This is a genomic window from Clostridium subterminale (genome assembly GCF_039521425.1).
GTDB classification, from domain to species: Bacteria; Bacillota; Clostridia; order Clostridiales; family Clostridiaceae; genus Clostridium_J; species Clostridium_J subterminale.
Genome location: NZ_BAAACI010000007.1, coordinates 57,672 through 173,014 on the forward strand (window position 1 = coordinate 57,672; position 115,343 = coordinate 173,014).

At 29.5% G+C, this 115,343-nt stretch carries 101 protein-coding genes, 5 tRNA genes, 1 riboswitch and 4 other annotated features (2 of these 111 cut by a window edge); of the genes, 25 read left to right on the plus strand and 81 right to left on the minus strand.

Annotated elements, in window-relative coordinates:
• The 10 genes from ABDZ93_RS13980 to ytxC form a co-directional block, all read right to left on the minus strand.
• On the minus strand, nucleotides 1-2,022 hold the 5' portion of the coding sequence (locus tag ABDZ93_RS13980; protein WP_343827057.1) for an ABC transporter permease. 510 nt of this gene lie to the left of the window's left edge; 2,022 of the gene's 2,532 nt are visible here — the first part of the coding sequence; its start codon is at nucleotides 2,020-2,022; the stop codon falls past the left edge of the window.
• Nucleotides 2,023-2,245: 223 nt separating this feature from the next.
• Nucleotides 2,246-4,624 (minus strand): phenylalanine--tRNA ligase subunit beta, encoded by a 2,379-nt coding sequence (gene pheT / locus ABDZ93_RS13985; protein WP_343827058.1) that lies wholly within the window; start codon nucleotides 4,622-4,624, stop codon nucleotides 2,246-2,248.
• Nucleotides 4,625-4,642: 18 nt separating this feature from the next.
• Nucleotides 4,643-5,662, minus strand: a complete 1,020-nt coding sequence (gene pheS, locus ABDZ93_RS13990; RefSeq protein WP_343827059.1) for a phenylalanine--tRNA ligase subunit alpha — start codon at nucleotides 5,660-5,662, stop codon at nucleotides 4,643-4,645.
• A gap of 130 nt (nucleotides 5,663-5,792) precedes the next feature.
• Nucleotides 5,793-6,007: a binding site (T-box leader), on the minus strand.
• A gap of 108 nt (nucleotides 6,008-6,115) precedes the next feature.
• Entirely contained in the window at nucleotides 6,116-6,910 is a 795-nt protein-coding gene (locus ABDZ93_RS13995) for a TrmH family RNA methyltransferase (protein ID WP_343827060.1), read from the minus strand.
• Between the two features lie 12 nt (nucleotides 6,911-6,922).
• Entirely contained in the window at nucleotides 6,923-7,582 is a 660-nt protein-coding gene (locus tag ABDZ93_RS14000; protein WP_343827061.1) for a potassium channel family protein, read from the minus strand.
• Between the two features lie 14 nt (nucleotides 7,583-7,596).
• A complete protein-coding gene (locus tag ABDZ93_RS14005; protein ID WP_343827062.1) occupies nucleotides 7,597-8,964 on the minus strand; it encodes a TrkH family potassium uptake protein in 1,368 nt (455 codons plus the stop codon).
• A gap of 253 nt (nucleotides 8,965-9,217) precedes the next feature.
• On the minus strand, nucleotides 9,218-9,571 hold the full coding sequence (gene rplT, locus ABDZ93_RS14010) for a 50S ribosomal protein L20 (RefSeq protein ID WP_035135825.1): 354 nt from the start codon (nucleotides 9,569-9,571) through the stop codon (nucleotides 9,218-9,220).
• Between the two features lie 27 nt (nucleotides 9,572-9,598).
• The gene (gene rpmI / locus ABDZ93_RS14015; protein WP_035135823.1) at nucleotides 9,599-9,796 is read right to left on the minus strand and encodes a 50S ribosomal protein L35; all 198 of its coding nucleotides are present in this window, start codon (nucleotides 9,794-9,796) and stop codon (nucleotides 9,599-9,601) included.
• A 19-nt stretch (nucleotides 9,797-9,815) separates the two neighbouring features.
• On the minus strand, nucleotides 9,816-10,343 hold the full coding sequence (gene infC / locus ABDZ93_RS14020) for a translation initiation factor IF-3 (RefSeq protein ID WP_343827063.1): 528 nt from the start codon (nucleotides 10,341-10,343) through the stop codon (nucleotides 9,816-9,818).
• Between the two features lie 34 nt (nucleotides 10,344-10,377).
• Nucleotides 10,378-10,490: a sequence feature (ribosomal protein L20 leader region), on the minus strand.
• A 36-nt stretch (nucleotides 10,491-10,526) separates the two neighbouring features.
• Nucleotides 10,527-11,453 carry a putative sporulation protein YtxC gene (gene ytxC / locus ABDZ93_RS14025; RefSeq protein WP_343827064.1) on the minus strand — a complete coding sequence of 309 codons (927 nt, stop codon included), beginning with the start codon at nucleotides 11,451-11,453 and terminating at the stop codon, nucleotides 10,527-10,529.
• A gap of 435 nt (nucleotides 11,454-11,888) precedes the next feature.
• Between ytxC and ABDZ93_RS14030 the strand changes: the two genes are divergently transcribed.
• Nucleotides 11,889-12,593 (plus strand): DUF6873 family GME fold protein, encoded by a 705-nt coding sequence (locus tag ABDZ93_RS14030; protein WP_343827065.1) that lies wholly within the window; start codon nucleotides 11,889-11,891, stop codon nucleotides 12,591-12,593.
• 130 nt (nucleotides 12,594-12,723) lie between these two features.
• On the opposite strand, the gene ABDZ93_RS14035 is transcribed toward ABDZ93_RS14030, so the two are convergent.
• The 14 genes from ABDZ93_RS14035 to ABDZ93_RS14100 all read right to left on the minus strand — a co-directional run bounded on the left by ABDZ93_RS14035 (nucleotide 12,724) and on the right by ABDZ93_RS14100 (nucleotide 24,517).
• A tRNA-Cys gene (locus ABDZ93_RS14035) sits at nucleotides 12,724-12,797 on the minus strand.
• A 4-nt stretch (nucleotides 12,798-12,801) separates the two neighbouring features.
• Nucleotides 12,802-12,876: transfer RNA gene (locus tag ABDZ93_RS14040), tRNA-Gly, on the minus strand.
• Nucleotides 12,877-12,883: 7 nt separating this feature from the next.
• Nucleotides 12,884-12,959 (minus strand) — tRNA-Phe (locus tag ABDZ93_RS14045).
• Nucleotides 12,960-12,981: 22 nt separating this feature from the next.
• A tRNA-Asp gene (locus ABDZ93_RS14050) sits at nucleotides 12,982-13,058 on the minus strand.
• A gap of 3 nt (nucleotides 13,059-13,061) precedes the next feature.
• A tRNA-Val gene (locus ABDZ93_RS14055) sits at nucleotides 13,062-13,137 on the minus strand.
• A 140-nt stretch (nucleotides 13,138-13,277) separates the two neighbouring features.
• Nucleotides 13,278-14,159: an Hsp33 family molecular chaperone HslO gene (gene hslO / locus ABDZ93_RS14060; RefSeq protein ID WP_343827066.1), complete on the minus strand. Its 882-nt coding sequence runs from the start codon at nucleotides 14,157-14,159 to the stop codon at nucleotides 13,278-13,280.
• Nucleotides 14,160-14,163: 4 nt separating this feature from the next.
• Complete coding sequence (locus ABDZ93_RS14065; protein ID WP_343827067.1) at nucleotides 14,164-14,910, minus strand: class I SAM-dependent DNA methyltransferase; 747 nt, start codon at nucleotides 14,908-14,910, stop codon at nucleotides 14,164-14,166.
• Between the two features lie 220 nt (nucleotides 14,911-15,130).
• Nucleotides 15,131-15,373, minus strand: coding sequence for an alpha/beta-type small acid-soluble spore protein (locus ABDZ93_RS14070; protein WP_343827068.1), 243 nt, complete (start codon nucleotides 15,371-15,373; stop codon nucleotides 15,131-15,133).
• Nucleotides 15,374-16,059: 686 nt separating this feature from the next.
• The gene (locus tag ABDZ93_RS14075) at nucleotides 16,060-17,763 is read right to left on the minus strand and encodes a peptide ABC transporter substrate-binding protein (protein WP_343827069.1); all 1,704 of its coding nucleotides are present in this window, start codon (nucleotides 17,761-17,763) and stop codon (nucleotides 16,060-16,062) included.
• 534 nt (nucleotides 17,764-18,297) lie between these two features.
• A complete protein-coding gene (locus ABDZ93_RS14080) occupies nucleotides 18,298-19,983 on the minus strand; it encodes a peptide ABC transporter substrate-binding protein (protein WP_343827070.1) in 1,686 nt (561 codons plus the stop codon).
• Nucleotides 19,984-20,644: 661 nt separating this feature from the next.
• Entirely contained in the window at nucleotides 20,645-21,613 is a 969-nt protein-coding gene (locus tag ABDZ93_RS14085) for an ABC transporter ATP-binding protein (RefSeq protein ID WP_343827072.1), read from the minus strand.
• Nucleotide 21,614: 1 nt separating this feature from the next.
• Complete coding sequence (locus ABDZ93_RS14090) at nucleotides 21,615-22,637, minus strand: ABC transporter ATP-binding protein (protein ID WP_343827073.1); 1,023 nt, start codon at nucleotides 22,635-22,637, stop codon at nucleotides 21,615-21,617.
• A 15-nt stretch (nucleotides 22,638-22,652) separates the two neighbouring features.
• A complete protein-coding gene (locus tag ABDZ93_RS14095) occupies nucleotides 22,653-23,573 on the minus strand; it encodes an ABC transporter permease (protein ID WP_343827074.1) in 921 nt (306 codons plus the stop codon).
• Between the two features lie 11 nt (nucleotides 23,574-23,584).
• Nucleotides 23,585-24,517: an ABC transporter permease gene (locus ABDZ93_RS14100; RefSeq protein ID WP_343827076.1), complete on the minus strand. Its 933-nt coding sequence runs from the start codon at nucleotides 24,515-24,517 to the stop codon at nucleotides 23,585-23,587.
• Between the two features lie 1,042 nt (nucleotides 24,518-25,559).
• On the opposite strand from ABDZ93_RS14100, the gene ABDZ93_RS14105 reads away from it, so the two are divergent.
• From ABDZ93_RS14105 to dapB, 3 genes are all read left to right on the plus strand, one after another.
• A complete protein-coding gene (locus ABDZ93_RS14105) occupies nucleotides 25,560-26,561 on the plus strand; it encodes an aspartate-semialdehyde dehydrogenase (protein WP_343827077.1) in 1,002 nt (333 codons plus the stop codon).
• A gap of 174 nt (nucleotides 26,562-26,735) precedes the next feature.
• On the plus strand, nucleotides 26,736-27,614 hold the full coding sequence (dapA, locus tag ABDZ93_RS14110) for a 4-hydroxy-tetrahydrodipicolinate synthase (RefSeq protein ID WP_343827078.1): 879 nt from the start codon (nucleotides 26,736-26,738) through the stop codon (nucleotides 27,612-27,614).
• Nucleotides 27,615-27,626: 12 nt separating this feature from the next.
• Complete coding sequence (gene dapB / locus ABDZ93_RS14115; protein WP_343827079.1) at nucleotides 27,627-28,376, plus strand: 4-hydroxy-tetrahydrodipicolinate reductase; 750 nt, start codon at nucleotides 27,627-27,629, stop codon at nucleotides 28,374-28,376.
• 93 nt (nucleotides 28,377-28,469) lie between these two features.
• On the opposite strand, the gene ABDZ93_RS14120 is transcribed toward dapB, so the two are convergent.
• Nucleotides 28,470-29,618: a pyridoxal phosphate-dependent aminotransferase gene (locus tag ABDZ93_RS14120; protein ID WP_343827080.1), complete on the minus strand. Its 1,149-nt coding sequence runs from the start codon at nucleotides 29,616-29,618 to the stop codon at nucleotides 28,470-28,472.
• 19 nt (nucleotides 29,619-29,637) lie between these two features.
• Nucleotides 29,638-30,177 (minus strand): cob(I)yrinic acid a,c-diamide adenosyltransferase, encoded by a 540-nt coding sequence (locus ABDZ93_RS14125; protein WP_343827081.1) that lies wholly within the window; start codon nucleotides 30,175-30,177, stop codon nucleotides 29,638-29,640.
• Between the two features lie 222 nt (nucleotides 30,178-30,399).
• On the opposite strand from ABDZ93_RS14125, the gene dapD reads away from it, so the two are divergent.
• On the plus strand, nucleotides 30,400-31,110 hold the full coding sequence (gene dapD / locus ABDZ93_RS14130; protein ID WP_343827082.1) for a 2,3,4,5-tetrahydropyridine-2,6-dicarboxylate N-acetyltransferase: 711 nt from the start codon (nucleotides 30,400-30,402) through the stop codon (nucleotides 31,108-31,110).
• 75 nt (nucleotides 31,111-31,185) lie between these two features.
• On the opposite strand, the gene ABDZ93_RS14135 is transcribed toward dapD, so the two are convergent.
• Together ABDZ93_RS14135 and pdaB are read right to left on the minus strand one after the other, a co-directional pair.
• Nucleotides 31,186-31,920 (minus strand): single-stranded DNA-binding protein, encoded by a 735-nt coding sequence (locus ABDZ93_RS14135; protein WP_343827083.1) that lies wholly within the window; start codon nucleotides 31,918-31,920, stop codon nucleotides 31,186-31,188.
• Nucleotides 31,921-32,154: 234 nt separating this feature from the next.
• Nucleotides 32,155-32,919: a polysaccharide deacetylase family sporulation protein PdaB gene (pdaB, locus tag ABDZ93_RS14140; RefSeq protein WP_343827084.1), complete on the minus strand. Its 765-nt coding sequence runs from the start codon at nucleotides 32,917-32,919 to the stop codon at nucleotides 32,155-32,157.
• A gap of 164 nt (nucleotides 32,920-33,083) precedes the next feature.
• On the opposite strand from pdaB, the gene ABDZ93_RS14145 reads away from it, so the two are divergent.
• Entirely contained in the window at nucleotides 33,084-33,608 is a 525-nt protein-coding gene (locus ABDZ93_RS14145) for a DUF4364 family protein (RefSeq protein WP_343827085.1), read from the plus strand.
• 49 nt (nucleotides 33,609-33,657) lie between these two features.
• On the opposite strand, the gene ABDZ93_RS14150 is transcribed toward ABDZ93_RS14145, so the two are convergent.
• The 3 genes from ABDZ93_RS14150 to ABDZ93_RS14160 all read right to left on the minus strand — a co-directional run bounded on the left by ABDZ93_RS14150 (nucleotide 33,658) and on the right by ABDZ93_RS14160 (nucleotide 38,903).
• Entirely contained in the window at nucleotides 33,658-34,542 is an 885-nt protein-coding gene (locus tag ABDZ93_RS14150; RefSeq protein ID WP_343827086.1) for a YncE family protein, read from the minus strand.
• A 94-nt stretch (nucleotides 34,543-34,636) separates the two neighbouring features.
• Nucleotides 34,637-35,941: a bifunctional folylpolyglutamate synthase/dihydrofolate synthase gene (locus ABDZ93_RS14155; protein WP_343827087.1), complete on the minus strand. Its 1,305-nt coding sequence runs from the start codon at nucleotides 35,939-35,941 to the stop codon at nucleotides 34,637-34,639.
• A gap of 319 nt (nucleotides 35,942-36,260) precedes the next feature.
• Nucleotides 36,261-38,903, minus strand: coding sequence for a valine--tRNA ligase (locus ABDZ93_RS14160; RefSeq protein WP_343827089.1), 2,643 nt, complete (start codon nucleotides 38,901-38,903; stop codon nucleotides 36,261-36,263).
• Between the two features lie 198 nt (nucleotides 38,904-39,101).
• Nucleotides 39,102-39,318, minus strand: a binding site (T-box leader).
• A gap of 165 nt (nucleotides 39,319-39,483) precedes the next feature.
• On the opposite strand from ABDZ93_RS14160, the gene ABDZ93_RS14165 reads away from it, so the two are divergent.
• A complete protein-coding gene (locus tag ABDZ93_RS14165; protein ID WP_343827091.1) occupies nucleotides 39,484-39,843 on the plus strand; it encodes a tetratricopeptide repeat protein in 360 nt (119 codons plus the stop codon).
• Between the two features lie 103 nt (nucleotides 39,844-39,946).
• On the opposite strand, the gene ABDZ93_RS14170 is transcribed toward ABDZ93_RS14165, so the two are convergent.
• The 3 genes from ABDZ93_RS14170 to ABDZ93_RS14180 are packed head-to-tail and all read right to left on the minus strand — an operon-like array spanning nucleotide 39,947 to nucleotide 43,325.
• Nucleotides 39,947-41,134 carry a transglutaminase-like domain-containing protein gene (locus ABDZ93_RS14170; RefSeq protein WP_343827092.1) on the minus strand — a complete coding sequence of 396 codons (1,188 nt, stop codon included), beginning with the start codon at nucleotides 41,132-41,134 and terminating at the stop codon, nucleotides 39,947-39,949.
• 41 nt (nucleotides 41,135-41,175) lie between these two features.
• Nucleotides 41,176-42,039, minus strand: coding sequence for a recombination regulator RecX (gene recX, locus ABDZ93_RS14175; protein ID WP_343827094.1), 864 nt, complete (start codon nucleotides 42,037-42,039; stop codon nucleotides 41,176-41,178).
• A gap of 38 nt (nucleotides 42,040-42,077) precedes the next feature.
• Nucleotides 42,078-43,325 (minus strand): M16 family metallopeptidase, encoded by a 1,248-nt coding sequence (locus ABDZ93_RS14180; RefSeq protein WP_343827096.1) that lies wholly within the window; start codon nucleotides 43,323-43,325, stop codon nucleotides 42,078-42,080.
• 249 nt (nucleotides 43,326-43,574) lie between these two features.
• Between ABDZ93_RS14180 and ABDZ93_RS14185 the strand changes: the two genes are divergently transcribed.
• Entirely contained in the window at nucleotides 43,575-45,143 is a 1,569-nt protein-coding gene (locus ABDZ93_RS14185) for a DEAD/DEAH box helicase (RefSeq protein WP_343827098.1), read from the plus strand.
• Between the two features lie 135 nt (nucleotides 45,144-45,278).
• On the plus strand, nucleotides 45,279-46,730 hold the full coding sequence (locus ABDZ93_RS14190; protein WP_343827099.1) for a WG repeat-containing protein: 1,452 nt from the start codon (nucleotides 45,279-45,281) through the stop codon (nucleotides 46,728-46,730).
• 92 nt (nucleotides 46,731-46,822) lie between these two features.
• Here ABDZ93_RS14190 and dhaS read toward each other — a convergent pair whose 3' ends face one another.
• The 8 genes from dhaS to ABDZ93_RS14230 all read right to left on the minus strand — a co-directional run bounded on the left by dhaS (nucleotide 46,823) and on the right by ABDZ93_RS14230 (nucleotide 59,792).
• Nucleotides 46,823-47,389 (minus strand): dihydroxyacetone kinase transcriptional activator DhaS, encoded by a 567-nt coding sequence (dhaS, locus tag ABDZ93_RS14195; RefSeq protein ID WP_343827100.1) that lies wholly within the window; start codon nucleotides 47,387-47,389, stop codon nucleotides 46,823-46,825.
• A gap of 250 nt (nucleotides 47,390-47,639) precedes the next feature.
• Nucleotides 47,640-48,218 carry a TasA family protein gene (locus ABDZ93_RS14200; protein ID WP_343827101.1) on the minus strand — a complete coding sequence of 193 codons (579 nt, stop codon included), beginning with the start codon at nucleotides 48,216-48,218 and terminating at the stop codon, nucleotides 47,640-47,642.
• Nucleotides 48,219-48,249: 31 nt separating this feature from the next.
• Nucleotides 48,250-48,334, minus strand: a riboswitch (cyclic di-GMP riboswitch).
• A gap of 50 nt (nucleotides 48,335-48,384) precedes the next feature.
• Nucleotides 48,385-48,957 carry a signal peptidase I gene (locus ABDZ93_RS14205; protein ID WP_343827102.1) on the minus strand — a complete coding sequence of 191 codons (573 nt, stop codon included), beginning with the start codon at nucleotides 48,955-48,957 and terminating at the stop codon, nucleotides 48,385-48,387.
• Nucleotides 48,958-49,258: 301 nt separating this feature from the next.
• Entirely contained in the window at nucleotides 49,259-50,020 is a 762-nt protein-coding gene (locus tag ABDZ93_RS14210; RefSeq protein ID WP_343827103.1) for an ATP-binding protein, read from the minus strand.
• Between the two features lie 194 nt (nucleotides 50,021-50,214).
• Complete coding sequence (locus ABDZ93_RS14215) at nucleotides 50,215-51,384, minus strand: TraB/GumN family protein (RefSeq protein ID WP_343827104.1); 1,170 nt, start codon at nucleotides 51,382-51,384, stop codon at nucleotides 50,215-50,217.
• Between the two features lie 436 nt (nucleotides 51,385-51,820).
• Nucleotides 51,821-53,011 (minus strand): pentapeptide repeat-containing protein, encoded by a 1,191-nt coding sequence (locus tag ABDZ93_RS14220; protein ID WP_343827105.1) that lies wholly within the window; start codon nucleotides 53,009-53,011, stop codon nucleotides 51,821-51,823.
• Nucleotides 53,012-53,394: 383 nt separating this feature from the next.
• A complete protein-coding gene (locus ABDZ93_RS14225) occupies nucleotides 53,395-54,549 on the minus strand; it encodes a YibE/F family protein (protein WP_343827106.1) in 1,155 nt (384 codons plus the stop codon).
• Between the two features lie 245 nt (nucleotides 54,550-54,794).
• Nucleotides 54,795-59,792, minus strand: a complete 4,998-nt coding sequence (locus ABDZ93_RS14230; RefSeq protein ID WP_343827107.1) for a CehA/McbA family metallohydrolase — start codon at nucleotides 59,790-59,792, stop codon at nucleotides 54,795-54,797.
• 275 nt (nucleotides 59,793-60,067) lie between these two features.
• Here ABDZ93_RS14230 and ABDZ93_RS14235 point away from each other — a divergent pair, with 275 nt between their 5' ends.
• Nucleotides 60,068-60,232 (plus strand): chorismate--pyruvate lyase, encoded by a 165-nt coding sequence (locus ABDZ93_RS14235; RefSeq protein ID WP_343827108.1) that lies wholly within the window; start codon nucleotides 60,068-60,070, stop codon nucleotides 60,230-60,232.
• Between the two features lie 41 nt (nucleotides 60,233-60,273).
• On the opposite strand, the gene ABDZ93_RS14240 is transcribed toward ABDZ93_RS14235, so the two are convergent.
• Nucleotides 60,274-61,500, minus strand: coding sequence for a dicarboxylate/amino acid:cation symporter (locus ABDZ93_RS14240; RefSeq protein ID WP_343827109.1), 1,227 nt, complete (start codon nucleotides 61,498-61,500; stop codon nucleotides 60,274-60,276).
• 177 nt (nucleotides 61,501-61,677) lie between these two features.
• On the opposite strand from ABDZ93_RS14240, the gene ABDZ93_RS14245 reads away from it, so the two are divergent.
• Nucleotides 61,678-62,550, plus strand: a complete 873-nt coding sequence (locus ABDZ93_RS14245; RefSeq protein WP_343827111.1) for an AraC family transcriptional regulator — start codon at nucleotides 61,678-61,680, stop codon at nucleotides 62,548-62,550.
• A gap of 36 nt (nucleotides 62,551-62,586) precedes the next feature.
• Here the strand turns inward: ABDZ93_RS14245 and ABDZ93_RS14250 are convergent, their stop codons facing one another.
• The 5 genes from ABDZ93_RS14250 to ABDZ93_RS14270 all read right to left on the minus strand — a co-directional run bounded on the left by ABDZ93_RS14250 (nucleotide 62,587) and on the right by ABDZ93_RS14270 (nucleotide 66,812).
• Nucleotides 62,587-62,730: a clostri-philic family protein gene (locus ABDZ93_RS14250; RefSeq protein ID WP_343827112.1), complete on the minus strand. Its 144-nt coding sequence runs from the start codon at nucleotides 62,728-62,730 to the stop codon at nucleotides 62,587-62,589.
• Between the two features lie 75 nt (nucleotides 62,731-62,805).
• Nucleotides 62,806-63,624 carry a M55 family metallopeptidase gene (locus ABDZ93_RS14255; protein ID WP_343827113.1) on the minus strand — a complete coding sequence of 273 codons (819 nt, stop codon included), beginning with the start codon at nucleotides 63,622-63,624 and terminating at the stop codon, nucleotides 62,806-62,808.
• 108 nt (nucleotides 63,625-63,732) lie between these two features.
• Complete coding sequence (locus tag ABDZ93_RS14260) at nucleotides 63,733-65,130, minus strand: aldehyde dehydrogenase (RefSeq protein WP_343827580.1); 1,398 nt, start codon at nucleotides 65,128-65,130, stop codon at nucleotides 63,733-63,735.
• 341 nt (nucleotides 65,131-65,471) lie between these two features.
• The gene (locus tag ABDZ93_RS14265; protein ID WP_343827114.1) at nucleotides 65,472-66,155 is read right to left on the minus strand and encodes a hypothetical protein; all 684 of its coding nucleotides are present in this window, start codon (nucleotides 66,153-66,155) and stop codon (nucleotides 65,472-65,474) included.
• An 87-nt stretch (nucleotides 66,156-66,242) separates the two neighbouring features.
• Nucleotides 66,243-66,812 (minus strand): TetR/AcrR family transcriptional regulator, encoded by a 570-nt coding sequence (locus tag ABDZ93_RS14270; RefSeq protein ID WP_343827115.1) that lies wholly within the window; start codon nucleotides 66,810-66,812, stop codon nucleotides 66,243-66,245.
• A 281-nt stretch (nucleotides 66,813-67,093) separates the two neighbouring features.
• On the opposite strand from ABDZ93_RS14270, the gene ABDZ93_RS14275 reads away from it, so the two are divergent.
• Together ABDZ93_RS14275 and ABDZ93_RS14280 are read left to right on the plus strand one after the other, a co-directional pair.
• A complete protein-coding gene (locus ABDZ93_RS14275) occupies nucleotides 67,094-67,807 on the plus strand; it encodes a flavin reductase family protein (protein WP_343827116.1) in 714 nt (237 codons plus the stop codon).
• A 33-nt stretch (nucleotides 67,808-67,840) separates the two neighbouring features.
• A complete protein-coding gene (locus ABDZ93_RS14280) occupies nucleotides 67,841-69,745 on the plus strand; it encodes an NAD(+) synthase (RefSeq protein ID WP_343827117.1) in 1,905 nt (634 codons plus the stop codon).
• A gap of 137 nt (nucleotides 69,746-69,882) precedes the next feature.
• On the opposite strand, the gene ABDZ93_RS14285 is transcribed toward ABDZ93_RS14280, so the two are convergent.
• Complete coding sequence (locus tag ABDZ93_RS14285) at nucleotides 69,883-70,305, minus strand: YaaR family protein (protein ID WP_343827118.1); 423 nt, start codon at nucleotides 70,303-70,305, stop codon at nucleotides 69,883-69,885.
• 100 nt (nucleotides 70,306-70,405) lie between these two features.
• Here ABDZ93_RS14285 and ABDZ93_RS14290 point away from each other — a divergent pair, with 100 nt between their 5' ends.
• From ABDZ93_RS14290 to ABDZ93_RS14315, 6 genes are all read left to right on the plus strand, one after another.
• A complete protein-coding gene (locus tag ABDZ93_RS14290) occupies nucleotides 70,406-70,972 on the plus strand; it encodes a chromate transporter (RefSeq protein ID WP_343827119.1) in 567 nt (188 codons plus the stop codon).
• Entirely contained in the window at nucleotides 70,973-71,521 is a 549-nt protein-coding gene (locus tag ABDZ93_RS14295) for a chromate transporter (RefSeq protein WP_343827120.1), read from the plus strand.
• Between the two features lie 328 nt (nucleotides 71,522-71,849).
• Nucleotides 71,850-74,501 carry a cation-translocating P-type ATPase gene (locus tag ABDZ93_RS14300; protein WP_343827121.1) on the plus strand — a complete coding sequence of 884 codons (2,652 nt, stop codon included), beginning with the start codon at nucleotides 71,850-71,852 and terminating at the stop codon, nucleotides 74,499-74,501.
• 418 nt (nucleotides 74,502-74,919) lie between these two features.
• Nucleotides 74,920-75,060 (plus strand): hypothetical protein, encoded by a 141-nt coding sequence (locus ABDZ93_RS14305; RefSeq protein ID WP_343827122.1) that lies wholly within the window; start codon nucleotides 74,920-74,922, stop codon nucleotides 75,058-75,060.
• 209 nt (nucleotides 75,061-75,269) lie between these two features.
• Entirely contained in the window at nucleotides 75,270-76,547 is a 1,278-nt protein-coding gene (locus tag ABDZ93_RS14310; RefSeq protein WP_343827123.1) for a helix-turn-helix domain-containing protein, read from the plus strand.
• 377 nt (nucleotides 76,548-76,924) lie between these two features.
• Complete coding sequence (locus ABDZ93_RS14315; protein WP_343827124.1) at nucleotides 76,925-77,974, plus strand: tetratricopeptide repeat protein; 1,050 nt, start codon at nucleotides 76,925-76,927, stop codon at nucleotides 77,972-77,974.
• 107 nt (nucleotides 77,975-78,081) lie between these two features.
• Here ABDZ93_RS14315 and ABDZ93_RS14320 read toward each other — a convergent pair whose 3' ends face one another.
• The 5 genes from ABDZ93_RS14320 to ABDZ93_RS14340 form a co-directional block, all read right to left on the minus strand.
• On the minus strand, nucleotides 78,082-78,267 hold the full coding sequence (locus tag ABDZ93_RS14320) for a helix-turn-helix domain-containing protein (RefSeq protein ID WP_343827581.1): 186 nt from the start codon (nucleotides 78,265-78,267) through the stop codon (nucleotides 78,082-78,084).
• Nucleotides 78,268-78,305: 38 nt separating this feature from the next.
• Nucleotides 78,306-78,752 carry a DUF2975 domain-containing protein gene (locus ABDZ93_RS14325; protein WP_343827582.1) on the minus strand — a complete coding sequence of 149 codons (447 nt, stop codon included), beginning with the start codon at nucleotides 78,750-78,752 and terminating at the stop codon, nucleotides 78,306-78,308.
• A gap of 141 nt (nucleotides 78,753-78,893) precedes the next feature.
• Entirely contained in the window at nucleotides 78,894-79,739 is an 846-nt protein-coding gene (locus ABDZ93_RS14330) for a CvfB family protein (RefSeq protein ID WP_343827125.1), read from the minus strand.
• Between the two features lie 38 nt (nucleotides 79,740-79,777).
• Nucleotides 79,778-80,275 carry a GAF domain-containing protein gene (locus ABDZ93_RS14335; protein ID WP_343827126.1) on the minus strand — a complete coding sequence of 166 codons (498 nt, stop codon included), beginning with the start codon at nucleotides 80,273-80,275 and terminating at the stop codon, nucleotides 79,778-79,780.
• A 44-nt stretch (nucleotides 80,276-80,319) separates the two neighbouring features.
• Nucleotides 80,320-80,832 carry a gamma carbonic anhydrase family protein gene (locus ABDZ93_RS14340; protein WP_343827127.1) on the minus strand — a complete coding sequence of 171 codons (513 nt, stop codon included), beginning with the start codon at nucleotides 80,830-80,832 and terminating at the stop codon, nucleotides 80,320-80,322.
• A 511-nt stretch (nucleotides 80,833-81,343) separates the two neighbouring features.
• On the opposite strand from ABDZ93_RS14340, the gene ABDZ93_RS14345 reads away from it, so the two are divergent.
• Nucleotides 81,344-84,343 carry a vitamin B12-dependent ribonucleotide reductase gene (locus tag ABDZ93_RS14345; protein ID WP_343827128.1) on the plus strand — a complete coding sequence of 1,000 codons (3,000 nt, stop codon included), beginning with the start codon at nucleotides 81,344-81,346 and terminating at the stop codon, nucleotides 84,341-84,343.
• A gap of 67 nt (nucleotides 84,344-84,410) precedes the next feature.
• Here the strand turns inward: ABDZ93_RS14345 and ABDZ93_RS14350 are convergent, their stop codons facing one another.
• The 5 genes from ABDZ93_RS14350 to ymfI all read right to left on the minus strand — a co-directional run bounded on the left by ABDZ93_RS14350 (nucleotide 84,411) and on the right by ymfI (nucleotide 89,156).
• A complete protein-coding gene (locus ABDZ93_RS14350) occupies nucleotides 84,411-85,805 on the minus strand; it encodes a hypothetical protein (protein WP_343827129.1) in 1,395 nt (464 codons plus the stop codon).
• A complete protein-coding gene (locus ABDZ93_RS14355) occupies nucleotides 85,802-87,199 on the minus strand; it encodes a sensor histidine kinase (RefSeq protein WP_343827130.1) in 1,398 nt (465 codons plus the stop codon). The genes ABDZ93_RS14350 and ABDZ93_RS14355 overlap by 4 nt, the downstream gene beginning before the upstream one ends.
• Nucleotides 87,200-87,886, minus strand: coding sequence for a response regulator transcription factor (locus ABDZ93_RS14360; protein WP_343827131.1), 687 nt, complete (start codon nucleotides 87,884-87,886; stop codon nucleotides 87,200-87,202).
• Between the two features lie 106 nt (nucleotides 87,887-87,992).
• Nucleotides 87,993-88,331, minus strand: a complete 339-nt coding sequence (locus ABDZ93_RS14365) for a hypothetical protein (RefSeq protein ID WP_343827133.1) — start codon at nucleotides 88,329-88,331, stop codon at nucleotides 87,993-87,995.
• Nucleotides 88,332-88,418: 87 nt separating this feature from the next.
• On the minus strand, nucleotides 88,419-89,156 hold the full coding sequence (gene ymfI / locus ABDZ93_RS14370; protein WP_343827134.1) for an elongation factor P 5-aminopentanone reductase: 738 nt from the start codon (nucleotides 89,154-89,156) through the stop codon (nucleotides 88,419-88,421).
• A 263-nt stretch (nucleotides 89,157-89,419) separates the two neighbouring features.
• On the opposite strand from ymfI, the gene ABDZ93_RS14375 reads away from it, so the two are divergent.
• The gene (locus tag ABDZ93_RS14375; protein ID WP_343827135.1) at nucleotides 89,420-89,590 is read left to right on the plus strand and encodes a DUF362 domain-containing protein; all 171 of its coding nucleotides are present in this window, start codon (nucleotides 89,420-89,422) and stop codon (nucleotides 89,588-89,590) included.
• A 53-nt stretch (nucleotides 89,591-89,643) separates the two neighbouring features.
• Here the strand turns inward: ABDZ93_RS14375 and ABDZ93_RS14380 are convergent, their stop codons facing one another.
• The 4 genes from ABDZ93_RS14380 to ABDZ93_RS14395 all read right to left on the minus strand — a co-directional run bounded on the left by ABDZ93_RS14380 (nucleotide 89,644) and on the right by ABDZ93_RS14395 (nucleotide 93,457).
• A complete protein-coding gene (locus tag ABDZ93_RS14380; protein ID WP_343827136.1) occupies nucleotides 89,644-90,003 on the minus strand; it encodes an erythromycin esterase family protein in 360 nt (119 codons plus the stop codon).
• A gap of 201 nt (nucleotides 90,004-90,204) precedes the next feature.
• Nucleotides 90,205-91,062, minus strand: coding sequence for a YitT family protein (locus ABDZ93_RS14385; protein WP_343827137.1), 858 nt, complete (start codon nucleotides 91,060-91,062; stop codon nucleotides 90,205-90,207).
• A 256-nt stretch (nucleotides 91,063-91,318) separates the two neighbouring features.
• On the minus strand, nucleotides 91,319-91,630 hold the full coding sequence (locus ABDZ93_RS14390; RefSeq protein WP_343827138.1) for a DUF1540 domain-containing protein: 312 nt from the start codon (nucleotides 91,628-91,630) through the stop codon (nucleotides 91,319-91,321).
• Nucleotides 91,631-91,711: 81 nt separating this feature from the next.
• Nucleotides 91,712-93,457, minus strand: a complete 1,746-nt coding sequence (locus tag ABDZ93_RS14395; RefSeq protein ID WP_343827139.1) for a DUF4153 domain-containing protein — start codon at nucleotides 93,455-93,457, stop codon at nucleotides 91,712-91,714.
• A gap of 222 nt (nucleotides 93,458-93,679) precedes the next feature.
• On the opposite strand from ABDZ93_RS14395, the gene splB reads away from it, so the two are divergent.
• Complete coding sequence (splB, locus tag ABDZ93_RS14400; protein ID WP_343827140.1) at nucleotides 93,680-94,702, plus strand: spore photoproduct lyase; 1,023 nt, start codon at nucleotides 93,680-93,682, stop codon at nucleotides 94,700-94,702.
• Between the two features lie 77 nt (nucleotides 94,703-94,779).
• Here the strand turns inward: splB and ABDZ93_RS14405 are convergent, their stop codons facing one another.
• The 11 genes from ABDZ93_RS14405 to ABDZ93_RS14455 all read right to left on the minus strand — a co-directional run bounded on the left by ABDZ93_RS14405 (nucleotide 94,780) and on the right by ABDZ93_RS14455 (nucleotide 102,115).
• Entirely contained in the window at nucleotides 94,780-95,466 is a 687-nt protein-coding gene (locus ABDZ93_RS14405) for a M15 family metallopeptidase (protein ID WP_343827141.1), read from the minus strand.
• A gap of 108 nt (nucleotides 95,467-95,574) precedes the next feature.
• Nucleotides 95,575-96,639: an ACR3 family arsenite efflux transporter gene (arsB, locus tag ABDZ93_RS14410; protein WP_343827142.1), complete on the minus strand. Its 1,065-nt coding sequence runs from the start codon at nucleotides 96,637-96,639 to the stop codon at nucleotides 95,575-95,577.
• Between the two features lie 12 nt (nucleotides 96,640-96,651).
• Complete coding sequence (locus ABDZ93_RS14415) at nucleotides 96,652-97,062, minus strand: arsenate reductase ArsC (protein WP_343827143.1); 411 nt, start codon at nucleotides 97,060-97,062, stop codon at nucleotides 96,652-96,654.
• Nucleotides 97,063-97,112: 50 nt separating this feature from the next.
• Nucleotides 97,113-97,430 carry an ArsR/SmtB family transcription factor gene (locus ABDZ93_RS14420; RefSeq protein ID WP_343827144.1) on the minus strand — a complete coding sequence of 106 codons (318 nt, stop codon included), beginning with the start codon at nucleotides 97,428-97,430 and terminating at the stop codon, nucleotides 97,113-97,115.
• Between the two features lie 120 nt (nucleotides 97,431-97,550).
• Nucleotides 97,551-97,868, minus strand: a complete 318-nt coding sequence (locus ABDZ93_RS14425) for a thioredoxin family protein (RefSeq protein WP_343827145.1) — start codon at nucleotides 97,866-97,868, stop codon at nucleotides 97,551-97,553.
• A 48-nt stretch (nucleotides 97,869-97,916) separates the two neighbouring features.
• Nucleotides 97,917-98,930 (minus strand): permease, encoded by a 1,014-nt coding sequence (locus tag ABDZ93_RS14430; RefSeq protein WP_343827146.1) that lies wholly within the window; start codon nucleotides 98,928-98,930, stop codon nucleotides 97,917-97,919.
• Between the two features lie 187 nt (nucleotides 98,931-99,117).
• Nucleotides 99,118-99,357: a thioredoxin family protein gene (locus tag ABDZ93_RS14435; protein ID WP_343827148.1), complete on the minus strand. Its 240-nt coding sequence runs from the start codon at nucleotides 99,355-99,357 to the stop codon at nucleotides 99,118-99,120.
• Nucleotides 99,358-99,383: 26 nt separating this feature from the next.
• Nucleotides 99,384-100,319, minus strand: a complete 936-nt coding sequence (locus tag ABDZ93_RS14440) for a CobW family GTP-binding protein (RefSeq protein WP_343827149.1) — start codon at nucleotides 100,317-100,319, stop codon at nucleotides 99,384-99,386.
• 49 nt (nucleotides 100,320-100,368) lie between these two features.
• Nucleotides 100,369-100,644 carry an ArsR/SmtB family transcription factor gene (locus ABDZ93_RS14445; RefSeq protein WP_343827150.1) on the minus strand — a complete coding sequence of 92 codons (276 nt, stop codon included), beginning with the start codon at nucleotides 100,642-100,644 and terminating at the stop codon, nucleotides 100,369-100,371.
• 198 nt (nucleotides 100,645-100,842) lie between these two features.
• Nucleotides 100,843-101,505, minus strand: a complete 663-nt coding sequence (locus tag ABDZ93_RS14450) for a GGDEF domain-containing protein (protein ID WP_343827151.1) — start codon at nucleotides 101,503-101,505, stop codon at nucleotides 100,843-100,845.
• Nucleotides 101,506-101,923: 418 nt separating this feature from the next.
• A complete protein-coding gene (locus ABDZ93_RS14455) occupies nucleotides 101,924-102,115 on the minus strand; it encodes a helix-turn-helix domain-containing protein (protein WP_343827152.1) in 192 nt (63 codons plus the stop codon).
• A 166-nt stretch (nucleotides 102,116-102,281) separates the two neighbouring features.
• Here ABDZ93_RS14455 and ABDZ93_RS14460 point away from each other — a divergent pair, with 166 nt between their 5' ends.
• Both ABDZ93_RS14460 and ABDZ93_RS14465 read left to right on the plus strand, forming a co-directional pair.
• Entirely contained in the window at nucleotides 102,282-102,629 is a 348-nt protein-coding gene (locus tag ABDZ93_RS14460) for a helix-turn-helix domain-containing protein (RefSeq protein ID WP_343827153.1), read from the plus strand.
• Nucleotides 102,630-102,850: 221 nt separating this feature from the next.
• On the plus strand, nucleotides 102,851-104,998 hold the full coding sequence (locus ABDZ93_RS14465; protein ID WP_343827154.1) for a PAS domain-containing sensor histidine kinase: 2,148 nt from the start codon (nucleotides 102,851-102,853) through the stop codon (nucleotides 104,996-104,998).
• Nucleotides 104,999-105,192: 194 nt separating this feature from the next.
• On the opposite strand, the gene nhaC is transcribed toward ABDZ93_RS14465, so the two are convergent.
• From nhaC to asnS, 4 genes are all read right to left on the minus strand, one after another.
• Complete coding sequence (gene nhaC, locus ABDZ93_RS14470; RefSeq protein ID WP_343827155.1) at nucleotides 105,193-106,653, minus strand: Na+/H+ antiporter NhaC; 1,461 nt, start codon at nucleotides 106,651-106,653, stop codon at nucleotides 105,193-105,195.
• Nucleotides 106,654-107,153: 500 nt separating this feature from the next.
• Nucleotides 107,154-108,551 carry a DUF4367 domain-containing protein gene (locus ABDZ93_RS14475; protein WP_343827156.1) on the minus strand — a complete coding sequence of 466 codons (1,398 nt, stop codon included), beginning with the start codon at nucleotides 108,549-108,551 and terminating at the stop codon, nucleotides 107,154-107,156.
• Nucleotides 108,544-109,083 (minus strand): RNA polymerase sigma factor, encoded by a 540-nt coding sequence (locus tag ABDZ93_RS14480; protein ID WP_343827157.1) that lies wholly within the window; start codon nucleotides 109,081-109,083, stop codon nucleotides 108,544-108,546. The genes ABDZ93_RS14475 and ABDZ93_RS14480 overlap by 8 nt, the downstream gene beginning before the upstream one ends.
• A gap of 580 nt (nucleotides 109,084-109,663) precedes the next feature.
• Entirely contained in the window at nucleotides 109,664-111,055 is a 1,392-nt protein-coding gene (asnS, locus tag ABDZ93_RS14485) for an asparagine--tRNA ligase (RefSeq protein WP_343827158.1), read from the minus strand.
• 460 nt (nucleotides 111,056-111,515) lie between these two features.
• Nucleotides 111,516-111,760, minus strand: a binding site (T-box leader).
• A gap of 193 nt (nucleotides 111,761-111,953) precedes the next feature.
• Between asnS and ABDZ93_RS14490 the strand changes: the two genes are divergently transcribed.
• Entirely contained in the window at nucleotides 111,954-112,436 is a 483-nt protein-coding gene (locus tag ABDZ93_RS14490) for a DUF1648 domain-containing protein (protein WP_343827160.1), read from the plus strand.
• 129 nt (nucleotides 112,437-112,565) lie between these two features.
• Here the strand turns inward: ABDZ93_RS14490 and ABDZ93_RS14495 are convergent, their stop codons facing one another.
• The 3 genes in view from ABDZ93_RS14495 to ABDZ93_RS14505 are tightly spaced (at most 28 nt apart) and all read right to left on the minus strand, a layout consistent with a single transcriptional unit that may run on beyond the window.
• The gene (locus ABDZ93_RS14495; protein WP_343827161.1) at nucleotides 112,566-113,702 is read right to left on the minus strand and encodes a DHHW family protein; all 1,137 of its coding nucleotides are present in this window, start codon (nucleotides 113,700-113,702) and stop codon (nucleotides 112,566-112,568) included.
• A 19-nt stretch (nucleotides 113,703-113,721) separates the two neighbouring features.
• Nucleotides 113,722-115,128 carry an MBOAT family O-acyltransferase gene (locus ABDZ93_RS14500; RefSeq protein WP_343827162.1) on the minus strand — a complete coding sequence of 469 codons (1,407 nt, stop codon included), beginning with the start codon at nucleotides 115,126-115,128 and terminating at the stop codon, nucleotides 113,722-113,724.
• Between the two features lie 28 nt (nucleotides 115,129-115,156).
• On the minus strand, nucleotides 115,157-115,343 hold the final stretch of the coding sequence (locus ABDZ93_RS14505) for a DUF4358 domain-containing protein (RefSeq protein ID WP_343827163.1). The gene runs 287 nt beyond the window's last position; only the last 187 of its 474 coding nucleotides appear in the window; its start codon lies off the right edge, out of view; its stop codon occupies nucleotides 115,157-115,159.

Sequence of the window (115,343 nt, forward strand, 5' to 3'; positions counted from 1 at the left end):
ATAGTCATATCCATCCTTAACATTGCCTTCCCAATATTGGTATTTAGTCATGTCCATATGCTTCTCCATAGCAGAATCAGGTAAAATTATTGCTGAAGATCGAGCTGTAGTACTTGCCTCATCAAAAGGCAATTCTTTTATGGCCTCTTCACTAACTATAGCTCCAACCTTAAACTTAGGGAAAGTTCCACCTAAAAACTCTCCATTATCATTTAATTTACTAAATGAAGGTTGTACCTCATCTCCTACTAATAAATTAGTATAGTTTAAACCACCTATATTTTGTACAAGAATTAGGATATCCTCTTCCTTCATCTTATCTATATCTATCTCACCATCAATTACATATTTCTTTAGAGCTTCCAACTGTTTATCACTATATCCAAATATAGTGATTTCTGTTAAGTATCTATCTAGATATATACATTGTGAAAAATATTCATTTGTTTCACCTAACGCTTTATAGGCCTTCAGCCCTTCTTCTGTAAACTTTTCCTTCGGTAAATCCATAGTAGTACCTCTTCGTTTAAGCTTCAAGGTTACATCTAATCCTTCGACAGCAGAAACATTTTCTACTGATAATCCACTTTTTGAATTAACCTTAAAATCTACCTTAAAACCATCTTTAAATGTAGCTACAGGGTTTGTAGAGCCTATAACATAATTTACCGTCATAAACATAGTTATAGTTATAATTAAAGATAAACACGTAGATAAAAATCTTTTTTTATTTCTAAATGTATTTATAACTGCCATACTTCCCTCAAATGGTAATTTTTTAAGGGCAGGCTTATCTAAATTTAATTTTATACTACTCCCTTGCAATGAAGTATTGTCTCCTCCTGTTATAGCCTCTATAGGTGAAATAACTGATGCTCTTTTTGCTGGAAAATAAGTTCCTATGAATCCAGTTAAAAGTCCTATACCTACTGCTATTATAATAATTTTAGGATCTAGGGTGCTTACTGTACCTAAATTTTCTATTCCTGTTATCATTTTTATAATAAATCTTGTTATCCAATTCCCTAATAAAATTCCTACAGGTATAAATACAATGGTTATAAGCATTCCCTCAACCAAAATCATCATCTTTATTTTCCAAGGAGGGCAGCCTATTGCCCTAAGCATACCTATTTCCTTAGTTCGTTCTGATACACTGACGTTAAATATGTTAAAAATTATTACACTAGAAATTGTTATTAAAATTAAGGAAACAAAAAACATTATATTATCATATTTTTTATATTCATCTTTTAGCTGTAACTTTGATTCATTAGCAAAGAAACCTCCTGTAGAATATCTTGATTCTGTCAGTTTTTTTACTGCTTCTTCAGCTGAATAGGAAGGTTTTATCATTATATATCCATCAGCTTCTACATTTTGCAAAGTAAGCTTTTTCTCTTCTAATATTTTAGCTCCAAATTCAGGAGTAATATATGCATTTCCTTCCTTAGGATAAAACCAATTTCTATAAGTAAAGTCATAAGTTCCTGTAAGTATAAACTCTGTTTCTCCTTTTTCATAATAAAATTCTGTACCTCTCCCTCTATGGCCTATGGTATAAGGAATAATTATCTTATCTCCTACTTTATACTTCTTAGGGAATGAGTCAAGAATCCACTTTTCTATAGCTATCTCATTATCTTTCTCTGGATATCTTCCTTCTAATAATTCAAGATTTAATATATCTGTAGCATTCTCTTTAAAAGCTGATATTTGAAGAGTATTATCGGTATTGGGAACATCATATCTTGCAATTGGCCAAACTGTTGTAACCTCTTTAACTACCTCTTCCTTTGCTACCCTATCAAAATCAACATACCCCATTGTACCTAAATATATATCATGTATTCCTCCAGAATCATCCTTCATCTTTTGATATAAGGATTCCTTTAAGGCTTCCGATATGGTTCCTAAGGATACTATAAGAGCCATAGATACTATGATTCCTAAAGCTACAAATATAATTCTCTTTTTTCCCTTTTTAATATAACGTGGAATTATACCCCAAAAACTTTTCATATTTCCACTCCTTTATTTTAGTACTATCTAATACAAAAAATAGTCATTATATAAAATTATACACTATAATACATATATAACCATAATTGTACATTAATGAGGTTACAAATTCAACATTTATAGATTATATTTTGTTTAAAATTGTAAACTATTCTCTTTATATAAAACTTCCCATAAAAAAATAAGCAGATGTAAATTTACACCTACTTATTCCAATTAATAATTATCTTAATTCTGCGCCTAACTTATGCTCTAAGCTTCTTAAAATCTTATCATGAACCTTATTTACTTCAGTATCAGTTAAAGTTTTATCTGCATGTCTATAAGTTATAGCATAAGCTATACTCTTCTTACCTTCTGGAATTTGACTTCCTTTATAAACATCGAATAGCTTAGCACTTTCTAAGATACCGCCACCTTGTTTTTTAATAGTATCTTCTATTTCTTGTACTAGAACTCTATCATCTACTAAAACTGCAATATCTCTTGTTACTGCTGGGAATTTAGGAAGTGCTTTATGTTTTTTGTCCATCTTAGCACATTCCATCAACATATCTAAATTTAATTCAGCAACAAAACATCTTGTATCTATACCATAATTTTCACTTACATCTGGATGAATTTCACCTAAAACTCCTGAAACCTTATTTCTAAGTTTTAATGCTGCAGTCTTTCCTGGATGGAAGCTAGGATTTTCAGTTTCTCTAATAAAGATTCCATTATCGATTCCTAAAACATCTAGTACATTTTCTACCACACCTTTAAGTTCTAAATAGTCTCCGGCTCCATACATTCCTAAGGTTAAAATATTTCTCTCCTCAGGTAGTTTCTCTTCATCAGTATTTTTTATATATACCTTCCCTATTTCAAAAAGCATTGCACTCTCATTGCTCTTTACATAGTTTCTAGCTAAAGATTCCATCATTGAAGCAAGAGTAGTAGTTCTCATTACTTTGAAATCTTCTCCTAGAGGGTTTCTAATTTCTACTACATTTCTTAGTTCACTGTCCTGTGGAATTAAAAGTTTATCGAAAATCTTATTACTTACAAATGAGTAACTTATAGATTGATTCATTCCACTAGCTACTAAACCTTCTATTATTTTATCTTCTAGCTTATGCTTATCTGATTTTCCTGACTTTATAACCTCACAATGAGGAAGGGTAGATTCAAAATTATTATATCCATGAATTCTAGCGATTTCCTCTGCTATATCCTCTTTTATATTTAAGTCACTTCTAAATGTTGGACAATTAACAACTAAAACATTACCTTTAATTTCAGTAGTTAAATCTAATCCATCTAAATATTTTTTCATATCTTCTTTTGATATATTACTACCTAAGAATCTATTAACCCAGTTACTATCAACTTCTAAAGTATAAGCTGTTCTAACCTCATTATATATATCTATAACTCCAGCCATAACCTTACCTGCACCTAGTTCTTCAACTAAAGCACATACTCTATCAACAGCTAATTCACATAAATTTGGATCTAAATCCTTCTCATATTTAGTTGAAGCTTCTGTTCTTAATCCTAATTTTTTAGATGTATTTCTTATATTAAGACCATTGAAGTTCGCACTTTCTAGGATTATCATAGAAGTATCATCTTTAACCTCTGAATTTAGTCCCCCCATAACTCCTGCAAGTCCTATAGTTTTATCTCCATCCTTTATGCAAAGCATAGAGCTATCTATAGTTCTTTCTTCTTCGTCTAAAGTAACAAATTTTTCTCCATCTTTTCCAGTATCAACTACTATAGTATTAGATACTATATCTCTAGCATCAAAGGCATGTAATGGTTGACCTAGCTCTAACATAACAAAGTTTGTTATATCTACAATATTATTGATAGGTCTTACATCAGCTTCTAATAATCTCTCTTGCATCCACTGTGGTGATGGTTCTATCTTTATATTGCTAATTCCTTTAGCCATATATCTTCTACATAGTGGACTCTTAATTTCTACTTTATAACTATCAGTTATATTAGTTTTACCTTCTTCACTATATTTAAGATTTGGCATTTTATAAGTCAATCCTAAAGTAGCTGCTGTTTCTCTTACCATTCCAATTATACTAAAGCAATCTGCTCTATTAGAAGTTATTTCAAAGTCAATAATAGCACTTTCAAGAGGTATTACAGACTTAATATCTACTCCAATAGGTGTATCTTCAGGTAATATCATAAGTCCATGAACTGGCTCGTCTCCAGCAATTCCAAGCTCTTCTTCTGAGCAGAACATACCGTTTGATACTACTCCTCTTAATTTACCTTTTTTTATTTTAAGTCCGCCATGCAGCGTTGCACCATGTAGTGCTACTGGAATAATATCCTGCTCCTTCATGTTTGTAGCAGCAGTTACTATTTGTATTTCTTCCTCTTTGTTAATATCCACTGCACATACAACTAATTTTTCTGCATCTGGATGTCTTTCTATCTTTGTTATCTTTCCTGTAACTACATTAGAAATTTCATCTCCTGTAAGTATAACCTCTTCAACATGAGACCCTGAAAGATTTAATGCATCTGCAAGTTCTACAGGGGAAACATTTATATCAACATAGTCTTTTAACCATTTAACTGGATACTTCATAATCGTCCTCCTTATCTATTAAAACTGATTTAAAAATCTCATATCACTTTCATATAATAATCTAATATCTTCAATTCCGTATTTTAACATTACAATTCTGTCTAGTCCAAATCCGAAAGCAAAACCGCTATATTTTTCTGGATCAATTCCACAATTTCTAAGTACTTGTGGATGTACCATACCGCAACCTACAATCTCTATCCATCCACTACCTTTACATACTTTACATCCCTTACCTCCACATACGAAGCAAGTTGCATCCATTTCTGCTGATGGTTCTGTAAATGGAAAGTGGTGTGGTCTAAATTTAACCTTCATGTCATCTCCAAACATCTTTTGTATAAACATTTCTAAGGTTCCCTTTAAGTCTCCAAAGGTAATATTTTCTGCCACTACTAATCCCTCTATTTGATAGAATATTGGTGAGTGAGTTGCATCTACAGCATCTGAACGATATACCTTTCCTGGTGCAATCATCTTTATTGGTGGCTTTTGATTTTCCATAGTTCTTATTTGAATTGGAGATGTTTGAGTTCTTAACACTATATTATCATTTATATAAAAAGTATCTTGTTCTCCTCTAGCTGGATGATCCTTAGGTATATTTAAAGCCTCAAAATTGTAATGATCATATTCTACTTCTGGACCTTCTTCTATCGAAAAACCCATAGATAAGAATATATCATTCACTTGGTCAAGAGTTAAACTTAATGGATGTTTTCTCCCCACAGTTTGTTTCTTTCCTGGCATAGATATGTCTATTACTTCACTGTTTAATTTTGCTGCCTTTTCTGCACTTCTTATAGCTTCACCCTTTGTATCAATGGCATTTTCTATCTCTTCTCTTACTTCATTTGCAATTTTACCCACAACAGGTCTTTCTTCTGCTGATAGTTTTCCCATACCTCTTAAGATTGCAGTAAGCTCTCCCTTTTTCCCTAGATACTTTACTCTAATATTTTCAAGTTCAGCTTTATCTGTTACTTGACTTAGCTGTTCTAAGGCAATTTTCTTAATTTGTTCTAATTGTTCTTTCATATTCTAAGCTCCTTTCTAAAATTCATCATTTCATTTAAAATTATGGATTAAAACTTCTACTTAACTTCAGTAGTAAATAACAGTCTCTGAAATTAAATTTTCTTTTATACACATAAAAAAACCGTCCCTAAAAAGGGACGGAAAATCCGCGGTACCACCCTAATTGAGTTTTATTAAAACTCCTCTTAGTAAATTTATCGACCATAGCCGCTAATTACTACTATTACTTCATAATTAGTACTCGGAAGTGAACTTCGATATAATCTTATAAGAACAGCTTTCAGTCTTTGGCTCTTCCTCCCTTATATAAAAATATATATCTACTCTCTTCGTCATTGTATAAATATTTCATTTTATATTTACTAAACTAGTTAGCCTACTCTTTTACTTCAAAACATTAAAATCCTAACTTGTTAGAAACATTATACATATAATATATAAAAATTTCAAGTATTAATAATTTTTATTTGATATCTTTTGTCTTACACCTTCATATATCATAATAGATGCAGCTATAGCAACATTTAGTGATTCTGTATTTCCTAGCATAGGAATTTTAACCTTACAAGTAGCCAAATTCATAACTTCATCACTAATTCCATTGCCTTCATTACCTACAGCTATTATTGCATTATCTACTAGGTTAACTTCAAAAAAATTTTTATCAGTTTGTAGAGAACTACATACTAAATTATATCCTTTATCAATTAATTTTTTTGTAAAATACAAATCTTCATCATGGATTATAGGGATATTAAATATGGAACCCATAGTAGATCTTAAGGTTTTTTCATTATATAAGTCTACTGTATCCTTACTTAAGATAACTCCCTTACAGCCAGCACTATGAGCTGTTCTTATTATAGTTCCTAAATTGCCTGGATCTTGCACCTTATCAACTAAAATATATAATCCCTCTTTTGCTATGAAGGTTTCTTCTTTCATGTTAAGTACAGCTAAAACCCCTTGGGAATTTTCTGTACCTGAAATACTCTTAAATAAGTTATCATTTATTATAAATAATTTTTCATCATACTTACTAATGCAAAAAGAAAATTTTTCATTGAACTTATCTATAGAACTTTCCTTTATAAAAAGTTTATCTATAATAAAATCTGATTTAAATCCTTCCTCTAGGAACCTAAAACCTTCTATAATAAACTTTTTATTATCAACTCTATATTTTTTTTCTTTTAACTTCTTAATTTCTTTTAATGTGTTATTATCCTTACTTTTTATAACCTGCACTTATAAATCTCCTTATCTAACTAAACTTTCAATACTGTTTAGTTCAGAAGTTCCTCCTATGGCTACTATTATGTCTCCTTCTTGTATAACTTCATCTGCAGCTGGAGATACCTCAATATTATCATCCCTTTTAATGGCTACCACATTTACACTGTATTTTACCCTTAAATCTAGTTCTTTTAAGGAGTGACCTTCCCATTCCTTTGGGGTGACAATTTCTGCAATACTAAAATCTGGTGATAACTCTATATAATCAAGTATGTTAGAAGAACAAAGGTTATGAGCAACTCTAATCCCCATATCACGCTCTGGGAATATAACCCTATTAGCACCTATTTTATATAAAACTTTTGCATGTAATGCATTATTAGCCTTAGTTATGATATGCTTAACATTCATTTCTTTAACTAAAAGAGTAGAAAGAATGTTAGCTTGAATATCAGAACCTATACTGATTATAGCTACATCAAAATTACTAATTCCAAGAGCTCTTAAGCTGTTTTCATCATTAGCATCTACTTGAACAGCATGGGTAACTTTTTCCGCAATATTTTGAACTGCTTCTTCGTCTATATCTACTGCCAAAACATCATTACCTAGTGCATATAAAGTTTCTGCTACCGAAGTTCCAAATCTCCCTAAACCAATAACTATAAATTGTTTTTTACTCATATATATCCCCCTCTTTATCCAACTAGAATTTTATCTTCTGGATATTTAATAGAATTTCCTCTTTTACTTTTTCTTATAGAAATTGCTACAACTAGTGTAAGTGGTCCAACTCTACCTGCATACATAGTTAGTGCCACTATAGCTTTACCTATAGCAGTAAGCTCTTGAGTTAATCCTAATGTTAACCCAACAGTTCCAAAGGCTGAAGTTGTTTCAAATAAATAATGTTCAAAAGGAGCTCCGGATGCTCTCTCCGTAATAGATAATAATATAGTTGTAGTGAAAATTAATGCTAATGCTATAATTACTACTGCTAAAGCCTTATATACAGTTTCTTTATTTATTTTTCTTTTAAATAATTCTGTATCTTCTCTTCCATTTATAACTGATAATATCGTCATAAAAAGCACTCCAGCTGTGGAAGTTTTTATCCCTCCAGCGGTTGACCCTGGTGAGCCACCAATAAACATCAACATTATCGTTAAAAATGTAGACGCCATAGTCATCTGCGTCAAATCTATAGAATTAAACCCTGCTGTTCTTGGTGAAACTGATGCAAAAAATGCTGACAACAGTTTTCCTTTAATCCCCATAGGCTTTATAGTTCCTGGATTAGAAAGTTCAAATACTAGAAACATTATAAATCCAAATAAAATTAATCCTGCACTTACGGCTATTACTAACTTAGTTTGTAAAGCTAATCTCTTAGTGTGTTTATAATTAAATATATCATTCCATACATGAAAACCTAATCCACCTATTATTATTAAAGATGATATTGTAAGTATTACCAAGGTATTATCGCTATATGCAGTTAAGCTATTATAATTTCCCATAAGGTCAAATCCAGCATTACAAAATGCAGAAACAGCATGGAATATACTATAATATATGCCTTTAACAATTCCAAACTCAGGTATAAATTCAAATGAAAGCAATAACGCCCCTAGAAGTTCTATTGAAAAAGTAAATACTAATATATACCTTGCTAATTTTACTATTCCCTGAAGAGATGTGGAGTTTAATGATTCTCTTATTATTAATCTTTCTTTTAAAGTTATTTTTTTACCAATAATTAATGATAAAAGTGTAGCAAAGGACATAAATCCAAGACCACCAATTTGTATTAAAATAAGTATTACTGTTTTTCCAAAATAACTCCAATAGGTACCAGTATCTACAGTAACTAATCCTGTTACACAAACTGCTGAAGTTGATGTAAATATACAATCAATAAATGGAGTTCCTACACCTTCTATAGTAGCAATTGGCAAGCTTAATAATAGGGCACCTGTAAATATTATCGTTGCAAATCCCATAGCTATTATTTGAACGGGAGTAAAGTTTTTACGCCTTAGAATGCCAATTAATCTCAATTGCATAGATAACACCTCATACTTCTTACAAAAAAATTTATTATAATTATATAATTTTCCCTTTTGTTTATTAAAATATATATAGTATAAGAATGTAGCCATAGCTACATTCTTATACTATATATATCCGTCTATTCATTATCTTTATTGCTTACATAAAAAAATAATAAATAATTATGTATATTAAAATTAAGTCTAACAAAATCCAGAGACATGACATAGTCATCCTCTGGCTTTAATTTCTTATATTAAATTAATCCTATAGGTGCTTCTTAGCAACTTCTACTAATTCAGCAAATGCCTTTGGATCATTTATTGCTATTTCAGAAAGCATTTTTCTGTTTATTTCAACGCCAGCAAGTTTCATTCCATTCATGAATTTTGAATAAGAAAGATCATTCATTCTAGCAGCTGCATTTATTCTAGCTATCCATAGTTTTCTGAAATCTCTTTTCTTTAATTTTCTTCCAACGTAAGCATTTCTTAATGCTCTAATTACTGACTCATTAGCTGTTTTAAATAACTTGCTTTTTCCACCGTAGTATCCTTTTGCAAGTTTTAATACTTTTTTATGTTTTTTACGACTATTCATCGCTCTTTTTACTCTTGCCATTATATTTACCTCCTAGATAACTTCCTACTATAAGTATGGTAGTAATTTCTTCATTATTTTTTCTTGAGTAGTTGAAACATATCCTGTTTTTCTAAGATTTCTCTTAGTCTTTCTGCTCTTCTTAGTTAATATATGGCGTCTAAAAGCTTTAGATCTTTTTAACTTACCTGTTCCTGTCTTTTTAAATCTCTTTGCTGCACCTCTATGTGTTTTCATTTTTGGCATTGTAAAGTCCTCCTCTCGGTTATGCTCTTTTTGGAGCTAATATCATTATCATATTTCTTCCTTCTTGTCTAGCTGGCTTTTCAATAACATAAACATCGCCTAATTTTTCTACAAAAAGGTTTAATATCTTGTGTCCAACTTGTGAGTTTTCAATTTCTCTTCCTCTGAATCTCACAGTAACTTTAACTTTGTCTTCATCTAATAAGAATTTTCTAGCATTATTAGCTTTTATCTCAATATCGTGCTCTTCTATGCTAGCACTTAATCTGATTTCTTTAAGTGTAGTAATTTTTTGTTTCTTCTTAGCTTCTTTTTCTTTCTTTTGCTGTTCATAAACAAACTTACCAAAATCCATTATTTTGCATACCATAGGTTTTGCATTTGGAGATACTACAACTAAATCTAATTCCTTTTGTTGAGCAATATCTAGTGCTTCTTTTGTAGAAATTACTCCTAGTGCTTCCCCATCTGAGTTAATAACTCTTACTTCTTTATCTCTTATTTCTTCATTCATCATGAAATCTTTATTTTTACTGATAACATTCACCTCCGGCTTTTAAACCACATATTTTTCATTTTATATAAAATAAAAAGGACAGCAAACGCCGCCCCATATTTACAGTTATTGTAAATTAAAATCATTACCTTACTAGCAGTACTGTAAGGTGAGAAACGGCAGTTTCTACTTGTTAATAAATTATTCACTTTCCAACTAACATAGTCAATTCTACTACACCTTTATATTATTGTCAATAGGCATTTCTATAATTTCTTTAAACATTAGACATTCATTACACCCACTGCAATGATAAATTCTGTCTTCAAATACCTTCTCTATAGTATTAATTAATTCTTTATTTTTACACCTATTAGCAGAATGTATCACTATCTTTTTCGGACACATAGTTATGAGTCCACTTATGACTAAATCATCTTGACTAACTTCTACTATATTTTTATTTTCACAAATCTCATTCAAAAGGGTTTCCATAATATTATTCCCAAATTCATCTCTGAGTATATATGAATCTCCTCTTTTTCCAATATATAAATCTACTTTCTCAGCCTTACTCTCTTGTATTTCAACAAAATATTTTAGAAGACTAATAAATTCATTAAATTCCTTTTCTATCATATAGCTTTCTACCACTTTTTCTATTATCATATATATCTGCGGCATTAATTCCTTCGCTCTAAAGTCAATAAAGCCTTTAATATTTATTTCATTTCCTTCTTCTATGCAATTAATAATTCTATCTAAAATGTTATTTTTCTTATTCATATAATATATTACAGTATCATCTATAGGTAATTCTTCCATTAAAACTTTATATATATCCTTTTTTATATCACTTACATCGTTATAATTTAGAAAATTATAAGTTTCATTTAGATGTTTATTAACCTTTTTTTCTAAAAACTCGTTAATAATCACACCATATAAAATGTTAGCTATATAATAGTTAAATAACTTCTTACCTTCATCCTCAGTGTAATCACCATCTTTCCAATATATATGTATACATTCATTTAATTCATCATTTTCAACTTTTAAATTTAAACTTTTCTTTTTTGTCCTTAAATAATCACCCATACTCTTAACTTGATTTAATACATAATCCTTATAGCTATTATTCACAATAGTCAACATCAGCATTCAATCACCCCACTTCATGTTAAGAATTTTATAGATACAGAACTTCACTTTAATATATTATGTGTTTTTATTTTTTACTATATACAATTTTTAAAATCCAATTTATTCTATAAATTTTATAGCATTTATGATATATTATTTCTAAATTAGTCTATTGATCTACTTAGCTAAATAATCTTTATAAAAATTTCTTAGATTAACTACCTGGTATACAAAAATTTTTTCTATAAAAATATAGATATAAATAAGAATATTTATACTGGGAACTATTTAAATACAGATATATATTCCTATATAACTATTTAACTATTTAACTATTTAACTATTTGTTCTATTTATGCGGGTTTGAGAAGAATCTGTCATTTAAATAGTCTGATTAAAGATATATTAAAATTTGAATTATTAATAACAACCAATAATAAGGTGGTGCTATTTTTGAAATATGCTTTTGTTGACTTCAGAATTTCTCAAGAGGAGCTTTTAGCTTTGGAAAATTTAAATTGTAAAGTTATACTTTGTGAACCTTGCAATTCATTATATCCAGCTATATGTGGTCATCCTGATATTCTTATACATTTTATCGATAATAATAATGTTATTATTCATAAGGATACATCTTCTACCTTTGAAGAAATTCTAAAATCTCTAAATCTAACGGTATTGAGAAGTACTGATGCTTTAACTGATAAATACCCTAAAGATATCATTCTGAATGCTGTAAGTACTTCTGATTTTTTTATGCATAAAATAAGATATACGGATAAAACTTTGTTAGAAAATATTCATGATAAGACATTAATAAATGTGAATCAAGGTTACTCCAAATGCTCTACTGTAGTATTATCTAATAAAGCTTTCATAACTTCTGATATATGTATTTATAAAGAATTAAATATCTATGGATATGATGTACTATTAATTCCATCAGGGGATATTCTTTTACCTCATTTAAATTATGGGTTTATTGGTGGAACTTGTGGTATGATAGACTCTAAAACCATAGTTTTTTATGGAAATTTAGATTTATATCCTCATGGAGATTTAATAAAAATATTTTTAAATAAGCATGGTATAACTCCTATCGCTTTAACCAACTCGCAATTAATTGATAGAGGTAGTATATATTTTTTAGATATTTAATAATTTATACTTGCCAAAATTACTAGAATATGAATTTTAAAATACTCAATTATAATGTGTACTGCTCTAAGAAGTATATTTATGTTTATATACAAAAGAAAAAAGCAAGTAATTTAATTACTTGCTTTTTTGGAGGCGCCACCCAGATTTGAACTGGGGATAAAGGCTTTGCAGGCCTCTGCCTTACCACTTGGCTATAGCGCCATATTGGAGCGGAAGACGAGATTCGAACTCGCGACGTTCACCTTGGCAAGGTGACGCTCTACCACTGAGCCACTCCCGCGTAATAATGGTGGCTCGAGCAGGAATCGAACCAGCGACACGAGGATTTTCAGTCCTCTGCTCTACCGACTGAGCTATCGAGCCAGACACAAATTTTAGAATTTATTGGCGACCCAGAAGGGACTCGAACCCTCGACCTCCGGCGTGACAGGCCGGCACTCTAACCAACTGAGCCACTGGGCCATATGGTGGTCGCAACAGGGATCGAACCTGTGACCCCCTGCTTGTAAGGCAGGTGCTCTCCCAGCTGAGCTATGCGACCAAATTTAAATTTGTGACACCACTATTAAAAATAATCTTTGCTAAGCTTAAAAAACCAATGAATTTTCCAAGTCTTAACAAAGACTATTATATTAAATTTTAAGTTTATTGTCAATATAGTTTTTAAAATTTATTATAAAACTAATTAATGTCATCTAATATTTTTTTAATATCTTCTGGTTTAAAATCATAGGCTTTATTACAGAAATGGCATAAGATTTCTTCCGTCTTGCCATCATCATATATTTCTTGCAAATCATTCTTACCAATACTCATTAACACTCTTTCTACTCTTTCTCTTGAACAGTCACATTTATATTCAGGTACTAAGGAATCATATATTTTTAAATCCATATCTTCAAATACAAATTCTAATATTTCTTCTATAGTCATTCCTTTTTCTATCATAGATGTCACTGATGGAATTTCTTCCAATCTATAAGTTATAATATCTGCTAAAAATTCTGATGCACCTGGCATCATTTGAATAATAAATCCTCCAGCAGCTTTTATAGATAAATCTGTATCTACCAATACTCCCAAAGCAACAGCAGATGGTGTTTGCTCCGATACAGTAAAGTAATATGCTATATCATCTCCTACTTCTCCTGTATATATAGGTACTTGACCTACATAAGGTTCTTTAAGTCCCATATCTTTAATTACTTTTAAATATCCATTTTTACCTATGGCGCCACCAACTTCCAATTTACCCTTTTCATTTAAAGGTAAATCTATTTTGGGGTTTCCTATATAACCTTTAACACTTCCATCATTATGAGCAGTAACGGTAATACCTTTCGCCTCTCCTCCACCATCTATTTGAATACTTAAACTGTCAGTATCATTTTTCAGCATAGCTCCCATTAAAACACCACCAGTTAGCATTCTTCCTAGTGCCGCTGATGCTGTTGGCATACATTCATGAGTTTTAGTTGCTTCATTCACTAAGTCAGTTGTAATCGCTGCAATTATTCTTACTTGACCATCCTTTGCTGTAGCTCTAATTAATTTATCTTTCATTCCTCTAACATCCTTTCTTACTCAAAACATAGGTTATTCTTTCCGTATTCTCACCTATAGCAACTTCTTCATAGCAATTAAGTTTTCTTTCTATGACAAGGTCTGCTTCATTTATAAACTTTTCTATCTTACTCTCGCTATAAGCTCTCTCTCTGTGGTGTTCATCAAATCTATGATACACTTGTCCTTCTTTAACAAAAAAAGTTAAATACATATCAACTACATCATCTTGTAATTGATTTTCCCAAATATAGACTACATCTTCCCTGTCATAGTTAAAACTATTATTTCCTAATATATTTTTAATTTTGTACTCCGTATTAATATCAAAAATAAAAATTCCATCATCCTTTAAGTGTTTATTAACTGACATAAAATATAATTGAAGTTTTTCATCCTCAATTATATAGTTAGTAGAATCCAATCCACAGGTTATCAGATCAAACTGCTTTTTAAGGTTAAAGTTACATATATCTTGACACATAACCTTAGCTTTAATTCCCTCAGCCTTTAACTTTTCATCTGCAATAGACAACATATACTCCGATAAATCTATAGCCGCTGTAAATATAAAGTTTCTTCCAATTAACTTAGTAAAATTTCCTGTACCACAAGCTAAATCTAAATAGTCTCTTCTTCCAACTTTATATTCCTTGCAAATATCAATAATTTTTTCTGCCCAACCTCTATAATTGATATCTTCATTAATTAGTTCATCATATATATCAGCAAAATCATTATAACAGTCCATAGGTTCACCATCTTTTCTATATAATCACCTATTTATTTTACCTTACTTTTTTTCTTTTGTCTAAGAAATCTTCCATGATTATGTAACAAATTTCACCTCTATCTAAATAATTGTATATTAAACTACAATTAAATTTCTTCATCAAATTAACACAATTTATCTTAATTTAGACTAACAAACTCTTAACTAAAATAGATTATTATCAATACACTATATAACATTAAAAAAATTCATCATTCCTAGGCATATTTAATCCTTTTTTCTTTTTTGTCATCATTCCTCCAATTCTTCCCGTTTCTTCTGCAGTTAAACCACTCCATCCAAATTCATTTACTTTATCAGCCAGCCCCAATTCTTCTACTATATCATATTTTATCTGCTCTCTTAAAGCTTCTTGTGGAGTTAATTCTTTATTAGCTTTCAATTTAGATTTTATCACTTTCTTTAAAGGAGTCTTACCCATGAACTTCTACCTCCGCATTGTTCAAATATAGTTTTAACATACTAACTATATTTTCTACCATAGGCTTTTTTTTATTCATCTCCTATATAATTTATGTAGCTTTGTTACTCTATACTCCCTTAGGTATCACTAAAAGCATTTTAAATAATTACATATTTTCACTTAAACAAATATATTTACATAAAATGCAAAACTTGAGAAAGCTACAATTAGGGTAGTTAAAAAAGAATCTACTAGAATGATTTATTTAACGGTTCTTTGTATGCAGCTAATGCAAGTTCGAAGTATTGGATTGACAAATTAAATAAAACTGGAGATTTCAAATTAAAAAAGGTTATGATGCTTCACTATGTTATAATTTCTTCAATCAAGAAAATAAGTACTTTAAAAATGCCAAAATAAGAAAAGCTTTTTCAGTAGAACTGCAATAATGCATTAGGCATTAACATAGATATATCTTATGTTGAGTGAGCAATATTCTGTGACAAAACAGATAATACGGATTACGAATTAGCAGAAACCCCAGTCACTGCTGACTATAATGATCCATTAACTTAAATCTTTGGATATTAGGATTTAAAAAAAGTCTATACATAAGGTAGACAATACGCTAGAATTATAAAAATACTCCTTAAAGTATTTACAAATACTTTAAGGAGTATTAAACATTCTAATAATATTTTATATTACTTTCTACCTGAAGTGTAAGTGTATTTTAAATCATAATTTCCACCAAATAATGGAGTACTTAAATTTTTAACATATTTTCTAATATAAGTATTTTTAAATCTCCATGCTTCTGGACTTATAACACCATCTTCATATAATAGTATGCTTTCTGCTTCTTTAAATAATTCAGTTCTTTCTGCAGGATCTACAGATTTTGCTGCTTTCGCTATAACTTCATCATATTTAGGATTTGACCATCCTGTCATTACAACATCAGCTCCTGTTACCCAGAAGTCAAGGAATGTGTTAGGGTCATTGTAGTCACCACCCCATGCCATACCAGCTACTTGGTAATCATAGTTATCAGTTCTCTCTTGGAATTGTGCCCATTCAACATAGTCAACTTCTACATTAATTCCAAGTTGCTCTTGATAAACACTTTGTTGGAACTCAGCATATTCTTTTGATGTTGTATCAGTTCCTGATTGAAGGTATTTAATAGTTACTTTAGATGGATCCTCACCAAGTCCTAATTCTTTCATTCCTTCTATTAATAGAGCCTTTGGATCTGGATTTTCATCTATAAGCTTTTGAATTGGAAGATCTTTAACTTTATCTCTATATTCTTCTCCACCTATTTGTACTTTTGGAGGTACGAAAGATAATGCTGGTTCACCAAGACCTTTTCTTAAAGTCTTAATTTTATTTTCTCTATCTTCAGCTATTATAAATGCTTTTCTTACTTTAGCATTACTAAATAATTTCTCTTTGTGGTTAAAGAAAGTATAGGTAGTTGAACCATCATATCCTCTTCTATTTTCAAATTCACCAGTTGCATCAAGTTTTTCTATCCATTCTGTTTTTACAACTGGACCTACATCTAATGAACCATTGTATAATTCATTCATTTGAGCAGATTCTTCTTTTATTATTTTCATTGTAGCTTTTTCAAGTTTTACATTTTCAGCATCCCAATATTCAGGGTTTTTAGTAAATTCAACCTTATTATTGTGTACCCATTCAGAGATTACAAATGGTCCACAATATACCATTGTATTTGCTTCTGAGCCATATTTATCACCGTGCTCTTTTATTATGTCTTCTCTTTGTGGTTGCATTACTTTAAAATATGTTAAATCTAAGAAATATGCACATGGTGATGCTAATTTAAATTCAACAGTTTTTTCATCTACTGCTTTAATACCTAATTCTTCTGCTTTAACTTTTCCTGCATTAAACTCTGCAGCATTAGCTATAGGATATAGCAAGAATGCATATGGTGATGCAGTATCTTGAGCTAACGTTCTTGTAATACCATAAACAAACTGTTCTGCAGTAACTGGTTGACCATCACTCCATTTTGCATCTCTTAACTTAAATGTCCAAGTTAGCCCATCTTTTGATGTTTCCCAACTTTCAGCCATACCTGCTTCAATTTTATCTTTACCATTTTCATCTTGCACAATTCTAGTTAAAGCCTCTTGGCAGTTAGTAAGTACTTGTGAAGAATATAAATCACTTGATTTTGATTGGTCAATTGTTTTTGGTTCAGCCTTCAAAAATACGTTAAGAAACTGTTCTTTATCCATATCTCCAGAAGCAGCAGTTTCTTCACCTTTACCATTTTCTGCTTTCTTGTCATCCTTACCACAACCTACTAAAGCAACAGACGTTACCATAGATATCGCTAATAAAGAAGCTAATATTTTTTTGCTTTTCATGAATAATCCCCCTTCATTAATCATCAATATGATAGATATAAAGCACATATCCATCTGATTTAAATTTATTATATATTAACATTTTCACTATTGCAATACCCATTATCTGAATATTAACAAGATTACCTCAATTCGACTTATTATCTTATATATTAACAAATATTTAACTAAATAGTAATCTAAATTCTTTTTTTTGGAATAATTATATTATATTTTTTTAAAATAAAATATATTAATGAAATTATTTTTCTTTTTTTATCTAATTATTTTTCTTTTTTCTACTTTTTTCTTGCTAAATCGTGTTTTATTTATATATACATTCGAAATTTGTAATACGAATTTTCCTGATTAAATCCTATAACCACTATAAATATATTAAAACATTTTGGATAACATCAACCTTTTCTCATACTTTATAATGAATTTTCCTATAAATTCATTATATATGTTGTTTTATGGATTATAAAATATTATAACGAAACAAAAGAGTAAAGCATTTTATCAGCTTTACTCTTTTGTTGTTTCATTATAATACTAGTTTCTACCAGTAGTATAAGTATATTTTAGGTCAACTGTTCCAAATAATGGAGCAGCATAGTTTTTAACATACTTTCTTACATAAGTATTTTTAAATCTCCACGCTTCTGGACTTATAGCACCATCTTCATATATTAAAATTCTTTCAGCTTCTTTGAAAAGTTCAGCTCTTTCATTTGGATCATTACTTTTTCCTGCTTTAGCTATAAGTTCATCATACTTAGGGTTTGACCATCCTGTTGGCACAACGTCAGCATTAGATGTCCATATGTCTAGATATGTGTTAGGATCATTATAATCTCCAGTCCAAGCTATACCTGCAACTTGGTAATCTAACTCATCTGTTCTTTGTTGGAATATAGCCCATTCAACGTATTCAACATCTACATTAATTCCAAGCTTGTCTTTATAAACTTGTTGTTGAAACTCAGCATATTCTTTAGCTGTTGAATCAGTACCTGATTGTAAATATTTAATATTTATAGTCGATGGATCATCTCCAAGCCCTAATTCTTTCATTCCTTCTATTAGTAATGCCTTTGGATCTGGATTTTCTTCTATTAATTTTTGAACTGGTAATTCATTTACTTTAGTTCTATACTCTTCTCCACCTATTTGTACAGACTTAGGTACAAATCCTAGAGCAGGCTCACCAAGACCTTTTCTTAAAGTCTTAATTTTATTTTCCCTATCCTCTGCTATTATAAATGCTTTTCTCACTTTAGCATTGCTGAATAGTTTATCTTTATGGTTAAAGAAAGTATATGTAGTTGAACCATCATATCCTTTTATAGCGTCATACTCACCAGTTGCATTAAATTTTTCTATCCACTCTGGTTTAACTACTTTAGCCACATCTAATGAACCATTAAGTAATTCATTCATTCTAGCAGATTCTTCCTTTATTATTTTCATTGTAACTTTATCAAGTTTTACATTTTCAGCATCCCAATATTCAGGGTTTTTGACAAATTCAAATTTATTATTGTGGACCCACTCAGATATCTTAAACGGACCACAATATACCATACTATCAGCCTCTGAACCGTACTTATCACCGTATTTTTTTACTATATCTTCTCTTTGTGGTTGCATTACTTTAAAGTATGTTAAATCAAGGAAGTATGCACATGGTGCTTTTAATGTAAATTCAACAGTTTTTTCATCTACAGCTTTAACACCTAAGTCTTCCGCCTTAGCTTTACCAGAGTTGAATTCTGCAGCATTAGCTATAGGATATAATAGGAAAGCATAAGGTGATGCAGTATCTTGTGCTAACGTTCTTGTAATACCATAAACAAACTGTTCTGCAGTAACTGGTTGACCATCACTCCATTTAGCATCCCTTAACTTAAATGTCCAAGTTAACCCATCTTCTGAAGTTTCCCAACTTTCAGCTATACCTTTTTCAATTTTATCTTTACCATTTTCATCTTGCACAATTCTTGTTAATGATTCTTGGCAGTTTGCAAGGACTTGTGAAGAATATGAATCACTTGATTTAGATTGATCAATTGTTTTTGGTTCAGAATCCAAAAGCATATTTAGATATTGTTCCGCATCTGCTTCTCCATTAGTCGCAGCTCCAGAATTTTTTTCTTCACCCTTACCGCATCCAACTAATGCAACTGATGTTATCATAGATAATGCTAATAACGATGCTAGTATTTTTTTACTTTTCATAAGTAATCCCCCTCAAAATAATATAGTTTAGTTCAAAAATTCTAAATCTTCATTCTAAACTCTGTTCATCTTTGTCGTTAATCTTTGTGTATATTTCTACACATTTCCTCATAACTTTTATTTATTTTTATAATACACCCTTTTAACGACAATGTCAATGTTCGCTTTTCCGACTAAAGACACCTTAATTATAATTTTATTCAATTATACGAATTATCTTCTCTATTCTCGACACAAAATACCTTATTTTTCAACAAAATATTACAAGTATAAGAATTATTATTATTATTATTAACATTGGCATATCTACTTTATCGGGTTTTACATTATTTTTTGTCGTAATTTGTATCTTTTTTAATAAAATAATTGATTGGAGTAGATATATGAATTACTATTTTGATAAAAATTCTTTTTTCTGTATTTTCTTTAAATAGAATTCAACTGAATTTAGTAAATACTTTTCTACTAAATATTCATATATCATCTCCTTTTATATTATTACTAAGCCATAAAACAATTAATATGCCTAATAATAAAACCCAATCATTGAATAAACTTTACATATCTCTTTCTTTTATCATATATAGCAACACCATTTTTCTTACCTTTTTAACAACAAAAAAGATAAGAGTAATAAAATACTCTTATCTTTTTATTTTAATTATAATATATGGCATGCAGCAAAGTGATTTGGCTCAATTTCTCTAAACTCAGGATTCTTTTCACTACATATAGGTTTTGCATATCTACATCTTGGTGCAAATCTACAACCTGGTTTAGGATTTATCGGACTAGGCACTTCTCCTTCTAGAGGTATTCTTGCTTTCTTCTTAGTAGCATCAGGATCAGGAATTGGAATTGCTGATAATAATGCTTGAGTATACGGATGTAAAGGCTTATCATATAAATCTTTACTACTAGCAAGCTCTACCATAGTTCCTAAATACATAACTCCAACTCTATCAGATATATGTTTAACCATTGATAGGTCGTGGGCTATGAATAAATATGTTAACCCTAATTCATTTTGTAATTTTATCAATAAGTTAACAACTTGTGCTTGAATAGACACATCTAGAGCAGAAATAGGTTCATCGCAAACTATGAAGTCTGGTTCTATAGCAAGAGCTCTTGCTATACCTATTCTTTGTCTTTGCCCACCTGAAAATTCATGAGGAAATCTAGATGCGTGTTCCTTATTTAATCCTACTAATTGTAGCAATTCATAAATTCTAGCCTGTCTTTCATCACCTTTGTGAAGATTATGAATATCTATTCCTTCTCCAATAATATCTCCAACAGTCATTCTTGGATTTAGTGATGCATAAGGGTCCTGAAATATGATTTGAGCTCTTCTAGTAAATTCCTTTTTTTGTTTTTTATCATATTTACTAATGTCATCTCCATCAAATAAAATTTCACCACCTGTTGCACCGTAAAGTCCCATTACTGTTCTTCCACAAGTTGTTTTTCCACAGCCTGATTCTCCAACAAGACCTAATGTTTCACCTTTTAATATATTAAAACTAACATCATCTACTGCTTTAAGTGTGGCATTCTTACCAACTTCAAAATACTTCTTAAGATTCTTTACTTCAATTAAAACTTCCTTTTTATTTGTTTCAGCCATCTTATTCACCTCTTCTTAACGCTTCTGGAATTTCAACCTTTGGTGCCATTGGATGTTTTAACCAACATAACACTTGGTGATCATTCTCTACATTAGTAGCTTCCGGCATCTCCTCTAAACATATTTGCATACAATATTCACATCTTGCAGCAAATGGACATCCGATCGGTGGTTTAACTAAGTCTGGTGGAGTACCATTTAAAGCGTAAAGCGTATCCTTATTTTTTGTATCAAGTCTTGGCACCGATTGAAGTAATGCCCAAGTATAAGGATGTTGAGGATTCGCAAATATCTCCTCCACAGTACCTCTTTCAATAACTTGACCTGCATACATTACTTGAATTCTATCTGCAGTGTCTGCAACAACGCCAAGATCATGAGTAATAAGCATAACTGCAGTTCCTAGTTTCTTTTGAAGATCTCCTATAAGATCCATTATTTGTGCTTGTATAGTAACATCTAGAGCAGTAGTCGGCTCGTCTGCAATAAGTATCTTTGGATTACACGCAAGCGCTATAGCTATCATAGCTCTTTGTCTCATACCACCTGAGAATTCGTGTGGATATTGATGAGCTCTCTTATCAGCATTTGGTATATTAACAAGATCAAGCATCTTTATTGCTTCTTTCATTGCTTCTGCTTTATTCATACCTCTATGAATTATTAAACTCTCAGCAATTTGTTTTCCAACCGTCATTGTAGGATTTAATGAAGTCATTGGATCTTGGAATATCATAGATATATCTGACCCTCTTAATTTTCTTAATTCCTTCTCATTCATATCTAAAATATTTTTACCATCAAAAATGATTTTAGAATCTTTCTTAATTTCTGCCGGCATTGGTTCTGGTAATAGTCTCATTATAGCTTTTGATGTAACTGTTTTTCCACAACCTGATTCTCCAACTATAGCTAAAGTTTCACCCTTATCGAGATGAAAATCTACACCTCTTACTGCCTTTACTTCACCAGCATAGGTATGAAATGAAACTTGTAAATTTTCTACATCTAAAATTCTTTCCATTTGCCATTCCCCCCCTTATTGACGTAATTTAGGATCCAGTGCGTCTCTTAAACCATCACCTAATAAATTGAAAGATAACATTGTTAATGAAATCGCTAAGGCAGGGAAAATTAATTGATAAGCATAGAACATTAAATTCTGTTGTCCTGCAGCTGCAAGAGCTCCCCAGCTTGTCATAGGTGATTGAACACCTATTCCTAAGAAACTTAAGAAAGCTTCAGCGAATATAAATCCTGGTATATCAAATGTTATAGCAACAATCATTACACCTAAAGTATTTGGAACTAAGTGTTTTGCTATTACTCTTGATGCGTTTGCTCCTAATGCTTTTGCAGCAAGCACATATTCTTGCTCCTTAATTTGCAAAAGTTGCCCTCTTACAAGTCTAGCCATATAACACCATCCCGTTATGGTCATGGCTATAATAAGTGGTGCCATACCACCTTGATCCATAAGAACTCTGATAAGTATAACTAATACAAGGTATGGAATACTAACTAATATCTCTAATATTCTCATCATGATATCATCAGCAATACCACCAAGATATCCAGATATACCACCATAAATTGTTCCTACAACAGTGTCTACAATAGCTCCAACTATTCCTATAGTGATAGATATTCTACCACCTACCCAAACTCTTGAAAATAAGTCTCTACCTAAACTATCTGTTCCAAACCAATACGTTGAGTTTGGTTTCATATTTAACATATCATTATTTGTAGCTTGATATTCAAATTTACCTATCATAGGTCCTATAATTGTCATTAATGCGATTAATCCTAATAACACTAATGAAACCATAGCTACCTTATTCTTTTTAAGTCTTCTCCATGCATCTTGCCAGTAGGTCATACTAGGTCTAAGTATTCCCTCTGAATCTAGGTTATCACAACCTATAATTTGAAATTTTTCTTTTGAAAATTCTGCCATACTTATCCCTCCTAACGCTTACTGCTTGATACTCTTATTCTTGGGTCAACTAATCCATAGATTATATCAACTAAGAATAATGCAATTATAAATAATGCTGATACGAAAATCGATTGTCCCATTATCATAGTATAATCTCTATCTGTAACTGATGATACGAAATATTGTCCCAACCCAGGTATTGCAAATATACTTTCAACTACGAAAGAACCTGTAAATATGTTAGCAACCTGTGGTCCTAGAAGGGTAATAGCTGGTAATATAGCATTTCTTATAACATGCTTAAATACTAAACTAGTCTTAGAAACCCCTTTAGCCTTAGCTGTTATTATATAGTCTTGTCCAATAACATCAAGACAGTTAGCTCTCATATATCTAGCATAAGTAGCTATAGGCGCAAAACTTAATGCTATGGTAGGTAATATAGTATTTTTAAACTCTCCCCATCCTGTTGTTGGTAACCACCTTAATTCAACTGTAAAGAAATATTGTAGTAATGATGCTACAACAAAGCTTGGTATAGATATACCAACTATAGCTATAAACATTACTAAATAATCTGGCCATTTACCTCTATTAAATGCGGCTATAATACCCAACAGAATACCTAATGTTACTCCCACTATAAGGCCTTGTCCACCGATTTGTGCTGAAATAGGTGCATGTTTCTTAATAGTTTCTGTAACACTTCTTCCAGGGAATGCTAAAGATTCTCCCAAATCTCCCTTTACAGCATTCTTAACGAATAAACTATATTGAGTTAAAAGTGGCTGGTCTAATCCATATTTAGCATAGTAGTTAGCTTTGATCTGCTCTGGAAGCTTTCTTGCTGCCACCGCAAGTGGATCTCCAGGCATAGCATGGATAAGCATAAATGTTATTGATGATGCAATGAATAATGTCAATAACATATATCCAAATCTTTTTAGAGTAAATTTAAACATCGTCATCCCTCCATTTTAAGTAAAAATATGCAATAAAATCCCCATCTACTGCATTTCCCCCAACATTAACCTTTTTCTACCTTAAGCACAATGAGACATTATTAGAAATTACACTTCACCTATAGACTCCCATAAATGAAATGTAAATATTTAATGCACCCTTAAGTTTATTAATGATATCGTATACAAAGCTATTTGTTTTATAATATTTGTATTTAATATACTAAAAACTTTGGCACTCATTATTTCTTTTTTTGCCCCAAATCAACTTTTAAACTGCAATGCATTATTTTCCCTTACTAACACCTCCCACACTATTAATAAAACTAGTAAGGCTTCATTCCTTTAACATTACTAAAACACACTTAAGATGCTATTATAAAATCAGTAAAAACGATTTATTTAAATAGTTAGTTCCTTTGAAATATTTTGACAATTGCCACAATATCAAAGCCGCTTACTTTTTAAAAACAGCAATAAGGAATTATATAACTGTGCTTCAATCATTCATACATATTTCATATGTAATATGTGGACATGGGTTTTAGTAGTTGTAATTGTTAAAAGTATGAAAATAAAAATAATAATAAATTCATTTTTTATAATATTAACACAGGTTTCTGTAGGTGTCAAACTATTTTAATACATAATTTGTTCTTAAGATTACAAATTGTAACAAAATATTAGATAATATATTAAATTCATATAATTTGCACCCCTATATATCTTCATATTTTTACACAATTAACCATATGCATCTTTTTATTTAAAATATTATCTGTGAATTTTTAAAGTTATTCTTTGATATTTAAAATCTTATTAAATATCAAAGAATAACTTTATACTCCCAAAAACTCTTTAACATTATAGTTTCATAAATATTATTTAAATATATTCTATTTATCCCTTAACTTACCATGGCATCTTTATTCTGTACTTACCCTATAATAAAATTTTATATATAAATTTAATAAAGTTATATAACTTTACCTCTTTAAGTTATATAATGTATTATAAATATAACTTAAATGAGGTGGTATTTTTGAAATACAATGTTGCTATAGTCGGTGCTACCGGAATGGTTGGAAGACAATTTATAAATATTTTAGCTGAAAGAAATTTTCCAATTGAAAACCTATATCTTTTCTCATCTGCTAGATCTGCAGGAAGTACTATACACTTTAACGGAAAAGCTATATTAGTAGAAGAACTAAAAAAAGAAAATATAATTAATAAAAAAATTCATTTAGCCCTTTTTTCAGCTGGTGGAGATGTTAGCTTGGAGTTTGCGCCTATCTTCGCAGACCACGGTACTGTGGTTATTGATAATAGTAGTGCATGGAGAATGGATCCTAACGTTCCCCTAGTAGTTCCTGAGGTTAATTGTGAAGATATTAAATGGCATAATGGTATTATTGCTAACCCTAACTGTTCTACTATTCAAGCAATGGTTGCTCTTAAACCTCTTGATGTAAAATATGGAATAAAAAGAGTTGTATACTCAACTTATCAAGCTGTATCAGGTGCTGGAGTTCAAGGATTTAATGATCTAAAGGATGGAGTATCTAAGGTTCCTCCTAAGAAATTTCAATATCCTATAGCCTATAATGTAATACCTCAAATTGATGTGTTCCTAGATAATGGTTATACAAAGGAAGAAATGAAGATGATAGATGAAACTCATAAAATTCTTCATAATGACCAAATCAAGGTTACTGCTACAACAGTGAGGGTACCTGTATTCCATGGTCATAGTGAAAGCATTAACGTAGAATTAGAAAATGATTTTCAGTTGGATGATATTTTCAACTTATTTAAAACTTTACCTGGTATTACTGTAATGGATGATATAAAAAATAATATTTATCCTATGCCTATAGATATAGAAGGTCAGGATGATGTTTATATCGGAAGAATTAGACGTGATTTTAGTGTTGATAATGGTGTTAACCTTTGGGTTGTAGCTGATAATATCAGAAAAGGTGCTGCTCTTAACGCAGTTCAAATTGCAGAAGTTTTTATAAAAGAAGATTTAATAAAATAAAATTTAATATTATATAATTCAAAACTTCTATCATATAATAAATATATATAACAATAATTTTATGTTATAGTTCAGTAGTTTAATTCTTTTCAATAGCTTGAAAGGGATTAAATTTACAGTTATATCAACTTACTATAATGATATTAAAAATATAATGATTTAAGAGGTGTATATATGAGTATTTTTAAAGGTTCTGGTGTTGCAATTGTAACTCCATTCAACAAAAACGGCGTAGACTTTCCTAAATTAAAAGAATTATTAGAATGGCAAATTGAAAATGGAACTGATGCTATCATAGTATGTGGTACAACAGGAGAAGCATCTACTATGACAGAATATGAGAGAAAAGAAACTATAAAATTCACTGTAGATACAGTTAATAAAAGAATCCCAGTTATAGCTGGTACTGGTAGTAACAATACCATGGCTTCAGTAGAAATGAGTAAATTCGCTGAGTCAGTTGGAGTAGATGGACTTTTAGTAATTAATCCTTACTATAATAAAACTTCTGCTAAGGGTTTAATTGCTCATTTTAAAACCATCTCTGAAGCTGTTAAAACTCCTATAGTGGTATATAATGTACCATCTAGAACTGGTATGAACATTTCACCAAAGGCTCTTCATGCGCTTTGTCAACTAGAAAATATTGTTGCAGTAAAGGAAGCTAGTGGAAATATAAGCCAAATTGCAGAAATAAAATATCTTTGTGGAGATAAGTTAGATATATACTCTGGAAATGATAATGAAATTCTACCTACCCTTGCTATAGGTGGACTTGGAATAATATCAGTTATTGCAAATATTGTACCTAAAGATGTTCATGATATATGTGAATTATTCTTTAATGGGCAAATAAAAGCAGCTCAAGAGTTATTCTTAAAAACTATCCCTTTAACTAATGCATGTTTCTGTGAAACAAATCCTATTCCTATAAAAACTTCCTTAAATCTTATGGGTAGAAATGTAGGAGACTTAAGACTTCCATTAGTTGATATGGATGATAAAAATTTAGAGACTTTGAAAGATGCTCTAAAAAATTACCACTTAATATAAAGGAGACTATACATGATAAAAATTTTATTAGTTGGATGTAACGGAAAAATGGGTCATATGATTTCGAAGGTAGCTTCTAATTCTGACATATTAAAAATTCAAGCTGGAGTAGATATGAATACAGATACTAATTTCCATTACTCTATTTATGATTCCATAGATAAAGTAATGGAAGAGATAGATGTAATTTTAGACTTCTCGAGGCCTTCAAGTTTAGATTCTATATCAAAATATGCTTTAACTCACTCACTACCAGTGGTGTTTTGTACTACAGGGTATACAGCAGAGCAAATATCTCATATTAAGGATTTACAAAATTCAATCCCCGTGTTCTTCTCTGCTAATATGTCTATAGGAATTAATATAGTAAATAATTTATTAAAATCTATTAGTAATAAACTTTATAAGGATTTTGATATTGAGATAATAGAAAAACATCACAATCAAAAGGTAGATGCTCCAAGTGGTACCGCACTACTTCTTGCAAATACTATAAAGGACTCCATAGATGAGGAAACAAATTTTAACTATGGTAGAGAAGGAATTTCTAAAAGAGAACACAAAGAAATAGGAATTCATGCTATTCGTGGTGGTAATATTATAGGTGAACATGAAATTATATTTGCTGGTATGGGTGAAGTAATTGAAATTAAACACTCCGCTATTTCAAGAGAAGTATTTGCCGTGGGAGCTCTAAAGGCTTGTGAATATGTTCATAGCAAACCAAAAGGCTTATATTCTATGGATGATGTAGTTAAATAGCAAATCAATTTAGTACAAATAAAAAGTGTTATGAAAATATAGATTTCATAACACTTTTTTATTTACCAGTTAATTATTTTTTATATCCTAATCTTAATTGAACGCAATCTCATTTAGCCACTTTTCCATGAAATCTAAAGCTAATTTCAAATCTTCCATGCTGTAACAATAGGAAATTCTTATATATCCTTCTCCACCTTTTCCAAATGCAGTTCCTGGTACCACAGCTACTTTAGTATCTTTAAGTAGTTTTTCGCAAAACTCTTCACTATTAAATCCAAACTTTTTTATCGATGGAAATATATAAAAGGCTCCTTCTGGTCTTATAACCTCAAGTCCCATAGAAATAAGTCTATCATATACATAGTCTCTTCTTAATTTTAAATTCTCTTTTATATAATCTATATGATACATAGACTTTTTAAGTCCTTCTAAAGCTCCATATTGACCAATAGATGGGGCACAAGACACATTGTATTGATGAACTTTTATTATGTTCTTTAATATCCATTCTGGAGCACATACATAACCTATTCTCATTCCTGTCATGGAAAACATCTTTGAAAATCCACCTATAAGTACTAGTTTATTTTTTAGTTCTTTATACTGCGATATGGAATTAAACTCGTCAAATACAATGGAGCTATAGATTTCATCACTTATAATTAATATATCTTTATCTCTTAATATATTGAATAGCTCATCACATTGTTCTTTGGTCATAAGTCTACCTGTAGGATTTGATGGGTGAGATACTACCATCACCTTCGGGCATTCTTGCTCTACAACCCTCTTCAATTCCTCCATATCTATAGATAGATCTTCCTTAAGATTATAATTTATAACCTCTCCGCCAAGGATTTTAACACAATTTTCATAGGCAGGATATGCAATAGTCGGTATTAGAACTTTATCTCCATGATTTAATATTCCAGTAAAAGTTGATAATAACCCTTCACTTCCTCCTACTGTTACGCATATTTCTTCCTTAAAAAAATTTATATTTAAAGACTTCAGATATTTTGAAATCTCTTCTCTCAACTCTTCAATTCCAGCATTAGGAGTATAGGTAGTTTTATCTTCATCTATGGATCTTTTTATAGCCTCTTTTATTTCCACAGGTATTTTAAAATCCGGTTCACCTAGAGTTAGTGATATAGCTCCTTCTATCTTAACAACCTTATTATAAAATTTTCTTATACCTGATATTTCTATATTGTCTATATTACTTGATAATATCATAATTTATACCTTATATTCCTTAGAATTCTATTCCTTTTCTTGCTGGAACACCTTCATTAAAGTAGTGCTTAAGATCTTTCATTTCAGTAACTAAGTTAGCTCTTTTCATTATTGACTCTGGCACATTTCTACCTGTCATTATAAGTTCTACATCATCTGGTTTTTTATCTATTAGTTCTATTAATTGTTCTTCTGTAATTAGCCCATTAGATAAAGTTCCCATAATCTCATCCATTATTAATATATCGCAGTTTCCTTCTTCTAATTGCTTTATACAGAACTTATATGCTTCTTGAATATCCTCTTTTAGCTCTAACTTTTCTTGATCATTTAATGTCCAGAAAAATCCTCTAGGTCTTTCAAATCTATGAATAGTAAAATATGGAGCCATAAGTTTAGCTGACTCTAATTCTCCTGTTACTCCACTTTTTAAAAACTGAACCATACATACTCTAAATTTGTTTCCTGCCGCTCTGGTTGCAAGACCTACCGCTGCTGTAGTTTTTCCTTTTCCATTTCCAGTATATATTTGAATATATCCTTTGTTTAAGTTTCCCATATATTTACCTCCTAGGACTATATTTTAACTTTATTATATCATTTGCAAATAAAATATTCCATTATATATGATTTTTATGATATAACTATAGATATAACTATATTAGCAAATTAAATATACTAAGTATTATATTCAAAAATATCTTATTTATTTATAATTAATGTAGGATTTTAGGATAATATATAAATGAATATATATTACTTGTCGAAAGGAGTTAGAAGTATGGAATATAATTTTACTGATCCATATGAAATTGCTAGATTTATAAAGGAGTCAAAGAAATCAACCCCCGTTAAAGCTTATGTTAAAGGCGATCTAAAGGATTGTAGCTTTGAAAATGTAGACTGTTTTGGTGAAGGCAGCTTCTATGTTTTATTTGGTGATAGTACTGATATAAATAAGTTTTTAGAAGTAAATAAAGACAAAATACATAACTACAGACTTGAATCTGATAGAAGAAATTCAGCTATCCCTATGCTAGATACAAGAAGTATAAATGCTAGAATTGAGCCAGGCGCAATAATTCGTGATAGAGTTTCTATTGGAAATAATGCTGTTATTATGATGGGTGCTGTTATCAATATAGGGGCTGAAATTGGCGATGAAACTATGGTAGATATGAATGCTGTTGTAGGTGCTAGAGGAAAGCTTGGTAAAGGGGTACACCTCGGAGCTGGTGCAGTGGTTGCTGGAGTTTTAGAACCACCAAGTAAGTCTCCATGTGAAATTGGTGACCATGTACTGATAGGTGCTAATGCAGTAATCTTAGAAGGTGTTAAAATAGGAAACCATTCAGTAGTTGCCGCTGGTTCTATAGTTACAATGGATGTACCTGAAAATGTAGTTGTAGCTGGATCTCCAGCTAAAATAATTAAACATGTAGACGATAAGACTAAGAGTAAAACTGAGATCTTAGCTGATTTAAGAAAGTAATAAATTAAAAAAATGGAAAATTTAAAGCTATCATGAAGCTTTTCTTCATGATAGCTTTTTAGTTAATTTATCTTACTAAATAACTTCTTTCTCTTCATTATCATTTAAATTTGTTTCTTGTATAGCATTACTTTCATCTGTAGAAGCATCATTGTCCACTTTACCTATAACAGTTATGTTATCTCTATTTTCATCAGTAACTCTTTCCATTTTAGAGATTGAAACTTCATAGGCAATCTTTTTAACTACTTCTGTGTCTGAAACTTTCTTTTGATATTCCCTACTTTGCAATCTTCCCCAGATTCTGATGTTATCCCCTACTTCTAAACTCTTACAAAATCTAGAGTTTCTTCCCCAAGCGATAGTAGGAATGTAATCTGATTTATTGTACAATCTATTAACAGCTAATAACATATCTGCTATTTCCCTACCAAATGGTGTTGTTCTGTAAACGGGTGCCTTGCAAATATATCCATCTAAGAAAATTTGATTTGGATTTTTTCCTCTTTCTTCAAGTTGGCGAATATCTCTTGCAAATACAGTTAATATAAGTCTATTTGCACCATCTACAAACTTGTTATATGATCTAAGCTGTCCATCTACTACAAGCTCACTTCCAATACTTACATCTATTCCTGCAATTAATCTTTCTGATACTGTAATCACTAATATGTCTGAAGTATCACTAAGTCTTGAAACCTCAAATTCAAAATTGTAAAATCCCTCACCATACATTTCATGGCTAAACTCTAAATCTGAGATAACTTTTCCCTCTAAGTAAATTTTGTTATTAAAAATATTATTATCCATGGTAACCCCTCTTTCCCTTGGTTTTTTAGTAAAATTTACTATAATTTATATTCTTAATAAATAAAAATATACCTATTTATAGTAAAAATCATATATTTTTCTTATAGTTCTATTTACATTACCCCCGTGAATTAATTATAGAATAATTGTCTAAATTTTACAACATGTAATTTTCAAAAATTCACATTTTTTAATTATTTAATTACAGATAATTGTAATATGCTATATATTTAATCAATTTTCATTTAGTATTTGCTTTCCAGTATGATCTAGATAATAATTATTACTATATATTAAATTAGATACTGTAACAAATTCATAACCCATAGCTTGATATTTTTCAATTATTTTTGGTAAATTACCCGTGGTATATTTTCCATCATTATGAAATAGCAATATAGATCCTTCCCTTGCCTTTGATACTATTCTTTCATACTCTATATCTGCTCCATTTGCCTTCCAATCAACACTATCAACATCCCACTGTATAGCCTTCACCCCTGTACTTTCTATAGCCTCTACTGAAGTGTCATTATATGCTCCTGAAGGAAATCTAAATGTTTTAGGTGATTCTCCAGTCAAACTTAATATTTTAGCGTTAGCTATTTCAAAATCCTTTATTACATTTTCCTTTGTCATATTTGTATAATCAGGATGTTTATTAGAATGATTCCCAATTTCATGACCTCTCTTATAAATTTCTTTTACTTTGTCAGGATAATCATCACACCATAATCCAATAACATAAAATGTAACTTTTACATTATATTTATCGAGAATATCTAGTATTTCATTAGTTTTATCATCCCCCCAATTAACATCAAAGGTTATAGCCATCTTCTTTTCTTTTGTATCCACTGAATAAATAGGTATCTTTCTATCTGATGGTACAAAGGTCTCCTTATAAAATATACGTCCCATAACACTTATGCACGCTACTAACATTAATAATGCTAAATAAGTTGTTATTTTTATTTTAATTCTATTAGGTGTTCCCATATTTCTCCTTTACTTATAATCTTACTTTCTATAAAATTATATTCAGAATCAGTTATTATATGCTATACTATATCATGTAAACTTAATTCATATTCAATAAATATGTGTTATAATTTAATATAATAAATATGTATAAATGTACATGGTTTAAAGGAGGTTACTTTATGTTTGATAATTCTTTGAACTTGGCAGAAAACAAGCTTCTACTGTTGCATATAATAGATAAAGTTGATTTACCTATCTCAAACATACAACTTACAGAAATTGTCCTTGAAAATAATTTTATAAATTATTTTACACTGCAAGAATATATAGATGATTTAATTTCATCTCAACTAATAAATAAAGTTAACTATAAGGATAAGGATAGATTAGTAATATCTAATAAAGGTAAAGAAGTTCTATCTTTATTCAAAAATAGATTATCTAAGGATAGTTTAAGTAAATTAGATTCTTATATAGATGGAAAAATGAATCTAATAAAAAAAGAGGCTACTATTTCAGCTGATTACACCATTGAAAATTCCAATAGTTATGTTGTTAGCTTAGGTGCTTCTGAAAATAATATTCCACTTATGGAAATTAAGGTAACAGTAGCATCAAATAAACAAGCCAGAGAGTTATGTTCCAAATGGAAAGCTAACCCCTCTGACTTATACACTAAGATTATTAAAGTTTTAACTGAGTAATTTTTATTAAGAGTCTTATAAATCTATTCTTTATATTTTCTTAAATATTTTAATCTATAATCATCCCTGTAGGCTGACCCTTTAATGGGATGATTAATTTTTCCTGATTATCATCTTTATTAATCCTCATTATCAAATCATTATAGCTATCCCCTACATAAATATACCTTTCATCGCAAATTATTCCTCTAGGCATACCACCAATTCTTATACTCTTTACATTTGTAAAATTTATAATATCAATAATGGATATAGTTCCATCGCCATAATTAGATACATAGCAATACTTTTCATCGCAATACATATCAAAAGGACAATTTCCCACTGATAATCTATGTATTACTTTATGATTTTTACTTGATATAACACTTACACATCCCTTATCCAAGCTACCTGCACTACTTTCACATACAAGAATATAATCCCCATTTACGGTAAATAATGCTTTTGTTGGTGCTTGACCTACCTTTATATTTTTAATATCACTGCCATACAATGAATCAAACACAGTGATTGTATCATCTCCATTATTGGCTACAACTATTTCATTGCTGTGATTACAACAGTCAATACTATGTGGAGAATCTCCACAAGGAATAATCTCTATTATTTCCTTCTTGTTTAAATCAAAAGTTACTACATTATTTGAGTCTCCGCAAATAATATATAAATGATTTCCTAATGAGCAAATATCTCTACAGTTTCTTCCTAAATAATAACTATAGGATTTTAAGTTCTTCAAATCAACTATAGATACTGAACCATCATAACAATTTGAAGTGAATAATAGATCCCCCTGTATGCATAATCCATGAGGACCTACTCTATTTTCATTAACTCCTGCTAACTTTATAACATCTTCTAATGCAAACTTCTCTATACCCACTTTGTTAATGCTATCTTGAGTTGTATTACAAATATATAAGTACCTCATTGGAATCCCTCCTCACATTATACTATGAAGGAACCTTCCATTATGATACGAAAAAATTTGTTACAACTTTAATATATTTTTACCATGTTTTAAATTAATTATGATTTCTTATTATCTTTCTCATATCTCCCACCATATAAAGGGAGCCAGATATAACTAGTAAAGTATCTTCATCACAATAAGAAAGAGCCTTACTGTAAGCTTCTTCGTAATCCATAATAGCTTCACATTCTCTATTGCAAAGATTAATCTTCTCTTTTAAATCTTCACATAGCTCAGCTCTCTCACTATGAGGAGTTACAGCTATAATTTTTTCAGCTTTAGGACATATTATATTTATCATTTCATCTACTTGTTTATCTGCTAAAATCCCTATTATTAATATTAGCTTTTTATAATTAAAATAAATTTCTATACTTTCAGCTAACTTCTTTATACCATCAATGTTATGAGCACCATCAATTACTACTAAAGGATTTCTTTTCATTATTTCTAATCTACCTGGCCATTTAACTTGAGATAAGCCGCTTATTATACTTTCCTTTGTAATATTAACTCCAAGATCTATTAGAGCTTCACAACTATTTATAACAACATTACAATTTTGAACTTGATAGGTTCCTAAAAGTGATAATTTAACATCATAACTGTCTTTTTCTGTTATAACATTTAATTTTTGAACCACAGTATTATCCTTACAATCTCCAACTTTAACTAAAGACGCATTTTCCATTTTTACCTTTATAAGTGGCGAATTTTTTTCTTTACAAATGTTCTCTATGACTTTAATCACTTTATCTTCCTGTGGATATAAAACTACTGGAATATTACTTTTTATGATTCCACCCTTTTCAAAAGCAATCTCTTCTAAGGTATTTCCTAAAATATTCATATGATCATAGCTTATAGAGCCAATTATAGATAAGATTGGAGTTATAACATTAGTAGAGTCTAGTCTTCCTCCAAGACCTACTTCTACAACAACAAAATCAGCTTTCATTTTATAAAAATATAAAAATCCTGCACAGGTTATTATCTCAAACTCAGTAGGATTACCATAACCTAAAGTAGTTACTTCTTCAACGGCTCTAGAGATATCTGTAACTATACTCGCTAAGTCTTCCTTCGGAATATTATTATTATTTATTTGTATACGCTCTTCAAACTCTTCTATGTAAGGAGATATATAGCATCCTACTTTATACCCACTATGTATTAATATCTTGGTAATCATTGCTGTGGTTGAGCCTTTACCATTAGTGCCTGCCACATGGATAGTTTTAATTTTCTTATGTGGATCTCCAAGGAGTTCTAGTATCTTTTCTGTTCTTTCTAACCCTAGTTTACTTCCGAACTTAGCCGTATCTTTTATATAGTTAATAGCTTCAGTATAATTCATAATAAGCCTCCTGAATTCTAATTTCTCATAACCTATTTTACATCATTACATATCCATACTCAACTATGCCATACTAATAATTCTCAATATATTACAACTTATTCTAATTTTCTTATTTCTTATGACTATAGCTTATTTACTCAGTTAAAAGTTAAGGATTAATATTCAAGCATTATATTGGTTAGTTAAGGTTATTTAAAAAGGATATCTACAAAGCATAAAACTATAAATATATAGTCTATATGCTTTTAGATATCCTTATCTTTAATAATTAATCAATAATAAAGCTAATTTTTTAGATAGAATTTTTAAGTATTCATTATTGTAACTTTTCTATACTCTCTAATACTGAATTATACATTTCTCTGTACTTTTCACCCTTAGCCTTTTCCTCTTCTACAACCTCAGCTGGAGCTTTAGAAATGAATCTTTCATTAGCAAGTTTTTTCTCAACTCTTTCTATTTCTCCTTGTAGTTTAGCTTTTTCTTTGTTTAATCTTTCAAGTTCTTTCTCTACATCTACTAACTCCAAAAGTGGCATATAAATCTCTGCTCCTTTAGAAACTACTGAAACTATATTTTCTGGTGCTTCTTCTTTAGAGTTTAAGATTATGACTTCACTAGCAGATGCTAATTTTTCAAAGTAAACTTTTCCTTCCTTGAAAGCTTCCGCTGCTTCAGTGGCATATATATATGTTTTTGCCTTTCTTGAAGGTGGTACATTCATTTCTGTTCTGGCATTTCTTGTATTCCTTATGGCATCTATAATATAGTTCATATACTCTTCTGCTTTTAAATTCTCTAAATCATCTTCAAATTCTGGCCATTTAGCAATTGTTATAGATTCACTTTCTTTAGTTAGGTGAGTATAAATCTCTTCTGTGATATATGGCATTACTGGGTGAAGTAATTTTAATCCTGAAACTAAAACCTTATTTAGAACATTTAAAGCTACTCCCTTAACTTCTTCATTATCACTATATAATGAAGGTTTAGCAATTTCTATATACCAATCACAGAATTCAGTCCACATAAAGTCATGAACTTTTTGGAGTGCAATTCCAATTTCATATTTTTCTATATTCTCTGTAACCTCTTTAATAATATTATTAAGTCTTGATAATATCCATCTATCGGCTACAGAATAGTTTTTACAATCTTTATATTTCTCTATAAGAGCTTCATCATTGTACATCATAACAAACCTTGATGCATTCCAAATCTTATTGGCAAAATTTCTAGCTGCCTCAACTCTTGATTCATAAAATCTTATATCACTTCCTGGAGCATTACCAGTAACAAGGGAAAATCTTAGAGCATCTGCTCCGTAGTTTTCTATAACCTCTAGTGGATCAACTCCATTATCTAGAGACTTAGACATCTTTCTACCTTGATCATCTCTAACCATTCCATGGAAAAATACTGTTTTAAATGGTACTTCATCCATGTTATATAAACCTGAGAATATCATTCTTGCAACCCAGAAGAATATTATATCTCCACCAGTAACTAATGTACTTGTAGGATAAAAATATTTTAAATCCTCTGTGTTTCCAGGCCAACCTAAAGTTGAGAATGGCCATAGAGCTGAACTAAACCAAGTATCTAAAACGTCCTTATCCTGCTCTAGCTTTGTAGAGTTACACTTACTACAATGATTTGGTGCCTCTGTCTGAACTATTATCTCTCCACAATCTTTACAGTACCAAACTGGGATTCTATGTCCCCACCATAATTGTCTTGAAATACACCAATCTTGAATATTTTCCATCCAGTTATAATAGATTTTTTCAAATCTTTCTGGAATGAATTTTATATCTTTTTCTTTTACGGTTTTAATTGCTGGTGCTGCAAGAGTATCCATTTTTACATACCATTGCTTAGATAGCATTGGCTCAATAGTACATCCACATCTATCATGAGTTCCTACGTTATGACTGTGATCTTTAATCTTAACTAAGTGTCCTTGCTCTTCTAAATCTTTTACTATAAGCTTTCTAGCTTCATACCTTTCAAGACCTGAATACTTTCCATAACCTTCAGATATAGTTCCGTTTTCTTCTAAAATCACAACTTCTTCTAAGTTATGTCTCTTACCTACTTGATAATCATTTGGATCATGAGCTGGAGTTATCTTAACACAACCTGTTCCAAATTCCATATCTACATAGTCATCGGCAACAACTTCAATCTCTCTCTCTACTAATGGTAACCTAAGTTTCTTACCAACTAAGTGGGCATATCTTTCATCCTTAGGATTAACTGCTACTGCAGTATCTCCAAGTAAAGTTTCTGGTCTTGTTGTAGCAATTTCAACTACTTCATCACTACCTATTACAGGGTAATTGATGTGCCAGAAATGTCCTCCTTGCTCTTCATATTCAATCTCCGCATCTGAAATAGCAGTCATGCATTTAGGACACCAGTTTGTAATTCTATTTCCTTGATATATAAGACCATCTTTGTATAATTTAACAAAAACTTCTCTAACAGCCTTACTTAAATTTTCATCCATAGTAAAAGCTTCTCTTGTAAAATCAGCAGAACAACCCATTTTTTTAAGCTGAGTTTTTATTCTATCTCTATATTCATCTGTCCATTCCCAAACTTTTTCTAAAAATGCTTCTCTACCAATTTCCTTCTTCTTAATTCCTTTTGCAAGTAAAGCTTTTTCCACTCTTACTTCTGTAGCTATACTTGCATGGTCCTCTCCTGGAAGCCATAATGCGCTATATCCTTGCATTCTCTTAGTTCTTATAAGTATATCTTGAAGAGTATTATCTAAAGCATGACCAAGGTGTAGTTGTCCTGTAATATTCGGTGGTGGCATTATTACTGTGTATGGCTTTTTATTTTTATCTACTTCTGGAGTAAAAAATCCACTCTCTTCCCACCACTTATAAAGTCTTTCCTCAAACTCTTTAGGATCATAATTCTTTGCTATATTGTTGTTTTCATCCATTGTTATTACCTGCCCTTCCATGATTTTATTTTTACTTTTAATTTCTTGTTACAATAATTTCAGTGCAAAATGGCTATAATATCCAAAAATTTCAGCTAAACTACTACACTGAATTTAACCTCTAATTTATTTACATCTTTAATACTACGCTAAATTAATAGATTAATATCAAATTAATAAAAAAAAAGCGCTATCACCCCAAAGGACGACAGCGCGCGTTACCACCTTTATTTCTCAAAATTACTTTTAAGACTCTCTTAATTTTAACGATGAGGAACCACCGTCTCTAGCTACTTAATTTCGCCAAAGCAACTCCGAAGCTACCTTCAAAATACTTCCTATAGAAAACCTTTCAGCCATGGATTTTCCTCTCTTAATAATTCATATTTTTACTCCTCTTCATCACAGTCAATTTATTATATATTATATATGTTTCTCTTTTATAATATTATATACAATATCAATCTTTTGTCAATACAAACTTTAAAATATAATTTTCATAAATTTATACGTGTTTATAGTATATTTTAGAATAAAGTGGAAAATATTAAGATAAAGTACTAATTAGGAGGTCTTTTCCTTGAATTATTTTGCACAAGGTAATGATTTATATAAACTTAAGGACTATAAAAATGCTATTGATATGTATAAAAAATCTGCAGAGTTAAAGGAATATGAAGCACCTTCATTTTATAATTCTGCTGTATGTTTTATTAAACTAAAAAACTATAAGGCTGCAATACCTCTTATTCATAAAGCGTTGAATCTACGAAAGGAAAGTAAATATTATTTCAACCTTGCCTATTGCCATGTAATGATGGACGAAAATAAAAAAGCCCTAAATTATTTTAATACTGCCTGGTCTATAGATAATACGGATATGGAATGTGAAAAGGCCATAAGCCTCATACTAGCTAAATATAAAAAAACAAGCCTATAAGCTTGTTTTTTATATTTTAGCCATCCTTTTAACTTCATAATACAATCTGTAACTAATTCTAATATAAATGCTTAGTTGAAGCTTGACTATTTAAATAAAGTCTTTAATTCCATTCTCCTGCAATTTTTCTACCTCTATGCTCTGAATTAAAAGTATCATTATCAAAGTAATTCCCTGCATTGTAAAAAGTTGCATCCACATTTACCCATTTATCTCTATCCTTTATATAAACTTCATTCCATGAGTGACTAACCCAAGACGTTCCATTATAACCTTCTCCTACAATTAGTCTAACTGGTATATCATTTGCTCTACACATTGCAACATATAAACATGCATAGTCAAAGCATACACCTTTTCCTGTTTTAAAAGTATTTATTGCTCCTGAATTAGTCCCTGTAGGCATTGGATTATTCATAACTTCTTTAGCCTTATCATCATCATAGATTATAGCATTACCTATCCATTCATACAAAGCTCTTGCTTTATCATAATCATTATCATATTTTTTAGTTATACTTAAAGCGGTATTATCTATAACCTCATTAGATTTAATTCCCTCATCTAGAGTTACTCCATTATAAAAAACTATTCCCTGAAGATATCCATTTACATTATCAACCACATTATTTTTCTCATCCACTACTTTAAATGAGTTATCTAATATATTGGGAAAACTTTTAGCTATCTCAGAAGCCGTAACAGGCTCTACAATCTTTTCATTAATATAACTATATATGTTAGATGAATTTAACTTACTATCTAATTTTGCATTTTTTAAAAAAATTGATGCATAACTAAGTAGTGCAGCTAATATTATCACATAACATATAGCCTTAGGAATTTGAAATATTCCTCCTAATAAAGCTCTAGTACCTCTCCCTGCATTTCTAATACTAGCATCAATAGCATCTGAAGCTGGATATAAAACAATCCTGCATATAAATTCTATAAAGGCTTTAAATATCTGATAAATCAATAAGAATGTAATTAATAATATTATTACATTAAATAGCTTAGATTTAGTAATAAGATAAGCAAAGGATGAAGAAATCTTAGATGATATATATTCGACTAATCCATATTTATCTAATGTAAACACATCTTTTACTACCACCGTAGTTAATATTATTGAACATACCATTGCTATGGAAGTTAAAACTCCCTTGATGGTAACCACCATGCTTTTACTTTTCAATTTAAATATAAAACCCATTAATACAGGATATATAAATGCTATAACTAATACTAATGAAACAATATTTATATTATATTCCTCTAAAAATTCCATCCTATCCCTCCTTTTCTATCCTGTTATTTTTCTTCTAGGCTTTAATTATAGAAATCTTCACCTTTAATAATCTTGTTCAAAGCAGTTTTGATATCGCTGTAATTATAACCCTTTCTTAAAAGAAAATCCTGTAACTTTTTCTTTATTTTAATCACATCTTCTTCTGATTTGCTAAGACGCTCATATCTTTTCTCTGCAACACTTAGAAGTTCATCCCATTGATTTTCCTTAACTTGTTCATAACTATACTCTGTAAATTCTTCTATATTCTTCTCTTCCCTGATTTCTAATTTATTTACTACTGACTTTATAGTATCAAAATTATATCCCTTAGATATTAAAAAAGTATTAAGTTTACTTTTAATTTTGTTTATATTACCTTCATTTTTACATAGCACCTTAAGTTTTTTTTCCGCTAACTTTAAAGCCACTGCTTCTTCATCCTCAGAAGAAATTTTACTTAGTATGCTATTTATTATATCCTCAGATATGCCCTTTTTTATAAGTTTATATTTAATGTTACCTTTACCTTCAATTCTAATATTTTGTGTTACAAAAGCTTTGGCATAATATTCATCATCAATAAATTTATATTCCTTTAAAAATTCTATAACTCTATCTATGACATTGTCCTCATACTCTTTCTTTTGTAAAAATTCTCTCACTTGAAACTCACTCTTTAGAGCTCTCTCAATATACTTTAAAGTCTTTGTCTTTGCTGTAAGGTAATTATCTTCAACTATAACTTTCTTTAGCTCTTCAACATTTATTTCCTTTCCCTTAGCTAAATTATGATAATATACCAATTCACTGCTACATCCAAAGGCAAATTCATTATTTATAAATATATTTACTCTGTTATCCTTTTTCTTTTGAGCCTCAATCTTCGTAATTACTTTACTCACTGTTCTTCCTTCCCATCATCTATAGAAATTATAACTCCTTACTCCTTATCACTTAGAAGCACATGAATAGTAGGCTTATTTAATACTTTTTTAGCCACTTCATATAAGTCTTGAGCTACTATATCATTTAAATTCTCCATATCTTCATTAAATTGATATAAATTCTCATCTTCCATAGCCTGATGTACTACATAATTTCCTAAATCGGATGAGTCCTCTAAAGTAGAAGCTATAGCTGTCTTAAACACCTTTTTCATTAAATTTATAGTATTAGCATCAAATACAATTATTTCCTCTTTAATCTTTTCTATACACTGATTTATAGTTTTTATAGATGCATCTACATCCTCTGGAGCTACTGCTGCATAAATATATAAAGTATTCAAGTTATTTGTTAAATCAAGACTCGTATATATATCATAGGCAAGTCCCCTGTCTTCCCTAAGTTCTCTAAATAATATAGAGTTAGAGCTCTCTCCAAACTTATGATTTAATATTCTTAAAGCTAATTCTTCTCTCTTAGATAGATCATTAAAAGTATATAAATATATTATTGTACTTTGCTCCATATTATCTCTATACGTAATCTTAAATTTTTCTTTATTTTTCTCAAAATCTAAAGCAGGTTTATCTACTTCTTTCCTTTGCCATTCCTTAAAATATTTCTTAACCAAATCTATTACATATTCATGGTCATAAGAAGACACCACTGTTATCACTGTATTATTAGGAACATATTGATTATCGTAATATCTAATTAAATCTTCCCTGTTAATTGACTTTACAATAGCTTCTTTTCCTATTACATCAATCTTTAATGGGCTATGAGTAAAAGCCATATCATTGATTTTTTGGAAAGATAAATCTTCTACATCATCCTTACCACTTCTTAACTCTGCTAGTATTACACCTCTTTCCTTCTCAATATGTTCTTCTAAAAAAGTAGGATATTGAAGTAAATCACTAATTAATTCTAAACTTTCATCTAATTCTTCGTTTAAAGTAGTTGTATTAAAAACAGTGGACATATAATCTGTGTAAGCATTATACTCTCCACCCAAATTTTCCAAATCACTATTTAATTTTTCATTATCTCTATTAACAGTTCCTTTAAAAAGCATATGCTCTATAAAATGGGATATACCTCTCTCTTGATTTCCTTCACAAGTTGCTCCAACCTTGACCCCTATATTTAAAGAAGCTATTTGAGTTTCTTTTTTTATAGTAATTAATCTAAGTCCATTTTCCAAATATGTTTCTATTGTATCAAATAAAAATTTTTTCATATATTCTCCTTACTTTAAAATCTATATATATAATTATACCTATAATTCTAATTATATCTACACATAATATAATATATGATTTTCTATAAATGTAGTAGAGTTTTATATTTCCACCTGTACAATTTTTCTCGTATTTCAATATACCCAGTGATAAATACCCAGTGATAAAATTTCAGTTTACAATTGCTATTATAAGTATACTATGTTACTATTAGATGTATTTAAAGAAAAAAGAGAAGAGGAATATGAATGATAAAAACTAAATTTGAAGAACTTGGACTTAAGGATTCCATATTAAAGTCTATAAATGACTTAAACTTTGAAAATCCTAGCGATATACAAGAAAAAAGCATTCCTGTAAGTTTACAAGGTTACGATATAATAGGTCAAGCGCAAACAGGAACTGGTAAAACCCTTGCCTTTGGAGCACCTATTCTTAGCAATATGGGTCCTAAGGGTGGAGCTATCCAAACCTTAATATTGGCTCCAACAAGAGAATTAGCTATTCAGGTTAGCGAAGAACTTTTGAAATTATGTAAGTATGAAAAATATAAGATTCTAGCAATTTACGGTGGTCAATCCTTTGACAGACAACTTGCTGCTCTTAAAAGAGGAGTAGATATTGTAGTTGGAACCCCTGGTAGAATATTAGATCATATTAACAGAAGAACATTAAAACTTCAAAATGTTAAATTCCTAGTTTTAGACGAAGCTGATGAAATGTTAAACATGGGATTTATAGAGGATATAGAAAGTATCCTATCTAACTTAAATGAAGAAAGACAAACGCTTTTATTCTCTGCTACAATGCCAAGACCAATAAAAAACCTATCCAAAAATTATATGAAACCCGATACTCAACATATTGTAATAGCTAAAAAATCTATGACTGTATCTAAAATACAACAATCATACTTTTTAGTTAACTCATCTAATAAATTTGATTCACTTTGTAGAATTTTAGACGTAGATAATCCAACTACAACAATAATGTTCTGTAAAACTAAAAAAGGTGTAGATGAGCTAGTTGATTCTTTACATAGTAAAGGCTATAGTGTTGAAGGTATGCATGGAGATATGAAACAAAGCCAAAGAATGAATACATTAGCTAAATTTAAAAACGGACAATTGCATTTCCTTGTAGCTACTGATGTTGCAGCTCGTGGAATCGATGTTGAAGATGTTACTCATGTTATTAACTATGACTTGCCACAAGATATAGAGTCTTATGTGCATAGAATAGGAAGAACTGGTAGAGCTAATAAAGAAGGTATTGCTTATAGCTTTGCTTCAAGAAAAGAAGTTTCTTTTATAAGACAAATAGAAAATCATACTAAAAGTAAGATAGTAAAAAAAGACATTCCTACTTTAGCTGATATATTCTCTGCTAAGTCTGGAAGCTTAATAGAAAATATTGGAAATGTATTGCAAGAAGACTCATACAACACCTTCTTACCTATGGCTAAGGAACTAATAAATGAGTATGGTGCTGAAGACGTTACTGCTTCTTTACTTAAACTAATGTTTGATAAAGAATTAAATTGTAACTACGCTGAAGAATCTGTAGAAGTAGATGATACAACAAGATTATTCTTATCTATTGGTAAACTTGATAAAGCTAGAGCTAAAGATGTTATTGAATTTTTAGATAACACTGCTGGTGTTAAAGGTAAGGAAATTGGAAGAATTGATATCCTTGATAAATTCTCCTTCGTTGATGTACCTAGCAATCTTGTAAATATAATATTAGAAAATTCTAAAGGAAAAATGTTTGGTAAGAGAAAAGTAAACATTGAAATATCTAATAAAAGAAAATAAGCTTACATCTAATATATAACTAAAATGCGGTATTCCACTTAATACTGCATTTTTTATTTTTTTGTTTGAAATCTGGTATACCTCCTAGTGATATAATGTTAAAATATAGTAAATAGTATTTTAAAAGGAGGATATATGAAGATTCTAAATAAAATTTTTTTAATATTATTACTAATTTCTTGTGTTCTTCTAAGTGGTTGTAATGACAATGCTAAATATGAAGATGCTTGCCCCTTCAATGAAGGCCTAGCTGCTGTTAAACTTAGAGATCTCTGGGGATTTATTGATACAGAAGAAAATCTAGTTATAACCCCAGACTATGACGAAGCATATGCATTTTATAATAATATAGCGCTAGTAAAAAAAGATGGTCTTTGGGGTGCCATTGATAAAAAAAATAATGTGATAATTCCATTTGAATACGAAGAAGCTAATCTTGCATCCGATACTCTTATTTCCGTTAAAAAGAAAAACAAATATGGTTGTATAGATTTAAAAAACAATATAGTAGTTGACTTCATCTCTGATTCTCCAATCTCACTATATAAATACAATAATGAAAATATAGCCACAATAACAAAAGATAATCTCCACGGTTTTATAGATTTAGATACTAATTTGAAAGTAGAACCTAAGTATAGTAGTGTAATGCCTATATTCAATAATAATTCTATGGTTTATCTTGAAAGCAATGGAAAGTTTGGTTTTGTAAATCTGGATAGTAAAACTATAATAGAACCTAAATATCCTTGTCACTTAAACTTTAATGATGATATGTCTCCTGTATATATAGATGGAAAGCTTGGTTATATAAATATTGAAGATGAACTAGTAATTGATCCTATTTATGAAAATGCTGACCCATTTTACAATGGACTAGCTGTAGTGCGTCTTAATGGTAAAGCTGGATGTATAGACAAGAGTGGTAATGTCATTGTTCCTTTTATATATGATTATATAAATTCTTTTTTTGAAAATGATATATCCATAGTTTCCTTAAATAATAAAGTTGCTCTTATAAATAATAAAGGAGAATTACTCTTCGAGCCTAAGTTTCAACAAATTGAATTAAACTCTGAAAATGATATGTTTGCTGCCACCTATGAAGATGAAGATGGAAACTATAAAAAAGTATTTATAAATAAACAGGGTGAAATTATACTTAGTACAGATTATACAGAAATTTATCCACTTTTCTACGGCTTTTCTTCAATTTATAAGTCAAGCAAGTGTGGTATTTTAGCTTCTAGCGGCATGGAGATAGTTCCTCCTATTTATGATGAAGTCCTTCCTATGGATTCATTAGGAAATAATTTCCAAGTATGTCTAGGTGGTGAATGGGGAATTATCGATAAAAATCAAAAGGAAATCTTAAAATGTGAATATGATACTATTGACTCTTATCCCGAAAATATGTTTATAGTAACTAAAGATAATAAATATGGGCTTTTTAACAAATCCTCTAACAAATTTACAGATACCATATATGATGAAATTAAATTTTCTTATGAGGATAATGCTCCTATAGCTGTGAAATTAGATAATCAGTGGTTTTATATTGATAAGAATGGTAATAAACTAAAGTAACTTTTAAATCATAGCTATATGTAATATTTTATAATTATACTAATGCTTTAAAGAATATATAAGTTTTAAAGGATGCATGATGGATATAGTTATTATGCATCCTTTTCATATCTCTCTAGTGCTCTCATAAAGTTACCTTCTACTAATTCACTTAACTTTTCAATAATCGTGTGAGAATCTTCCTTCATTCCACCATTCATCCATTGAATTACCAAGCCTGTAAAAGCTAAAGTATAAAAATTTGCAATAAACTTCTTATTATCTTCTGTAGCCTTCATATTTTTGGAAACTTCATTAACTACTCCAATAATTAAATCATAAGTAACTGTGTAAAGATATAAATCTAGATGATTTTTTCCTAAGGAATTTAAAGTATTCATACAAAATCTTCTATTGCTTTCTATATAGTTGAAAATCTTTTGAAATCCATCAGTCCAGGTGCTATAACTTCTATATTGTGATATACTTTCCACCGCTTCTGTTTCATAAATCCACTCTAATAAATTGTATATATCTTGAAAATGATAATAAAATGTTTGTCTATTTAGTCCACAGTTATCAACTATATCTTTAACATATATTTTATTTAAAGATGTAGAATTCATTAATTCCTTTAAAGATTTAGCTAATGCTTTCTTGGTTATTATTGAATTTGACATAGGTATCTCTTTCCTCCCTATGGATTTTTTCATCGTTATATTTACTATACATTATATTATCATTTTATTCCATTAATTTTATATTACCACTTTTTAAAGTTTGTAAATATTTCTACAATAATAAAGAGCTATCTTAAAATTAGTTCAACATTATATGAAGTTGATCAATTTAAGATAGCTCTATGATTTATAATATTATATGCTATAATTAAGTCACAATAATATTATAAATATTTTCTTTTATTATATTTTACTGCTCTATTACTTGATGTGCTCCAACTTTTACAAATTCTTGAGCATCAGTATTAATAAGTTTTTCCATCCAATCATTACCTGCATTTGTAGGAACAGTAACTCTAACTGTCATTTTAATAAAATCTCTAACTTCCATTCCATTTTCATATACTCTATTAGGAACATTTGGATCTATTTGTGCATGACCATGTTGAGAAGTGAAGTTTACCATCTCAAGTTTTAACCCATCAACTAATTTAGGATTAAATTCCACTGTTGTATCTGCTTTTAAAGTTCCATAATTAGCAACTATTATGTCTCTTTCGAAAGTATCTCCTGGCTTAACATTTTCAAAGCTTAATGTCTTTCCACCATCTTTGTCAACTACTTCTGTAACTTTCGATGTAGCCCTCCAACTATCGGCATTAGCATCTGTAGCCCAATATGCTTTTACATCTAATTTACCCATTGTAATGTTTACTTCATTTTTTAATGAATCACTATCAGTAAAATAAGCATAAGTACCATATCCTCCTACCCCTGTCGTAATTGCCGCTGCCATTAATAATGACACAATTTTAATTTTAGTTTTCAATTTAAATTCCTCCCATAAAATATAATATTTATTATATAATGGTGTGGATTCACTATTAACTCCATATTCACTAAGTGACCATATACAGTGAATACTTCTTCGCTCCCTTTATAAACCTTTTGAAAATATAAAATTAAATTTTAAATAATATTAATAATGAAGTTGACTATTCAATACTTTTTTTCTTTATTCTAAGCAACTTAACTTCTTTAAATATTTCCTTTATAATATAGTACATAATTATTATCCAAGCCAAAGCTAAAAATTGAATACTTTGTATTTTACTTATTATAAATCCACATCTAGGTATTTTGAAACAATACCTAGATATTATCTGGCTAGCACTTACCTGTTTCTCATCATTGGCTTTATTATCATCCCCCTTAGTAGTAAAGGTAGTTCCATCTTCAGCATTTTCAACTATTCTATGTGTTACTAACATGTTTCCTACTTTAAATGTAATAACATCCCCAACTTTAAGTTTAGATGTATCTTTTATCTTAGCCCCAATTATTAAATCCTGTGAGTAAAACTCTGGATTCATACTTTCTGATAATACATTTAAATAAGTATATCCAAGTATACTTGGTACATATTCCTTATCGACTCTTATTTTTAAGCTTTGAATTACAATCGTAAACAATAATATAATTAGTGCACAACACAATGTTTTTTTTGTATACTTAAATATTTTTTTTAAAATGTCCTTATTATGTTGTTTTCTTTTTTCTTTTTTCATTATTTTTAATTTCCTTTCTCACATAAAATAATTTCAATAAACTATTAAATATGAATACTTTAACTGGAATAGGTAAACTACTTACTCTATTTATTCAAAAGAACCCATTCAAGAATAACATTTATAGATTTACAAATAATGTATTCACATATTTATATTACCTTTTTATGTTATTATTGTCAACATATCCCTAGTATTATAATATTTAAAAAAATAAAAAGTTACCTCTCCACAAAAGTTTCAAGGTAACTCCTTCACGTATCTAATAATATTTAAAACATATAAGTTATGAATCTATTACTTACTTTATAATATTACCATTACTTGTAATAGTAATCTCAGTATAAGGTACAATTACCTCTGAAGCAAGCATTGCTTTTTTAACTGCTGAAACTATTCCTGAGCAGCATGGTACTTCCATTCTAACTACAGTTATACTCTTTATATTGTTCTTCTTAAGTATTTCAGTTAATTTATTCTTATAATGTTCATTGTCATCAAGTTTTGGACATCCTATTACTGTTATTTTATCTTTCATAAAGTCTCTATGAAAATTTCCATAAGCATAAGCTGTACAATCTGCTGCTACTAATAAGTTAGCATTATTTAGATATGGTGCACTAGTATTTATTAAATTCAATTGCACTGGCCATTGCATAAGTTCAGAGTTATTTTCAGTAGTACTCTCTCTTTTCTTAGGCATAGTTTCCATAGCAATTATTGGTTTTCTCTCAATGGTTTTAGCCATGGTTCCAGGACATCCACATGGAAGTTTTTCTTCTTTATTTATGTGATTATCTTTAATTTCTTTAGGTTTATTATCCAATTCTAAAATTCTTGCCTTTACTGCATCATCATCATACTCATCTGCTTCTCTTTCTATAATCTCTATAGCTGCTGTAGGACAATTAGGTAAACAATCACCTAATCCATCACAATATATATCACTAACAAGCTTTGCCTTTCCATTCACTAGTTCTATAGCTTTTTCATGACAAGCATTAACACATAATCCGCAACCATTACACTTTTCCTCATGGATCTTAATTATCTTTCTCTTCATAACAAATCCTCCAAACCTATTATTTAATCTTAATTAGCATATTTCCCAAAATAATTATTATTTTATTACACTTACCTTTTATTTACTTTCAACAACACATTTAAAATAAACTATTTTTACTATAGCTTAATTATAACTATATTTCCATAATAGGTCTGTAACTTTTGTTACATATTTGAGATTTTTATTAAAAATTATTTATACCAAAAACAAATTACGTATTGATAGTTATCTACTGTACTCCCATTTGTAAGTTCGAATAAATTATCTACAAGTGAATTTTCCAGTCCTTTTTTATAAGGTGAATTTTTGCCATTCAACTTAAATAAAGTGAACTTTTCTAACTTTAGCTTTTCTATATCCTTCTTTGGAATTACTATTTCACTAGATGATATAGGCATAGATAATACTTTAAGGTTTCCCTTCTCCTCTATAAATTTGGCTAATGTAATTGTTTCTTCTCCATTAGACTTTATATTTTCTCTGAAAATATGTGCGGTACCAAATTGTCCATAGTATTTCCCCTTAGGATTTTCATTATATATCCTTATAAAATTATCATAGATTAAATCATCTCTATATTCACTTTGATTTTTCATAAATTTTATAGTATTCATCATACTATCTAGATTGTTTTTAAATTTATTAAAGTTATCTCCAAAGAAAGCTTTGTATACATCTGCATTATTGTTTATATCCTTATTTAAATTTACTAGTATTGTGACTATGGCTTCATCGTCTTCTACATTGTTACTAAGTATATTTTTAAAATCATTTATTTTCTTTTTTATTCCCTCACCTGGTTCTTTGTTAGGAATCAAGCTAAGCATTTCGTTTAAAGTATAATTAACTTGAAAATCTATATCAATACCGAAAGCTTGTATTTTTTTATCGCTAGGTAAAGTTTTATTATAATTATATAGCTCTTGCCAGAATTTATAGTAATCATCACCACCATAGCTAGGAGCAGCATTTCTTACTACTTCTATTGCCTCTTTAAGCATCTGCTCATCACCATTTTGTATATATTGATTTAATTTGCTAACTATACTATACTGTAATTCACATATTAAATACCTAACACCTTCTTTTTGATTTAAATATTTTAACATTTCAATACTTATCTTTTCATTTCCTAACATTCCATGATATTCACCAGTAAAAAATATATCATATTCACTACTATCATCGATTAACTTAAAGGTATTACTTATCCCTTCTTCAGTAAAATCTGCTGTCTTATAGTTATCTGCTAAATACTTATCTACTGGTTTAACTTTATAAAAATTTGAATAAGCATAATACCCTAGTATAATAACTACAATCATAACCATAATAATACTACTACATTTTTTCCCCTTCATTTTTAATCCCCCACTTATGGAAATAATAAATTGATTTTATTATTTTCATACTACTAATTTTTTTCTTTTTATTTGTTTTGCTTTACAATAATTAGACAAGTACTAATTTTTTATGAAACAATTATCATTTACACATTATTTAAAATAAATATAATATATACTTTTTCATTAACTAAATTTAATTTTATTATAAGTTACTCATTTCTAAAAGTATACATAATGTGCATGAAAAGGAAAAATCTATACATGAAATTACATATATAATTCAATCTTCTCACGATTGTTTACCATAATTTTACTAATATAGTTAATTATTTGAAATTTGTCAATCTAATAAAACCAATTGTTAAACAACCTTAAATAAAAATAGCTGTATAAAAGCAACTCATAAACACTTATAAAATATTGAGCTTACTTTAAAACAGCCATTTTTAATTTATCTTACTAATTTCCTTGTTAAGGTACCTATTCCAACCCCCATCATGATTACTCCTACTATCATCTCCGTATTTGCTACTATAAAAGACGCTGGTATTGGCGTTTCATTATCAGATCCTAGTCCTGTAAATACCTCAACACTTATATTTATACATTGATTTGCTTGACTAAGAAATTCATTAAAACTTTTTGGTAACCCTATACCCCACCAATAGCTAATTATTTCTTTTTCTGAAGAATATCCAAGAATAATATACATAACTGCAAAAATTAATATTAAAACTAAAGAGCTTATTAATGGATATAATATTCTTTCTCCATATCCACAGGTAAACCAATAAATATAGGATGCTATTTTAGGTAATACCTTCTTTAAACTTTTTCTCTGCATATTCTTACAGAGATAATAGTATTCTCCAAAGTTGTTTTTAAGATTATTTTCATTGAATTTATTTGCAATAGTTTCATATACAGTATATATTCCTTCATACTCATCTTTAGTCCTTTTTTTAGGCTCAATTTTATCAAAGAAGGTTTTAGGATCTAACATACTTTTTGTCTTATCATTAAACTCTAAGTCCTCAATATAGGTTGATATTACTTTCCCGCCAGATAAATTCACATCCATTAAATTAATCATTTTCATATAAGAATTTATAATTATAGCATTGGACATGTCTGTAAGCTCAAAGGATGTATTTTTAAGTTCACATCCATCAATAATTAAATAAGTAATATTAGAATTTAAAAACTTACAATATAAATTACATCTTTCAAAGATACATGATAAGTTATCCTTCTTATTCAAAGATGGTACATTATTAATTTCTTCTAAAATCATAGTACAATTTTCAAAAATTACTCCTCCCCCTCCAAAGTCACATTCTATAAATTTACATGCTATAAAGGTGCAATTCTTAAATTTTATATTATAAAATTTACATTTTATAAATTCTGTACATACAATATTCTTATCAGCAATCTCTAAAAAATCTCCCTCGTTTTCAGTTTTAGAATTATTTATAGTTCTATCTTCAATAGTTCTAAAACTATACTTTCCATCTGGCTCAATACTAATTTGGCTTTTATCATTTTTTATTTGGCTAAATAACTTCTTGTTATTTTCTATTCTTTTCTGTAGTTCTTCTTTTCCTTTAAACACTTCTTCCTTAAAGTTTATATAAGGCATAAAAGTCTCCTCCTTTTAAAATCTGCTATTTTGTACACCGACACTACTTAGTATGATATCTTTATAAAAATTTACTCCCATCTTTGTATATTCATTTTTATATTTCATCATTCTGATTCTCACAAGAGACAATAAAAAAACTGTATCAGCCCTAATTATATGAGTTTGATTCTTCTACTCTTATAATTACAAGATTGAAACAGTTTATTTCAAATTCTACTTCTTCATAGTTTTAAGTTCTTTCTTAGGCATCTGAAAATAAATAATAAGTAAAAGATGTGAAGTATATTTTGAGTTAAACAAGGAAACAGGTTCTGCAGATAGTAGCACTATCTAAGGATTCTGTTAACGCAGTATAACACAAAATAGACGAGCATTCTGACTTACTTATTTTTTGAAGATGCCTTACATAGATATGCTGCTATTACTGCCGTTGCTGGTACCGTTAGAATTATTCCAATAGTTCCTGCAAGCCCCTGAATCAGTTCAGTACCAAGTATATCTAAATTCAGTAATCTATTAGCTGACATATTTGAAGAGTATAGTAAAATAAGTACATTTATAGACCCTCCCGCAAAAGCTAGAATTAAAGTATTAGACATAGTTCCTATTATATCTCTACCAATATTCATGCCACTTTTAAATAATGCTTTTATACTCATCACCTTATCTATGGAACTTATTTCAAATATGGATGAGGATATTGACATAGCTACATCCATTACTGCGCCCAATGCAGATACAAGAATCCCTGCAAACAATATACCATTTATTTTAAGATTAGTAGTTTCCGCTATATACATTATACTTTCAGCCTCTGACATGTTTATTCCTGAAAGATTTGTGGTTTCCCCAAATATGTAAGCAAGTACCCCTGCTATTAAAACTCCTATTAAAGTTCCTATAATAGCTGACAATGTTTTCTTATTTGTTCCTGATACTAGCACTAAGGTAATCGATGTACTTATTATAGCTATTATTATAGCTGATATTATAGGACTTACACCTCTTAGCATTAAAGGGACCATCAAAAATATTACGCATATCATTGTAAATAGTAATGCTATTATAGATTTTAAGCCCTTAAATCCTCCAACCAATAATATTACTAATAAAAATAAAATAACCATAATAGATAAAGAAGTGCTTCTCTTAAAGCTAGATATAGCCACATCATTAAGCTTATTATCCATAAAATACATGGCAACTATTACCTTGTCACCTTTTTTAACTACAGTATTATATAGTCTACTTACATTATTAGTTATTTCATATTGATTTTCCACATAAGGACCATCTAATATTTTTACTGATACCTGTTGATATCCTAGTTCTATTTCTTCTATATATTTATCATCCTGCAAATTTTCTTTAATTACATTTACTATTTCTGCTTCATAATATTCTACTCCAACACTTAGCTTGTCCAACAAAAATCCATTATTAAATATTAATTTAGATGAAAAAACAATTAATATTCCTAATATAAGGGTTACTGTTATTGTTATAATATCCTTCTTGTATTTATTTATATTCATTAAAAACCCTCTTCTCACCTATTTTTATTGTAAGGGGCTGTTTCAAACTTGCTTTGAGTCAGCCCCTAAGGCATCTGAAAATAAATAATAAGGCAAAGATGGGAAGTATATTTTGAGTTAGACAAGGAAACAGGTTCCGCAGATAGTAGCATTATCTAAGGGTTCTGTTGACGCAGTATAACACAAAATATACGAGCATTCTGACTTATCTATTTTTTGAAGATGCCTAAATTCAATGTCTATTTTTATTTTTTACTCTGCTCTGTATTCTCACCTTTGTTTTTTCTCTTAAATAATAGAGTTACTCCTCCTCCAATTACTAAAACAGCTATAACTATTAGTACTATTGAAGAGCTATCTCCTCCTGTTTTAGGTAATTTAGAAGTATTACTTCCTGAACTGCTTGGTTTGCTTGGCTTGTTAGGTTTACTTGGATTTTCTGGTTTTTCGTTATTATTTTCACCTGGTTTTTCTTCATCTACTACAGTTATTTTTCTTGTCATAGTAGTAGTATTTCCATCACTATCGGTTATGCTGTAAGTTAAAACATACTCTCCAGCCTTACTTATATCCACTGAACCTTTTATTACTATTTTTGAAGTTATATCTCCATCCTCTTTATCAGTAGCAGTTACTCCTGACTTTGGATCAAAACTCTCTCCAACCTTTATTGTTATATCCTCGGCTCCATTAATTACTGCCTTTTCATTGGTTCCTTCACTTGGAATTAACACAATTTCTCCAGTATTTCTAACTCTAAGTCTTGCTCCTTCAGGATCCATTGAACCAAGTCCAATAGCAGATACTGTATCTCCAACTTTAATATTCTTATCCCATGTACCCTTTGTAGCTTCATCTTTTCCATCCCATATATATCCTTCTACATATATCCTTGACTCTCCAGTGCCATCGTTAATATATAGATTAGATTTATCCATTCTAACTACCTTACCTTGCACCTGAATAAGCTTACCACCATTCTCAGTTAGTATACTATTTCCAGTAGAAAGCTTTACCGGTAATATATCCACGGGATTTTCATCGAGAATTTGAATTTGAGCATCCTCATCCTTAACTTGAATTTCAAATTCACCTTGATATGCATCTACTGTACCTGTAACTCTAATTTTTTGTCCAACCCTTAATGGAGTTTTAGATACACCAAATATACAGATACCTCCTGTTTCATCTTCTATATACACTACTTCAAAGAAGGAATTTTTAGGAGTTACTGCCTCTGATTGAGAAGTTACTATGCCTTCTATAGTAAACTCTTCTCCTAATAAATCAGGTACATTGTCCTTATTTGCATCTATTCTAACATCTTCAATATTTACTTTTTCAGCTACCTTCTCTGGCATCATCCAACCCATTATATTTTTTACTATTTTAATATTTGAGTAAGAAGTTGCATTTTGCCCATCTGTTTCAAAATCTGAGAAGAATGTATTACCAGCTACTACTACCTTACCACCATTACTTAACTCTTCTGCACCAATAACTGATACCTTACCTTGTTCCACTGGTACGTTATCTTTATCATTATCCGCATCGCTAGTAGTTGTAGTTTCATAACCCTTTACTAAGAAGTCTACCTTATCTCCCTTAGCTCCATCTGCAAGCACAACAGAAGCTCCACTATAGAAGCTATATTGATCTTTTCCATCTTCAATACCTGATACTAAATTGTATAATGGTGAACTGTACTTATTAAAGTATAGTCTATAAGGTTGACCTCCATTAGTAGTATTATCAATAACTTGGTCATCATTTATTCTAAGTTCTGTTCCTATAGCTTCAAGTAATGGATTAAGCTGCTTATCATTGCTATACTCTCCTTCTCCATCCTTATAATCAGCAATAGTAGTTACTATTATATTTCCTCCAGCCTTTACATAATCTGCAATAGCCTTTATTTCACTTGGCTCTAACTTACTCTTAGTTAAGTTATATTCAGACTTGTCTATACTTTGAGGATTTGTAAGAATAAATAAATCTATTCCCTTAAGAGTATCTGCAGTTATTAGCTCCTTGTTTAAAGAAAGTATAGTATTCCTATCCTGTAGTAAATTCTTAAGAGCTGTGTATTTTCCTGCATAATTTCCACTTACATATTGATTTACGTGAGCACCATCTATCATAACTTTATAAGTATTTTCTGGATTTTTAGCCTTTACCTTTACACTATTAGTAAATACTTTTTCACTACCTTCATGATTTATAGTAGCTTTAGCATAAATTGTATATTCACCTTGTTTAGTAGGTGTCCAATCTAATTGAACATTTTCAGTTTTAGCCCCTTCCACTAAAGGAATAATTTTTTCACCTATTTTATTTTCTGTTTTAATTTCATTTACAAAGAACTCCACCTTAGCATCTTTTAAAGCCGTAGCTTCATTATTGTAAACTCCTACAGAAACTTGAACCTTTTCATTAGGTAAAGTTATCTCATTATCTACAGTAACTGCAGTCAATCCAAAATTACTACTATTTCCAACCCAAACTGGAGCTGTAACAGCTATATCTTCATCTCCTTGAACTATTTTTAAATAATAGTAAGTGTATTCTGGAGAAAGTTCAAATTGCCAATCTACATTTTTAGAATTAAAATCTTTAGAAGTAACCTCAACTCCACCATTAGAAATAACTGATACCTTCTTTATAACATCATCATCAGCTATATTAACTTTAAAGTTAAGTTTATCTACTTCACCTAAAGAACTTCCCATGATACTACCATTTACTGTATAATCAATGGTCATATTCTCATCTTCTGAAGCATATACATTTAAATTTCTCATGGAATCATATAAAGCTTCTCTAGAGTTATCTGTAGATATAATTACTGTTCTAGCAGTATTAGCTGTGTACCATTTTCCCTTATGATTGTCTTGGTTATTGGTTGGTGCTACGTGCCATCCCTTATCAAGAGCTCTTGTATAATATTCATAGCTTGGGAAATAACCCGAACCTCTTATTGGCCCCTCACCATTACCAACTTCCACTAGGTTTACAACCTTATCAGCTCCTGCACTATAATAACCAAAGTCTGCAAAATCTCCAAAGGTTTTTCCTGGATGATTTAATTGTGAAATTGACTGTGGTTGTGTTTGCAATGTATTGTAATAGTTTTGTAAATCCATCGCCTTATTGGATCTGGTTTCAAATCCTGGTGTATTAAACGTGTTCATATGACCCCAACCACCTGTAGAACCTGACCAAGTCATTTCATAACCATATATAGCTGTGAAATCATCTTCTTTATCATATTTATCTGCTGTAACATGAGCATTTGCCCAAGCTTTACTTGCTGACCCATCTGCCAAAGTAGCTGCCGTATCATTATCAAACCAGTTTGAGTGGTCTGTTACTGCATAATAGTCAGCTCCATGATTCTTAGCCCAAGTATAAGCTTCATCTAAAGATCCTGTTCCATCTGAAATATTAGTATGAGAGTGAAGTTGTCCAAAATAATGAGTTAGTTTACCTTTTTTAAAGGACCACTCTTTAGTTGAAGAATTTCCCAAAGTATCCTTAGCTTCAACTTTAACTATATGACTTCCATCTGCTAAATCACTAGCTGGTTTATATAATATAGCGGTTGCAGTTATTGTAGCCTTAGAAGTTACCTCTTCACCATCAAAGAACATTTTAATGGATTTCTTATTTACTCCTGTCCTATCTTTTATTGAAGCTTTTATTTCAGGTCTTGCTACATCTCCAATACTTGTACCATTATCTGGTACTAAGTCATATATTTCTGGCCCAACTATATCTGCATTGGTTACTTCTACAAGAAATACACCCTCTTGTGGAAGTCTTGTAGTATTAGTTCCATCCTCTGCTACAAGATAATATTCCATACCTTTTAAGTTTAGCTCTTCTTTAGGTATTAATCCCGTGTAATTGCCTTGTTCATCTTTAATCATGTTTATAGCTTTGAAGATTTCTTCTCCCTTAGCTCTATAATTTAACATTGCACTTTTAACTTCTTTATTATCTTCAATAGAGGCTGATATTTGTAACGCTTCATCTATCGATGCCTTAACCACTGGTTCATGCTTTATAATAGGCCCTTCAGTATCAGGAGCTTCTACCTTTGTAAAGGTACAAGATGAACCATATATTTGTACAGTTGTGTTGTATTTCCCCATAGTTCCTTTAACATTAACTAAGTCACCAGTAACTACATTTATATTAGAGGGTACATAGTATATGTCTAACTTATCTTCTCCTTGAGTTAAAGTCTTAGCTGTAACATCTATAACTGCATTAGTTATTTCCACATATTTTGAGTCATAATTTCCTGTTAATAACTCTTTTATAGTATGAATTTCTGAAGCTGGCATACCACTATTCGATATAACCTTAATATCACTAGCTTGAAGTTGAGATAATCCTCTAAATGTATCTCTCTTCCCCTTAACTTCCACTAAAGCTCCATTAACTGCAGCACTTAAGTCTATCTTAGTAGAGTTATTCGATATTGCAATTGCACCTGTAGCATCTTGAATATGAAGTGTTTGATTTCTATCATTAAAGGAAACCACTCCTCTAACTAAAGCTTCAGTCCCATTACTTAAAGCTCTAGCTGCTGCTATAGTAATGACCTCTGAGGTTGGTGGATCTACTGGAGGTTTCTCTGGGTCTGTAGTCCCTCCTCCATCACAAGTAATTTTAATATCATCTATGGCTAAGTTACCTGATGTCTTGTTGAAAGTAAATCTTACTGCTGTAACTTCCTTTTCTAAAGAAACTGAAAAAGTGCTTTCACTAGTTACTGTAATATCTGGTCCTTTTATCTCTTTCCAAGCATCATTAACTTTAACTTCTAATTTAAAAGTTGAAGTTATAGGACCATTAGCAGCCTGCCCCCTATACCAAAAACTTAAAGTTCCTGGTGAATTTAAATTGAATACTGGTGTTTCTAAGGTTTCAGTACTACTTCCACTCAATCTTCCAAATCCTAATGAAGGTTTTTCTTTACCATAATTTCCACTTGTATCATATCCATCTAATACAGTGGCTTCTTCCCCATTCCTTGTAATTATCCAGCCTGTTCCTTCTGGCTTCACATTTTTTCTAGCCCCTGTAAAACCTTCTGATAGGAGTATTGTTGTATCTACATTATTATTAATAGCTTTTTCCAATGCATAAACATTTATACTCGGCATCACGATATAAGTTACTAAGAATAATAATGCACTAATTAGGCTTAAAAGTTTATTATTTTTCTTTCCCAATTAATTGTCCCCCTTTATAATATTTTAAGATAATTATACCATTTTATTCTTATTATTGTAATTATTGTAATAAAACATTTAACCTTAAATTACTTTATAAATTAACTATTTTTTTGAATTTTTATATGGTTTTTATTAATTAATCAGTAAAATATGTAATTATATAATCTAATTAATAAAATATTATAAATAGATTATATAAATTTTATTGGAATATTTATTACTTAAAGCTATAATATTGTTAAACTTCTATAGGATAAAGGTAGGTTTTAAAAATGTTAACTATAAATTATCAAGTTGTCACCATTGATGGAGATTATGCAATTTTAAAGGATGAAAATAATAATACTATAAGTATAGCTAGAGCCCTACTTCCCCTTGAAATAGGAAAAGATTCTAAGCTTTTATTTGAAAACTTTGAATATAGTATAATTGAATAAAAATAAGGCTATCTCCAACTGAGATAGCCTATAATTTTATTTTAGACTCTTTTCTTTTCTGTGAATCTAGCTATTACCATGGTACAAACCGTATTTCCTGCTGAGTTTAATAAGGTTGCTGGAGCATCAATTATAGTTGCAATAACTAACATTATTGCTAAAGCTTCTGGAGGAAATCCAAATATACTTAGTATCAGCATCTCTCCAATTGATCCACCCACTGGTATAGCTCCAACAACAGCTCCTACCAATAATCCTACCATTAAAATAATAGTTAATGTTCCCAAGCTATTCATGTCTCTTCCGAATATAACAAATAAAAACATTATCTTATATATTCCACCTATTACTGAACCATCTTTATGGATATTTACACCTAAAGGCATAACTATATTAGCTAGTGAACTAGATACTCCCATCTTTTTAGCTGCCTCTATATTTACTGGAATACAAGCAGCGCTAGAACATGTCGCTAATGCTGTCACTGATGGTCCTGTAGAATTTCTCCAGAAAGCTTTTATACTTTCTTTACCTCCTGCTATATAGGCATAGAGGGTAAAGAATATAATAAAGTATAATATAGATATTATCAAATACAGTACAAAGACCTTTGCATATCCACTTAGTATTTGACTTCCTAATTGACCAACTACATTAGCAAAATATGCTGCTAATCCTATTGGAGCATAATACATAATTATATTTATCACCTTGTTTACTACTACAGCTCCACTATTTAAAAAATTAGAAAAAGCCTTTCCTTCTTCCTTTGCTAACATGGTTCCAAAGCCTATGAGCATAGAAAATATTATAAGTGCTAATAGATTACTTCTAGACAATAACTGTGAAAAATCCCCTACAGTAATACTAGCAACTATTTTTTCCAAAAATCCTACTTGTTCCCCCGATGCAACCTGAGCATTATTCATTAATTCTGTAAACATAGATGAATTTAGTCCCTCTGCAGGATTAAAAACTTTAAAACTAGTCACCCCAATGACTCCTGATATAATAGCTGTAAATGCAAATACTACAATGGTAACTCCAAGTATCCTTCCTAATTTTTTAGAGCTATCCATATTGGCTATGGCTGATGAAATACTAAAGAATACTAATGGTATCAGTATCGTAAATATTAAATTTAGAAATATTATTCCCAGTGGCTCAAAAACACTTGCCTTTTCCCCCATAATCAATCCTATAATTCCACCTATAATAACTGAAAATATCAAAATTATTGAGGACTTATAATTCTTTAAAATCTTCATTTTTCCTCCTCCTAAAATAAAATAATATAATTACTAATTTAACTCTCTTATATGTTATAATTTTATTATATTCAACACTATGTACAATAAATATAGAATATACTGCTTAAAACATTGCAAAAAATGCTTTGATGAGAATATAATAAATAAGATAAATTTAACATGGGAGGAACCTTTATGAGTAATATATATTCAAGTAACAAATCTGGATATCTTAATAAAGATTTTCAACTTTTTCATATAAAGGATAAAAAAAATCAAGAATTCGAGTTTCATTATCACGACTTTAATAAGATAATAATCTTTTTATCTGGAAAGGTTACTTATTTAATTGAAGGGAAGGCTTATTATTTAAAGCCTTGGGATATTCTACTTGTAAACAACCATGATGTTCATAAACCTATTATTGATTCCAATGAAACCTATGAACGTATAATTATTTGGGCTAATTCAGATTTTATTGAAAATCATAATTATGATGGTTGCGATTTATCTACTTGCTTTAACCTGGCAAAAGAGAAGAGCTTTAATTTAATTAGGCTGGAAGATAAATTTCAAAATAACCTTAAAAATATCATATCTTCCTTAGAAGGGTCCTTTAACTCTCAGGATTTTGGAAGTAAACTTTTAAGTAACTCCCTCTTTATTCAACTAATTATATATCTTAACAGGCTTTATCTTGATAAAACTTATATTACTTCTAAGGATTCTTTAAAATACGATAAACAAATTGAAGAGATCTTAAAATATATAAACAATAACCTATCACAAGATTTATCTGTAGAACTTATATGTAAGGAATTCTTTATAAGCAAATACTATTTAATGCATAAATTTAAAAATGAAACTGGATATACTCTTCATAACTATATAATTCAGAAGAGATTATTTATGGCTCAAGAACTTATAAAATCAGGAGAACCAATAACTAAAGTTAGCTCCCTCTGTGGATTTAATGATTACTCTAGTTTTCTACGTAGCTTTAAAAAACTCTTTCACAAATCACCTCGAGAATATATTAATGAAATAAAAGAAGCTGTCTCAAAATAAACTACTGCTGAGACAGCTTCTTTAAACACAATCTAATTATTTTATTTCATTTCCATTGAAGTCTTTAAACTCAGGCTTATTTTGAGGATCGCCTACATTATTTTGATTTTTATTAAGCCTTTGTCTTCTTTCTCCCTTTTGCATTGGGTTATTAACATTAGCACCTGGTTTGCTCTTCATACTAAACACATCCTTTCCTTAAATAGTTTCTACTTTTTTTAAAGTTTTATGTGTTTTATATGTTTTATTAAAGCTTTATCGCATCCAAGCCCCAGCTAAAGTTAATAAACCTCCTCTTATTTTATATGCTTCTATAATATCCTTTGCCTTGTACTTAATTCTATTAGGTGCTATAAGCTGAACTCCCGGAATACATAAAGTTCCTTCTGCCATTCCACTATCCATAAAGGCTATTTCTAATTCTACCTCACCTTCTAATATGTTAGGTATTACTGATTTATTATTAATAGCTTTCTCTGCTGCTGATTCTAACATTTTATGAACTCTTTTAGGTTGTATACATTCACCCACATATCTACTGTGAGCTTTTTTGACTTCCACAGTTTCTATATTCTTGTTAAACTCTTTAGCTTGACATGTTAATATATTATCTCCTGATGCCATAACAATAGGAACCTTAAAATATCCTGCCACTAAGGAGTTAAATTCAAATTCTCCCACTACTCTTCCATTTAACTTTATTTCCGATACCACTGAACCATTATAGCTATGAGCTAAGATTCCTGAAGTATTATGTCTTCCGTGATATCCTATTAGCATAACTGCATCAAAAGTATTATCTATGCCCTCCATCATGCCAAGGATTTTTTTATTTCCACTAATTAATACTACATCCTCATCTAATTCTTCAATAAGGATACTTGTCATAGGTCCATGAGAGTCATTTACTAATATTTCTTCTGCTCCTGCTTTTTTAGCTCCTCTTATAACTGCCTTTACTTCTTCTGTCATAAACCTTCTTGCTCTTTCATAATTATAGCCACCTTCATGAGTAAAACCCCAGTTAGTTACTCCACTGATTCCTTCAATGTCCACAGAAATATAAATCTTCATGAAAATCCCCCTTTATCACCATATAATTTATTTATATATATTTAAAGCCCCTAGTGAAATCCTCTTGTATAATAAGTTCTAATACTGATTTAGTTAACATACAGCCGTTTATTTCATAAGTTTTTTTACATTATCTAGATTTTTTTTATTAAAAGGTGGAAAAACTATTGGGATATTTATTTTAGTAGTTTTTCTTACAACACTTCTTCTATGAGAAAAAGTCTTAAAGCTTTCTTTACCATGATAAGCTCCTATACCTGAATTTCCAACTCCTCCAAAAGGTAACTCTGGATTAGCTAAATGAGTTATTGTATCATTTATACAAGCGCCTCCTGAAGAAATTTCCTCTAATACCTTTTCCTCTACTTTATAGTTTTCAGCAAATAAATAAAGAGCTAATGGCTTTGATAGTCTCTTAATTTTTTCTATTACCTCATCTAAATTGCTATAACTTATGATTGGAAGAATAGGTCCAAAAATCTCCTCTGACATAGCTGCCCCTTCCCATGAAGCATCTATAAGTGTAGGTTCAATATATCTTTTTTCTCTATTAACTTTTCCACCACATATTATTTTATCTGCCTCTTTATCTAATATGTTTTTAAGCCTTAGGAAATGTCTATCATTAACAATTCTTCCGTAGTCCTTACTTTCTATAGCATCCTTACCATAGAAGCTTTGAATTTGTATCTTTAATTCCTTAATTAAGTCGTCTTTCACCTTATTATTAACTACTACATAATCCGGTGCTACACAGGTTTGACCTACATTTATTGTCTTGCCCCAAATTATACGTTGAGCTGCCACCTTAATATCTGCACTTTCATCTACAATTACAGGACTTTTACCACCTAATTCTAAAGTAACAGGAATTAGATTTTTTGCTGCAGCTTCCATTATTATTTTTCCAACCTGAGCACTCCCTGTAAAGAATATATAATCAAAAGTACCATTAATCAAAGATGTATTAGTATCTATTCCCCCTTCCACTGAACGTATATATTCCTTTGAGAAAGTTTCAGTAATCATTTCTGTAATTACCCGAGATACATTTGGAACATTTTCAGAAGGTTTTAGTACTACACAATTGCCAGCAGCAAGAGCTCCCACTAGAGGTTCTATCAAAAGCTGAAATGGATAATTATAAGGACCTATAATTAAAACCGTTCCATAGGGCTCAGAAATTACAAAGCTTTTTGCTGGAAATAAGTATAGTGGGGTTTTTACCCTTTCTTCCTTTGCCCACTGCTTTAAATGCTTTATAGTGTGACTAATACTACTTAATACAAAACCTACCTCTGTAGTATAAGATTCAAACTCACACTTTCCTAAATCCTTATCTAGTGCTTCATATATCCTACTTTCATATTTCTTTATAGCAACCTTTAGATTTCTTAATTGATTAATACGAAAATCTATATCACGACTTTTCTTTGATTCATAAAATTTATGATGTTCTTCTACAATTTTATCTACATCAATTGAACTTAATTCCATAAAACTAATCACTCCTATGCATATTTCAAATACAAATTTAAAATAATATATTCTGAATTATAATTACTTTACTAAATAATTTATACTTATTGTAATAACTATATTTTATACTATTTTTACAAATTATACTACATAACTCTATAATAAAGACCTACTTAAAAATCTTATTTTTAAGTAGGTCTTCAAAGGGATAATTTATTTCAAACAGTTTAGGAATTTATAATTTATAAAATCTTTACTATACAAATATAATAATTTTTTAAATTTTTTCTATATAACTATTTAAAATTTTTCCTATGATCCTATTTAAATATTTATCTAGAGAACTATATAAATATTTAAATAGTTAACTAGTTGTTTATACCATGCGGGTTTGAGAGATTTTTCATATCTTTATATCCCATAAATACAACCCATACATAGGCTAAAGTTTTAGGTATCATTAGAATTCCTATAATCGGTAAAGTATTGGCCCATAGTACCACCGGAATGTAAAATCCAAAAGATAGAATTATAGCAAGAGGCATAAATCTAAATCCCTTATCATTAGTTTCTTTAATTTTCTTATAGAAAATCCATATGATTATAAGTCCCATTAAAGCAAAAGGAATGTTACGATATATTCCCCAGGAAACTGGAGCATTATATGATAACCATTGATTTTGTGGGAATGCACATAGTATAATTCTAACAATAGCTAATCCATAGATAATATTAGTTAATCTTTTTTCAGCTTTAACATCATAACGAATTCTCCATATGTGATATAGCACCACGTAAAATATAGTCATTGTAATAGATGTAATTAGTTTTCCTATGCCTAAAGCCGCAGCATTAGCTTCTAAACCAGTGGTAAGTAATCCATATGCCCTTGGTACTAGATGGAATGCATCTCCACATCCTAAAATCACTGCCATAATTCCAAATAATCTGTATTGCTTATTTTGTCCACTTTTTTTAATCATAATAATTCCCATTATTATAACTGTAGAAAGATAAAGAATATCAAAAAGTGTTTCCATAATTCCTTGCATAATATATCACCTCATATTTTATTTGAACATTGTTCATTTTGAAAGTATATAAAATGCCATACGTTAGTACAGCATGATTGTTTAACTTTATTTTAAATAAATAATTCTCTTTAAAGCATCCATAAAAAAAGTTATATCCTCTTCTCTAGCTTTAAGCATAGCTAACATGTTACTAAAAATAAATTTAGCCATCTTCTCCTTAGTTAAATTATCAGTCCAAGTTTTATCACTAATAATGTCTTGTGAATCCAAAAGAATAACTATACTTTTACAGACCTTTTCAAAAAACTCATGTTCTCTTTTTCTTCCTAGAGATTTTTCGCTACTACTTAATAAAGCTAACTGCTCAATCCAATTTTCTTGAAATTTACCTAGGTAAACAAAAAGATTATTATATAATAGCTCTATCTTTTCAAAAATATTTTTTTCTCCTTTTAAACACTTATGAAAATCATTAAATGCTTCTCTCCAAAAATCTTCAACCACTGCCACCACTAATTCACTTTTTGTGGAAAATGAATTATAAACTGTTCCTACAGAAATTTTACATCTACTGGCTACAGCCCTTATATTTATTGCTGAAATTCCTTGCTCTAAAGCAATTTCTTTTGCTCCTTCAAGTATAACCTCTCTTGGGTTTTCTGAGAACTTATTCATTATATCTACTCCTCATTTGAACTATGTTCAAATTAATTGTATAACAATTTTTTTAATACGTCAATAGAGTTATTTTTGTATATTATTAATTTAATAAAATTATTACTGCTCCTGTTCCTTTAAGATAAATTTTAATTATTGTACTATAATAAACATCTATAGGATAAATGTTTATTATTTTTGATAAATATACCCAACTTGCTATATAATACATATGAGACAAAAATAATTCAGTTTATTTATATTGGGTTTATGTTAAAATTAGAAAGTGATGTGATATTATGGCTAAAACTACTTTTAAGGGTAGTATTATGCTAAATCCCGTTCCAGCAGTAATGATAACTAGTAGAAATTCTGAGGGAAAGGATAATGTATTTACTGTAGGTTGGATAGGTACAGCTTGTACTAAACCTCCTATGATTACAGTTGCTATTCGTCCTGAAAGATTATCCTATGAATATATAAAAGAAAGTGGCTCCTTTGTAGTAAATCTAGCTTCTAGTAGTCTAGTTAAAGTTGTGGATTACTGTGGAGTTAAAAGTGGAAGAACCAATGACAAGTTTAAGGATATGAACTTAACTCTCAGTGAAGCTAAGGATATTTCCTGTGGGATTATTAATCAATGCCCTGTTGCCTTTGAGTGTGTAGTAAAATCTATAACTCCTCTAGGTACCCATGATTTATTTTTAGCCGAAATAGTTAACTGCCATGTAGAAAATAGCCTTATAGATGAAAAAGGAAAGATTCATTTTGATAAGGGAGACCTACTTTCCTACTCACATGGTGAATACTTTAGATTAAATCCTAGACCTATTGGAAAATTTGGATATTCTGTTGCTAAAAAACCTGCTCTTAAACTAAAAAGTCAAGGTATAAAAAAGCATGATGGAATCCCCAAAACTAACATAGTGGAGAAAGAACAAGTACATAATAAAAAAAATATTAAGAGTAATAAACCTAAAAAAACAAAAACTAAAAAAAGAACTCGTATATAAGAAATATATTTAATGTGAAAGGTGCGATGTTTAATGAACTTTATAAAAGTTGGTTCTGCTTGTCCTATTACCAAAGTAGCAGATGTTGACTTTAACTTAGATGAAATAAAAAAGTGTGTTGAGAAAGCTATAGAAGATCAAGTTAAGATTTTAGTTTTCCCTGAGCTTTCTATAACGTCCTATAGTTGTGCAGATTTATTCTTTCAACAAAAATTACTTAAAAAGGCTGAAATAGCTATTGAAAATCTTTGTGTATTCTCTGAAGGAAGAGATATCTTATTTACTGTAGGTGCTCCCTTTGAATATGATGATGTACTTTATAACGCAGCTTATCTTATCTTTAATGGTAAAGTTTTAGGTATTGTTCCAAAGAGTTACTTACCTAATGCTTCTGAGTTTTATGAAAAGCGTTGGTTTAGCAGTGGTCTTAATATAACTTCTAGAATGGTTAAACTGGCTTTCCAAGATAATATCCCCTTTGGTACTAACCTAATCTTTAGAAGTGGTGATATAAGTATTGGAGTAGAAATTTGTGAAGACCTTTGGGTTACTATTCCACCGAGTAGCTTCTTATCTTTAGCTGGATGTAATATAATATGTAATCTATCTTCATCTAATGAGTTAGTTAGTAAAGCTGATTATAGAAGAGACTTAATTAAAAATCAAAGTGCCAGATGTATGGGTTCATATATCTATTCTTCTAGTGGGGTCTTTGAATCTACCACAGATGTATTATTTAGTGGTCATCTTTTAATCAGTGAAAATGGTGGAGTCTTAGCTGAAAATGAAAGATTTAGCCGTGAAAATGAAATTATTACAGCTATTATAGATGTAGATAAATTAAAGGCTGAAAGATTAAAAAATATAAGCTTTAGAGATAATAAGGTGTTAATTCCTTTTGGCATGGAAACTATAAACTTTCAATTTAATAATATAGCAATTGATAATTTTGATAAATATATAGATAAACATCCTTTTGTACCTAGTAATCCTCTTGAAAGAGATAAACGTTCTAAGGAGATATTTAATATCCAAACTTCATCTCTAGCTAAGAGATTTGAGCATACTGGCTTAAAGAAGGCCGTTATAGGCATTTCTGGTGGTCTTGATTCTACTCTAGCTCTTCTAGTAGTAGTAAAAACCTTTGATATGTTAAAAATGCCTAGAGAAAATATTGTAACAATTACTATGCCTGGTTTTGGTACTACGGATAGAACCTATAATAATGCACTAGATCTTTGCAAGTACCTAGGTACCGATTTAAGAGAAATAAATATTGTACCTGCTTCCCTACAACATTTTAAAGATATTGGTCATCCTGTAGAACAGCATGATGTAACCTATGAAAATGTTCAAGCAAGAGAAAGAACTCAGATTCTTATGGATCTTGCTAATAAAGAAGGCGGACTACTAATTGGAACAGGCGATTTATCAGAGCTGGCTCTTGGATGGTGTACTTATAATGGAGATCATATGTCTATGTACTCTGTAAACTGTTCTATTCCAAAGACCCTTGTAAGATACTTAGTAGATTATGTAGCTGACCATGAAAGCACTCCTGAGATAAGCAAAATTCTTATTGATATTTTAGATACTCCTGTAAGTCCAGAGCTACTTCCTAAGGACAAAGATGGAAACATTGCTCAAAAGACTGAAGATATTGTAGGGCCTTATGAACTTCATGACTTCTTCCTATATCATTTCATGAAGCATGGTGCTTCTAAGGAACGTATAGAATTCTTAGCTAAGGTTGCTTTTAGCGGTATTTATGATGATGAAGTAATTAATAAATGGCTTAACAAGTTTATAACCAGATTCTTCACTCAACAATTTAAGCGTTCAGCTCTACCTGATGGACCTAAGGTTGGTTCTATAAGCCTTTCACCTAGAGGAGACTTAAGAATGCCATCAGATGCTAGCTATAACGGATTTCTTTAGTTTTAAAAATATAAAATAAAATACCACTGGTAATGATTTTTTTATTACCAGTGGTTCTTAACTTAATATGTAACATACTCAATTATAATACAACTTAATAATGATAATTAGAAATTTTAATATTAATTTCTAAATTATTATCTATAAATGTCTACAATAAGACCTGATATTTCATCTATGGTGCTAGCTATATCTAAATTTTCTCTTTCTTCACTAAGTAGCATCTGTGTTAGTTCTTCTAGTTTATTATCTATAGTCTCCACTGTAACAAAATATTGAGTTTGCCAAAAGCTTATATCTTTTTTTACAGAATACATAAATGAAAGTACCGACTCTAGATATTCTTTTATTTCTTTTTTATAAGCTCTAACATCAGCATAGCACTTTGAAATTACAAGTCTGCTGCCTTTAGATTTTATATTTTTAAGCATTTTCTTAAGATCTTCTTCTGACTTTTGCTCTCTAGCAAAGTTAAAATCTTTAGAGAAGTCCTGTTTGTTATTTACAACTTTACTTTCTCTTTGTATTGGAGTATTTCTTCCAACTTTTGATATCTCCATGTGAACACCCCCTTGTCCTTTAATTATATTATAAATAAGGTTAAGGATTTTAGCTATATTTTCTTACTATTTACTTATTAAATTAATTTAGGAGGCAATTATGAAAACTTTAATTAATATGTTTATAACCTTCTTAAAGATAGGTGCCTTTACCTTTGGTGGTGGTTATGCCATGATTCCACTTATTGAAAGAGAAGTTGTAGATAAAAACAATTGGATAGACAAAGATGAATTTATAGATATAATAGCTATATCACAAAGCTTTCCTGGAGCCTTAGCAATAAATAGCTGTACTTTCATTGGATACAAAATTAGTGGAGTTCTAGGAGCTATTCTAGGACTTTTAGGTGTAGCCCTTCCCTCTTTTATTATTATAGTAATTATAGCTATGGCTTTTAGTAAATTTAGAAATCTTTATGTCATTGAACTTATCTTTAAAGGCATCAATGCTGCTGTTCCCCTTCTAGTTCTAGTAGGAGTAAACAGCCTGGCAAAAGTTTTAGATAAAACAGCTGTTAATATAATTATTGTAATAATCACTGTAATTCTTAGTGTATTTATGAATGTAAATCCAGTATATTTAATACTTGCTGCCGCTATCTATGGAATATATATTAATAGAAATAATAACATTGATAATGATACAAATTCAAAGGAGGAAAATTAGATGATATTACTAAAGCTATATTTAGCCTTTCTCAAAATTGGAACCTTTGGCTTTGGTGGTGGATATGCTATGCTTCCTTTAATTCAAAAGGAGATCGTGGACAAGAATGCCTGGTTATCTCAAACTGATTTCATGGATATCATAGGTATATCTCAAATGACTCCTGGTCCTATAGCTATAAACGCTGCAACCTTTGTAGGCTATAAAACTGGCGGATTTTTAGGCAGTATTTTAGCTACCTTAGGTGTTGTTACCACCTCCTTTATTCTTATATCCTTTGCTAATTACTTTTTTAATAAATTTAAAAATTCAAAGATATTAGCTAATGCTTTAAAAGGAATGAGACCAGCTCTTATTGGACTTATAATTTCTGTGTTTATAACTCTTAGTTTTGAATCCTACAGAGATTTAAATAGTTTAATAATAGCTACAATTATTGGTTTTCTACTTTATAAAACTAAAATTCATCCTATATTAATCATTGTTATTGCAGCATTTTTAGGTATATTATTTTATGGAATGATACCTCTTTTGTTTGCTAAATTTTAATAAAACATATCTTGTAATTTATTGCTTCATCCCTTATAATTATATATAAATTATAATTACATATGAGGGAGTAATTAGTAGGATTATCCTATGGCAATGTCAACATCTTGGCTTTAAGTCTGGCTTTGCATTAAATAATGAGACTCATATATAGTAAATGTTGCTATATATGAGTCTTTTCTTTTTACATACATTACCTACATATGTAATTAAGTTTTTGCAAATATTAATAAAAGAATGTTTTTACTTTTATTAAGTCTAAGTAAGTTTTACTGCTAAATCATAAATTTAGAGTATAACTTAACACTATTAATTATGAGGTGATTTTATGTATTTTAATGACTCTATTGATGATGTTATAGGTAAGTTTAACACCAATCCAGATACTGGTCTTACTTCATCTCAAGTTGAGGAAATTAGGTCCAAGTATGGATCTAATAAACTGGCATCTAAAAAGAAGAAAACTAAAGTCCAACTATTTTTTGCACAACTAAATGATATCCTAATTTATATCCTTATAGTTGCAGCTATACTATCTGTAGTTGTAGGAAAAGAAATTAGTGATGCAATTATTATCGGTATTGTTATTCTGGTTAATGCAACAGTTGGAATGATTCAAGAGTCTAAAGCCGAGAAGGCCCTTGATGCATTAAAGGAATTATCAACACCAAAGGCTATAGTAAAGCGTAATGGAGAGTTAGTAGAAATTCCTTCTGAGGAAGTAGTACCTGGAGATGTAATTATTATTGATGCAGGTAGATTTATTCCTTGTGATATCCGTCTTATAGAAAGTGCTAACCTTAAGGTAGAAGAATCTGCTCTTACTGGTGAATCTGTTCCTGTAGACAAGGATGCAAATCTTATCCTTGAAGATGAAAAAGTATCTCTTGGTGATAAAAAGAACATGGTATTTATGTCTACCTTAGCTACCTATGGTAGAGCTACAGGTATCGCTGTAGCTACAGGTATGAAAACTGAAATTGGTAAAATAGCTAAAATGCTTGATGAAGGCGAAAATGAGCTTACACCTCTTCAAAAGAAACTGGAACAACTTGGAAAAGTATTAGGTATTGCTGCAATTGGTATATGTGCTGTTATGTTTGCAGTAGGTTTATTCCAGGGTAGAGCGGTTACTGAAATGTTCATGATTTCTATCAGCCTTGCTGTTGCAGCTATTCCTGAAGGTCTTGCAGCTATCGTAACTATAGTTCTTGCTTTAGGTGTTCAAAGAATGATAAAGCAAAATGCTATTATTAGAAAGTTACCTTCTGTAGAAACTCTAGGCTCTGTAAATATTATCTGCTCTGATAAAACTGGTACATTAACGCAAAATAAAATGACAGTAGTTAAATACTTTGCAGATAATAAACTAAAAGAAGTTAAGGAATTCAACATAAATAATGATGGTGAAAAACTTTTACTTGAAAACATAGTCCTTTGTAATGATGCTACTTCTACGGCTACATCAAAAACTGGAGATCCAACAGAAATAGCACTTTTAGATATGGGAAATATGTTTAATGTTTTTAAAGAAGAGTTAGATAAAACTCATAAAAGAGTTGATGAAATACCTTTTGATTCTGACAGAAAACTAATGACTACAGTAAACTCTTATGAAGATAAATTTAATGTAATGACTAAGGGTGCTACTGATAATCTTATTAATATATGTACTTCTGCTTATATTAATGGTGAAGTTGTACCTATGACTGAAGAAATTAAAAATGGTTTCTTAAAAGTTGCTACAGCTATGTCAGACGATGCTTTAAGAGTTCTAGGTGCTGCTTTTAAAACTGTTAACTCTACCCATGTAGAAGTTGATGAGTTGGAAAAAGACTTAACATTCATTGGTCTTATTGGTATGATAGACCCTCCTAGACTAGAAGTTAAAGACTCTATAGAAATTTGTAAAACTTCTGGTATAAAAACTATAATGATTACTGGTGACCATAAAAATACAGCCTTTGCTATCGCTAAGGAATTATCTATTGCAGAGGATATAAACCAAGTAGCTAGTGGTGCTGACATAGATAACTTAACTGATGAGGAACTTGCAAGTAGATGTGAAAATCTAAGAGTTTTTGCTAGAGTATCTCCTGAGCATAAGGTTAGAATAGTTAAAGCCTTTAAATCTAAAGGTAATATTGTATCTATGACTGGTGACGGAGTTAATGATGCTCCATCCTTAAAGGCTGCTGATATTGGTGTAGCTATGGGTATTACAGGTACTGACGTTGCTAAAGGTGCCTCTGATATGGTATTAACAGATGATAACTTCTCTACTATTGTAGCAGCTATTGAAGAAGGTAGAAATATCTTTAATAACATAAAAAAATCTGTAATATTCTTAATTTCTTGTAATGCTGGTGAGATTGTTACTCTATTCTTTGGTATTCTCTTTGGATGGGCTGCACCACTTAATGCAACTCATATATTATGGGTTAACCTTATAACAGACTCCTTCCCAGCTCTTGCCCTTGGTGTAGACCCTGGTGATAAGGATATTATGAAGTATAAACCAAGAAATCCTAAGGATAGCTTATTTAAAGGTTCTCTATTTACCCTTTTATTTAATGGTGTATTAATTGGTATATTAACTCTTATAGGTTTCATTTATGGAGTTAATAAATACGGAGATGCCGGAGTTACTCTTGTTAACATAGCTAACAATCCTGAAGCTTTGATGCATGCTCAAACTATAGCCTTTGTAGTTCTTAGTGGAACTCAACTGATTCATTCTTTAAATATGAGAAGTTCAGATAAATCTATATTTAAAATTGGTCTGTTCTCAAATATGTATTTAATTTATGCAATGCTTGTTGGTATCGGATTACAAATGGCTGTTATATATATACCACCTATTGCTAAAATGTTCAATGTTATACCATTAACTTTAGCAGATTGGGGACTTGTTATAATTCTAAGTTTAATACCTTTAGTTTTAAATGAGATAATTAAATTATTTATCAAAGATAAATAAAAAGACAAATTGTAATAAAAAATTTAAATAACTCATAAAAGATTGTATTCATTTCTTTTATGAGTTATTTTTACATTAATTTACAATTAAATTTAAATTATAATATAGTTCAATTAACCTTCACATTTATATACAAATTTATACAATTATAAATGATTTATGACGTAAATTTATTGTTACTTTTTATGTTTTATCCTTGTAATTATACATATTATGTTATAAAATATAATTAATTACTGTGATGATAATTTTCATATGTACAAGTAATTAACTTAAGTAAGGATATAAATTATCTCTAAGTAATTATAATCAATGTAACGAATACTTACTTAAGACACACTGTGTATTAAAATAACCCACAATTTTATTTTGTTCATAATTATAAAACTTAATATAAATATTAAAAGGAGTGGATTTTATGAAAACTAAACTTACTAAAAGTATAGTATTTTTATGTGCACTAGCTTTAACTACTTGTATCGGAATATCACTTTACTCTGAAAGTGACCCTGGTCCAATAGGACAAGTTCCTGTATCCACACAAATTCATAATTTATAATTATTGACTAATTAATTTTTTACACTACTAAAGTTTAGCTATATCCATAATAAAGCTTTATTATGGATATAGCTAAAAATCACTAAAGGTATAATAAGTAAAATAAAATAATATAATACATATATTGGAACTAATTATGCATTGCGTTTACATATAATTACCTATAAACTATAATTAAATGCATTTATTAAACTAAGGAGGCGACGGATTTGGATTTCTTAAGTCCTGGAAAAAGATTAAAAGCTCTTAGACAACAACTGAATATCAAACAAGTAGAACTAGAAGAAATCGGTGTCTCTAGAAATTATATTAGTATGGTTGAAAGTGATAAAAGAAATCTTACCGGAGAAACCTTAGCAAATTTTCTTAAGTTTATGCAAAATAAGGCTGATGAACTTGAAACTAATATAAATTTAGATGTAAATTATCTGCTTCTTCCTGAAAAAGAAGAAGCACGAAACTATTGTAATATGAAATTAGATTCAACCTTAGGTCATAGAGATTTAGATGAGGTTGTAAAAATTGGTGAAAAATACAAATTAGAAGATATACTTTTAAAATCTTACTTATTAAAGGGAAATTTACTATATGATGAAAATTCTTTTAACACTGCCTTTATATATTACTATAAAATACTAGAAATTTATAATGATAATAAAGACAATAGTAATAAATCTCTTACATATATCAAGCTTTCTAAATGTAAGATTATGACTCTATCTTATGAAGAAGCCCTTTCATATTTATTTAAATCCTATTCTTATTGCAAAGAGTTTAATGACGATACTAATCTTAGAAATTGTTTATATAATATAGCTCTTTCATATAAAAAATTAGATGAATATGATAATGCTCTTATATATATAGATGAGTTGCTGAATTTATGTAATGTTAACAACAATTTTGATATGTATATAATTACTATTATCTTGAAATGTAATTGTTATCTTAACAAAAAAGATTACAAACATGCTTTAACTATATATTTTGATATTTTAGATAACTTTAGTGAAAATATTGGGATTTATTTAGGAATGATTTACAATAACATAGGATTGATTTATTGTGAATTAAATGAAATAGATAAATCTATTGACTATTTTTCTAGAGCAATAAACTTTAGAAAAACACATGATATTGAACGTGTAAATCGTAGTATTATAGATATGTCTTCCGTATATGTAAAAGAAAATTTATATGATAAAGCTATAGAACTATTATATGAAGGTATAGCTTTATCTGAAAAATATTCTGATGCAGAGTTTTTAATAAGAGGCTATTGTATATTGGAAGATATTTATATGAAATTAAATGATAAAAATAAACTTGAAGGGATATATCTTATATTAATAGAAATTTTTAAAGATGCAGATTTAATTAAAGTTTTAGGTATCTATATAAAGCTATCTCTACTATATATAGAAATGGGAAAATATGATAAATCTAAAGAAATTTTATGTGAAGCTGAAAATATTCAAAACTTTTAAAATAGAAGTGATTCAAAAATTGAATCACTTTTTTAATATAAAAAATGCATATTTTCTTAAAATTACATAGTATAATTATAAAGTTATAATCCTTTCGTGCTCGTAAAATGCCATAATGATAACTAAATCCTGTTTCAGGGTTACCATGATTTTATATATAATTAATTTTATTACTATTTTTTATTTAATGATAAATTTTCACTTATATTTTTATGATATACATCATATTATATTATATACATTTTTCTTTCATTTATAATCTCCACCTGTTGCACTAATTGTTAAGTTACTATAGACTATTATATATAAATGTAATTAATTTTGCTTAAATATAAGTAAAAAGATTTTTCTTTTACTTGAATAAGGGGATGAATAATTTGATATTAAGTGAAGAAACTAAAGCTAGAACTTATTGTACTGATAAACTTAAGTTAAACTTAACTTCTGATGAGCTTGATGATGTAATTCATATTGGAGAATTTAACAACCTACTAGATGTACTTACTACTGCATATGTTAAAAAGGGAAATTTCTTATATGATAAAAATCTATTTAACGAAGCTTTTATATACTATTCTAAAACCCTAGACTTATATAATGCTATTCCTACCAAAGATGATGACATGATATTTATATATAATAAATTAGCTAAGTGTAAAATTAAAACCCTTTGCTATGAAGAAGCCTTAGCATATCTATGTATGTGCCATTCTTTTACCTTAGAAAATAAGGATAAAGATAATTATTATAATTGCACTTATAATATAGCGTTAACCTATAAAAAGTTAAATGATTTTGATAATTGTATTCTTTATATAGATAAATTATTAGATGATATTGATATTAATAAAAATTTAACTCTATATATTCAAGGAACAATTTTAAAAGCTAACTGTTATCTCAGAAAAAATTCTACTTTACAAGCTATAAATCTATACGAAGAACTTCTTTATACCTTTGAAGATAAATTAGGAATCTACCAAGGACATTTATATAATAATTTAGCATTAGCCTATTCAAATGAAAACAATAGTGACGTAGCTCTAAAGTATTTTAATAAAGCTATACACTTTAGAACATCATATGATAAAACTAATCTTGCTAATACCTTAATGGATATGGCTAAATTCTACATTGAAGAAGGTTCTTATATAGACGCTATTCCTAAAATAAAATATGGATTAAAGTTAGCTGAAGAATATTCTGATAATGAATATTCGCTATTAGGCTATAATCTTTTAGAACAAATATATATGGAACTAAATGATATTGATGAGCTTAAAAATCTTTATTCTGAAATGCTAGAAAATTTAAAGGATATTGATCCAAGCATAACTATGGAGACATATTCAAAACTCTCTAACCTTTTACCTGATAATATTGGATATAATAAATTAGACACTATTTTTAGAGTAAATAATTTATAAGTTAATATAATAAAAAGGATTGGAAACTCCAATCCTTTTATATTTAGTCTTAATTCACTTATAAGATTCGTATATACTTAATTTGTTACCATCTAAAATGAAAAGTACTACTCCTCATCCTCTCTATACTCCAATATATCACCGGGTTGGCAATCCAAAGCCTTACATATAGCTTCTAATGTAGTAAATCTTACGGCCTTTGCCTTATTATTCTTTAAAATAGATAAGTTAGCCATGGTTATTCCAACTTTTTCTGAAAGTTCAGTAGCACTCATCTTTCTCTTTGCCATCATTACATCTACGTTAACAATTATCAATTAATCCACCTTCCTTATATAGTAAGATCATTTTCTTCTTGAAGTTCTATTCCATTATTTATAAGTTCTCTTACTACTGAAGAAATGATAAATACCATCATGGTAGCAAAAGTTATAACTATACAAATTAAATTCTTATATATGAATATTGTTCCTGCTAAATAAGTAACAAAGGCTATAAATGCACATATACTTATCACCTTTAGCGCCTTTATACTATCTTTACAAAAGGGACTTCCTTTTAATAGCTTTCCACTTAATTTCATTACTGATATAAGTATTAATAAAAAGGGTATATAAGTTATATATAAGAATATTTTAACTCCTCCCCCTATATCTAATCCAGCATTAGATATATTACTAAGGTACCAATTTACTATATTGGGCAATGTAGCTCCAGCTATTATAGTTATAACTACCGATAAAACTGATACAATATAAAGTATCTTTCTAAATAACATATTTTTCAAATTTATCACCTCTAACCAAAGCTTATCACAAGAAACTTTTCACGTCAATAAATATTTATTGTTATTCAATAAGCATTTATATCGCTTAAAAAAGCTATCTCAAAATTATTCTGAGATAGCTTTTAACTTTAATTATATTTTTTGCTTTAACCTAGTACCATTTTCATCTTGCTCTATAAGTCCTTTTTTCATCAGTGCACCTAAAGATCTTTTAAATGCATTCTTGCTAGCCTTAAAATATTTCTTTATATCATCTGGACTAGTCTTATCATTGAATTTCATTGAACCTTGGTTTTTCTTTAAGTAGCTAAGAATAACCTCCTCTAGGTCTCCCATCTCTTCAAGACGAGGTTTTCTTGTGGTGATTTGTATTTTACCATCATCAAAGTATTTCTTTACTCTAGCCTTTATTTTATCACCAATGGAAATATCATCATAACATTCACTTTTTAATATTATTCCTCTGAATGTATTGTCTATAGCTACAACTAAATTTCCATTAGAGTGCTTTCCATACACCACACCTTCTACTTCTTCTCCAACATTATAGTGAGTTGTATCATGTAAGTATCTGTCTACCCTAGTTGTTGCAGCTATTCTATTGGTTTTATCTACATATAGATAAAATAAATATTTTTTATCTACTTCTAATTCAAAGGGTGCTTCTCTAAATGGAACTAATACATCTCTTTCTATACCTATGCTAACAAAGTATCCTATTCCAGTTTTATCTACTACTTTTAAATAAGCTAAATCTCCTACCTGTGCTTCTACTGGCTTCATAGTAGCTATTGGTCTATCCTTAGAATCTCTGTATAGAAATACATCTACCTCATCATCTACTGCTATTTCTCCTATTATATTACCACTTGGTATTAGTATGTCTTCAGAAGTTGTTTTTCCCTCTGCATCTAAATAATATCCAAATTCACAACTTCTTGATACTTTAAGGGTATTAATCTTTCCTAATTCTATCATTTATTTTCTCCTATCTCCTTTAAAAGCTTTGCTTATATTTATAATTGACTCCAATCAACATATTTATTAAGCTTATCTACAAATTTTATTAAATATTTCTCTTCTAATTCCGTAAATGTGTTAAATTCATAACTATCTATATCAAGTACTCCATAAACTACATCATTTTTTATTATTGGAATTACTATTTCAGAGTTTGATGCAGAATCACATGCAATATGTCCCGGAAAATCATGAACATTATCTATTCTTTGAATTTCCTTAGTTGCTACCGCTGTTCCACATACACCTTTTCCTATAGCTATTCTATTGCAAGCTGGTAGACCTTGAAATGGTCCTAGAACAAGCTCTTCATTTCTTACAAAGTAAAATCCACTCCAGTTTAATTTATCAAAAATAGCATATATAATAGCAGAAGCATTAGAAATATTTGCATATATGTCTTTCTCTGAACTTAGCTGGCCTTCTAAGAGGATTAACATGTATTTATATTTTTCTTCTGTAGTCATTTTTTTCATTACATCTAACTTTATCAAATATATCTCTCCTAGCATAATTTTATTATTTCAGAGGTACTCTTTTACTCTTGAATTTTTTTATGCTCTCTTCCCATATCTACATAATGCTCAGCTGAAGATTTTATAGATTTAATTTCTTCTTCTGTTAACTCCCTTACCACCTTAGCTGGGCTTCCTATACATAATACTCCACTTGGAATATTTTTATTTTGGGTTACAAGGCTTCCTGCTCCTATAATTGTATTATCCCCAATTTCAGCTCCATTTAATATTATTGATCCCATTCCTACTAACACATTATTTCCTACATTACATCCATGAATTATACAGTTATGACCTATAGTTACATTATCTCCTATAGTAGTTGATATTCCAAAATCGTTATGTACAGTAGAATTCTCTTGAATATTAGTATTTTTTCCTATAGTCGTGGTATCCATATCACTTCTAATTACTGCGCTATACCATACATTAGTATTTTCTCCTATAGTCACATCTCCTATTACCGTTGCATTTTCTGCTATAAAACATGTTTCATCTATAATTGGTGCATTTCCTTTAAGTGCTTTTATCATTTTTAATCCCATCCTTTGTACTTTAAATTTCTATAATCTTAACTTTAATTTTTAAAATCCCCTAAAATTATATAAAAATATAATTTATAAATTTATATGAACTTAACAATAATTATTATCTTTTTATATAAAGTAATGATACCATAATTTAAAAGTCTATTGTGTAATATTTTATTTTTTTCTATTATTCATCAAGTAATTACTGAATTATGTATTTATTTTTTTATATGTATTATGAAATTATATTAAATTGTAATAAATTTTATAACTTTGTCATAAAATTTTATTAGGTAATCAGTTAAAGTGGTTAAGGTACTGAAATCTACTTAATTTAAGGCTAGTTTCAGGTATCAACAAGCACAGTTTAATGGAAATTTCAATAGTTGTATGAAAAATTTTTTTATAATATAATACAACATATAGTGCTGAAGCACATTTCGAACACAATATATAGTATATGGAGTATTTAGGGGGTGACTTGCTAATCATAACAATGTGATTAGCTTTTATAATGAAGAGTATTAGCAATATAGTAAAAAGATACTACACAAAAGAGTTAGAGACTAATAAAGATTTGACAGTATACGATTTATTCCAGTGGAAAAAAGTTGATGTAATTTTAAAAGACTATAAAAAAGGTACAATTCTTGTTGATATGAAGGACTTAGAATTTCCAATTCACTATTCACAAAATGCTTGTGATATAATTGCTTCTAAATATTTCAAAAGAGCTCTAGTACCTAATGAATTAGGTTATGAAAATAGTCTTAAAATGGTGGCACATAGATTAGTTAATTTTTGGTGTGAATCTCTAAAGGATGAAGATTTAATAACTACTGATGAGGAGTTTACAATACTATATGATGAATTAGTTTATTGTTTCTTAAATCAAATGTATGCACCAAACTCACCCCAATGGTTTAATACTGGATTAAAGCTTTCTTATGGTATAACTGGTGAACATCAAGGTCATTTTTATTATGATGAGAACTTAAAAAAAGTTATTAAAAGTGTAGATAACTATACTAGAACTCAAGCTTCTGCTTGCTTTATTTTATCTATACAAGATAAACTTCTAGGACCTCACTCAATTTCTGAGCAATATGTAACTGAAACTAAACTATTTAAAGGTGGCTCAGGATGTGGAACCAACTACTCAACTCTTAGAGCTAAAGACGAGAAGCTTTCAGCTGGTGGAATTTCTTCAGGAGTTATGAGCTTTTTAAAGGGCTTTGATAGAAACGCTGGAACTATAAAATCTGGTGGAACTACAAGACGTGCAGCTAAAATGGTTTGCCTTGATATAGATCACCCAGAAATTAGAGAATTTATAAACTGGAAGGCTAGAGAAGAAGATAAGGTACGTGCTTTAGGTAAGATGGGATATGATGCTTCCTTTGAAGGGGAGGCTTATGAAACTGTATCTGGTCAAAACGGTAATAACTCTATAAGATTCAGCGATGAATTTATGAAAAAAGTTGAAAATCTATCTGAAAACCCAGATGAAGTAATAACTTTAAAGGGAAGAATAGATGAAAAAATTAATAAAGATGTTAAAGTCAGTGAGTTATGGGATGAATTCAACTTAGCTTCATGGCAATGTGCTGACCCAGCACCTCAATTTGATGACACCTTCAATGCTTGGCATACATGTCCTGGCGGTGAAGATGGACACTTCGGTGCAAAGCATAATAGATTAAATTCTACTAATCCATGTGGTGAATATGCTTTCTTAGATGATACATCTTGTAACTTAGCTTCAATTAACATATATAAATTCTATAACAAAGACAGTAAAGTATTTGATTTAGATGGATATGTTCATATGGTATCTTTACTACAACTTATGCTTGAATCCTCTGTTCACTGGGGTCAATTCCCAACAGAAGATATTGCAAGAAAAACATATATGTTCAGAACAACAGGTCTGGGAATTGCAAACTTAGCCTCTCTGCTTATGGTAATGGGTTATGCTTACGATTCAGAAGAAGCTAGACAATTAACAGCTTCTCTAATAGGAGTGCTTACTGGAGCTTCTTATGTTACTTCTGCCCTTATGGCTGAAAAAGTAGGACCATTCGAAAAATATGATATTAATAAAGATGCAATGCTTAGAGTAATAAGAAACCATGGAAGGGTTGCAGGAGCTATAGATAGTGAATACGAAGACCTTCACTATACCCCTGTGAAAGTTAATCATGAAATTCTTAAGGCAGAAGGTAATGCTGAGCTTTCTGAACTTTTAAAAACTCTTTGGCAAGAAGCTGTAGAGTATGGTGAAAAGTTTGGATATAGAAATGCTCAAGTATCTGTAATAGCTCCAACTGGAACAATTTCTTTTGCTATGGATTGTGGCGCCACTTCCATTGAGCCATACTTCTCCCACTTTGTGTATAAAAAATTATCTGGTGGTGGATTTATGACTATAGTAAATCCAATTATAGAAGATGCTCTTGATAATCTTGGATATTCACAAGATGAAATTAAAGACATAGTAGATTATATTCTTAGAAAAGAAATGATTAATGAAAATGGATATGAGTATGAAAAAATTATAGATGGTAAGATTGAAGGAGCTCCTCATCTTAAAGAAGAACATCTTCACATTTTTGATACAGCAAACAAATGTGGAAGTGGTGAGAGATATATTAAGCCTATGGGACACGTTCTAATGATGGCTGCCATCACACCTCTGATATCTGGTTCAGTTTCTAAGACAGTAAACCTACCTAAAACAGCTACTGTAGATGACTTTAAAAAGGTTGTTCTTGATTCTTGGAACCTTGGAGTAAAAGGAATATCTCTATATAGAGATGGATGCAAAGCTAGTCAACCTTTAAATACAGTTTTAGAAGAAGAAAATGATGCAGATTTAGAAAAACTTACTTATCAAGAGCTTTTATCTAAAGCTAAAGAACTACAAAAACAAGGTCCTGCATCTACTGTATTTACTCGTGAAAAACCTATTGGTATTAGATTTGGGACTACTCATCCTGCTCAAATAGATGATGTCAAAATATATACTACAGTTAATAGAAGAACAAATGGAGAAATTTCTGAAATCTATATAACAACTGATAGAGAAGGAACTATAATAACTGGACTATTGAATTCTCTTTCTAAATCTATTTCTGTAATGCTGCAATATCATGTTCCTGCAGCAGATATCGCTAAAATGCTTAGAGGTCAAAAATATGAGCCTTATGGATTTGTTCAAAAACATCCTTATATTAAGCATGTTAGCTCTATCTCTGACTTAATTAGTAAGGTTATAGATATTGAGCTTGGTGACTATTCTCGTTGCCAAATTAAGCCTAATCCAGAGGATGTGGTAAAAGCCACAATCCAACACAATGAAGTATCCACTACTTCTATTGGACATGGAAAATCAGAAATCAAAGGTGAGCGTATTTACTCTGAGGTTTGTTCAAACTGTTCAAGCACAAACTTAGTGAGAAATGGTACATGTAAGGTTTGCCAAGATTGTGGAACAACCACTGGATGTAGCTAAAATTATATAAGATAACTAAAAAGCCAGGCAAATTATTGCCTGGCTTTTACTTGGTTTATATACTACACTATTTACTTGACTTAAGTAATGAATTCACTTGTTCTGTCCAAAATCCTACATATTCTGCCATGGCCCATTCTGCCATAACTATCTCTTCATCATCATTCAAAGAAATTGTTAGCTCTGGTGATTCACTCATCTTTCCATCCACTATTTTATATGCATATAAACTTGATTTTGTTTTTATAATAGCCATATTCTTATTAGGAGATGATATAGCATCTACTGCCGACGGTACTTGATTTTTTATCCCTTGCCATGATGTAAATAGTCTATCATACCTAGCCACATTTTTTGACACCTTCAAAGGTATATCTATATTATTTTTACTACTTTCATTATCCTTATTACTATTTATAGTATAAAATCCCCACCTACCTTGATTTCTCTTAATAGAAACATTAGTAAATGTATTTATATTCTCTATAAAAAGCCCCTGTGATTCATTATTAAATTTGGTTATATTTCTCTGTTCACTAATATTTCCTAGGGATACAGCTCCTTTTCCAGCTGTATTCATAGTATCAATTAAATAGGTTCCTAAGTTTTCTAACTTATCTCCCTCACCTTCTTCTTTAGTTCTAATACTTATATAATCATTTCCTATGAAGGTTATTTCCTTTGATATACTTATATTTGATTCCTTATCCACTTTTATAGTAGATTGCTTTTCAGAAGGGCTAGAATTTAAAAATATAAATTCTATATTATCTTTATAGCTCATTTCATTATTAGTTCTATTAACTAGAACCTTAAAAAATCCATTTGTGCGTGGCAGAAGTAAAAAGGGCACCTCTTGGCTAGATATTTTTTCTCCATCATAGGCTATCCAAAGAGTTCTATAACTAAAGCCTTCATCTGTTTTATCTTTAAGTCCTATTAATACTCCACTACTAATTTTTTCGTCACTTACTACTTCTTCCCTGTCTACTTTCTGCTTAATATTACTCATAGGATTATCATCTATCTTCTCAAGATAGAGTAGAACATCATCTTGTATTATTAATATTCCTCCATCTACAACCATAACTTCCTTTAAATATATATTCTCAGAAGATATAGTAACTACCTCTATATCTTTGCTATCCTTTAGATAGTCAGGTATAAATCCTATAGTATTATAAATGTATTCTTTGCCATCTACTACCTTTGCTTTATAGGTTATTTTCTTATATGCTTTATCAAACATATATACTTCTTTATTACTAAAACTAACTATGCTGCCTACTAAATTACAATTCTCTACTTCATCCTCTGTAACTCCTACATAGCTTTGAACCTTCCATTGTCCATTTAGAATAGGATCACTATTAGGTTTTCTTACTTCTATATTAAATTTATTACATCCCGTAAGGACAATTGCTAACACAAAAGTTACCATTATGCTTAATAATCTTTTCATTCCATTTCTCCTTTAGGTAACATTATAATAACCTCTGTCCCCTTTTGTAGTCCACTCTTTATTTCTAGAATTCCCTCATGCTGAGTTATGATCTCATCACATATGGAAAGTCCTATACCATTACTTGCATTTATATTTCTTCCCTTATAAAACTTTTCTTTTACATGAGGTAAATCTTCTTTGGAAATTCCATAACCATGATCTTTAATTGATATAGTTAAATATTTATTATCCTCCATTACACTAATTATTATTTTCGAGTCATTAGGTGAAAATTTTATAGCATTATCTAAAATATTTATTAAAACTTGTTTCATTCTATTTTTGTCAACTTCTATAGGTTTAACCTGTAGGTCTTCAAATACTACTTCTATTCCTCTAGACAGTAATTTAGGCCCTAATTGTCTTAATATATCTTGAGTAAACTCACTTATATTTAATACTTCTTTTCTTAAAGTAATCTTACCTGAAATTAACTTTGAAAAATCCAATAATTCTTCTACTAAATAAGTTAATCTTTCAACCTCTGATTCTATAATTTTTAAACCTTCTCTTACTTCTTCTTTATCCTCTAAATCTGAGGACTCTAGTACAATTGCCCACCCCTTAATTGAAGTTAGAGGTGTTCTAAGTTCATGGGATACCGATGATATAAATTCATTCTTTAGCCTTTCGTTTTTTAGTATCTCCTCAGACATATAGTTTAGAGTATCAGCTAAACTTCCTATCTCATCTTTAGAATAATTAGGTATACTCTCATTGAAGTTACCCTTAGCCATTTTTTCAGCTCCTACACAAACTAGTTTTAAAGGCTTCATTATGCTATTAGAAATAAATAAGCTTATAGTAGAAGAAATGAAAATTACTAACACTCCCAAGAGAATTATTATAAATAATATTTCTCTTATACTTTTATCTATACCTTCAGTAGAAGCACTAAATCTCAATACGCCATCCACATCTTTATCAAAAAGAAGTGGATATGCCACACTTATAATTTTCTCATTTTTATTTGCATTTTGATATGTTGTAGCTTCTCCCTGTGTATTACCAACAAATGCTGACTTAACCTCTTTAGTTAATATTTTCTCCTTAGAGATATATCCCAAAGAGTCCATAATAACATTGCCTTCTAAGTCTATTATTTGAACTCTACAGTCCGTATTACTCCAAAAGGTATCATTATCATTAAAGATATTTTCTTTTACAGTATTTGAGGACATATATGTATTATAAAAATCTGATGATATCTTAATTTGTCCATATATAGTATCCTTTAGATTACTATAGTAGTATCCTTTTACAGCTATGTAAATCATGATTTGAACTATTAAAACAGTTATAACTATAACAATTATATTGCTACTAGATATTTTAGTTTTTATGGATTTCACTTAGTCTTCCCTCCACTTATATCCTGTTCCCCATACAGTTTCAATATATTTAGGTTTAGATGAATTACCTTCAATCTTACTTCTAATACGTCTTATATTTACATCAATAATTTTATTTTCTCCTATATAATTATAGCCCCATACCATATCGAGAAGTTCATCTCTACTAAATGCTTTATTAGGATTCTCCATAAATATCTTCATAAGCATATATTCCTTAGGTGTTAATACTATCTCTTCTTCATCTTTGTATAATACCTTACTATCTAAATCTATTTTAAAAGCTCCAGATATAATTTCCTTGCTCTTAAGACTATTTCCTAGTTCCATTCTTCTATGTAATGATTTGATAATAGCTATAAGCTCTAAAGGATTAAATGGCTTTATAATATAATGGTCGGCTCCAAATTCCAATCCCATAATTTTATCCCCATCTTGTGCCCTTGCTGTCAGCATTATTATTCCCATCTGTGGATAATTTTTCTTTAAAATTTCACACACTTTATATCCATCAATTCCAGGAAGCATTATATCAAGTATTACAATATCAGGACTCTCCTTTGCAACTTCTTCAATACCAAGCTCTCCGGTTTCTGCTTCTACTACCTCAAACCCCTCTCTCTTAAGGCTTATCTTTACAAATTTTCTTATATGTTCTTCATCTTCAATTAATAATATTTTCTTCATTATATCCACCTCTAATGTACAAAAGCACCAATAGTAAAATAAATTATTATCGGTGCTTCTTGTTATTAATTATTTATTTTATCATGTATTAAAGTTTTATCTTTAATTATTCTTCCTTACTATCACTTTCTTCATACTCTTCCACATCTACAATTGTAGAATCACTATAGTCTATATAGGATTCTGATTCTGAAGTTACATTGTCACTATGGCTACCTTGTGGTCTTACATTTTCTTGAGAAGAATAAAATTTATTTGTTTCCTTTTTAACCTTATATTTTAAATACATTATACTAAGAGTAATTATAATTACAATCCCTAGAATAAGCCATAAGATTCCTTTAAATACAATTCCTAAAACTCCAAAAATCAATGGGGAAAATATAAATAAAAGTACACATACAAATATAACTTTTATTAATGTTTTCATCTCAACACTATTCATAAATTCTAATTCCTTTCTATATGTATGAATTTAATTATCATTATAATATGCAATTGGAACATTTATTACCTATTTTAAATGTTAAATTTAAAAGCCACCATTTACATTTAGTATTTCTCCCGTAATATAGCTACTATCCTTACTAGCTAAAAAAACAGCAGCTCTTCCCACTTCTAAAACACTTCCAAATCTCCCCATGGGTATTTCCTCTGTTAATTCTAATCTTTCTTCCTCTTGCATCCACATGTTCATCTTAGTTTCAATAACACCTGGTGCTATGGCATTTACTCTTATATTACTTAATGCCAGTTCCTTAGCTAAAGCCTTTGTAAAAGAATTTATAGCTCCCTTTGATGCAGAATATAAAACTTCACAGGCAGCTCCTTCACCTCCCCAAACTGATGATATATTAATTATGCTACCTTCTTGTTTTGAAATCATATGATTAACTACAGAGTTTGTAGTATTAAATACTGACTTAAAATTTACAGACATAATTTTATCAAAATCTTCTTCCGACTCATCCATAAATAATCCTATTTTAGAAACAGCTGCATTATTTACTAATACATCTACTTTTCCCAATTTCTCTATGGTATACTCTATTAATTCCTTAGAAAAGTTATAATTACTTACATCTCCTTTAAATAAAATACAATAGTTTCCCATAGACCTAATTTCATTTAAAGTCTCCTTAGCGCTTTCATCATCATTAAAATAGTTAAGCACTAATGTTGCTCCTTCTTTAGCAAATTCTAAAGCTATTCCCTTACCAATACCTCTTGTTCCTCCTGTAATTACTACCACTTTTCCATTTAGTTTCATTTTCATACCTCATAAAATTTCTTTAACTTCTATTGTAGTTATTTTAACATTTGTTCTTTTATAACACTAGTTCTATATCTATAAAATGAATTAATTTAAATAAATGTTAATATATTTTACATTTACTTTAATTAATTCATTTATTAACTATAAAACTTATTTATTTCTTATGTATTTTAATATATTTAAATATATTTACTCTTTATTATTATATCATAATATGGTATGATAATCATGATTTAATAGTAAAGGGGGTTTTTTTCATGGCTTATAAAATAGCAGATACTTGTATCTCATGTGGTGCTTGCGAAGCTGAATGCCCAGTAAGCTGCATAAGTGCAGGAGATGGATTATACGTTATCGATGCTGATTCTTGTATCGAATGTGGTGCTTGTGCTAGTGCATGCCCAGTTGGTGCTCCAGTTCAAGACTAATTCAAATAAAAAATAGATGTACAAGCTGTACATCTATTTTTTTGTTTAATCATTTATTTTAATTTACTTATAGCATTAGTATCTCTAATAAATATTAACCCATCAAAGGCATCCATAGGCTTTAAATTTGTGTAATATTCTTCTTCATATCCATTATAAAAAATAATGTTATGCATTAGCGTTGAAGATGATAATATTTTTTTAGCCTTCTTATCTTGTGCTGAAGACTTAAAATCTATAAAACTATTCGGTATTTCTGTTAGATTAAATAAATTAGAAAATAAGCAAGGATTTCCTTCTTCTATGGTATAAGTTTCATATTCCCCATTTACCCCACTACTGTCTATAGTATACGCTCCAAAGCTACCCTGGTGAAATTCTAAGGCTAATGAATAATATTTATCTTTATACATCCCCCTAAATACCCCTTTTATCATTAATATAATATGTATTAAAATCTAATTACATACATAATATGATAACTTTTATATATTTTCAATATTTATACCAACTCTTATATCGAAAATAATTAAAATTCACCTACTTTTCACTGTATAGTAGAAATATAATAAAAAATCAGTAAATCTCTTAACTGAAATTTACTGATTATATAACTATTCTAATATATTGCCAAAGCCTTCCCCTAATACCTCATGGACATTATGAGTTATAATGAAAGCGTGTGGATCCACTTCTTTTATAAAATTTCTAAGCTTAATAAACTCTTTTTTACCCATTACGGTTACCAAAACATCGCTTTTTTCTAAGTTATATGCTCCTACAGCTCGATAAATAGTAGCACTTCTACCTAGCTCTTCAATAATAAATTTTCTTATTTCTTCAGTTTTAGAGCTCATTATTTCTATCCTTTTAGTTATATTAAGTCCATCTATAACAAAGTCTACCATGGAGCCATTTATTATAACTCCAAGTAAAGCATACATTCCTGTAGTAGCTCCAAAGGCTATCACTGCAAGTAAGGTTATAATAAAATCTATAATTAAAAGCCCTTTTCCTATTTCTAGATGAACATATTTGTTTAATATTTTAGCAGGTATATCCGTTCCTCCTGTTGATGCATTCCTATTAAACACTATAGCCATACCTATAGCTCCGATTAGTATACCAAAAATTAAATTTATAAGTATATCCTGTGAAATAGGCTTATTAATAGGTACTATTTTTTCTAAAATAGATATTATTACTGAAAGCATAAGACTAGAATATATGGTTTTTGTTCCAAAAGCCTTTCCAATAAAAATAAAACCTATGACAAAGAAAAATATATTTCCTATAAACATTATAACACCAATACTGAGGCTAGGAATGTAATGGTTTATTACCATAGCAAGCCCTGTTAGTCCCCCAGCTGCTAAGTTGTGTGGGACTAGGAAAAAATGAATACCTATAGCTATTAAAACTAATCCAAAAGTTATTATAATGTAATCTTTAATTTCCTTTTTCAAACCCATTCCTCCTTAATTTATCCTATAAATTATTGTAAAAATATTTTATATTTTTCAATTTAATGTTAATCATCTTTACCTAATCATATATCAATGGGCAAATTATTACAATATCTCTTTTTTTCTTATATATATGTTCCACTGTTTAAATACTAATATACGTAAAAAGCTACTACTATAAAATTTAACTGAATTTAATCAGAAACTTTCATAGTAGTAGCTTATTCTTTATCTTGACTTATTGTATTTACTTATAGTATTTTTATTTACAATGAAATGTAGCACACTCTGTTTCTCTAGGTTTACATGCATGATCTCCAGAAATAGAAATTTCTGAAGCATCACATTCATGATTTTCATTGTAAACACAATTAGTAGCTTCACACCCTACTATCATTTCTGGATTAGGTGTTTGATTACTGTTTGACATAGCTCCACTTTTCTCTGCAAAGCTATCACAACAAGTAGATGATTTATGAGTAGCTTCTCTTCCACCTACTTGAATAGAATCAATACAACAATAATAATCATTATTATATGCACAACTACATGCATCACATTTTAATTTAGTCATAAAAACGCCTCCTAAAGTTTATTTTTGTATTATTGTTTCAATTTAGTAGGCAAATTATTCTTACATAAATTTATTGATTTTCTACTTTATCTTTACCAATACGGAAAATTGAATTTCTGTAGACTCTATATGGTCATAATTTAAATCCTTACGGCCAGAAAAGTTATCAATTTTTATTTTGACTTTAACTTTATCTGTTTCATCTTCAAATTGCATATCTTCTACAGGTATGGAGTTTGTTTTATTAACACCATATTTATCTATTATCTTATTAAAATACTCATTTAAATTTTTATTATATATCTGTTTACCTTTTTCTAATATCTTAAGTTCATTAGATGCTTTATTATAGTCAACTGTAATTCCATAAGAATTCTTATTATCAGCACTTTGATAACTTATAATGTTGAAAAGGTAATCATAGTCCTTTATTTCTATAGGCTCTGATATTTCTTCACTTGTAAAATAAAAATGTTCATATCTACTTTCATAATTAAAATTAGAATAAGTTATTCCTAGTACCCTCTCTGTATCACTTATAGTAAAATTTTCTGGCAAATATTTAATATCCTTTAATTCATGTTTTCTATTAAAATAATCCAAAATACTATTGAGCTCTATTTGATCATCTTTAGAAACTGGCTCTATAGCTTTAACTATTTTACCATTTTCAATCATATTATTTTTTATAAGGAACTTTTCAAATCTTTTATTTTGACTATACTTAGATAAACTATAACTACTCAAAGGTCCACAAATTGATATAAAAGTAATTATAGCAAAAGATATTGGGAGTATAATATTTTTTACTTTCTTAATTATTGAGTAGTATATCATTATTCCAAAGACCCAAATCCCTAGTGCTAAAACAAAATATCTATTTTCAGTTATTCCATAGGCATTAACTCTTATTCCCATAGAAACAAACATAAGTACTATAAGAGGAAGTATTGCTTTTGGAAACACCTTTACAAACTTGCTTACCCAAGGACTATTTTCCTTTACTGGTGAAGTTAAAAACAAGGTTCCTGCTGATATTACTCCATACCATAATACTAAATGAGAAACTAATCCCTCAGGCCACTGTCTAGTAATAATTATCTTAGCAAAATATATATATAAGATTATTGTGTATATGGAAATTAATGGTATAATTATATGAATCATTAATATCTTAAATACCTTTGGATACTTTTCAACCTTTATAACTTCTTCCTTTTCTGGGATTCCTCCAAGAAAGAAGCACTGTGCAAAAACTCCTACAACTATAAGCCATGTATAATAATATATCTCATATTTAACTTCTATTCCTAAAAGATAATCTACGGTAAATAATATTGCTACTAATCCTAAATATAAAACTATAGAATATAAGACTGTTGTAAAAAATCTTCCTAAAACCTTTATTACATACATCTCGAAATTTCCACTTTTTCCACTATCCCCAATATATGGAGTGAAAAAGAACCCTGTAGAAAATATAATAATAAGACCAACATATCTAGTTATCTCAACCATATTTAAATCTTCAAGACAAAAATATCCGTAGACTACTAAACAAATAGTTGCAATAATATAAATTAAATATTTAAACTTCTCATTAGATTTATTTCTTATTTCAAAATATAATTCAATACAAATATATACTGGAATACCAAGTACTAAAGTCATCACAACACGTCTTAATTCCTCGTCACTTCCAATACTTTCTCCCATATAGATTAAAGTTATAACTGCAACTATAGATAAAAATATGGGTATAGGAAATCTTTTTACTGAATCTTTTATAGAATTTTTCCATCCATTTACCCAAGTTTTAATATGCAATAATATGACCCCCTTTATTATAAAACTATTTTTCTATGTTTTTTAATTACCTTTAGATAACTATTTATGCATCATTGTAAATTATACCCATTATACCATATGATCTAAATTAAAACATTCATCTATTACACATAATATTATAATATATGTAAAGAATATTCCTATTAAATATAAAGGAGGTGACCTTTAGTTTGAAGTCCATTGCTTCTACTAAAGAACTAAATGTTTATTCCTAAAAGAATATTATTTGAAAAAGGATCCTTGGATTATGAAATAGGCAAAAATATTTATAACACTTTTAAGGATAATAAAAATATAGAAATAATAAAATTAACTTCTAATAAGATTAAAGAACGAATTCCTGGTGAAAACTTGTATAGCTTTTATCGTGAAGGTAAGAATACCCTAGTTGTGGGTATAAAAAAAGGAAGTAAATTTCAATCCTGTAAACCCTCTGCTAATTGGCAGTTACCCCTAGTGTCTGGTTGTATTGCCCATTGTCAGTATTGCTATCTAAATACAAATCTAGGCGATAAACCTTATATAAAGATCAATGTAAATATAGATGATATCCTAAATCAAGCAAATGAATATATTAAAGAAAGATTACCTTCCAAAACTTTATTTGAAGGTTCTGCCACCTCTGATCCTATACCTATAGAACCTTATACTAATAGTTTAAAAAAAGCTATAGAATTCTTTGCTAATAGCGATCATGGACTATTTCGTTTTGTTACAAAGTTTAATGATGTGGATAGTCTATTAAATATAGATCACAAGGGGCATACAGAAATTAGATTTACTTTAAATACAGATAAAGTAATCAGTGACTTTGAAAATAGAGCCGCTTCTATAGATAAAAGAATAGAAGCTAGTATAAAGGTGGCTAATGCTGGTTATCCTATAGGTTTTATTATTGCGCCAGTATTTCTTTATGAAGGTTGGAAAAACGATTATAAACAACTTTTATTAAACCTTAAGGATAAGCTTCCTGAAAACTTAACTACTCCTGTTACCTTTGAAATAATATCTCATAGGTATACTCCTAGAGCTAAAAATATAATTTTAGAAGTTTTTCCTGAAACAACACTCCCTATGGTTGACGAAGAAAGAAAATATAAATATGGGCAATTTGGATATGGCAAATATGTATATACAAAAGAACAGCTAGAAGAGATGAAAGAATTTTTTAGTTCAGAAATTGACTCTATATTTAATAATAAAGTTATAAAATATATAATATAATGTTAAATGCAAAAGCCAAGCTATATTACCTTATATAACTTGGCTTCTTCAATGTTATAAAATTGTTTATATATTATTTAATTAATTTCAGCAAATTCTTCTAATGTTATTCTATCATTATAAATCTTTTCTGCCATTTCATTACCCACATATCTCACATGCCAAGGTTCATAATTATATCCTGTTATGTCTTCTTTTCCCGACTCATACCTTACTATAAATCCATATTTATATGCATTATTAGCTATCCAATTAGCTTCTGGACATCCTTCAGATATCCATCCAGAACTAGTTGCTAAATCCATAGCCTCTCCTAGTTGATGCTCACTTGCTCCAGGCTTTGCTACATATTTATCTGTATAGGATTCACCTTGAGTTTTCACATTATATTCATATAAGTTTTTTTGTGTTTCATAAGATCTATAGCCTGATAAACCATATAAGTATACTCCATCCTTTAAAGCCGCATCAACTAGCTCCTCTACAGCCTTAGCAGATTCCTTTGTCATATATCTTTCTTCTTCTGTGGATTCTGGTAAGAATTCTATATTTACTGAAACTAAATCCTTTGGCTTATAATCTGATGTTAAAACATAATTTTTATTTACTACTACTTTATCATAATCATTAATAATAAAATATCCCGCTGATTTCAAATGAAATTTATTGATTAAATAATTTGTAGTGCACATACCTAATATAACTATTACTAGTAATTTCAATATAGCTCTTCTTGCTTTTCTAACCTTTTTCTTTTTTCCCATAAGATCCTCTCCTTAAGTTCATATACTTATTTTAAATCTAATGGGCTTAATATTTATTACTTAAAGCTTACAAATTTATTACTTATTTATTAAGATTTGAAAAATAAGCTATTCCTTACATTTAGTAAACCATCCTCTGCTATTATTAGCTATTCTAACAAGTGTTAGCATAACAGGTACCTCTACTAATACACCTACCACCGTAGTTAATGCAGCTCCTGATTGTAATCCAAATAATGATATAGCAACAGCTACTGCTAATTCAAAAAAGTTACTTGCTCCAATCATTCCTGCTGGTGCTGCTATAGAATGTGGCAACTTCCAAAGTTTTGCCCACAGATAAGCTATTGCAAATATAAGGAATGTTTGAATAATTAATGGTACTGCAATTAGTACTATATGAAGAGGATTATTTAAAATAGTATCACCTTGGAAGGAGAATAGTATAATCAAAGTTAGTAATAATCCTATTATAGTCACATTATCAAACTTCTTTAAAAATACATTGTTAAAATAATCTATTCCTCTATTTTTAATTATTAATATTCTAGTTATAAATCCTAGAGCTAATGGTATTACTACAAATAAAACCGTTGATAATACAAGAGTTTCAATAGGTACAGCTACATCCCCAACTCCTAGTAAAAAAGCTACAATAGGAGCAAAGGCAATTAAAATAATCAAGTCATTGACTGCTACCTGAACTAAAGTATATGAAGGATCTCCCTTAGTTAAGTGACTCCATACAAAAACCATAGCTGTACATGGAGCAGCTCCTAAAAGCACAGCCCCAGCTAAATACTCCTTAGCAAGTTCTGGTGCTATTATCTCCTTAAAAACTACAAAGAAGAAAAAAGCTGATATAGCATACATTGTGAAAGGCTTTATAAGCCAGTTAGTCACACAAGTAACTATAAGGCCCTTTGGTTTTCTAGTAGCGTTAATTATACTTCCAAAATCAATCTTTAACATCATAGGATATATCATTAACCATATAAGTATAGCCACTGGTATTGACACATTATAATATTCAAACTTATTTAGTGTATTAGGTATAATAGGCAAAAATTGACCAACTAATATTCCTATTACAATACAAAGGGCAACCCATAGGGTTAAGTATCTTTCAAATACTCCTAATCCTTTTCCACTACTTTCTTTATTATTACCCATAAGCTAAACCTCCTATAATTTAATCTCCTTATTTTCTATTCTCTTAGCTAAATTCTTAACTTTTTCTTCAATAATCTTAGCAGTTCTAATAAATTCTTCATCTGACTTTCCAGTTGGATCATCTAATCCCCAATCCTCTATATGTTTCCCTTGTAAAATGGGACATACTACATTACAACCCATTTTAATAACTATATCTACTTCTGGTATATCTCCTAGCAGTTTAGATTTATGAGTCTCATTCATATCAATGTGATATAGCTCATTTATTATTCTTACTGCATCTTGATTTATTGTAGGTCTTAGTTCTGTCCCTGCAGAATAACTTTCAAAAACATCTCCTTTATATAGCTTTCCTAAGGCTTCCGCCATTTGAGATCTACAAGAATTATGAACACATATAAATGCCACCTTTGGTTTCATATTAATTCCTCCACCCTTAATACTTATATGAATATATGTATATTATAAATTTATTTACATTTACACTTTTCTTTCTCTTTACAAATACACTCCTCTGTATCTGTTGTAACACTTATTAAAAATAATATTAATCTATTACAATTAGTTGTGTTTAAAGAATAATGACTCCATAGTCCATCCTTTCTACTCTCCACAAGACCACAATCCATCAAAACCTTCATATGATGTGAAAGGGTTGGCTGAGTAAAATCAAAATGTTCTAGAATATCACATGCACATCTTTCACCACAGGATAATATGTCTACTATTTTTAATCTATTTGGATCAGATAACGCCTTTATAATTTTTGCATTTTCTTCATAATTCATTTCAACGCCTCCTTACATAGATGATTGTCTATATTTATAATATAGACCATTATCTATATAGCGTCAACACACTTTATTTAAGTTAATCTGATATATTATATTTATTTTCATCTATGTATTTCAACATACCTTTATATTTTGAAATAAAAAATAAGTAACTAAATTTAATATCCAGCTACTTACTAAAGCTTTTATTACTGTATAGATTTTTTTATTATCTCTTCTATATTGTTCTGGTGATAAAAGTTTACCATAAGATAAAACTTTATCATTTACAACTAAAGCTGGTGTTTGCATTACCCTGTACCTTGCTATCTCCATAATATCTCCAGTATTTTCTACTTCTACACCTAAATTCATTTCTTTAACTGCTAATTTAGTGTTTTCAAACATTTGTGCACTTTTTTTGCAACATGCCCCTAATACAATAATTTTCATAGTAACTTCTCCAATTTTTAATAATATAACTCTAATAAATTTATATATTTATATGAATAAATATCCAAATAAGTTAAATACATATCCAATAATTATAATTCCTATACTAACAACTGCCACAAAGGTAGCTAATAATTTAGGCTTTACTGCCTTTCTAAGCATTATAATAGATGGTAATGAAAGGGCTGTAACACTCATCATAAAGGATAATATAGTTCCAACACCTACCCCTTTAAAAAATAATGCCTCTGCCACAGGTAAAGTTCCAAATATATCAGCATACATAGGTATTCCCACACCTGTAGCTAAAAGTACTGAAAATGGATTGTTATCTCCTAATATAGTTTGAATAATTTCTGTAGGAATCCAGTTATGAATTATAGCTCCAATACCAACTCCTATTAGTACATAAAGCCAAACCTTTTTTAAGGTAAACAGCATTTGCTCCTTGGCAAAAATTATTCTATCCTTATTTGAAAGTTCAGGTAACTCAATATCTACAGAACTATTAGATTTAATATATTTTTCTACGTATTCCTCCATGCCTAGTTTATCAATTATGGTTCCTCCCGCTACAGCAAGAACTATTCCTACAACTACATAAGCTAGTGCAATCTTAATTCCAAATGTACTTGTTAAAAGTAAAAATGCTGCAATATCAACTAAGGGCGATGATATTAAAAAAGAAAAAGTAACTCCCACAGGAAGACCAGCATTAGTAAATCCTATGAATAGTGGTATAGATGAACAAGAACAAAAGGGTGTTAATGTTCCAAGTAAAGCCCCTATAATATTAGCCTTTACCCCTTTAAATTTTCCTATGATTTTTTTAGTTCGCTCTGGTGGAAAGTAACTTTGTATATAAGAAACCAGAAAAATAAGGGCTGACAGTAGGATTATTATTTTTATTGTATCATAAATAAAGAACTGTAAACTTCCACCTATCCTGTTACTAATATCAATACCTACATTGGATAATCCTTCTCCAATTAATTTATTTAACCACTTCATTCCCAATACCTGATTTTGAAATAAATTCCAAATTAAAACTATAATATCCATTATTTCCTCCTAACTACCTTACTTTTAATTTTTAAATATAGACAACCTTCTATATCCTCATTATATACTTAATATAGATAATCGTCTATATGTTTCTTTAAAAATTTTTACTTAATATTCCTATATACATTTAAAACATAGGCATAGATATGCCATATTTATATATAGCCTTACCTATGCCTATGTCCTATAGCTCTTCTTTGAAAATTTTAACTATTTGTTTTGTAGATAAAACCTGTCCCATGGCTTTTGGTTTACCATTTACCATAAGGGTTGGAGTAGTCATAACTCCTAGTGAAATAATATCCACTAAGGATTCAACCTTAGTTACATCTGCGTCTATACCTAACTCCTTTAAAGCTGCCAAAGTATTATCATAAAGTTTAGTACATTTAGAGCACCCTTCTCCTAGAACCTTAATTTCCATATTAATCCCTCCTCAAATTTAAAATCTTAATTTTTAAGTTCCATCTTTTCTCCTACAATTTCATCCCAATTATTAATTATAGGCTTTATTATATTAGGTCCTATTTTAGATATAAATACTAGCTGTGAAACTTCCTTTGGTTCACATGGCTTATAATCTATATTCTTTCCTACCACATCTATTTGTTGCCATCCATCGTTTAAGTTAAAGAAACCTTTTATTCTATAACTATACTTCTTTATAGAATTTAAAAATTCCTCCATTTTATTTTTACTTACAACACTACTAAAATTCATAGTTAAGCTTTTCGGCTTACTTTCCACAGTATTTGTAGACTCTTCTCCTTCAGCCCACTGATTTACTAATAGATCCTTATTTAAAAAGTCTATGCCAAACTCTCCAAAGGAACAAGTTTCTATATCACACTTAGGATTTACCTCTCTAACTTCCTTAATTACATTCTTTAACTCTTCTTCTTCAATTAAATCTACCTTATTTATAATAGCCATATGGCAATGCTTTAATTGACGATTAACTGTTTCTAAATCTTCTAATTGTTCTATAAAATTCACTACATCGATTAAGCATAATACTCCCTTTAAATCATAGGTTGCTTCAGACAATAAAACCTTTACACCTTCAAATATCTCTTCTATATTGGATGGATCTGCTAAGCCAGAACTCTCTACAAATACATACTCTAAACCCTGTTTACTCATTTCAGCTAAAGCCTGAGCAAAGGATATTTTTAAACATGAGCAGAAGATAGATCCCCTATTAATCTCCACCATCTCAATATTATCTCTTTTTAGTATGGCACCATCTATACCCAGCTTACCAAATTCATTTTGTATAACTCCAACCCTTTTATCCTTTAACGCATCTAATAGTCTTAAAAGTACCGTAGTTTTACCTGAACCTAAAAATCCAGTTAATACGTATAAATTAATTTTTTTCTCCATGATTTACCCTCCTGTAGATTAATAATTTAAATAAATATGTTTAGATTTTTTAGTTATTAGAATTTAAAAAACTTCTTAATTCAGTAAGTCTTTCTGAATTCAATGTATACTTCATCCAAGAGCCATCCTTATTACCAAGAACCAATCCACTATCTGTTAAAATCTTCATATGATAAGATAAAGTAGGTTGAGTAATATTAAAATTCTCAAGAATTTTACATGCACATAATTCCTCTGACTCTGTAAGCATATTAATAATTTTTAATCTAGTCTCGTCTGCCAATGCTTTAAACATTTGAACATATTCTGCATAATCATATTTCATAAAATTCTATCTCCTAAACTTCTATTTGTAAGTATTTTGTATCATTATTATATCTCTCATATAGATACTTGTCTATACGTCTTTCAAATCCAGATTATTACAACTCATAAAAAGACTATATAATTCTATTACATAAAAATAGCTACCTCTACATGAGTTTTAGTCATTTGAGGTAGCTAAGTTTCTTAAATCCTAAATTTATAATGTATATGTATTTTTTCCTAATGATTTAGATATATATAATTTTTCATCAGCCCCTTTTACTAAATTATACATATCTTCTTCATTAACTATTTTGGTACTTTCTATTCCTATACTGACAGTTATTCTATCACTAACTTGTGAATATTCATGAACAATATCAAGGTCACTAAGATGCTTCATAAATCTCTCTACATTTTCAACAACTGCTTTTTTATTCATTCTAGATATTATAGAAAATTCCTCTCCTCCATATCTACAAATTATATCCTCATTAAATATATCTCTCAAAGACTCCGATACTACCTTTAAAATTTTATCTCCTTGAACATGTCCATAGTTATCATTGTATAATTTAAAATCATCTATATCTACCATTAAAAAAGTAATAATTTCTTTATTCTCACGAGCTCTTAATAATTCCAAGTGCATAAATCTTCTATTATATGTATTAGTCAAAAAATCTCTCTCACTTATTAGCTTTAACTCCTTATTTATTCTAGATATTGCTTTATTTTCTATTACTAATATAAATATTATAATAACTAAACATATATTTATAAATTTACACTGACTTTTTTCTTTAACAAATATTATACTAACTAATAGTAACAATATAAATAATACTATTAGATTTTTTTTATATTTTTCTAATTTCATAAAAATTAATTTTAGCGCTCCTCTCATTCTAGGTAAAGTATTATGATTTTTCTTGTAATTATTTTACATAATAATTTTAATCTATTATAACTTTATCCTAAAGATTTAAACACTTATACAATATTTCTAAATCATAAGACCCAAGATTTAAACTTTAGTATATAACGCCACTGTACATCTATAAAAATAGACAACCATAATTTCATATTAGATTGCCTTTTAAATATATTGTAGTAATATTTCATTAGTTAATTATGTTATGTAAGTAACTTTATTTGAATATAAATATTTTCTTCAGTAGTAAACAAATCTTTTTTTTCAATTAATGTAAACTTTTATATATAAATTATTTATCTTATAATTTTTTTCTTTAGTTTATCCCCTATACCTTACCCTTATCATTTGCTTATATTAACTCTTAATCTAAGAAATCCTTCAAACTAACCTCAAGTGCAATAGCCAAACTATTTAGAGTTTTTAGAAATGGCACTGTTCTTAAATTTTCAATATCAGATAAGTACGTGTTGGATATACCAGATAATTGAGCCAATTTATTTTGATTTATGCTCTTTGATTTTCTAATAAATTTGATTTTTTTTCCTACTTCCACTCTATCACCCCAAACACTATTTTACGCTAATACAGTAAAAAAATCAATAGTTTTATTGTTTTTTTACTGTCTATACATACTTTTTGTTCGTTTACTTATACTAATACTTAAACTATAATTTTATTATAAAAGTACGTAAATAACGTATTTTATTGGAGGTATATATATGAATTCAAGAAAAAAACTTAAAGAACTTAGAAAATCTAAAGGATTAACTTTAAAAGAATTAGCTGCTAAAACAAATTTATCAATATCTTTTATAAGTGATATTGAACACAATAGAAGTAATCCTTCTATATCTACTTTAAAGATACTTTGTAATGCTTTAGATGTACCTATAACCTATTTATTAGAAGATGATAAAACTCCCTCTAATTTAGTATGCAATGATTTAGATGAGGTATTATCAATTCTAATAAATGATTTCTCTTCTTGGAGTTATGATGACAAAATAGAATTAATATGCTATCTAAAAGCTAAAAAACACATTCGAGAAACACAAAAAAAGATGTGAATATATAAGTTTATATAAATAATTTAAATATTATTTAATCAAATTAAATTTTAAACTTAACTTATAGAATTACTTAATTTATTTTATATTATTTATAACATCCATCCCGCATTATGGCTTTTTTTGTAATTTTTGTTTCATTTTTCTTTGTTTCATTATATAATTGAAACATAATTTATATAATTTAACATGATTTATAATCTTAAATAGGAGTGATTGCTATGTATAATAATCTTTTCAACAAAACACACCTAGATCAAGAAACTATAAATGAATTAATCCCTATTTTAAATGAATTTGATGATTGTATATGGATAAAAAATATAAGAGGAGAATATTTAGCAGTTAATGACTCATTATGCACTCTTCTAGGAAAAGATAAAAAGACTTTATTACATAGTAATGGTCTTGATATTTTTGATTATTCAAGCTTTAAATTTGTAATTAAAGATGATTTAAATGTTATAAATAGAAAGAAAAAAAGTATTATGAATGAATATTTATATATAAATGGCCGAGAAGTTATTTTACAAGCCCATAAAATTCCTATTATAAATTCCGACAATAGCTGTTACTCCTTTTTAGCTATTGCGCAAGTTATTAATACAGATGAACTATACTACAATAATTTTATTATAGATAATAATTATAAAACACTATGTAACCTTATTACTGAGAGTGAAGAAAAGCGTGAACAAGTTTCCTATGAAGAAATCTATGAATATCTTGTGGATATATATGAATCTATGGATATAAATGGTACAAGCCTATGGATCTATGACGATTTTAAAAAGATATTAATAAAAAAAATGTGTTTAGGAATTACTGAAACCGTATCAGATAAGACTACCTTTCCTATAAGCGATTTCTATAAAGATGAATTAATAAATATCTCTACTAAAATGAATTCACCTACTCATTTAAAAAGCTGTGAAGACTTTTTTTGTAATACTGGTTTTTGCCAAAGCTATAAGTATTTCCTTAAAGACAATTATATAATTGTTCTTCCTATAGTCTATAATAACTCTAGACTTCTAGGTATTTTAAATTTATACTATAATAATTCATTTGATACAGAATCTAATGCTAAATATATGTTGCGAACTTCCAAAAGATTAGCTTTATTACTTAAAAATATCTATTTATCCAACCAATTAACATATCAATTGCAAAAAAAGATTAAACTAGAAAATGAATTAAGTCGATTTCTTAATATAGCTGTTGATTTATATACAATTATAGATACAAAGGGTTATATAAAAAAAATAAGTTCTAATATTCCTTTCATATTAGGATGGGACTTTAATGATTTGAAAAAAACTCCTATTAAGACACTGATAAAATCAACAAATAACAGTGTAAATTTCAAAGATATTTTGCATACTTATAACAAAAAATTTTATGGTGGAATATGTGAAGTAAAATGCAAAAATAATTCTTTCAAATTAATTGAATGGTATTATTACCACCAACAAGAAACAGACGAAATATTTATTACGGGTAAAGATGTAACTAGCTTTTCAAAACTTGAAGAAAAAGTCGCCTCTTTAGAAGAAAAAGTAAAATGTGAGAAATTTAAAACAGATTTTCTAGCAAATATTTCTCATGAATTTAAAACTCCTTTAAATATAATATTAGCAAGCATTCAATTAGAGCTTAATCGTTATAATAATGTAAATGATAATAATAATATTTACTATAATCGTCTTAATATGATAAAACAAAACTCATATAGACTTCTTAGATTAGTTGACAACCTAATTGATGTAACACAAGTTGATAGCAACAATATAAAGCTATACAAAGAAAATATTAATGCTATTTCCTATTTTGAAGATATCGTGGACTCAGTTTCCCAATATATAAAGAAAATGAGTAAAAATATAATATTTGATACTAATGAAGAAGAAGTATTTCTAGATTGTGATCCTGAAAAAATTCAAAAAGTAATTTTAAATTTAATTTCTAACTCCATAAAATATACAGAAGTTAATGGCAACATATGTATTACACTAACAACTAATTTGGATGAGAATAGACTATATATTTCTGTAAAGGATGATGGTGTAGGAATACCGACAGATAGCTACGACATTATATTTGAAAGATTTAAACAGGCAGATAATTTATTCATAAGGAGAGCTGAAGGCAGTGGAATAGGATTGACTTTAGCAAAATCCTTTGTTGAGCTTCATGGTGGAGAAATATGGGCAAACAAGAATCTAGACAAAGGATCAGAATTTATATTTTACTTACCTATAATCTCTGTTAAAGATGCTAAAGTTAATTATTTTTATAATAAAGTTGTAGACTCTAGATCTGAGAAACTTAAGATTGAGTTTTCAGATATATATTCTTATTCTAATTAAAGTTATATAAACTACTTTCAAATATAAACAACATATATTTTAAATTTCCTATAAATTAAAGGCTTTCTACTATTTTGCAGAAAGCCTTTAATTTATTTATGCATAATGTTATACCCGTACAGTCAAAAATCTTAAGTATAGTAGTTATTTTTATTCATTGAGTCTCGTGACTTCCCATTTCCACAATACTCCCCTTAAGCTACAACTTCTTTATCATTTTCTTTTTTAATAAAATCCTCAGCTAATAATCCCTTAGCTATAGGCTTGCTTTCATCTAATGGTTTCATTGCAAATCCTGTATATCCGTAGATTGCAGATACAATAGGGTTAATTAATCCCAAGAAATGGAATGGTGCATAAGCAAAAGCGCTTACTCCTAGAGTAGTAAAGTATATTGCTCCACAAGTTGACCAAGGTACTAAACCTGAAGTTAAAGTTCCTGCATCTTCAAGTACTCTTGAAAGGTTTTTAGGATGTAGATTTAACTTCTCATATACTGGTTTATACATTTGACCTGGTATAACTATGGCCATGTATTGATCAGCAGCCATAAAGTTCATAGCTATACAACTAATAATATTTGATAGAACAATACTTCCTCTACTATGGCAAAAAGTAAGAATTTTAGCTATTATTGTATCTAAACATCCTATTTGCTTTACAAGTCCACCAAAACACAATGCACAAATAACTAAAGAAATAGTTTCCATCATTCCAAGCATACCTCCTCTATTAAGAAGCGAGTCAACCATAGCATTTCCTGAACTTATCTCAAATCCGTAGAATAATGATTGTACAATACCTGAAATAGTATGCCCTTGTCCTAATGCAAATATAACTCCTATAATAGTTCCACCCAACATTCCTGGTATTGCTGGTACTTTAAATATAATCATTAAAACTACTGAAAGTGGAGCTATAAATATTAGTGGACTAATATTAAAGCTTGATTGTATGGTATCTAAAATAGCATTTATTTGACTAGTATCAGCAACTGCTGTATCCTTAAACCCTAAACCTATTATGGCAAATAGAATTACAGCGATTATGAAGCTTGGTACCGTTGTATATAACATATGTCTTATATGATCAAATACATTTACTCCAGCTACACCTGCTGCCAGATTTGTACTATCTGAAAGTGGTGATAGCTTATCTCCAAAAGAAGCTCCTGTAACAACTGCTCCTGCAACTATAGCAGCAGGTATTCCAAGTCCTGCTCCTATTCCCATTGCTGCTGTTCCCATAGTTCCTGCTGTAGTCCAAGCACTCCCCGTTGAAACAGAAACGATAGCACATATTATTGGAAGTAAGAATAAGAACATGGTTGGTGTAAATAATTTAAGTCCATAAAAAATCATTCCTGGGACTACTCCCCCAGCAATCCAAGATCCTACTAAGCAACCAACTATCATAATAATAAAGTTAGCTTGCATAGCCATGGAGTTTGTCTTTATCATTGAAGCTTCCATATCATCCCAGCTATGTCCTAATAATTTCCCTATAATTGCAGTTATAGCACAGCATATAACTAATGGTATCTGTGGTGCTGAATCAAAGACTAGTACACCTAATAGCATAAAGCAAATTAAGCAAACAAATGGTATCACTGATACCAACAGCGATGGTTTTTTAATTTTTTTCCCCTCGTTCATAAACTATAGTCCCCCTTGTTAGTTAAATATTTATCTTTAAGTATTTTCTTTTGTAAAGAAAATACTTATAAGCGTAATTCATTAATAATTTATTAATAATTATTTCACAATTATTAATGTGTGATAAAAAGCAAAATATATAATTATATTTAATTTAAATATAATTTTGAATAAATATCCACTTGTTATATTGACTATATCATGAATTTTTAGAAAATTCAATAAAGTTTACCGTTCAAGTTGTTTATTTATTCATTTATTTTGTATTTTTATGTATTTTTATGTATTTTTATATTTGCACTTACATTAGTTGGTTATAAACTTTTTTCAAAAAAATATGAGATAATTGTTAACTTTATAGCATTTATATAAATTATTTTAATAAGGAAGAGTTTTAAACACTGCTAATAACTCTACCTATTCTATTAATTCCCAATATGGTATTTATACTGTAAAAAGGTCTATCTCAAAATAAAATTTTGAGATAGACCTTTAATTTTTTATTTAGTTACTTTAATGTACCTTCCAACAAAAGATGTAGTTCCACTTTGGTCAAAATTAATGTAAGCATTGTCAATTTTATCTTCATCTACTGCGTAAATTAAATGAGCTTCTTTTGTTTCATTTGGTGCAAAATCACAGAAGTAAAAGTGTCCTCCTCCATAATCTGATTGATCAAAGTATATTGGTGCATTATCCATTTGAAGTTCATTACCATTTCCCCAATAATCACCTAGAGATCCGAGAGCACCATTTGATGCTTTCTTCTTAAACCCAATTCTTGGATAAATATTTATATCTTTTAGCTCTTTATCAAAAGGATTCTTCATAGTTAGAGTCACATAAACATACTTCATTCCTACTGTTTCAGTAACAGTATTCATTTTATTATTTTCCCACCACTCAACATTAGTTCTTTCATAATCCTTTAGAGTTCCATCTTCATTTATAAATTCAAGATACTTATTATAATCGGAGAACTTATTTTTATCTACTTCAGGTAACTTATCCAATACTTCAATGTTATTTACAGTAAAAGTTGGGTTTTGATTAGGGAACCCTTCATCACTTATTTCTTCACCAATATTAAATAAATGATCAGTTGTAATTGCAGGTTCTACATATTCTATCACTTCTTTATCATTGTCTTTATTATCTACAATATCTTTTAACTCTTTTGAAAAAGCAGGAACCTCTATAAATTCTCCAGGAATCTCTTCACATTTAATATTTTCTGCTACTTTTTTAAGTTCTTCTAAAGAAGTATTGTTAGCGCCATAAATTGTAACGACATAACCACCCTCTTCATAAAACATATTGATAATATGGTTATACTCCAGTCCTTCTCTTGTAAGAATTTGCGCCTTTACGCCTCCAAGGGTAGTTTCTTCTACATCACTTACGTAAATTTCCTCAAAATGCGTTGTATAGACAGGTGGACAAATAGTTATTCCACCTACACTATGGTCACCATTAGGATGATATTTTCCAAGAGCATTTTCAGTCTCTATATATCCTTCAGGAAGGTACCCAGGGACCACCTTCATTGCAGGTACTTTAGTAGAAGCAGCTTCTGTTTGAATATCACAAGTAAGTGTTCCTGTCTCTTCATTCTTACTTGTTGTAACTAAATAATGTCTAACCGCACCATAGGCTGTTGCAGATATTGCTAAAGTAGCCGTAATAGCTGCAATAAGTACTATTATCTTTTTCTTCATAATTTTTTTCCCCTTTTTATTAATACTTTGAAAAGAATCTTGATTATTAATGATTTTCATTCTTTCACTTTTATATTTTTCCGAAAATACATGGGGTTCCGTAGTGCGATTTAACTCTTCTACAGCATTTTCTTGCCCTAAAAGATACATCAATTTATCAAGATCAGTTTTATTATCCATACAACTCATCTCCCATCATTTCTTTTACCATCTTTCTGGCACGTTCATACCTTTTAGCTGCAACATCTTCACTGATGTTTAATAACGATGATATTTCCCTATAGCTAAGTTCATAAAAGCAACGATACTGAATTATTTCACGGTGTTTTGATGGTAATTTAGAAAGTAATTGTGTAATCATATGTCTATCTTCCACTGTTTTTACAGAAGGAACCCCCTTTTGATTTTCACTTGTCACTTTTTCTTCTACCCCTTTAGTAAATAGTTGAGTTTCTTTTCTATTTCTACGGTATAAATCGATGGCAATATTTTTTATTGTATATACAACTAATCGCTTTGTATTTACACTTTCTATTTTTTGAATAGCTGAAAGATGTGGAATTAGCTTTATGAATGCATCATGAACTGCATCCTCTGCTTGTTCTACATTATTTAAAATTGAGTATGCAATACTATACATCTTATTTTCATAGACATCATAAAGTTGTGCTAGCATATTATTTTGAAAATTTTCATCCGATGAAATCTCCACTTAATCACTCCTTGCTGTTTAAGGCACCTTCAAAAAATAAATAAGTCAGAATGCTCGTCTATTTTGTGTTATCTGATGCCTACCCGCTCTAATACTCCCATCTTCTTCAAAGTGGGAGTAAAGAGCGGCTACGTCCCTAGATAACAATTTCCCCTAAAGGACAACGACTTCTAAGTATCAAAAATACTGATACTAAGAATTCTGTTAGTAAGCTTCAGTGGGAGTAAAAACCCCATCTGAAGCAAAGAACTCTGTTTATACTGCGTCAACAGAACCCTTAGATAGTGCTACTATCTGCAGAACCTGTTTCCTTGTCTAACTCAAAATATACTTCCCATCTTTGGCTTATTATTTATTTTCAGATGCCTAAGAGTACTCTTACTAAATATAACGATTGACAACTTACAATTCTGACATTTTTATTTTAAACTTAAAATAATTACTACTTATATAATAATATAGGTTATTTTTAATAAATACTATTATTAAAATAGTAGTTTTATTTGTAATCTTAAACATATAACAAAAAGGGTAAAACTCTCGTTTTACCCTCATACTTGTTTATTTTATTAATTTTCTCCTAGAACTCTGCAGTTCCTGTTGTTCTTGGGAATGGTATTACGTCTCTGATGTTGCTCATTCCAGTTACGTACATTATCATTCTTTCAAAACCTAGACCAAATCCAGCGTGTTTTGTGCCACCGAATTTTCTTAATTCTAGGTACCACCAGTAGTCCTCTGGGTTTAATCCTAATTCATTGATTCTATCTACAAGAAGATCGTATCTTTCTTCCCTTTGGCTTCCTCCGATGATTTCTCCTATACCAGGAACTAATAAGTCCATAGCTGCTACAGTTTTGTTGTCATCGTTCATTCTCATATAGAAAGCTTTGATTTCCTTTGGATAGTCAGTAACGAATACTGGTCTTTTGTATACTTCCTCAGTAAGATATCTCTCATGCTCTGTTTGAAGGTCACAACCCCATTCTACTGGGTACTGGAACTCTTTATCTGCTTTCTTTAATAATTCTACAGCTTCTGTATAAGTTACATGACCAAAGTCTGAAGTTGCTACGTGATTTAATCTTTCAAGTAATCCTTTATCTACAAAGCTGTTGAAGAATTCCATTTCTTCTGGAGCATTTTCAAGAACATAGTTTATGATATATTTTATCATATCCTCTGCTAATGTCATGTCATCCTTAAGGTCTGCAAAAGCTATTTCTGGCTCTACCATCCAGAACTCTGCAGCATGTCTTGCAGTGTTAGAGTTTTCAGCTCTGAAAGTCGGTCCAAATGTATAAACATTTCTAAATGCAAGAGCATAAGCTTCTGCTGCAAGCTGACCACTAACTGTAAGGTTTGTTTCCTTACCAAAGAAGTCATTTTTATAATCTATTTTCTTATCCTCAGTCATTGGAATGTTCTCAAGGTCCATAGTTGTAACTCTGAACATTTCTCCTGCACCTTCACAGTCACTTCCTGTAATTATTGGAGTGTGAGTATAAACAAACCCTCTTTCATTAAAGAAGCTATGAATTGCATAAGCAACTAAAGAACGTACTCTAAATACTGCTGAAAAAGCATTGCTTCTTGGTCTTAAGTGAGCTATAGTTCTTAGATATTCAAAGGTGTGTCTCTTCTTTTGAAGTGGATATTCACTACTTGATTCACCTTCTACTACTATTTTTGTAGCTTTGATTTCAAAAGGTTGCTTACTTCCTGGAGTTAATACAAGCTTCCCTTCAACTATTATTGATGAACTAATACTTAACTTTTCTATTTCCTTAAAGTTATCAAGACTATCCTCAAATACTATTTGAACATTTTTAAAGAAGCTACCATCATTAACTTCTATAAACCCAAAAGCTTTAGAACTTCTTAAAGTTCTAATCCATCCTGAAATACAAACATCCTTGTCTGCGTATTTTTCACTTTCTCTGTAAAGACTTTTTACTAAGATTGTTTCCATAATTAAATCCTCCTTTTATAAATTTATATAAGCTTCACATTTCTTCGTTAGTTTCAGTCACTGCGGTGTTCATTTATGTTTAATAAACTCTACTCCTCGTTCCCTCACTGCCTTGAACTGTTCGCTTCTATTAAGGCACTATCAAATAAATAATAGATCAGTTCTCTCGTCTATTTGCCACGAATACTGCGTCGTTAAAATTCTGTCATAGCGCCACTATGACAGGATTCTAACTCCTTGTCTCGTGACAAATAGACTTCGAATCTTTGGTCTATTATTTATTTTCACATGCCTAATTTATTATTTTTAATATTGATGTTTCCTCTTCATATTTTTCATAATGTTATATATAAAGTTGAGAAACTTAAATTACTTAATTACAATACTGTTTTAATTATTGCCTGTTGAGGCAGTATGATTCTATTTTAAGACAATAAAAAAACCTTTCCTTCCCTAAAAAAACAGGGACGAAAGGATACATTCCGCGGTACCACCCAAATTATCATATTGATCAACTCTATAAGTACAAAGATTACTCTTGATACTCTTCCCTTTTAACGGTGAGATTCCGTCTAAGTCTACTCTCCAAGGATTTCGGTTAGAAACTCCGAGATGTTCTTCAATAAGAGCTTCGTATTGACCTTCCACCACCGTCAATTCGCTTTAACTACTTCTCATATTTACTCTTCTCATCACAGTCTTTATTTTCATCTATTAACTAGTATTTTCAAATTTATATTATTTATTCAAAACACTTGTTATCTATTATTATATGTTCATGATTTTAGAATGTCAACTATAGGTGAAAAATTTTGTATTTGTTATAATCTAACATTTGTTATAATATTATATTATAGTTTAATATCTATTAATTATTTATATGTTTGGAGGATATTCTATGAAAGAGAAAATCGCTTTTACTAAATTTCAAAAATTCCTTGAAGCCCTAGCTCTATTAATTTTACTAGGCTCTATAATATATATAATAATCTCTTGGAGCACTATTCCGGATACTTTACCCTCCCATTATAATGCCAAGGGAATAGCTAACAATTGGAGTGGAAAAGGCTCCTTACTTATAGTACCTATAATTTCAATAATTTTATATGCAGGACTTACAACACTAACATTTTTCCCTAATGTATGGAATGCTCCTGTAGAAATCACAGAAAAAAATCAAGACTTTGTATATACTAATCTAAAAACTATGCTTATAGTAATAAAGCTAATTCTAGTATCTGATTTTGCTTATATGACAATATGTTCAGCAACTCAAAGTTCTTTAAGTGTTTTATTTACACCTATAGTTTTAATTGCTGTATTTGGGACACTGGCCATTTTTATCACTAGAATAATTAGAGGAAGCAAAAAATTTGAGTAATATAATTTAAATTTATATACAACATTAATTAAATGAACGAGGCTTTCGAAAAATATATCACTAATCTTATATAAAATTTTGAGCATTTACTTAGATTAGCTTATTTTACGAAAGCCCCTTATTTATTATCTAATTAAGATTTAGTATAGAGTCATCAGAATTAAAGGTATTTGCATTGTATAAGAATAACATGTCTGTTATCCCCTTTGATTTAATCAACTCTTCTATATTATCCATATAATATCTCAAGTCCACCACATCTATTTCTCCATAATGGGAAGTTAAAAAAGGTAGGAAACTATTTGCATAGGAATCTTTAATTATTAATAGTTTCTTCTTGGGATCTCCTAAAGATTTAATATTAATATGTGGATGATTTCCCCCTGTAAATACTTCATACTTATCCTTTTTATCTAAATTCTCACTGCTATATAAGCTAGTAGTTCTCTTTTGCTCACTTATATAATTAACCACAATTTCTCCATTTTCTTTAGGTATGTATACATTTATATAATCTGGCTTTCCTCTCTTATCTCCTATCTTTGAAGTTAAGCTCCCATAAAAATCATTAGCAACTAATTCTATATCAAATTCTTCTTCCTTTTTAGGCTCTAGACCTACAGCTTTACAGAATTCCACGTAGGCAATGTAAGCCCCTTGGCTAGTCCAGTGATGGTCTGTCCTATAGTATAGATATTTATCCTTATTATTAAGGAGAGCATCATATGGATTTATAAATTTAATATTAGAACTTAACTTACCTTGTATATACTTCATATATTCCAACTGACTATCCACTGGCGCATATTTAGGTAGTTTTTCCTTTAAAATCTCCGCTGCTGTTGGTATCAACATAAAATTTGTATTTATATTTTCATGCTTCTTTACAAATTCATTGACAGCTAAAACCTTCTCATCCGTTTCTTCTTTAGACCTTTCCTCAAAGTCCTCTATTAGCTGACTATCCTTTCCTATAAATACATCATTACTTTCACTTTTACCCATTAATTTATCTACCTTAGCCTTAGTATTTACAAAGAAACCTCTTCCAGGAAATTGGTCCGATATATAGCTTTCATATTTTTTAATATATTCACCACTAAGAAGACTACTTATAGAAAACTCTGGTCTACTAGTTAGATTTCTATTTTCTTCTTCTGAAAATGCTTTTTCTCTTCTTAATATATTACTTACAGACATTATAGCTATAAATAAGAGAAATACTACTGCCATTAACCTTTTATTTACCTTGTTACTTTTATCCATTTCTCTCACTCTGCTTTCTTTAAAATCTAAAATATAGGAAAGGATTATAACTTTCACTAACTAAATAAACCACAGATATAATTAAAACTAACATATTTATAGCTACTACTATAAATACTCCCTTTAACTTATACTTCTTTTTCAAATGTATAATCAAATTTTTAATTAAAGGCGTAGAGCAAATAATAGCTATTACTAAAATTATTAGATTAGTTTTCAAGGTATATTTAGCCATGTTATCTATAAATATATTTTCTCCTATTCCAAACATAATCTTTATATAACTTAGTGCATCACTAACCTTGGCTGTATCAAAGAATACCCAGCTTATAATTACTAAAACTAAGGTATATACATGAGCAACAGCACTAGGTACTTTATTAAGAACTTTTCCTAAAAATAATTTTTCAAGGAATATAAATATTCCAAAATATAGACCCCAAATTACAAAGTTCCAACTAGCTCCATGCCATAATCCTGTAGCAAACCATACTATAAGTAAATTTCTAAACTGTACAGCCTGGCCTCTTCTATTCCCTCCTAGGGGAATATATATATAGTCCCTAAACCATGAGCCTAGAGATATGTGCCATCTTCTCCAAAACTCACTAATACTCTTAGACATATAGGGATGATCAAAGTTTTCTAGAAATTCAAATCCAAACATCTTTCCTAGGCCTATTGCCATATCAGAGTAACCACTAAAATCAAAATATATTTGTAGTGTAAAGGCAATTATCCCTATCCAAGATGATAATACAGATAATTCTCCAACAGGTATTCCCTTAATAGAAGTCCAAATCATTCCTATATTATTAGCAATAAGAACTTTCTTACCTATCCCTCTAATAAATCTTTCTACTCCTTCTCCAAATTTATCTACAGACTCAATTCTATTATTAAGTTGATCTTCTACATCATTATATTGAACAATTGGTCCAGCTACTAGCTGAGGAAACATGGTAATATATGCACCAAAATTTATAATGTTTTTTTGTGCAACCACCTTTCCCATATATACATCTGCTACATAGGATATAAGCTGAAAGGTATAAAAGGATATTCCCAGTGGTAAGGGTAGATTTCTTATCTGTAAATTAACACCTAAAATTTCATTAATATTATCAATTAGAAACCCATAATACTTAAAGAAAAATAAAAAACTTAAATTTAACACAATTACTGTAATAAATATAGCTGTTCTTTTTTCACTATCTTCTTTACTAGCCTCTATCATAAGACCACCTATATAATCAATTAATATGGAACCTATCATCAAGAAAATATATACGGGTTCTCCCCAAGCATAAAAAATCAAGCTCATTATAAGAATTACTAGATTTTTAAATTTCCTAGGACATATATAATAAATTATTAAGGTAATTGGTAAAAACATAAATAAAAATATCAAACTACTAAAAACCAAATTAATCACTCCAATTAAAATATAGTTACTACTTAAACTCCTTATTTATTGCTGCTTCTATGGTCGCCGAATCTCTTGAAATGATCAATATTAAGTACTTTCCTTTTACATCTAATACACGATTACTTATTATGTCATATTCTTCCGGTCTATAGCTCTTAAAACTATCGGACTGTTTTTTTATCCTTCCTTCAACTTTAACTTTTAATTGCTCT

Excerpts from the sequence above, each read along its gene's own strand:
- pheT (WP_343827058.1), bottom strand. The coding sequence starts at position 4,624 with ATGAAGTATCCAGTTAAATGGTTAAAAGACTATGTTGATATAAATGTT.
- pheS (WP_343827059.1), bottom strand. The coding sequence starts at position 5,662 with ATGAAAGAACAATTAGAACAAATTAAGAAAATTGCCTTAGAACAGCTA.
- ABDZ93_RS14000 (WP_343827061.1), bottom strand. The coding sequence starts at position 7,582 with ATGAGTAAAAAACAATTTATAGTTATTGGTTTAGGGAGATTTGGAACT.
- ABDZ93_RS14005 (WP_343827062.1), bottom strand. The coding sequence starts at position 8,964 with ATGCAATTGAGATTAATTGGCATTCTAAGGCGTAAAAACTTTACTCCC.
- rplT (WP_035135825.1), bottom strand. The coding sequence starts at position 9,571 with ATGGCAAGAGTAAAAAGAGCGATGAATAGTCGTAAAAAACATAAAAAA.
- rpmI (WP_035135823.1), bottom strand. The coding sequence starts at position 9,796 with ATGCCAAAAATGAAAACACATAGAGGTGCAGCAAAGAGATTTAAAAAG.
- ytxC (WP_343827064.1), bottom strand. The coding sequence starts at position 11,453 with ATGCTGATGTTGACTATTGTGAATAATAGCTATAAGGATTATGTATTA.
- hslO (WP_343827066.1), bottom strand. The coding sequence starts at position 14,159 with ATGAAAGATAAATTAATTAGAGCTACAGCAAAGGATGGTCAAGTAAGA.
- ABDZ93_RS14065 (WP_343827067.1), bottom strand. The coding sequence starts at position 14,910 with ATGGACTGTTATAATGATTTTGCTGATATATATGATGAACTAATTAAT.
- ABDZ93_RS14070 (WP_343827068.1), bottom strand. The coding sequence starts at position 15,373 with ATGGGTAAGACTCCTTTAAAGAAAGTGATAAAATCTAAATTGAAAGCT.
- ABDZ93_RS14075 (WP_343827069.1), bottom strand. The coding sequence starts at position 17,763 with ATGAAAAGCAAAAAAATATTAGCTTCTTTATTAGCGATATCTATGGTA.
- ABDZ93_RS14080 (WP_343827070.1), bottom strand. The coding sequence starts at position 19,983 with ATGAAAAGTAAAAAAATACTAGCATCGTTATTAGCATTATCTATGATA.
- ABDZ93_RS14085 (WP_343827072.1), bottom strand. The coding sequence starts at position 21,613 with ATGGCTGAAACAAATAAAAAGGAAGTTTTAATTGAAGTAAAGAATCTT.
- ABDZ93_RS14090 (WP_343827073.1), bottom strand. The coding sequence starts at position 22,637 with ATGGAAAGAATTTTAGATGTAGAAAATTTACAAGTTTCATTTCATACC.
- ABDZ93_RS14095 (WP_343827074.1), bottom strand. The coding sequence starts at position 23,573 with ATGGCAGAATTTTCAAAAGAAAAATTTCAAATTATAGGTTGTGATAAC.
- ABDZ93_RS14100 (WP_343827076.1), bottom strand. The coding sequence starts at position 24,517 with ATGTTTAAATTTACTCTAAAAAGATTTGGATATATGTTATTGACATTA.
- dapA (WP_343827078.1), top strand. The coding sequence starts at position 26,736 with ATGAGTATTTTTAAAGGTTCTGGTGTTGCAATTGTAACTCCATTCAAC.
- dapB (WP_343827079.1), top strand. The coding sequence starts at position 27,627 with ATGATAAAAATTTTATTAGTTGGATGTAACGGAAAAATGGGTCATATG.
- ABDZ93_RS14120 (WP_343827080.1), bottom strand. The coding sequence starts at position 29,618 with ATGATATTATCAAGTAATATAGACAATATAGAAATATCAGGTATAAGA.
- ABDZ93_RS14125 (WP_343827081.1), bottom strand. The coding sequence starts at position 30,177 with ATGGGAAACTTAAACAAAGGATATATTCAAATATATACTGGAAATGGA.
- dapD (WP_343827082.1), top strand. The coding sequence starts at position 30,400 with ATGGAATATAATTTTACTGATCCATATGAAATTGCTAGATTTATAAAG.
- ABDZ93_RS14135 (WP_343827083.1), bottom strand. The coding sequence starts at position 31,920 with ATGGATAATAATATTTTTAATAACAAAATTTACTTAGAGGGAAAAGTT.
- pdaB (WP_343827084.1), bottom strand. The coding sequence starts at position 32,919 with ATGGGAACACCTAATAGAATTAAAATAAAAATAACAACTTATTTAGCA.
- ABDZ93_RS14145 (WP_343827085.1), top strand. The coding sequence starts at position 33,084 with ATGTTTGATAATTCTTTGAACTTGGCAGAAAACAAGCTTCTACTGTTG.
- ABDZ93_RS14150 (WP_343827086.1), bottom strand. The coding sequence starts at position 34,542 with ATGAGGTACTTATATATTTGTAATACAACTCAAGATAGCATTAACAAA.
- ABDZ93_RS14155 (WP_343827087.1), bottom strand. The coding sequence starts at position 35,941 with ATGAATTATACTGAAGCTATTAACTATATAAAAGATACGGCTAAGTTC.
- ABDZ93_RS14160 (WP_343827089.1), bottom strand. The coding sequence starts at position 38,903 with ATGGATGAAAACAACAATATAGCAAAGAATTATGATCCTAAAGAGTTT.
- ABDZ93_RS14170 (WP_343827092.1), bottom strand. The coding sequence starts at position 41,134 with ATGGAATTTTTAGAGGAATATAATATAAATATTGTTTCATTAGTATTA.
- ABDZ93_RS14180 (WP_343827096.1), bottom strand. The coding sequence starts at position 43,325 with ATGAAAAAATTTTTATTTGATACAATAGAAACATATTTGGAAAATGGA.
- ABDZ93_RS14185 (WP_343827098.1), top strand. The coding sequence starts at position 43,575 with ATGATAAAAACTAAATTTGAAGAACTTGGACTTAAGGATTCCATATTA.
- ABDZ93_RS14190 (WP_343827099.1), top strand. The coding sequence starts at position 45,279 with ATGAAGATTCTAAATAAAATTTTTTTAATATTATTACTAATTTCTTGT.
- dhaS (WP_343827100.1), bottom strand. The coding sequence starts at position 47,389 with ATGTCAAATTCAATAATAACCAAGAAAGCATTAGCTAAATCTTTAAAG.
- ABDZ93_RS14205 (WP_343827102.1), bottom strand. The coding sequence starts at position 48,957 with ATGAAAAAAGAAAAAAGAAAACAACATAATAAGGACATTTTAAAAAAA.
- ABDZ93_RS14210 (WP_343827103.1), bottom strand. The coding sequence starts at position 50,020 with ATGAAGAGAAAGATAATTAAGATCCATGAGGAAAAGTGTAATGGTTGC.
- ABDZ93_RS14215 (WP_343827104.1), bottom strand. The coding sequence starts at position 51,384 with ATGAAGGGGAAAAAATGTAGTAGTATTATTATGGTTATGATTGTAGTT.
- ABDZ93_RS14220 (WP_343827105.1), bottom strand. The coding sequence starts at position 53,011 with ATGCCTTATATAAACTTTAAGGAAGAAGTGTTTAAAGGAAAAGAAGAA.
- ABDZ93_RS14225 (WP_343827106.1), bottom strand. The coding sequence starts at position 54,549 with ATGAATATAAATAAATACAAGAAGGATATTATAACAATAACAGTAACC.
- ABDZ93_RS14235 (WP_343827108.1), top strand. The coding sequence starts at position 60,068 with ATGTTAACTATAAATTATCAAGTTGTCACCATTGATGGAGATTATGCA.
- ABDZ93_RS14240 (WP_343827109.1), bottom strand. The coding sequence starts at position 61,500 with ATGAAGATTTTAAAGAATTATAAGTCCTCAATAATTTTGATATTTTCA.
- ABDZ93_RS14245 (WP_343827111.1), top strand. The coding sequence starts at position 61,678 with ATGAGTAATATATATTCAAGTAACAAATCTGGATATCTTAATAAAGAT.
- ABDZ93_RS14250 (WP_343827112.1), bottom strand. The coding sequence starts at position 62,730 with ATGAAGAGCAAACCAGGTGCTAATGTTAATAACCCAATGCAAAAGGGA.
- ABDZ93_RS14255 (WP_343827113.1), bottom strand. The coding sequence starts at position 63,624 with ATGAAGATTTATATTTCTGTGGACATTGAAGGAATCAGTGGAGTAACT.
- ABDZ93_RS14265 (WP_343827114.1), bottom strand. The coding sequence starts at position 66,155 with ATGCAAGGAATTATGGAAACACTTTTTGATATTCTTTATCTTTCTACA.
- ABDZ93_RS14270 (WP_343827115.1), bottom strand. The coding sequence starts at position 66,812 with ATGAATAAGTTCTCAGAAAACCCAAGAGAGGTTATACTTGAAGGAGCA.
- ABDZ93_RS14275 (WP_343827116.1), top strand. The coding sequence starts at position 67,094 with ATGGCTAAAACTACTTTTAAGGGTAGTATTATGCTAAATCCCGTTCCA.
- ABDZ93_RS14280 (WP_343827117.1), top strand. The coding sequence starts at position 67,841 with ATGAACTTTATAAAAGTTGGTTCTGCTTGTCCTATTACCAAAGTAGCA.
- ABDZ93_RS14285 (WP_343827118.1), bottom strand. The coding sequence starts at position 70,305 with ATGGAGATATCAAAAGTTGGAAGAAATACTCCAATACAAAGAGAAAGT.
- ABDZ93_RS14290 (WP_343827119.1), top strand. The coding sequence starts at position 70,406 with ATGAAAACTTTAATTAATATGTTTATAACCTTCTTAAAGATAGGTGCC.
- ABDZ93_RS14295 (WP_343827120.1), top strand. The coding sequence starts at position 70,973 with ATGATATTACTAAAGCTATATTTAGCCTTTCTCAAAATTGGAACCTTT.
- ABDZ93_RS14300 (WP_343827121.1), top strand. The coding sequence starts at position 71,850 with ATGTATTTTAATGACTCTATTGATGATGTTATAGGTAAGTTTAACACC.
- ABDZ93_RS14305 (WP_343827122.1), top strand. The coding sequence starts at position 74,920 with ATGAAAACTAAACTTACTAAAAGTATAGTATTTTTATGTGCACTAGCT.
- ABDZ93_RS14320 (WP_343827581.1), bottom strand. The coding sequence starts at position 78,267 with ATGATGGCAAAGAGAAAGATGAGTGCTACTGAACTTTCAGAAAAAGTT.
- ABDZ93_RS14325 (WP_343827582.1), bottom strand. The coding sequence starts at position 78,752 with ATGTTATTTAGAAAGATACTTTATATTGTATCAGTTTTATCGGTAGTT.
- ABDZ93_RS14330 (WP_343827125.1), bottom strand. The coding sequence starts at position 79,739 with ATGATAGAATTAGGAAAGATTAATACCCTTAAAGTATCAAGAAGTTGT.
- ABDZ93_RS14340 (WP_343827127.1), bottom strand. The coding sequence starts at position 80,832 with ATGATAAAAGCACTTAAAGGAAATGCACCAATTATAGATGAAACATGT.
- ABDZ93_RS14345 (WP_343827128.1), top strand. The coding sequence starts at position 81,344 with ATGAAGAGTATTAGCAATATAGTAAAAAGATACTACACAAAAGAGTTA.
- ABDZ93_RS14350 (WP_343827129.1), bottom strand. The coding sequence starts at position 85,805 with ATGAAAAGATTATTAAGCATAATGGTAACTTTTGTGTTAGCAATTGTC.
- ABDZ93_RS14360 (WP_343827131.1), bottom strand. The coding sequence starts at position 87,886 with ATGAAGAAAATATTATTAATTGAAGATGAAGAACATATAAGAAAATTT.
- ABDZ93_RS14365 (WP_343827133.1), bottom strand. The coding sequence starts at position 88,331 with ATGAATAGTGTTGAGATGAAAACATTAATAAAAGTTATATTTGTATGT.
- ymfI (WP_343827134.1), bottom strand. The coding sequence starts at position 89,156 with ATGAAACTAAATGGAAAAGTGGTAGTAATTACAGGAGGAACAAGAGGT.
- ABDZ93_RS14375 (WP_343827135.1), top strand. The coding sequence starts at position 89,420 with ATGGCTTATAAAATAGCAGATACTTGTATCTCATGTGGTGCTTGCGAA.
- ABDZ93_RS14380 (WP_343827136.1), bottom strand. The coding sequence starts at position 90,003 with ATGTATAAAGATAAATATTATTCATTAGCCTTAGAATTTCACCAGGGT.
- ABDZ93_RS14385 (WP_343827137.1), bottom strand. The coding sequence starts at position 91,062 with ATGGGTTTGAAAAAGGAAATTAAAGATTACATTATAATAACTTTTGGA.
- ABDZ93_RS14390 (WP_343827138.1), bottom strand. The coding sequence starts at position 91,630 with ATGACTAAATTAAAATGTGATGCATGTAGTTGTGCATATAATAATGAT.
- splB (WP_343827140.1), top strand. The coding sequence starts at position 93,680 with ATGTTTATTCCTAAAAGAATATTATTTGAAAAAGGATCCTTGGATTAT.
- ABDZ93_RS14405 (WP_343827141.1), bottom strand. The coding sequence starts at position 95,466 with ATGGGAAAAAAGAAAAAGGTTAGAAAAGCAAGAAGAGCTATATTGAAA.
- arsB (WP_343827142.1), bottom strand. The coding sequence starts at position 96,639 with ATGGGTAATAATAAAGAAAGTAGTGGAAAAGGATTAGGAGTATTTGAA.
- ABDZ93_RS14415 (WP_343827143.1), bottom strand. The coding sequence starts at position 97,062 with ATGAAACCAAAGGTGGCATTTATATGTGTTCATAATTCTTGTAGATCT.
- ABDZ93_RS14420 (WP_343827144.1), bottom strand. The coding sequence starts at position 97,430 with ATGAATTATGAAGAAAATGCAAAAATTATAAAGGCGTTATCTGATCCA.
- ABDZ93_RS14425 (WP_343827145.1), bottom strand. The coding sequence starts at position 97,868 with ATGAAAATTATTGTATTAGGGGCATGTTGCAAAAAAAGTGCACAAATG.
- ABDZ93_RS14430 (WP_343827146.1), bottom strand. The coding sequence starts at position 98,930 with ATGGATATTATAGTTTTAATTTGGAATTTATTTCAAAATCAGGTATTG.
- ABDZ93_RS14435 (WP_343827148.1), bottom strand. The coding sequence starts at position 99,357 with ATGGAAATTAAGGTTCTAGGAGAAGGGTGCTCTAAATGTACTAAACTT.
- ABDZ93_RS14440 (WP_343827149.1), bottom strand. The coding sequence starts at position 100,319 with ATGGAGAAAAAAATTAATTTATACGTATTAACTGGATTTTTAGGTTCA.
- ABDZ93_RS14445 (WP_343827150.1), bottom strand. The coding sequence starts at position 100,644 with ATGAAATATGATTATGCAGAATATGTTCAAATGTTTAAAGCATTGGCA.
- ABDZ93_RS14450 (WP_343827151.1), bottom strand. The coding sequence starts at position 101,505 with ATGAAATTAGAAAAATATAAAAAAAATCTAATAGTATTATTTATATTG.
- ABDZ93_RS14460 (WP_343827153.1), top strand. The coding sequence starts at position 102,282 with ATGAATTCAAGAAAAAAACTTAAAGAACTTAGAAAATCTAAAGGATTA.
- ABDZ93_RS14465 (WP_343827154.1), top strand. The coding sequence starts at position 102,851 with ATGTATAATAATCTTTTCAACAAAACACACCTAGATCAAGAAACTATA.
- nhaC (WP_343827155.1), bottom strand. The coding sequence starts at position 106,653 with ATGAACGAGGGGAAAAAAATTAAAAAACCATCGCTGTTGGTATCAGTG.
- ABDZ93_RS14475 (WP_343827156.1), bottom strand. The coding sequence starts at position 108,551 with ATGGATAATAAAACTGATCTTGATAAATTGATGTATCTTTTAGGGCAA.
- asnS (WP_343827158.1), bottom strand. The coding sequence starts at position 111,055 with ATGGAAACAATCTTAGTAAAAAGTCTTTACAGAGAAAGTGAAAAATAC.
- ABDZ93_RS14490 (WP_343827160.1), top strand. The coding sequence starts at position 111,954 with ATGAAAGAGAAAATCGCTTTTACTAAATTTCAAAAATTCCTTGAAGCC.
- ABDZ93_RS14495 (WP_343827161.1), bottom strand. The coding sequence starts at position 113,702 with ATGGATAAAAGTAACAAGGTAAATAAAAGGTTAATGGCAGTAGTATTT.